The organism is Sorangiineae bacterium MSr12523 (assembly GCA_037157775.1).
Classification (GTDB): domain Bacteria; phylum Myxococcota_A; class Polyangia; order Polyangiales; family Polyangiaceae; genus Pendulispora; species Pendulispora brunnea.
On record CP089982.1, the window covers coordinates 1,613,410 to 1,728,752 of the forward strand.

Sequence of the window (115,343 nt, forward strand, 5' to 3'; positions counted from 1 at the left end):
TCAAACAGTACCTCGCGCAGCTCGACAATGCCGCCGGCGACGATCCGGACTTCCATGCCATGGCTGCAGGCATTCACACCGCGCTGGGTGAGATGGATGCGGCACGTGACCAACTGCAGAAAGCGAAAGCACTTGGCCTTTCCGAGGAGCGCTCCAAGGAGCTGAGTTCCTTCATCGACGAGCGCGAGCACTCTGGCATTGGCTATTACATCAAGCTCATTGCCTGGGTATTCGGCCTCTGGGCAGCCGGTTTCGCCTTTCTCCTGGGCCTCGGCTGGCTTCTGAGCCAATCGGTGTTGCGCGCGGCCGAGCGCATGTCCGGCCAGCAGGGCGCTCCGGCGCCTTCTTGGCTCCGGCGCGTATATCGCGCGGTGATTTGGCTCACGTGCATCTATTTCTATGCCTCGCTCCCCATCGTGCTCGTGGGTGTCTTCGTGGCGGCGGGGGCGATTCTCTTCGCCATCGTGGCGTTTGGATACATTCCCATCAAGTTGGTACTCATCATCGGTTTGATCGCCCTGGTCAGCTTTGCTGCGGTGATGAAAGCGCTATGGGCTCTCGTCGCGCCGGGCAAGCAGAAAGACCCCGGCGAGCCGCTCGATCTGGCGGCGGAACCAAAGTTGAGGGCCCTGTTGCGGGAGGTGGCCGACAAGGTCGGAACGCGCATGGTCGATCGCGTATATTTGACCACCGGCACCCAGCTGGCGGTGACCGAGCGTGGTGGCGGTTGGCTCCAAGTGAGGGGCAAGACCGAGCGATGCCTCCTCGTGGGGGCTGCGGTGCTCGAAGGAATGCCCATTCGCGCCTTCAAAGCGATCCTCGCGCACGAGTATGGGCATTTCAAAAATGAGGATACGGCGGGCGGTGGCTTTGCCTTGGCGATGCAGCGCTCGTTGATCACCATGGCGCTGTCCCTCGCGCGCGGCGGGGCGGCGAATGCGATGAGCCCCGCGTGGTGGTTCGTTCGCGGCTTCCACCTCGTCTTCTTGCGCATCTCGCACGGAGCATCGCGCCTGCAGGAAATCCTGGCGGACCGCTGGGCGGCCCTGGCCTATGGCTCCGCGTCGTTCGAACGAGGGCTGCGCCATGTCATCGAGCGTTCCGTGCGCTTCGACGCCCACGCGAATGCCGCGCTGAAGGAGGTTCTCGAGAAGCAGGTTCCCTTGGCGAATTTCTACGCGTACGCGCCCGAGGCTGCGGCCTCGGAGACCGAGCTGGCCGACGCGCTGGACAAAGCGCTCGGGCGCCCCGCCTCGCCGTACGACAGCCACCCGCCCCCGCACCAGCGGATCGCCTGGGTGAATGCCTTGGCGGCCTCCGGCGATCCCGCCCAGCCCGACGAAGAAGAGGGCGACGCGTGGACCCTGTTCAGCGACCGCACGGGCATCGAGGAGCGAATGACCGGAGTGATTCGAACGAGCCTCGCAAACGACGGAATCTTGCTTCCGCCCGTGCCTGAGCGCGCTTAGCTGCGGTTGACGGCGCCAAGAGCCTCGCCGCATGATGCCCCAACGGAAGATGGCGTCGCAGACGTGGGAATCGGAACGCGCGTTGGTCCGAGTGGGCACCGCGGTTCAGAAGTACCGCATCCGGCGCCTCATCGGGGTGGGGGGCATGGCTGCGGTGTACGAGGCCACGCACCTCAACGGACACCGCGTGGCGATGAAGTTTCTCCTGGAGCGCCACGTCGGCGATGCCGACATGCAGCATCTTTTCCGGCGCGAGGCCTACGTCGCCAACAAGGTCGAGCACCCGGGCGCCATCCCCGTGCTCGACAACGACGTGGACGAGGCGGGGTGCCCGTTCCTGGTCATGCCCCTTTTGGAGGGCGAGACCCTGCGCAAACGGTGGGACCGCACCAAGCGGCACTTGCCTTTGGCCGAGGTGGTCGTCTTCATGGCGGACGCGCTCGATGTTCTGGCGAGCGCACACGCCCGCGGAATCGTGCACCGCGACATCAAGCCGGACAATCTGTTCCTCACGACGGAGGGCGAGGTGCACGTGCTCGATTTCGGCATCGCGCGCGCCATCGAGCTCGATATCAGCGTGACCGCCACGGGGCGCGCATTCGGGACACCGGGGTTCATGCCACCGGAGCAGGCGAGGGGCGAACGCGAAGCCATTGGCGCGCATAGCGACTGTTGGGCCGTGGGGGCGACGATGTTCGCGTTGCTCACGGGCGAGTTCGTGCACGAGGCGGACAATGCGCAGGCGCAGCTGATGGCCGCGGCCACGAAGCCGGCGCGCTCCGTCGCGGAGTTGGCGAAAGAGGTGCCGCAGGCCTTGGCACACGTGGTCGACAAGGCCCTGGCCTTCGAGCCGAAGTCGCGATTCGCCAATGCGGGGCAAATGCGCGAGCAGCTTTTGCACGCCGTCGACGAGGCGCTCGGCGAGCCATTTGCGGTACTCGTCGAGCGGATTCGCGGGGAGCTGGCCGCCGATTCGAGCCCCGACAGCCGCGAGCTGCACGAACTGGCGACCACGGCGAAGCCGGCGCGCAACAGCATTCGCCAGGCACGCGCCCGCGCGCTGCTCGGTACTTTGCCGCATGCATCGACGGCATTGCCGACGGCGTCGCCGACCCGCCCGAAGTCGTCGCGCTTCGTGCGATCGGCGCTGGGGATTGCCGCCGCCGTCGTTGCCATGGTCGCGGGCTTGTCCCTCATGCGCGAGCGACGTCCGGACGTGGTGCCGCCGATTCCGAGTGTCGCGGTCTCCGTCTCGGTGGCCCCGCCGTCGTCGTTGTCGGTGACGTCGTCGTCCTCGTCGGGGACTTCGCCTTCTGCGCGAATGGAACCCGACGATGCCGGCGTATCTTCGGCGCGACCTAGACCCAAGAGGCAACGGCCGGCACCGGCTGCGTCCGCGTCGAGCCTTCGTTACGGAGACTTGTACGAGGAATGAAGCCGTTTCGCTCCTTCGCAGGCGCCTTGATTTTGGCGAGTTTGCTCGGATCGCACGGTGCAGATGCCGAGCCTCTCACGCGCGCCCAGAAGGACGCGGCAGAGCACAACAAGCGCGCGTTCGAGGCCGTGCGACGCGCCGACGCCGAGACCGCGCGGGTCGAGTTTCTGCAGGCCTACGCGCTGGTTCCATCGCCCAAGGCGTTGTGGAATCTCTTGGTCGCCGAGGCCGATTCGAACCACCCGCTCGACGCGCTGAAGCACCTGCGCGCGTACTTGGCCGATCCCTCCGCCGACCCGAAGAAAAAGGACCGCGCGGAGCATCTGCTGACCGAGCTGACGGCCCAAGTTGGCCACCTGAACATCGTCGCCCCCGACAATGCGCCGGTGCGGGTGGACGGCTTGGTGCTCACGAGCGAACAGCGCTCCCAGGGAGTCGACGTTGCTCCGGGTAAACACGTTATCGAGGCGACCATCGGCGACGAACCGCAGCGCCGCGAAGTGGACGTCGCCGTCGGCGATCCGACCTTGGTGGCCTTCGAGTCCCCTCGAAAAGAGGAGCCCGCAGTGGAGGCCCCCGCACCGGTCGCCCCTGTTTCGCCGCCGCAAACGAAATTGGCGATGGCGCCCGTGCGAGTGCCATCGCGCGGGATTGGATCGCCGCCATTGGGAACCTGGATCATGGGCAGCGTCGCCGTCGCCGCACTGGGAACCGGCATTGCGTTCTCCTTGAGTGCGAAATCGAAACGCGACGAGATCGACGAATCGCCGAGAGCGTGCGCCAACCCGAGTAGTTCCGAATGCGCTCATATCGAGGACCTGCGCGACTCGGGCAGTCGTGATTCCACCATCGCGTGGATCGCCTACGGCACGGCCGGCGCCTCCGTGATCACCGGCGGCCTCCTTTGGTATTTCTCACCGAAGAGGGCCGCGAGTCGCGACGCGACGATTGTACCCCTGGTTTCACCGGGAATGGCAGGCGTGCATCTTCGGGGAACCTTCTAATGTGCTACCTTGGCCCCCGCCCATAAGGGCCACCCCATGCGCGCCGCCACTGCTTCTTCGCTGATTGGATTGGGGGCTTCGGCCTTCTTTCTTCTGGCCTTGGGCGGTTGTCCTCCGTCGTTCTACGAACCTTGTCGGGGACTCGAGTGCGGACTCGATGACGGCGGTGGTGAAGTGGGCGATGAAGTGCGGCCGGATGTTCCTCCCACGCCCAAGCCGCCCAAGATTGACGAGGTCGTGGTGGACGGCAATCCGTCGCGGACGATACGCCAAGGTTTCGGCGGCGATCCGACCAACGGCACCACGGTCGTGCACCTAACCGGCGAGCGCTTGGATGAAGTCACCGACGTGACGATCGGCAATGGTGCGAATGCTTTGAAAGGTGTCATCACGGAGCAAACACCGAGAGCGCTCTCGTTCACCGTGAAAGTGATTCACGGCGCGCCTCTCGGGCAGCAAGCCGTAAATGTTACCGCGCCGTCAGGCTCGGCGATGTCGGAGCCTGTCTTCGTCATCTCACGCATCACGGCATCCCCTACGGGCACCGACTCGCTCGAACGGGGCTCGGCCACGGGGGGGACGGACGCGCAACCCCTTCGATCCATGGGCAAAGCCATCACGTTCGCCGCGGCGGGCGATACGGTGTTTCTCAAGAATGGCACTTACGACGTCGCGAATGGCGAAACGAAGGTCCCTCCGGGCGTTACGCTTCAGGGCGAGAGCCAGGGTGGGACACTGCTCAAGTGGAACAGGAACGGAGGTGGCCTCGTGGTAACGGGAAACGGCCACATTGAATCCCTAGGGATGATTGGGGCGGGAATCACCGCAAGCGGGGCGGTCCTCATCAAGGATGTCACAATTAGCGAGGCGTACTACGGCTTGGACTTACAGCCGGGCGTCACGGTGGATTCCGTTGATGTCTCCGAAGCTACAGTAGCAATCAACATTACAGGGGAAAACGGTACGCTTACATTGAACAATAGTCGTGTGCACAACAATCGTTCAGGTATTGACGCGCAGATCTCAGACGCGACTCTCGTCGTGACGAACACGAAAGTCTATTATAATTGCCCCGGAACTCTCAATAGGATCGACGGTGGCATCATCGTGAAGGGGCCCGCCATATTAACGAACGTCGATATCCACGACAACCGATGTTCCGGAATAACCATGGACAGCCAGTTGACGGGGCCGCTCGTCATCACGGGTGGGACGTTTGTTGCGAATTTCCCGAACTCAATCGCTCTCAATTCCCCTGGTAAAACGAAAATTCGTGCCGCATCGTTTGGATATCATGAGCGCGAAGTGATTGGCATTTCTTCGGAGGCCGATCTGGACCTCGGAACGCCGGAGGATCCAGGAAACAATCTGTTTGCGCGATGCGATGGCTGCGATACCATTCTTAATTGGCGCGCCGCCGACGGCGTGAATCCTATCACCGTGACTGGGAATAAGTGGAATCAGGCCGCAGACGAAGGGGAGCAGCCACCCTTTGGCTGCTCGAATACGGACGAGCCCAAAGGAACATCTGCTCCGCCACGTACCTGGCACATCGCAGCGCCAGGTACGTGCAACCCAATCAAGGGCAATGTGATGGTCAATGTACCTCCGCCGTGAAATTGTTGTAGTTGCAGATCGGCAATAGCTCATATTCGATTCGGACGAGGCCTGCGCCGAGCAACGGGCAGATGAGAAATCGTGCGTAGTATGCATCATGACGCGTAGCGTGGGTGCGCCGGCTCTCTCCACCCAGGTGATGTCAAGATCGTTCTCGTCTCCTCAACTAATGCCTCGAAAAGTAATGCTCGAGTCGTGACGAAAACACCGGCGTCATCCCAATTTGCCGATGTAGTTCGTTGTGCGAATCCGGCACCCACGCTTACATAGACTCCGTAAATGCGTTGACGGAGCGCGACGAAGAGCGAAAGTTCGCAACATTGTTATCCGGCGGTCGATGTCTCAGATTTTCTGAACGGGCAGTAATTCGTGATTGACGACGAAGCTGCCGCGTGGGAATAGGCGATTGCCGCGCCTATACACCTTGCCTTCCGCCTGCTTACGTCGCGCGCCTGTTGCTGCCGTTGCACAATAGGGAACGTGCGGCGAGTTTCATCGTGTCGAGGGGTCAATGCAGCAACTTGTTGCTTTGGTCGTGTGTTTGCGCACCGTCGCATTGTTTGGGGCTGCGCTATTCTTCGCTGGCTGCGGGTCTGTCGGAGAAGACAGTACGGGACTCGCCGACTGTGACTCGTACGTTCACACGATGTCGCGCTGCATGAGCGGGGTCCCCAGCGACGTCGCGTCGAAGCGAGCGGCGGATGCCAGACAGGCCTTCATTTCGGCGGCCAAGGACAAAGACGAAGCGGCACGTAGCCAATTGAGCACCAAGTGCCGAGCCGCTGAGCAACAACTTTCTCGCGCTTGCCGATAAGGCTTGGCGCTGAACCAAGATCGTTCTTTCGACCTTCACGAGCCAACAGGGCGGTGAACATTCCATGAAAAAGGTCGCTCATTTCGGTAACTCGATTGCCACGTTCCTTAGCCCGCGGAATCTCCACGGAGGCTTGGGCGCGTACCTCTCGCTCCTCTTGATCCCGGTGCTGGTCTTTGGGCCTTTGCCCATGCGCGCCTTTGCCCAGGCGGCCGTCGAGCAGCCGTCTTCTGCGGCGCCCGCTACGTCTGCCGAACCCGCAGCTTCCGAGCGATCGAGCGCGGCTCTGGCTGCGGCGACTGGCGAGCCGCCGGAACACAGTAATACGCTTCCGACCTTTGGTCCTTCGACCGCCGGTTCGCCCGAAGGGAGCGCGATCGGGCCGGGAGGGATGGCAAACGTCGATCCATCGACTGGGGCCGCTCAGGCCTCCATTTCATTTCAATTGCCGCGTGCCCGCGGACAGGCACAACCCAGTCTCGGCATCTCGTATAGCTCCAGCGCTGGTACGAACACCGAAGTTGGTTATGCCTGGAGCCTTAATATCCCAAAAATAGAGCGGGAGAATAGAGGCGGGGGACCGCTCTATACCGACCAGGATCGTTTTCGGATCAATGGCGTCGAACTGGTAAAGATCTGCGTTGTTTCCGGCGGCCAGTGCAGCGGGGGCACCCTTCTCACCGGTGAGCAGCTACCGAATGATGTTGGCGAAGGAACCTCGTATTTTCGAACAAGGGTTGACGACGGGGCACGCTACTTCCTTTCGGCCGACGGCAAAAACTGGCGTGCGCAATACAAGTCCGGCGTCGAGGCCGAGTTCGGTGTACCGAAAGACGCCGCGGACGACAAGAGCGGCATCGATGTCGATACGGACTTCAAGCTGGCCATCGAGCCCATATTCCGTTGGAATCTCGTCCGACTGTGGAGCGAGGCTCATGCCAACGTTGTCGTATATCGTTGGGTCCGACTCTTCAATGAGAGCTCGCGGGGCTACTTGCAGGACATCCTCGACACGCCGAAAGTGGATGTCGATGTCAGTCGCCCCGCAGCGGTCGACCTCGGGCAATTCGCCCACCACACACGGATCACATATGAGGACGACTATGTGAGAGGTTTCCGACTGGCTGCGATTTGGCGTGCACGCCCAGCCCATCATATCTCTCGTGTGGACGTCTCGAGCGCCGACTTCGACAATCCGGGAAATGAGCGTCGGAGTCTTGTTCGGCGCTATACCCTCGACTATACGGCACCATTTACGCATGCCCAACAGGTACGCCACTTTCTACAGGGCGTGCACCTGAGGGGGGCATGCCCCAATCTGCGCGAGGATGCAGACTTCTCCTTTCCTAATACGACGTGCAGCACGCCTGAGCGCGACATCGCGCAAATGACATACACGGGCGAGGGGGACGTGAACCGGTCTCCGGGCGCAGGCGGGCTCGTTTCCGAATTTCAGCAGACCTTTTACGGAGAGCAGACCCATGTCTCGTTCGTCGATCTCGATTCGAACGACGAAGCAGACGTAATGACCTGGCCTCCCTCAGACAAGCCGGTCCAGGTCGGCATTCGGCAGCGTCCCTACGATTACGTGGAGGGCACCCTCGGTGTGGAAAATGCCAACTGGGGCGCTACAGCGAACAAACTCGTTTTCTCAAATGTTGGTTCGTGGAATACCGACGGCAAAGTGAACTTTCTGTGGTGGGAGATTACGTCCGACCGAAAAAATACGGGTCGGTATCAGACCTACTCGCCGAAGCGTTCCGGCTCGAACAACTGGCTCCTGAGCGGGAGCGACGTGCGCTCCCTACCTCCGGAGTCCATTTGGCTCAAGATGGCCAATGCATCAGAGAGCTTCAACTCTGCCGGCATGGTCCAGGACTTCGACGGTGACGGCTACCCTGATGTTCGTAGTGAGCTCATTCGTGCTGCCTCGGAGGGCGAGCTAGCTAGATCGGTCACCTGCTACTTCTTCACGACACGCGATGCGGCTGGGAACATCGTGCCCAACTCTCGAACGCCGACCACAGAGGAGGGCACGCCACCGAAAGAACCGGACTGCATTCCAACCGACAAATCGAGTCGTTACTATGCTCCCCTGGGCAAACAGTTCTATGCCGATTTCTCGGGCGACGGCATACCTGATCGGCTCATGATGAGATGGGTCGACCGAAATTTCCCCGACCAGACGCGTCCACCCATTTGGGATCAAAAATGGACGGTGGAGTTCGGAGTCGGCAATGGCACCTTCCGAGAAAGCAAGGCCGTCGAGGGAGGTCTTTTGGACAGCCATAATTGGCTCATCGCGGACACTTACATCCATGATCTGAACGCGGACGGAATCGCCGACCGGATCGATGTGAGAAATACGGCCTACGAGTCGGAGTGGGGCGAAGGGATGAAGGACCCAAGTCCCGGCATTGATATCTATCTGGGCGATGGAAAGCAATGGGGGCATCCTCCCATCCATTTGGCCCCGGGCGGTCCGGATATCCCGAATTGGGCGAACATGGAGCACAAACCGCCTATCTCTGGGGGCGGAATTGGCCGCTACTATCAACCGATGCAGCTCCAGTTCGCTGACCAATTCGGGAACGGCATGGAGAGCATCTTGGTCACATCACAGACCGAGGCGCTCTACAAAAAGGTCGCTCGCATTGATCTTATCAACACGAACGGTCGTCGCCCCGGCTTACTCGCGACCATTTCCAATGGCCGTGGCGCGACGACCACCTTGGAGTACGCGAGAGTCGGAGGCGTGCCCGGCGCAATCCGACGAGTCAGCAAGGTGACCGTGAGCAGCAACGCGGACCCGAAGGAGAGCGGAGGACCATACGTCACGACCTACGACCACAGCGAACCCGTTTACGATTACGTCGAGCGCCAGTTGCTCGGCTTTCGTAAGGTGCGCACGACCGTGGGCGACGCCAACGACCCCAAGCGAGTGATTACGGACACGCGTTACCTCATTGGAAGCTGTGCAAACGACGCTCCATGCGCGCCGACCGTGGACGATCCACGTATGGCCGTCCGCGGGCTCCCGGTAACCGTGGACAGCTTTGACGCGAGCAACGTGCACCTGTCGACGGTCCATCGCCAGTACAAGATGGATAAATTGTACGATGGTGTCGATGGTCGAAAGGTCCGTCGTGTCTACCCGCAACAGACCGACACGTGGACCTTCAATACGGCGAACTTCGTGGCGGACGGCAGTTTGATCGACGTGGTCGACCTCGCGTCCGACGAACTCACGCTGAATGGCAAGGACACGATTGCGTCCCGCTCGAACTCCGTCCACACGCGTGTCACGCAAGATCTTAATCTGTTTGGTAATGTAAACTATCAGGCAGATTACGGAGTAGTGGAATCCTTCGATCCGGCGATTCCGAAGGATTCATCGGTCGTCACCTTCAACCTTTGGACCTTGCCCGCCGATAGCACGCATTGGCTCTGGCGGCCGAGAGAGACGTTTGTGCGGGTCTCCCAGGGGACGCCAGATCTGAGGCACTCGTACTTCGAGTACAATCAGCGTGGACAGGTGGTCAAAACCTTCTCGGATTTGACGGGCACAGTCCCACTTCAACGTTTTCACGAGGAGTCGGCAGCGGTAGCGCCTCCGCCCGGAGATGCATCACAGGATGGGACTCGCCGCCTTGTTTCGGAGACGGTATTCGACAATTTCGGAAATCCGAAACGAGTAAAAAATGCCACGGGAATCCGCTGCGCCGACACGGCTTACGACAAGGACTACGGCGAGCTCCCGATAGCAAAAACGGTCTACACGGGCGGCTGTGGCGTCGGTGCGCTTACCACGACGACCGGCTACGATCGTGGTCTTGAAGTGGTGACCGCAATCACCGAACCAACAGGCGCAGTTTCGACGACCACGTACGATGGTTGGGGGCGTCCCACGGCCACGTACGCGCCTGATCCTGAAATTGGAGTGTTGCCGTCGACAGCGGCGCCGTCGGTCAAGATGACCTACTTCGACGTTCAAGGCGGCCCATACCAACGGGTGCAGCTAGAAAGGCGCGTCGATGACGGTCTCGTTTCTTCCCAAGAACCAGAGACTCCGCGCTATGTTTCGGCGTGGAGCTACGTTGACCCTTACGGTCGCAATGTGGGCGCTTGGAAGCAAGCCGACCCCGCGAATGGTGATCAAGCCGCGTACATCGCAAGCGGGCGCGTCGAGCGAGACAGTCGCGGATTCGTGGTGAGGGCGTTCGAGCCGTACTTTACCAACGAGGCTCCGCAGTCGCCCAATCCACCCGCCGTTCCCGCGGGATCGGTGCAGTTCAGCGTGGCCTTTCACGATGCGTTTGGGCGAACAACGGATACATTCGGCCTCGAGGGAGAGCCGACTGGGAAGGTGCAATACTTCGCTCTCTCGGAGAATACCTTCGACGCTGCCGATCTCGTGCAGGGTGCAAGCCCTCGTCCGGTGTGGACCAGCCGCGATGGGCACGGGCGGGTCACAGTAACGGCAAAGAGCACGAGTCAAAATGGAACGGCTGATTCCATTTCGACTCGCCTGATCTACACGCCGACCGGCGAGGTAAGCAAGGTTGTGCGCACGCACACCGCAGGCACTGATACGTACACGCGCGAGATGACGTATGACTCGTGGGGACGTCTCGTGCAGACGGCCGAGCCCAACACGTCGATTAACTTCGGCGCGACAAACCTGAGAACATGGCACTACGCGTACAACGATTCGGGCGACCTGGTCGGAACGAGCGATGCGCGCGGCTGCGGAAAGAACATTGAGCGGGACGGCCTTGGGCGGCCGACTTCAGAAACGTATTCACCTTGTCTCAAGACCCACCGCGCCTACGACGAGCGGCACGTTACGAAGCTCTTCATCTACGATGCCCCCGAGCAAGGCCAGGCGGGTGTGACGCCCGGGCTTTTCGCGGGAAAGCTCTCCGCATCGTATGATCGTGCACAGCACACGCGCTACAATTACGATGGTCGAGGGCGAATGACCGAGGTCTGGCGACAGCTCGCCGTGCCGGATCTCGACGATCTTGCTCTGGGAGGAGGCGGGGGGTTCCCGCTCGAATCCTCGAGCGCGGCAGCGGATGGTGGCGCCGCGCCCACGCCGGGCGGGGAGTACGCTCCGCACTGGTACCGAACTGCCTTCTCCTACGATGAAGCGAATCGTGAAAGGGGACGTTCCATCGGCACGCGCTCCGCAGGGGTGCCGGAACTTTACGGCGATCCGGTGAGTCAGGGGTGGCTCGTGAGCAACGACGTCGTGGTTACCACGTACACCGCACGTGGTGTCACGAAGACCATCGGCACGAGTTATGGCGATCTCATTCTCGGTAAAAGGGTGGATGCAGACGGCTTTGTAGGCGAAGTCTTGTACGGGAATGCTCCTCAACGGTTTGCCACCGAATTCGAGCCCAACCCCCGTCGGGGTCTCGCGCACACGTGGGTGACGGGGCCTTCGACGGGGCCCGCTGTGCTCCAAGATTGGACCTTCAAATACGACGCGATGGACAACCCCCTCTTGGTGAAGGACGGCCGTAACCCCAATGAATGGCTCGACGGCGCAAAGCCTGTCGACAGGCAACTGTCCTACGACGATTTGAATCAGCTCCGTCGTGTCGATTATACGTACAACACGCCGAGCAAGGACGACAAGCAAGTCTCTGTCTTCGATGCCGAGACCAAGAGTGGCGACACGCGGCCGATCCCCGACGGCAATCAGGCTAACCGTGTTCGCTGGCAGAGTTACGACTTCGATTGGCAGGGAAATCTAATCAAGTCCGACGACGATGCGCACGCCTTCCACGATAGGTCTCTCGGTACGATGACCTATGGGCCAGCGACGAACGGGCCGAATCGTGTCGCGTCCGCGGAGGGCATCCGCGGGCGCGCACAGGCTACTTACGACCGCACAGGCAATTTGACCAAGCTGACGGTAATCAAGCCGGGCCCCACGGGCACAGCGCTAAACATCGCGTTCTCGTACGAATGGGACGAGGTTGGGCAAATGGTTCGGGCCAAGCGAGAGCCCATTCCCGGCGTGGCGAACGATCGCGGAGCGGATTTCCACTACACGTACGATTCCGGCGGCACCCGCATCACCAAGTCGGTAGAGGATCCCGATACTCATCAGCGAACCTACACCAGCGAAATCTTTTCCACGCTTCGTCTCGAGCACGCCCGATTTCAAGACGGCGATTACGAGCGTACGAAGGATACCGTTTCGGCGTACCTGGTGGCGAACGGCACATCGTTCGCGCGTCTGATCTACGACGAGACCCTCCCGCAAGGCCGAATCGGTGGGGCGAAGCACGTTTTCTTCACTCTGACCGATCCCTTGGGTTCCACGAGCACGGTGGTGGACAAGAACACTGGAGAGCTCGTCGAGCGCACCACCTATCTAGCGTACGGGCAATCGGAGAGCGACTACCGCCCGGAGAGGTGGAAGGGCTATCGCGAGCATTTCCGGTTTACCGGGAAGGAGGACGACGTTGGCGTTGGGCTCACCTATTTCGGTGCTCGCTACTATGTCGCCGCCCTCGGCCAGTGGGCTAGTGCGGACCCGCTGACGATTCACGTGGCGCGCAGTGATCTTAACCCGTATGCGTACGTATTTGGATCGCCCCAAAAACTAGTGGACCCAATGGGGCTCCAAACCTGCCAGGGTAGCTGTGAGCCACAGAACGCAGAGACGGGTTCTGCCGACCTCGGATGGAATGCCTTCATGAACCGGATGGAAGACTGGTTCACGGGCAGGGATCGCCAACGGTTCATATGGTCGAACACAACACCTCGTCCCCAGCTTCCAGGCGCGCCAGGAACACAGGAGGATACAGGGTATTATGAGCAATGGGGCAAAACGTGGGATTGTCCCAACGGCTCATGTAGCTTGATCATAACAGTATACGTGCCCCCACGTGGTCAGGGAGGACTATTCTCTTTCCTCCCCCGAGATCGCACCCCTAACGACCCATTCTTTCGATGGCGCGATCCGCTCAAGGATGCAATTGATGCCATAGAGGAAAATTATTACCAAGGTATAGCTCAAGGAAAGTCGCCGTTTCACGCAGCTATTACAAACAGTGGCTGCCCGTTGGGCTCCGTGGGGACCTGTCAATTGGAAGGGAGCGTAGCGACGCCAGGAGGCGCGGCGTTGGAAGCAGCTAGCGCCGAGAATGCGGCCCTTCTCAGGAACAGTCTCATGGCGGAAGAGATCGCCGGTGGTCATGCATACGGTAAGCATGTGATAAAGCAAGGCGAGTTCCCGCGCGTACTAAGTCCGCAGGGCTTCGCCAGCGAGATAGAATCATTCTTGAATCACCCGGAGACGGTTATGCGGAATCTGTCAGGTGGACGCAGTGCGTATTGGAACGATAGTCTCGGAAGCGTGCTGATTCGCAATCCGACTGCCGCCGATGGCGGCACATTTTTTAAACCTACCGCCGGTCGGGCATATTTTGAGGGGCTTCAATAATTATGAAAATATTGAATACAAAAGCAGCGAGCTGTGACGTGGCGCTGACCGTTGATGAGCTTCGGATCATCAACAACGCGTTGAACGAAGTATGCAATGGAATTGACCTTGAGGGCGAATTCGACACGCGGATGGGGGTTTCGCGTACCCACGCTCTCGCTCTCCTGATTAGCGTTCAGGCCGCTCTAAAGGAGATGCACGAACCTGAATAATATGTCGACCGCCGGGCGCCGACTACTTCGTCGCCGAGGCGGTGGCAGTGGAGGGAGGGATCACGGAGGTGGCACCCGAGACGGCGAACCGCAGAGCGAGCGCCGCTGTGCACTCCGGTGCTCGTCCCTTCAAGGGTTCGCTCGAAGCCCAAGCGCTGGTCGTGCTCGCTGAAAGCAGCTCGCGGATGGTATCGGCTACTCCTCAAGGGGGACACCCTCGCCAAATCGTTGGGCTCACGCCGGGTTTGAGTGAGGGGCGGCCGGGAAACACCACAGGAGTCACCAGTGGCGAGTCCAAGGCCCCCTAATCACCAGTTTGGACTACCGGAGCGCGCGCTTGTCGAGCTTACCGAAGACCCAGTGGGCTTCGTGCTCGTAGTCGCCGTAGTGGACGGTCACGTTCTCGCCGTTCTTCGCGGCGGCGAAATCGGCTTCAGGAAGAATGAAGACGATGCGACGTGTGTCGCCGTTTGGGTGACGGCTCGCGCCGAACTCGCGGTCGCCGATGCGCAGGGTGGGGATAGCGTCCCGCACGGGGAAGTTCTCAGCCGTCTCGAGCTCGATCTCGATGGTACGCGTTTCGTCGACCGCGCCATTTCCTGGTGCTTGGACGTGTCGGATGCTCTTGATGGAGTTGCCCTTGGTGTAGTGACTGACCATCGAGGTGGTTCCACCCGGGGTAGTTCCAGAGGGGGCGCCAGAGGAAGCGAGCGTTGGCGGCGTGGAAGCTACAGTAAGGATATTGGAAAGACTGACGTTGCCAAGATAAATGGCGCCAGACGCCGTCTCATTGAAGACGAAGCGCACGCCGCGAACCTTGGTAAGATCCACATTTCCGAAGTCAGCGAGCGGGATACGAACGGATTGCAGAATCGGATGCCGGCCGCCACGTTTGCCGCCAACGGGGCCTCTTAGAACTGTGTAGCTGTTCAGCGATACCGAGTTGGAGACCGAACCGTCGGCCAGTGCAAGCTGGACCGAGAGGCTGGTCTGCTCCGCTACGTTGAGAGTCTCGTTGTATTGACGTGAAATACGAAGATCCAGCGTCTTGTAACTGCTGATGTCCTGCCCCTCACCTGCGACGCTCCAATTCGTTTGGAAGAAGGCGTCTGCCGACGCACTTTGCCAACTGATACGTCCCGCCTTTTGCGCGTCGGCATGATTCGGCACCGTGCCGTGCACGATGGGATCGATGCCGTTCTGCTCGTTCGCTGTGCCATGGGAATTCTTTCCCGCCGGCTGAGTAAAGTCTTCGATCGTCGTGGTGACCACCGAACTGGACGAATCCGTGTAGCCCCGATCGATGTTTTTTACCAACGGAGGTAGAGCGAACATCGGATTGAAGACTTGATTGTATTTTGGATCCGCGTTGGGGCCGACGTTGGCGCGGAAGAGGCCCATCATGCCCACAAGCCCGGTCGCTCGCTGGGATTCCGAGCCGATCGCTCCGATTTCCCAAAGTTTCGCGTGTCCAACGCAGTCATTCTGGTCCGTGGGCGAAGACGTGCCATCGACTTCCTGCCACTCTGTGTTGTAAAAATTGTGATTGGCTCCCCACACGGTGAAGGTCGATTTCTGCGCTGCGGGTGTTTCCGTGGGAATTCGAAGCATTCGGTCGTAGGGAAGTACGCCCTGCAAATTGTACACATCCCCATCGCACATGGGGAGAAGCACCGACCATACGGTGCCATCGGCATTGAGCCGTGGGAAGGGCGGGGTCGTGTTTGGCAGCTGTCCATCGACCGGGCCGATTTCGAAGAGGGCACGGAAGGACACTGGGCTCAGGATCTTGGTGGGCCAAGTGCTATTGGCCTCTCGGTAAAGGTTGTAAGCTGCACGTATGCCTTCGCCGCCTCGCGAGTGGCCCATCAGGCCGATCTGCGAAAAATCCAATTTGCCTTGCAGCTCCACTCCTAGTGACGCAGGTGTGCCTCCGTTCGCGTTCCACTCGCTGAGCTTCTGCAGATGTTTCAACACGAGGCGACCGCGCGCGAAATTGAGATAGGGATCGGTCGCCGAAGGACCGTCGTTGCGACAATTGATTCCACGATTCGCGTTGATGGAGACAACCACGTATCCATGGGAGGCGAGTCGCTCTGCGACGTACGCGTAGCCCAAGTGATTCGGCGTGACCACGTAGCCACTGGGGCAGGTGCCCGTGCGCGTGTAGTCGCAGCTGTTGTCTTTGCGCGGATTCGTCCCAATCCCGCAAGTCGCATGGTTCCCATGAAGAAACACAAGTACCGGGTGTGCGCTATCTCCCAGGTTTTCCGGTCGGTAGACCTGCGCCCAAAGTTCGGTGGCCTGAGTCGACTCCACATCCGGATCCATGGCTGCCGGAAACTTGTATTCCGCACTCGTCACCGCATTTGGCCCTGTTTCCGTCGGGTCGGGCGCAGTGGCGAGGGGCGCGGCTTGCAGCTTTTGGCCCATTCCGCCAAGGGAACCCGCTTCTTTGTCCGATGTTTCGGGAGCCTCCGAGCTGCACGCCATGGTGCCAAGGAAGGGAACTGCAACGAGGCCAATAGCGGCCCACCCACTGCGCCAGCGGTTCGATCGCATTTGCATTCTCTGTAACGTGATTGTGCGAAATGCTCACCGCATTTCTGACTATTTCGTCTTTGCGACGTGGCGCGCCAACGATTTTATCGCAGTGGAGAGTTCTTCCTCCGACAGCCGCGCATATCCCAAGACCAAACCTGGCGGACTTGGATGTGCAAGGCGCATCGAATCAATGGGCTCGAGGCCAATGCTGGCGTGTGCGGCGCGATCGGCAATGTCGCGCGCGTCGGTGCCTTCTGGCAACTCGACATACAAATGCAACCCGGCTGCAATACCGTGAATGCGCCAGGATGGCAGGTATTGCTGCAGCGCCCCGACCAACGCATCGCGACGAGCTCGGTAGCGACGACGCACCGCGCGCAAATGGCGGTCGTACGTGCCTGTCGCGAGCAAGTGCGCCAGTGCGTATTGATCGAGAACGGGTGAGCCTAAATCAAGAAAGCTTCGCTCGGCGCAGCATTCATCGGAGTAGGGACCTTTTGGAACGACGAGCCAACCGAGGCGTAGGGCGGGCGCCAGGGATTTGCTCACGGAGCCGGCGAGGAATACGCGATCGGGGGCGAGGCCCTGAATGCAGCCGACGGGTTCGCGGTCGTATCGAAACTCGGCGTCGTAATTGTCCTCGAGGATGAACGTGTTGCGGCGGCGCGCCCATTGAACGAGTTCTGCCCGGCGGCGCGGCGAGAGTACGACGCCCGTGGGGAATTGGTGCGCCGGGGTGACGAGGACCACGTCGGCGTCGGTGCGATCGAGCATATCGACCCGAATGCCCTCTTCGTCGACGGGTACGCCAATGAGCGAATAGGCGCAATTCTCCAATAGCCCCCGCGAGCGATATCCGCTCGGATCCTCGACCGCGAGTCGCTTGCAGCCGCGGCGCGACAATAAACGGAGCGCTACGACGAACGATTGCGCCACGCCTGCCACGATGGCCACCTCTTCGACGTCGCACACTGCGGCGTTCACCCGTCGCAAATACGACGTGATCTCTTCCCGCAGGGCAAGCACGCCGCATGGATTGATGTATCCCAGGTCGGCATGCGCCACGGTGGCCAGTGCGTGGCGAATGGCCCATAGCCATCGGCCGCGCGGAAACGTGCTCAAGTCGGGGGTGCTGAATCGGAAATCGTAGCGAAAGGGGATCGCCCGATCCGGTTCCCAACCCCCGCCCACGTTGGGAGCGACCTTGCGGCGCCTCGAGACGGACTCCGTCGACGACTTGCACGCGACGCGCGTGCCGGAGCCTCGACGCGTCTCGAGGTAGCCCTCCGCGGTGAGCTGTTCGTACGCTTCCACGATCACCCCGCGCGACACACCGAGATCGGTCGCGAGTGCGCGCGTCGAGGGAAGGCGTGCGCCCACCGCGAGGCGTTGCTGACGAATGGCATCGCGCAGGGAAACCGTGACTTGCACCGCGAGGCGGCCCGAGCGCGCGTCGAGGATGATGGGAAGGTCCATGGAAAGTGGTCCTCGATTTTTGTCCGTAACTGGACCTTATTTCCATACCATGCCGAACCTACCCTCGCTGCATGGATCGAGGCATCGCGCGGGGGGTAGCAGCCGCATCGGTGGCACAATGGATCTTGGGCAGCTCGGCGGCCGTGTCGGCACTTCTCGTGGCCTATCCGGTCTTCGGCGGACAGGCGATTCGCTATGCGTTGGCGGCGCTCATTCTATTCGGCATTTGCCGCTTTCGCGGGCTCTCGTTCGTGCCGCTCCGCGGGTTCGATCTCGTGCGGCTCGTGCTCTTGGCGGCGACGGGGCTCGTTGGATTCAATGTTTGCATTCAGCTCGCCCTTCGTTACACGGCGCCGACGACCTTGGGCACCATCATTGGATGCACGCCGGTGGTTCTCGCACTGGTGACGCCGCTGCTTGCGCGCAAGCCTCCGAGCCTGCGGTTGCTCGGGGCAGGGGCCGTCGTGTCGGTGGGGGCCGGCATTGCGCAGGGCTTTGGCGGTGGGCACCCGCTCGGTTTTCTCTTCTCCGCCGGTGCGCTGGCGGGCGAGGTGCTCTTTTCGCTTCTTGCGGTGAGCCTTCTTCCCAAGTTGGGCCCTCTGCGTCTGTCGACGTACTTGTGCGTGCTGGCGGTGCCCATGTTCGCCATCATCGGGATTGCCGTGGATGGGTCGAACGTGCTGCGCATGCCCACGAACGCCGAGCTCTTTGCCCTCACGTACCTGACGCTCATCCTCAGCGCGCTCGGATTTCTCGTTTGGTATTCGGCCCTCGAGCGACTCGGGGCTGCACGCACGGGCCTCTTCTGCGGGCTCGCGCCCGTGGCCGCGGCCGCCACGTCGGCGATGCTCGGCACCGGCCGCCCCGGCCCCGCGGAGATCGCGGGCACCCTTCTGGTGGCGATTGGGGTCGTCTACGGGATTGGCGCGGGATAAAACAGAGTCATGAGCCGCCGCAACGATTCTCAGAAGTACATTGCACAGAATCGCGCGGCGACCTTCCATTACGACATATCGGAGCGGTTCGAGGCGGGCATCGTGTTGCGCGGCAGCGAGGTGAAGTCGCTGCGCGAAGGTCGCGCCACATTGAGCGAAGCCTACGCCGCCGTGGAGCAGGGCGAGGTGTGGCTGCGGCAGATGCATATTGCATCCTTCTTTGCCGCGCGCGCGTTTCCGCATGCGGAGAGGGGAGCCCGCAAACTGCTCTTGCACGCCAGGGAGATCCGTCACCTCGAGCGCGCCGTTTCGCGGGAAGGCTATACGCTGGTGCCGCTCAATCTGTATTTCAAAGAGGGATGGGTGAAGGTCACCCTGGGACTGGGCCGCGGCAAGAAGGCGCACGACAAGCGTGCCGTGCTCGCTGAAAAGACCGAGGCCCGTGAGGCCCTCGAAGAGCTCCGCGCTCGCCGCGACGGTTCCCGAAAGTAAGAGATGGCTGGGGTGGACCCCCAGCCCCTTGGCGTCCTCGGCGTCTTGACGGTTCAAATACCACCGGGCCCGCCATGTGACCCAGGTTAACTTGACACTGTTTGGTGTCACAGTTATCGTTGTTCCACATGACGGTGTTGCAGCGAATCTCCGACGTCGTGGGACTCATGGCCACGCCGTTGCGCCCCTCCCATTACCTGGAGCTCGTTCAACCGCTCTGGAGCACGCATCGCCTGCAGGCGCGCGTCGAGAGCGTGTGGGACGAAACGAGTGACACGCGCACGCTCACGTTGCGCCCGGGCCACGGCTTTCGCCGTCATCGCGCTGGGCAGCACGTGCGGGTCGGCGTGTCCGTCGGCGGCAGGCAGATGACGCGCACGTATTCCATTTCGTCGTCGCCCGATCGGAGCGACGGCCGCTTCACCATCACCGTGAAGCACGCAGGGCGAGTGTCCGGCTTCCTCGCGCGCGATGTTCGCCCGGGGCATCTCTTGTCCATTGGGCTTCCGCAAGGCGATTTCCACCTTCCCGATGCGGCGCCGGTTCGCCCGTTGTTCATCACCGCGGGCAGCGGCATCACGCCGGTCATGAGCATGTTGCGCACCTTCGTCCTGCGGTGGCACATGCCCGATACGTCGCACGTGCACTATGCACCGCACGCGCACGACGTCATCTTCGGCCGCGAGCTCGAGGGCATTGCCGCGAAGCTCCCGAATTACCGCTTTCATCCCATGTTCACGCGCGACGGCCATGGCCCGCGCCATTTCTCCGAGGCCCAGCTCGAGGAGCTCTGCCCCGATTGGCGTGAGCGCGATGTGTGGGCTTGCGGCCCGCAAAGCTTGCTCGACGACGTGACCGCATGCTTCGAGCGCGCGGGGCGGGCGCGCTATCTCCATATCGAGCGATTCACCGCGCCGCTCGCACGGCTTCCCGCGAACCTCACCGGCGGAACGGTGCTCTTTCGCCGCAGCGGCGTCGAGGTGCGCGCCGACGGCAAAAAAGCGCTGCTCCGCGTCGCCGAAGATGCCTCCATCGCGGCACCGCACGGCTGCCGCATGGGCGTCTGCCACACGTGCGATGCGACGATGGTCTCGGGCTGCGTGCGCGACCTTCGAACCGGTCTGGAAGTCAACGAACCTGGCTCGCGCATTCAATTGTGCGTGTGCGCGGCCGCTGGAAACGTGGAGATCGAGCTATGAATGCTGCTGCCAACCGACTCCCCGTCAACCTCGACGATGCGGACATCGAAGCGGTGGGCCGCGAGCTCGACGCCATTCAACACGAGATCAAATCGAGCCTCGGGGAAGCCGATCGGCGCTACATTTGGCGACTGATCAAGCTTCAACGGAGCCTGGCGCTGGTTTCGCGCCTGATCATCTTCGCGAGCCTCGGATTCCTGCCGCGTTGGGGGCATGTCTTGTCCGGATGGCTGCCGTTTGCCATCGTCATGGCCATCGGCACATTCGGGCTCGGCTTGGCGAAGATTCTCGAGAACATGGAGATTGGCCACAACGTGATCCACGGCCAATGGGATTGGATGCACGATCCCGAAGTCCATTCGAGCACATGGGAGTGGGACAACGTTTGTCCGGCGGACCAGTGGAAGCACTCGCACAACGTGGTTCACCACACGTGGACCAACGTCCTTGGCAAGGATCGCGACGTCGGTTACGAGATTATGCGCGTCACGCCGGAGCAGCCCTGGCACCCCGTGTTCCTGCTTCAACCGATTTTCAATCTCTTGCTCGCGCTTCTCTTCGAATGGGGTGTGGCCCTTCACGATCTGGATATCCATGCCATGCGGCGACGCCGCGGCCTGGTGGACGAAGACCGCCGGATCCTTGCCGGTATTGGCAAAAAGGCCGCCCGGCAGGTCATGAAGGATTACGTGTTGTGGCCGCTGCTCGCGGGGCCCTTCTTCCTTTACGTGCTCGGCGCCAATGTCGTGGCCAACTTGATGCGCAACCTGTGGGCGTACATGATCATCTTTTGCGGGCACTTTCCCGAAGGCGTGCACGTCTTCCACGAGGCGCAAATCGAGAACGAGACGCGCGGGCGATGGTACGTGCGGCAGCTTCTCGGCTCGTGCAACATCGAGGGTGGCAAGGTGTTCCATGTCCTGAGCGGCAACCTGAGTCATCAGATCGAGCACCATCTCTTCCCGGACATGCCCAGCCATCGCTACCCGCAGGTCGCGCCGCGGGTGCGGGCCCTTTGCGCGCGGTATGGAATTCCGTACAACACGGGCTCGCTGACGCGCCAATTCGGTACGACCACCGCCAAAATTCTGCGACTCTCTTTCCCTGGAAACCATGACCGAGCCGAATCCGACTACCGAGCCGCCGGCGTACACCATTGACGAGCTCGCGGCGCTCACCCGCGTCCCCAGCCGCACGATACGCTTTTATCAATCGCGCGGGGCCCTCATGGCCCCCGAGATTCGCGGGCGCGTCGCCTACTACGGGCCCGCGCACATCGAACGGCTCAAGCTCATTGCGCAGCTTCAAGACCGCGGATTGCGCGTCGATGCCATTCGTGACTTCGTGAAGACCATCGAGCGCGGCGAGCTCGATCTGGCCGAGTGGCTCGGCATCGAGCGCCAGATGCAGGCCCCTTGGGCGCACGATCAGCCGCGCACGGTGACCGAGGCGGAGCTTTACGAACTCGCGGGCTCGCAGCGAGCCGGCCTCATTGCCGATCTCTGTCGCGTCGGCATCGTCGAGCGGCGCGGCGACGTCTACCTCGTGGCCAGCCCCGCGCTCCTCTCCGTGGCCATGCGCCTCGAGGGCGTGGGCATCGATCTGGATACCGCCGGCGGCGCCTCGGCCATCCTTCGCAAGCACCTGGGCCGCGCCGTCAACGACCTGGTCGACTACTTCGTCTCCCGCGCAAAAGACGGCCACGTCGATGCCTCCAATCCGGAAAAGCTCTTCGAGGCATTCCGCATCAGCGGCATCGAATCCGTGCGCCTCCTCTTCGGCCGCGAAATGGAGCAAGCCCTGCGCAAACTGCTCGCATCGGGCAAGATCACCACACTCTCGGTCCGCGCCAAGAAGCGAAAAAAGGGTTAGCGCCACGAGGTTCACCCGTGGACAACGCGCACCACGATGACGCAAAAGGCAAGTAGGCCAATGAACGAGAAGTAGGTTGCGGTTGCCAACGGGCCCGGCCCTGCGGCGATACCACGCCCGCGAAGAAATCGGACCGCGTTGAAGAGGGCCAGCGCGGGCGGGATCGCGAGAAGCCACACCACCATGGAGTCGCGATTGCCTTCGCTCCACGGAGAGACCAACCCGATCATCAGAGCCGATGCCAGAACGGCGAAGCCCACGGCGATGAGCATGGCGGGAGCCGTACCTACTTCGCTCGAATAGAGTTTCTCCCCCGGCTTTGACGACTGCGGCCAAGCTGTCTTTCGTGCGACTTCCCAGTGCAAGTACATGAAAATGGTCGCTGCTCCCGCCAGCGCGCCCCGCATGCTAACTGCGCTGCCACATCGCTCGGCATGGGCCACGCAGACGTACACGGCTTGGGCGCAGAAGATGAGAACCCAGACGGGTAGGGCGAAGAACATTCCGTCGCGATAGCGTCCCCACTTCTTCTCGAGTACCCAGAGAACGAGGCTGTGGACGACGATGAAGGCGAGCGCCGCTGTTCTCGCTATGGATAAGGTCGCGTTGAAGCCGAGCAAGACGACTGCTGTTACGCCTAGCGTCCAATAGAGCTCTGGGAAGGTAACGTCCCCGCGCACCAAGGGCCGGTTCGGTTTATACGCCTTGTCGTATTCGTAGTCTCTCAATTCATCCGCGACCCGCATATAATAAGTTATCCCGAGAACGCTCAGCAGTGTTTCTAGCAGATCACGGGTGGGGGCCCACGCCTGCTCTCCGCATGTTACCCAGTGCAACGCTCCGTCGAGTGCGATTGTCCAGATTCCAAACCAAGGCACGTAAAACCGCAAAGGAAAGCGTTCGAGGCTGAATCGACCGATGGCCTCAAGTCGCGTGGTTAGCGCCTTCATGCGTCGAGCACCGTCACGAGACCGGAGGAGCCGTCCACACGAACACGAGAACCCTCACGGATGCTGGTGGTTGCATTCATTGCCCCGACGACGGTAGGAATTCCAAATTGCCGTCCTGTGATCGCCGTGTGCGAGAGCATGCTCCCCCGTTCGACGACAATGCCGCTCGAGGCCAGCATGAGGAACAGCCATCCGGGGTCGGTCTCGCGCGCGACCAAAATTTCGCTCCTGTCAAGGCCATCGATCGCCCCGGGATCCAACACGATGCGGGCGCGGCCCTCAACCACCCCGGTGCTCGACCCGATGCCCTGAATGACTCGGGCGTCTACGAGGCTATTTCCCATCAGCTTCGGAATGTTTCCCTGGACTGTACCCACCGTAGTGAAGTCACGGGGTGGGGTCGACTTTGCATGCAGCTCGTATTCTTGCCGTCGCAGATCGACGAGCGCGCGCAAGTTCGAGGTAACCCCGTGACCCTCGAAATAGCCGAAGATCTCGTCGATGGTCAGGTGATGGATTATCCTGGAGCGTTGCGAGGACGTCACGTTCGACCAGGCGTTGGCCAAGAATTTTGAATATCTTCTTGCAATGGCCAAATAACTCACCTCTCCAGAATCGGCTGTCCTCTCGATGGGCGATGACCCGTCGTAGGTGATCCAATACGAATCTTATTGCGGCAATACGCAGGGGATGACCGGCGAGGAGAACCTCCAGGCGTGCTTCTGCCTCTTTGCGTACATTTCCATCGGATTTTATCAACTCTTCCACCGTGAGGCGACGTCGGACGTACGCGCGAAGCAGCCGTACGAGTTCCCACGGGGTTTCCCTAAGGTTTTCGCGTTCCATGTTCAGTTCTTGAATGCCGCGATCGCCATAGTCTCGTAGGTGTTTTTGGAATGCCTCGACGATATCATCTGGCCAATTGGCAGCCTCGAAGTCTTGCCAAATGTTTTCGACCTCCTCCGTCTCAAAAAGGGTGGAAAGGCGTGCATCCTTTCGGATCAACTCGGCGAGGCGAACGGCCGACAAGAGGATGCGCACGCTGGTGTGCGGCTCCCCCCCGCAGAGAAGGCCGCTGAGGAGTGAGTTCGGATCCTTTTCATCTGTCCAACGCAGGATGAGCTTTCGGGCTAGCGGAAAGTACGTATTGATGAGCGAATGGTTCGTGAGCGTGATTCCCCAGCGATTCCCCGCTTCCTTCCACACGCGACGAAATTCCGCGATGAGAACGAGCGGATCTTCTTTGGTGAGATCGCGTGTCCGCAGCTCGGCGCGCATCGCTTGCCACCACTCTGCAAATCGAGCAAAATTTCGATCTAGCGTCAGCGCCCGAGCGCCCGAGTAGACGAGCGCACGCGTCAGTGCGCCGCCGTACGCTGGCAGGCTTTCGAAACTCTGGCGCTCCCCGGGTAGCCGGATATAGATCGAGCTATCGAGCTGAAGGACCTCTTCCAAATCGCGCTTGAATGGGCCCAAACTCAACACCGGATTGATGCCGTTGACCCACAGCAGGTTCGATAGGCTGTGATAAACCCGACCGTCGATGAACCCCAGCATGCGCCGAAAGGCCGGGGCATTGTCTCGGAGGGTGCGTTCGTCCGCACCGCCCATCCGTCGGATGTAATCGTAGAAAACGCTCTCGTAAAAGTGACTGGCCATCGAGTAGGTAAGCGCCGTAGTGACCCCGGGAAAACTCTCCGACACATTGGCGTTGCTCCACACGCGGATTCGACGAAAATCGAAGGCGATCGGCCGCGACTGGAGGACGTGGAGGGCTCCGTCTTCCGTGAATGTTCCTTCGATGTCTTGGGGGCTTCCGAACACCCGCTCGATGTCACGCGCGATATTGGCTACTCGTTCGACCTCCGCGTCGGAGAGGCAGGCCCGGTTTCGGAGGTCAACGGGCACGTCCTGCGCGACGAGCTCGCCCGCTCTCGCCGGATCGCGGCACAACATCTGCTCCTTGCAAGTGATTTTTCTCTCGATTGCACCACTCACCGGGTTGACGAAGTAGTGATCGGCGCCGACTCTTTCTTGGACGATGCCTTCACCAATCCCGTACCCCGCCACGATGACCGTGTCGCGCGCAGTTGTCTTCGGATTGCAGGTAAAGGCTACGAACGAGCGTTTGCCCGGGATCATGGCCTGCACGCCCACCGCCACGGCGGATCGAGAGGGATTCATACCCCGCGCCGAGCGATACACGAGAGCTCCTACGCTGAAACAAGACGCCCAGCATCGGCGAATCCGGTCGAGCAGCTGGTCACGCTGGACGTACAAGTGGGTCTCGCTCAAGCCCGCGAACGGATTTGCTTCGGAGTCTTCGCTGTCGTCTGCCGCGTCGCCGATGATGGACGCCCTCACCGCGACCTCGGTTCCCTGCGGAAACATGTGATCGAAGGCACGATAGATCTCATGCTCGAGATGGGGGCCAATGGGAAGTGAGGAAAACAGCGCACGAATTCGGTTTGACGTGCGCTGGATAGAGTCCCGAGAGCCGTAGTCCGTATCGGCGAGTGCACGCGCGATATCCGAACGAATGGGTAAGATGGTTCTCCGAAAGGAGTCGCCCGTCAAGCAGAAGAACGATGGAATGGGAAAACTGGCTCGATGCAGCAGGTGTTGGCGAGCGAACTTTTGGCCCACCTGAAAGGGATTGCTTGCGCCAGAAATAGGCACGATGTCGAGATCTCGTTGTTCAGTGCTCATGATCAAGGTCCGGTAGATGCCCCGTGAGGGTTCTCGGCGTACGCGCACGCCGCTCGGTAAAATACGTCTTCGGGTTGTTGCGTAACGATACCCGTGCCCATGGCCGTTCGAAGTCGGCCGATATCCATACACTGGGAATTTGCCATCAAGGCCAGGCGCTCCGCCCACGCTTGGGTAAGCCGCGTTGGCACGGACGATAACGCCGAAGAGATCACACCGGGGTTGCCGATCCGAATAAGCGGTGGGGGTAACCCCAACGTTCGGCCAAGGATGGTCGTTGCATCGGACAGGGCAATGGGTCGCGTGTAGGCAACGTTGTAAGCCAGTTGCTCGACGGTGGTCGATGCGATGCGTTGCACGAGCCAAGCGACAACTTTTGCGTAGTCGTCGACGTCGATGATGGAATAGCGCGTAGTGTCGGCCCCTAGTTGTAGCCGCCGTGCGAGCGAATTCGCCATGGTGGGGACGATGAACCGATCTCCTTGGCCGATGATGAATCGAGGGCGCAATATGTACGCATGAATCTTTCTCTCCGATGCGAACCTCAGAATGACGTCTTCGGCCTCAGCCCGGGAATGGGCGAGCGGCGTGGCGGGCCGAATGGGCGCGCCTTCCGCCGCGGGGGACGACGAGGGCGGCCCGTACACCGACATCGAGCTCCCGTAGATGATTCCCCTGCAGCGATCGTCGAGTGATTGCATGACCTGACGCGTGCCCCCCACGTTGATTCGCTGGAATCCCGTACCGTCGAGATCGCGCTGCTTGGTCGCGAAGTGGAGGAGTACGTAGGGGGCTTTTGGAAAGAAGTCGCGCGGTACCTCGGGTAGTGCGCCACGAACGACGATTCGATTGGGGGCAGGCGCTATTTCACGACCGGCGCGAAGGAGGCAACGAGCGGCGCCTGCCGCCGTGCGTAGGACGGCGGACCCTACGAATCCGGTGCCGCCCAAAAGTGCTATTTGCAACATCGCCATCCGCTTCTTCCTGTCACCAGATGGCGGGGATGATTCGCTTTCGCTTGACCGCGTAGTCTCTGTACCCCGGCAGGGATTCGAATAGCAGCGTCTCCTCGGTGCGGATACGCCAAATGACGGCTGGTACGAAGACCAGGAAGAGCACGAAGATGGCCGCCCAATTCGGGACGGCCGTCACGAGCCCCGCGTGCGCGAGGAGCATTCCGCTGTATGCAGGATGCCGCAACGTCCGATAGACGCCGTGGGTGACGAGCAGGTTCGGCTCGGGCGTACGGACGCGATGCGAATACGCGCGACCCAGATGACGAATGGCAAACAGCCGTAGAGCAATACCACCGACGAAAATCAGGCAGCCAAGAAGTACGATGGGCGCGGCAGGCCGACGTGTGGGGCATGCAAGAGTCGTTAGCAATGTGAGCAGCCGCCCAACGGCGTAAACCTCGAGTGTGCCATTGTCGCGCTGGGCAACGGCCTTGCGGCCCTCACCCCAAGTGATTCTTGCTTCGAGAAGCAACCATGCGCCGTAGCCGAGAAAGAGAATCGTGGCGAAGGGCGCTATGTCCGGTGGAAGTTGTTGGCATTTGATGGGGCCCAAGATGGCTAAGGCCAGCAAGGCAGAGCAAAATACCAGCAGGGGCGAGAAACGGTGCAGACGGTTCACGACGGTCCCTCGCGAAAGGTGACGCTTGTCAGCCTCGCGATCGCGCAGCAGATACCGTCCTGATGAATCTCCACGATGGACCAAACCTTTCTTTCATGTCCTTCGGATGCGATGTTCGAGTGATATTCCGGAACTCGATACGAAGATAAACAACGTATGTCGAGCGGCACGTCCGGGGTGGCGAAGTGATGGTAGTGGATATCGATTTGCGTGAGGGTTAGACGCCAGTCGAGTGGTAATCCCACGAGGTGTGCAGTGGCAAGCATGGCCTGACGGGCGACCTCCGTGAGGAGAAGGCCCTGAACGTGCGACGATGGGTGATCGAAACGAATTTCCGGCGTGCTCGTTCGTGCCCGGAAGGAGAACAACGCTCCGATCCGAGTCACATCGCCCAGCATCACGTTCGAGGGGTCGACCTTGTGGACGAGGTTCGGATCGATTGGGGCGAAATGAGACCCACCTGCCTCGTCCGAGCGTCCAGGAAAATCGGCTTGCACGCGTTCGAGCAAGCGGGCTGCGGCGAGCATGTGCCGCTCGTGGAGAGGGCACCCTACGCCCATGGGTTTCGGCGTGCGCTCGGCCCACTTCTTCAGCTCGCCGCCGGTGCCACCCAGATAGATTCCGCAATGGTCCTGAAGAACGGTGGCGAAAAACTCGGCCTGCGCGGCATTCTCGACGAGGATGCGACGTGGATGGTCGACACGGTCGAAGAGCTCCTCCGGCAAAATGACGAAGTGTCGACTATCGGGTCGTTCAATGATAAGATTAGCTGATACATGTGATTGATATTTTGTTTGCTTCGAATCCAATGCGAAGAATGCGCTGGCCGGTGAAGCCTGCTCCGCCCGCACCACTTGCTCGTGGCCGTTCGCGATGTAATACGCATTGACGATTCCTGGGCCGGCGCCAAATGCGGACATGTAGACCCGGGTTCGCCCGCGCGGCTTTCGGGACAAACCTTCGCACAAGCTGACCCCCACGCTTGCGCCCGCGGTATTTCCCCGATGGGCGATGGTCTCTACGAGCTCGGACGACGGGAAGCATTGACGGTGAAGCTCGTGCATGAGCGAAGAATTGGCCTGATGCGGAATGAACATTTGGACGTCCGGACGAGAGATGCCGTGTTCCTCGCAGTGTCGCAGAATGGATCGGTGCACCATCGCTCGCACGAAATTCCCGACCACTCGCCCTTGCATGAGAAGCTTTCCCGGTTGGGAACCGTGATAATCGAGGGTGAGCGCCGCGTTCATTGCCTTGTCGAGGCCAATGAGCGCCGGCGATGTGACTCGATAGTCGACGCGATTGTCCACCGCGTGAAACCCCACGCCGGGCTCCTCCGACGGCGCGAGAAGTATGGCGACGCATGCATCTGCGAAGAGGTAACGTGTCATCCCCTCCGTGCCTGCAGAGCGGTAATCCTCGAAGGTCACTACCAAGCATTTTCGTTGGTGGATGCGCACCCAGTCAACTGCCGTGCCAATCAGCGCCAGGTACGCCGCGCAGCCGCCAACACTACTCAGTGCACCCGCGTTGGGCAGGCCGAGCCTCACACGCAGATCCGAAGCCGGATCAGGCATGACTCGTATCGATGGTAATGCCATGGCGCTGCCGGTCGTGTAGAACACCATGCCTATTTCATCGAGCGCACTATCCGCGGTAGCAGCTCGTGCCGCCGTCAACGCGATCTCCATGGGTAATGACTCACCCGGCAGCCAATATCGGCGCGTCTCGACATTGGCCATCCGGAGCGCCTTGCTTGCGCGCGCGCGAGGAGCTCCTCCCAACTGCAACGCCTTCTCGTTGGATTCCGAGACAGATGGGATGATATCGACGATTCGCTCGACGACGACGGAGATAGGCGACATCATATTGAATACGAGTCCAGAAGTCGATGATCGTTGCCGTCGACTGCCAAGGGTTGACACTGCCAAGAGCGCGCCCGCGACGCGTTTAGTGTCCAGGTGTTTTGGTTAACACCGGAGTGATCTCCTGCAATAGTGTTAACTCAATATATCCGAATGTAAATCAGTCGGTGTCGATGTTTGTTCTGGAAATCGTCGCGAATGTGTCACGAAGTCAGCTGTGCGGCGTTTTGTCGAGAAAATTCAGGATCTCCGCGACCAACTCTTCGGGCCTTTCCCACACCACGAGGTGGCCGCTATCGATCTCACGATAAATGCTGCCACGGATGGCGCGGTGCATGGCGCGCGCATTCTCTACGGGAACCAGTTGATCTTGAGTGAGGCCAACCACCAGCGTTGGCGTTTGGATTGAAGGCAGAAACGCTTCGACGGTGGCGCGCCCGACGAGTTCGATCTGCCGAATGATGTTTGCCGTAACCTCGATACCCTCGAGGCTCTGCGCGAGGGCTTGCCGATCCTGCGCACCCAAGTGCCGAGGGCTAAATAGATAAAGGGTGAGGAATTTTCGATAAATGTCCAAGTCGGCATCCGCCAGCTTCCGCCACAATCCGACGACGAGTTCCTGACGGGGGTCGGCATGGGTGACCCAACCGGCAATGAGCACGAGCTTCTTGACCAACTCGGGATGTTTCGCTGCCAGCGAAGCCGCAACGAGAGAGCCAAGAGAAAAACCCACGAGTTCGACGGGACCCGCGTCTGCAGCAAGGATCGAGGCGGCCACCTGCTCGACGGCAAGATTCAGATCGATGTCGCCGCCGGGATCGGTAGTTTCTCCGCTCCCCGCATAGTTCGGTGTTATGACCTGACGCCGGTCGTCGAAGCGAGCCCGCAGGTGTCCCCAGTTGGCTTCGGAGTTGCCACCAGCGCCGTGAACCAGGACTAAGGGGTTGCCGCTACCTGTTGCAATGTAGTGTACGCTTGTGCCGGATGCCGAGATGGTCGTTGCCATATGATTCCTTTCTCCTGTGAAGTTAACTCATTTGAATGAGAATTTTTGGACGCGCACGTCCCGGGGTCGCCAATGCGTTGAAGGCGTCCTTCATACGAGCTCGGGGAAAGATCTCGTGGATTAGCGGCTGCAGGCACACGTGCCCCGACACAACGTTGCGCAGCAATTCTTGCCAGGAGTTCACTCCGGAGAGAACGGCGTGGACCGAAACATTGTTGATCACCAGCTCGGAGACGGGATAACCATCAACTGGCGCGTGTGGAGTACCCACTTGGGCCAGGCGCGCACCGGGGCCGCACAGCCATGCTGCTTGTCGCGTTCCCGCAGCAGAGCCAGACGCTTCGATGACCACGCTGAACGCGTGCAGGGGCGCGGAGGCGGGTGGCACGGCTTCGTGCGCTCCCAGTTCGAGTGCGAGCTGTCGAAGCACGGCCGATGGCTCCACGACACAAACCCGAGCTCCGAGCGCGACGGCCAACTGGAGCACCGTCAGTCCGAGTGTGCCTGCCCCCACCACGGCGACGCGATCGTTCGAGCTCACGGTGGCACGTTGAATAGCATGCACGGCGGCCGAGCATGGCTCCAACAATGCTGCCTCTGCGTCGCCAAGCGTATCGGGAATGGCAGTGAGTGTATTGGCTGGGGCGAGGAGAAACGTGGAAGCCGCGCCCGGCATGGCTCCCAATACGCCGATTTCACTGCGGCGTGGGCAGTAGAGCCATTGCTCGGCCGCGCACCGTTCGCACGAGCCGCACGGCCTGAAATTGTGGCCGGCCACGCGGGCGCCCGGCATCAGGCTGGTGACGTCCCCCGCGGTGGACACGACTTGGCCGCTCCACTCGTGTCCGAAGACGAAGGGGTACGCCTTTGCCCCATCGCGGATGTAGTTGCTGGTTCCGTCGAAGAAGGCAAGGTCGGTTCCGCATAATCCAAGGTACTTCACCTCGATGAGGCAGTGTCCGGGGGCCAATTGGGGCACGGCTTGTCGCCGTTCGGAGACCTCTCCTGGAGCCTCGAGGACGTGCACGAGCATATCCGAACTCATGATCCGTGCCCTCCTGACAATTGCGGCTGGCGCTGGCTTTCCGGAATTACGCCGTGACCGATCAGCGGCGGAGTTGGCGTGCCCAAGCGCATCATCGGTCGCTCGACGAGCGAATGCAGGAGCCATGCGCCGAAGAGCGACGCCACAAGCTCCGCTCCAATGATCGCGACGTTGGCCGCCGCGCCGAAATAAGCGTCTCGTCCAAGGAGCATTCGAACTCCGGTGAGTACGAGGCCATGAACCATGTAGAACGCAAACGACAGCTCGCCCAGACGCACGATGAAGGGATGGCTCAGAAATGCCGTCCTGCGTTCGATATCTGCGGTGGCCGCGGCGGCGATGAGAAGCGAAAGTGGAATTACGGTGACGGCAGCCAAGCTATAGAGCCATGGCGACAGCGAGGCTACCACGTAGCTCGCCCCAGCCAGCAGCGCCGCGCCACGGAGACCGAGTCGAATCCAGCGGCCTGACATCACGATGCGCGCGACCACGATACCCATGACGAACTCAAGGGTCCGTGTCACGGGTAGGAAGTATACGAACCAGAATTGCCATACGCCTGCGGGCGAAGCCTCGGGGAGCGGCGGATTGACCGGCAAGCAATGGCTTCCAATGACCGCGATGGCAAAAACCGCGGCACCCATGGCAAACAACCCCAGCCAGAGCCGATTCTCGGGTATCTTTTTCACCAAAGGTAAGAGGAACGGAAAAAGGAAATAGAAGAATGCTTCGCTGCACAGCGACCAGCTCGGAATGTTGATGCTGAGAAACGATTCGTAGCGCGGCACCCAGGCATGGAGAAGCAGCAGGTTTGCCATCCATGTCACGGGGGCCGCTGCCGAGCCGCCGACGAAAAGCATGGCAACCAGCCATGTGGCAATGTGGTTTGGGTAAATTTTTAGGAGTCTTCGCCACCAGAAAACGAAAATATTCGAAACGGGTCGGGAGGACCAGGTGAGCACGAAGCCGCTGAGGACGAAAAAGAAGGCGACGCCGATTCGCCCACATTCCGCCACGACAGAACCAAATAGGTGAAGCTGCGACTTACTCGCCAGGAATGTCCATGCAGGTGTTGTGCAAGAGACATGAAAGATGAATACGAGCAGTGCGGAAAGGAAACGCAAGCCGGTAAGCGACGGCAGCTGCTTGGGCCTCGCCTCTGCGAAAGTTGATGCATGGGCCATAGTGACCTCCAGAAAAGAAGAATTGAAATAAGACGGCGCGAGCCGCGCCTCGCGTACCTGGATGTGAGAAAGTCACAGCCCCCTGCGTGAAGGCGCCGTGGCAGGTCATTCAGGCAGCGATTGCGCGCTCGGGTGTGGGTTCGAGAGGGCTTCCTTCCACGAAGAGCCCAAAGCAAGCATCAAGCTGAACAAGGCAACTGCCGCGGCCATGATCAAGACGAACCGCAGGCCCCAGCCGAGATCGATGACTTGACCGCCGATCCAGGCACCGAGGCCGTTGCCGAGGTTGAAGGCTGAAACGTTGATGGAAAGCGCGAGAGTAGGGGCTTCCAGCGAAATGGACTGAATCCGCGATTGCAGCGAGGGAATGATTGAGAATCCGGTAAGCCCGAAGAGAAACAGTGCGCACCCGGCGCCGAGTGGCGTGGTGCTAGCCGCCCAGAAGGTCGTGAGGACGACACTCAGCGAGCCAAGCGTTACGATCACCCCTCGTCTTGGATTCCCGTCGGCCATGTGGCCGCCGAGAAAATTGCCAATTACCGCGCCAACTCCGCAGAGAATCAACAGCCCGGGAATCGCCGACGCTTCGAAATGCGCGACGTCGCGAAGAAGCGGCACGACGTAGGTGGACGCGGTGAAGACGGCCGCTTGTGCGAGGACGGTGGTCAGAACGACCACGTGCATGGAGGGACGGCGAAAGATGCGTAGCTCATTCTTCAGATTCGCGGAGCCACCTCCAGCAACAGGGGACGCCGGCATGAGGCGCGCGAGCAGAAACATGGTCATCGCGGCGCCTAGGACGACGGCCAAGAATGTAAAACGCCACCCCACGCGCTGGCCGAGCAGCGTTCCCAGGGGGGCTCCCAGCGCATTGGCGAGATTGAATCCCAGCGCGATTTTGGCCATTGCCGAGGCCTGTTTCTCTTGTGGTGCCGTTGCGGCAGCGGAGTGGAACGCCTCGGCGGTGAAGGTGCCGTGGCTCAAGGAAGTAAACAGCCGAGCGAGCAAGAGTGTTCGATATCCCGGTGCGAGCATCGATGCGACATTTCCCAGGAGAAAGACGCCCATCAATGCAATAACGAGGCTTTTGCGTGGCCAACGTGACGTCCACAATGTGATGAGCGGGCCAAGGACGGAGACACCCAACGCGTAGGCCGTGACCAGTTGTCCGGCAGACGGGAGTGACACGCCCAGATCACTGGAAACTTCGGGGAGCAAACCGGATATGACGATTTCCGCCGTCCCTACGCAGAAAACCCCCAACATCAGTGCAAATAGCATGTGGCGTATCTACGTGGAGGGAGGTGACGCGGAAGGGAAGACGAGCTCGAACATGCCGTTGGGGCACGTGGACACAGAGACCCCACGCAAGTCATGGACGCGCCGGAGGCCGGCTGTCACGTGGCCATCATGATGTCCTACCACCACCACTTCCGCGCCGGTCGCGCGTGCGGCGAGGAGCCCGGCTTCGGCGTCCTCGAAGATGATCGTGGAACTCGCCGACACCGAGAGTGCGGCCGCGGCCGAAAGATAGCCTTCCGGATGGGGCTTTCCTCGGGCGACGTCTTCTGCGGTGATCACCACTTCCGGCATGGGAAGGCTGGCTGCTGCCATCCGGCGGGCTGCGAGCTCGCGGCCCGCCGACGTAACGATGGCCCAACGGTTTGCTGGCAATTTCGCGAGCAACTCCGCGGCTCCTGGCACCGCGACAATCCCTTCCACGTCGGCGACTTCCTCTGCCTCCAAGCGCGCTGTCTCTTTCGCGAGATCCACGCCCGGTGGCGCGTGCTGCGCCACGGTTTCGCCGGTGCGTCGACCGTGCGACGTGGCGAGGATCGCCTCCGGCGCTAGCCCAAATCGTGCTGCGAAGCGGCGCCATGTGCGTTCGACCACGACGGTCGAATCCACGAGCGTTCCGTCCATGTCGAACAACAAGGCGTCGGCGGTCAAACGAGTCATGAAGGCTCCTGGGTTAGTTTCTTTGCCAAGTTGCGTGCTGCTTGAATATCGGTCACGAGTTGCGTGGTGCCTTCTGTGCGGTAATCGTTTTCCAATACAACCGCACCAATTCGAAATCCACTCTTCGCCAGGACATCGAGGCATGCGACTGCGCTGCCCGGGCTTTCATGCTCTTTGAAATGAATCTGGTCCGCGATCCTGGCGCCGACGGTTGCAAGCAGGGTTTGTACGTCGATTTTTGCCTGTACCAAGTTGCCCGTGTCGAAAATGAGTCGAAACGCATGAGAGCCCACGCCAGAGACCAGTTCCGCGGCGGCTTTGGGAGCGAGGACGTTTTCATTGGCGAGAAGCAGGTCCCGCTCTTCCGCATGGCCACACGCCCAGGCCAGTAGGTCGATCGTTCGCCGGCGGGTCTCGGTATCGGTCATGGCGCTACGGCGAAAGCTTGGTATGAAAGCGAGTGGCGCGTTCAAGTTGTATGCGGCGTCCAGGAGGCGTAGCACTACGCTTTGCACTTCGGCCACGCGGTCTGCCAGGTGAAAGCCAATGTCGTTCAGGCAGTTTGCGGTGACCGCTAGTAGTTCGATCCCGGCGTTCTTGGCGGCGGCGCGCAGGGCCCGCCACCGTGCAGGCATATCCAACCTCGGTCCGCGCCCCGTGCCTCCCAGATCGACCTGAAGTCCGTCGACCTCCAGCCGTGCGGCGAGATCGACGGCATCGACACCCGCCACTGGCAGTTTCCATTCGGCAAGGCCGACCAATACGGTTTCAGGCATGATGCGCGCTCCGGCTCTGTGACACAGGGATTGCAGTTCGAACCGAGTGCCAGTCTCCGGATCCATCGACGACTAGGCTTTCGCCGTTCATGTCGTTGCAGCGTGTGCGCAAAATCTCCAGGGCTACGTGGCGGAAGCAATCGGGCGTTTGGTAGCTGCGAAAATCGAAGTCGCTCGCGCGCCTGCGGCGGATGCCAGGGGTGTCCACCATACCGGATGGCAACAGTTGAACGATGCGCAGCTGCGAGGGGTCTTCTTCGGCTGCAAGCGAAGCGAGGAGCGATGCTCCAGCGGCCTTCGTGGCCGCGTATCCCGAGCGCCCCGGGCCGGCGTTGAATACGACTTCCGAGGAAACGCCCACGAATACCCCAGGTTGCGCGCTTCGCAGGGCTGGCAGCGAGGTCGATAACGTCAGCCATAGACCGTGCAAGTTGACGTCGATCTGTCTGCGCCACTCGGCTTCTGCCGTTTCGCCCAAGCTGCACCGGCGCTCCCCGTAGAACACGGCGGAGAAGCACACGAAGTCGAGCGGCTTCGCGGCCGCTTGCAGGAGCCGCGTTCGCGCAGCCGTGGGCTCGCTGAGGTCGAGGGCGGCCCATTTCAGCTTTTCTGCCGCTGGACCCACGGGAGCCGTGCGGCTGAGAACGAGTACCCGTGCGCCTGCGGACGCCCATGCGTCGGCAATACCACGCCCAATTCCGGTGGAGCCACCGACGACCAGGGCACGACAATTGGAAAATTCGGACATTACGATGCTTCCTCGATATGTGACGATGGGAATCGCACCGCCAGCTTAATGAGCCGGCGGCCGTCGACGACACGCTCCTGACACTGTGCAAGATGGGTCATGATGCGCGCCGCATCGTGCAGATCCACCACGTGGGTTACCAGATTGCGATAATGGTCTGGATGAGCGACGAGCTCCTCTGCTGCCCATCGAAGGTGGTCATTGGAAACACCGCGATGGCCCGTGACGTGAACACGTCCACTCCGTCGGAGCGCTCGCGTTTCGATGTTGGGTCGGAGGGGCCTTCCCGCGCAGTTGGACGCTCGCAGTGCGGTGAGGTCCAGGCCCGGAAGATACCTGCTCGCCGCACCTGCAGGGAGCCCTCCAACGACGTCGATGACCACGTCACCGATGGCAGTGCGCAACACCTCGTCCAACCTCGACAGCGTTTGGTCGCGAGGCGTGGCGATCAAAACGGCGGTAGGGCCGTCCGCGAATGCAATCCGCGGGTCGAATGGACCTATGCAGGATACATCGATGCCGAGGGCGTGCGCTCCGCTGAAGCGGAGCCCCGCTTCGGTGTGGTGCACGAGAATGGTGCGGAGGCCAGCGCGATGGGCACAGCGCACGGCGAGATGCCCTATCGTGCCGTCGCCGATCGCAAGTAGTGTACGCGGTTTGAACTCTTGGAGGATGGAGAGCGCGTAGTGTGCAGCGGCAAGCGGCTCGATGAGGGTCGCCAACTCCGTTGCTGGCGCGTGAGGGGCTAGCAGCACCAGGCCATCGGACACCGCGGACTCGGGAATCAGAACCATCTCCTGCAATAACCCATCGACGTTGTGACCCAGGAGGAAACCGGCGTTCGTCGGGTGCGTGGGATTGACCAGCACCCGCGCTCCAGGGGCAAACCGCGCATCGGCACGCGCACCTCTGGCCAGCACGCGGCCAACACCTTCGTGGCCGATCACCGAAGCGCGTTCGGCTCGCAGTCCTCGCAATATTTGGATATCCGTACCGCATAGACCGGCATTCTCCGGTGCGATGAGCAGCTCGCCATCTCCGACCGCCGGTGCTTCGCGCGTTGCAACGACAACGCGCGTCCCGGTACGAACCAAAGCACGATAGATCATCGCCGGGCGCTCTTTCTCTGTAATACCGCAAGGCCGGCGCCGATGAGATTGTTCGCGCTACCTTGGCCGCAAACCACGATGCGCGCAAGAGGCCACGGCCGCCCTAATTCCGACGTCAAATAGAGTGATTGCCGCTCGAGCTGACCGAGCACTGCGCGGACATAGTGCTCGGATAGTGCGTTGGCGACACCCCCCGCGAGGGCAACGATATCCATCTCCGGGTCGACGCACAGTGCAGTGCGCAGGATCGTTGCGATGGGGGACGTTGCAGTCTCGAGTAGCTCGCCGGCCAGTGCATCGCTCGCGTCGAGCGCCGCGCGAAATGCCCGTTCGAATGGTATGCCGTGACTCACGTGTACGCTCAGCAGCGATGCATTCCACCGTTCGGGCGACCGTCGTTCCAGTAGGTCGGCGAGGCGTCGAATCCCTGGGCCGGAGGAGAACGCTGACACGTGATTCGGCTGGCCACAATCGCAGAGCAGTACCGCGGGAGAACCTGCGAGCGTTGCGCTCGCGGGGAGGTGGCCAATCTCTCCTTGCAACCCCAGCTCATCGACGGGAATGGCCCCTGTGCGTCTATCAATGATGCGGCACGCGATGCCCGTGCTGATCGTCACTAAGAGCACTTTGCGTGCGTTCTCGCAAAGTGCTGTCGATTCAACGTGAAGTAACGCGGCCGTAACATCGTTCACGACGGTCCATTCGACATCGGGTCGATGGGTGGAGAGCGCGCCCGCGAGATCGTATCGATCGACGAGAGGACCCCAGAGTGGCGCGGAGGCATATACCGTGCTGTTACGGTGATCGAGCGCCGCGCCAAATGACACCCCGGCGACGTGTACATCCTGGGGCACGGAATCGCATATTTCTCGTACCAAGCGCTGTCGCAGCTCGGCCACCTTTACTCCGGGATTTCGATGGACACTCGGGGAAATACTCTCTCGGAGATCCCGGAGCGGCTCTCCTGGACACCATTGGGCACTACGTAAATATGTCCCTCCGACGTCGACGACCGCAATGGGAGCACTCATGTGTACTCGTCATGTAGCCTTCGCAGGTCGTCCACTGCATTGGCGATCTCCTCATGAGCGACGTCGTTGACGAAAACGACGTCGCCGATACCGATGGGCAGCGGCAGTCGCTGGAGCCCATCACGATGACGGATCGTGTCCTCGAGCGCCTTGAACAACAGATTCGGCTGCAGAATCGGGTTCCAGCGCGGCAACTCCAGTGACCGCATGACGCTGAAAATGCGTTCTCGCTCTTCGTCGTTTACGGATCCCCTGCGATGGGCGAGCACGGTCGTGATTGCCATGTCGAGGCAGACGGCTTCACCGTGAAGCAGCTCCGGCAACGCATTCATTTCGATAGTAGGGCTGAAGGTGTGGCCATAGTCCACGCATCGTTCCAACTTCGCTTCCCACAGGTTCGGTTGCAGTTCTTCGAGCATGCCGTGAATGGCACGCCGAAGCACCAGACCCGCGGCATGCCGGCCGGCGGACGATGCTCCTTGAAGCTTTTCGTCGAGCAGCACCCTACCGTGATCCTCCAACGACTCGAACAGTTGCCGGTCTTTGATGAGCGCTATTTTCAGGACCTCGGCTAGGCCGTTGCTGATATGCCTTCGCTCCAACGTGGAAAGAAAGGACACGTCGAGCAACGTTAGATCGGCCGGAAAATAGGTGCCCAATCGATTCTTGTGGCCATTGAAATTCACGCCGGTTTTCGCCCCCACCCCAGCGTCGACCAGGCCGATCAGCGTAGTCGGAACGCGCACGAACGGTGTCCCGCGGCGATACAGGCTGCCCACCAAGCCGACAATGTCCATCAACACACCGCCGCCGATGACGATGATGGGCTCGTTTCGCCGAGATATACCGAAAGCGTCAAGCTGTTCGGCAATCTTCGCGGCCGTAGAGAAATCCTTGGCTGATTCGTCGGCGCAAATCACGCAGAGCCTATATTCAACGTCGTGATGATCGAGATATCGGCGGATGCGTTCGCCATGGCATCGATCGACATTTTCGTCCACGACCACGAAACGTCGCCCCGCTTTGGTCGAGCCAGTCGAAACGAGCTCTGAATTGTTCGGGTCGAACAGGTTTTCGCAGATGCGGATTTCGTAGCTGACGGGTTTTACCGTTCTCAAAAGCCAGGAATCGGGTAACGTACTGTAAGTATATAAGCCCGTTTCGTCGCCGGTACCTGTCGTGCGGAGTACTCGATAATTGCCAGACGCCGATTCGTGCGATCTTTCTAAGACGGAATTGTAACCGGTGCCGATCATGGTTGCGTCACTTCGCTCCTAAGTAGTTTACTGCTACCCTTGAGACGGCTCGTGCAGGGGGGGCCTGAGGTCTCCCGCGTGTAAGATGCGCGTGCGAGAGGCCGCATTTAGCCTCGGATGCCACACGGCTTCTCCGCCGGTCTCCGCGTTCTCTCGAGTGAAAGTAGATAATCTTTCTGATGCAAGCGTCAAGGTCTTGCTACGGGTTTGTTTGTTTGGAATTGCGTTTATTTGACGCAACAATGGTGTGAGTCGTGCGAGCTCCTGTGTGACTTTGAGATAAGTTTGTTCTGGCTGATGTTGTTTTCGCTCATTCCCGGCCATGATGCCTTAAACAACACGAATTCATTATTGAGATTTTGCGACCGCGTCGCTCGCCAGAGACGTGCAAAATTAAGTGTGTTGCTGTGTCTAGTTTGATTTGGCGCGCCGTGGAATAGAGGATTTGTTTGAAAATGCGACCAATTTCGCTTTGTTTCGTTGTGTTTCGTGAGCGCGAAATGATGGTGCAAGGTTTTCTGGGCAACATTTGACCGTTTCGGTCGACGTTCGTTGTAGGTGCCGAGTGGGTCGTAATGACAACTTGGCGTCTACTGTTGAGCGCCTGCTTGCCGGGAGGAATAACCCTCCGACCTGCTATTTCACGCGCGACGGCCGCGGGTCGAATCCGAGTTCGCGATTCAGTTGCACGTCGAAGGCGCCGGCTTGGGGGTTGCCCGGCCAAGTGACTTTGAGGGTTTCTCGGTCGTGGTTGGACGAGCCATAATCGGGTAAGACGAATCCGATGGTTGCGGCGGAGCGGCCCTCGACGAGGATGTTGCCGTGTGCGGGGTAGCTTCGCTCGAAGACGTGACCGCGGCCGTCTTCGACACGCACCGTGAGGCTCATTTCCACGCTGCGCCAAGGGGCGGCGGGCGCGTAGGGCAGGGGAGCGGCGGGCACCATGGATCCCAGGGTGGCCGATGCGCGGACGTGCAGCCCGGCGATGTCGCCTTCGGTGGTGCCTCGCGTTTGGCCGCCAGGTTCGACGGTGTCGCGCCACTGCAATGGAATATCGAGTTCGAGCCGGGGATTGGGATTGTTTCCCGGTTTTCGCAGCCATGCGAGGACGCTCAGTTTGACGTGGACCGGTACGCTGTATCCCTCCGGCAGCGAAGTGTCGATGCCCGCCGCGAGGAGCGGGGCCATGGTCGGCACGGGCTTGCCCGAGGCAATATCTCGGGCGATGGACAGTGCGCGTTCCAGGTATGTGCGCGGCGTGCCTGCGCGGCCAGTCAAGATGGACTGCGGATCGGCACTCATCATGGCGTCCGTGATCAAGGACTTGCCATTCTCGTTCGACGGCGCCTTGACGTCGAGTCGTGCCGCCGACGCGGGGATCTCCACCGCGCCGAATCCGCTTTCGCCGTCTCGAACTTTATCGACGAAGCGCGTGAGTCCCGGGTCGGCGCGCAAATGAAGCTTCCCGTACCAGCCCGATAGGCCATTGGGGACCGCGACCATGGGAATGAACTCGCTGACGACGAGCTCGCGAAAGACTCCTTCGTACCGAATGGCGAAGTCTTTGGCATCGGGCTCCTCTTCGCGCACGGCGTCCTGCGCGGCCTCGCCCAGTGCGTGCACGTTGGCCGGCACCGGCGGAATCGACGATGGCCTCACCGACATGCCGCCCCACATGCACCCGCTTGTCTTGGCCGTGTTCGCATCGAGAACCACCACGCGGCAGTGGGCGGGCTCGATCTTTCGGTACCAAACCGTGAAATGGTGCGCCGGAATGCCAACCCGCTCGAGCGCAAAATAGCTGCGGAACAATCCGAGCCGTTCGGCGGAGGCCGGGCTCGGCCCCGCGTCCAAGCCCAAGACCGCCGCAGGCCGTATCGGCACGGTGTCCACGATGGCCGCTTGCGGAGTTCGGGACCGATGGCCCGCGCATGCCGCGAGAATCACGGCCAGCGCGGTGCCTACAAGACCAGCTTTCGTCATTCCAGAAAAGAATCGAGGTTCAGGACAGACTCACGCGCACCAAGCCCAGGGCGTGCATCGCGATGTCGAACGACACGACGCCGTCTTTGTGCTCGAACGGGAGCTCCCGATCGACGGCGCGCTCCGTGGGCTCGGAAAAGAGAACCTTGGTGGGCACCTTTCCCTCGTCCGGAATCGACACGCGGAAGGTCGAATTCTGCTCCGAATAGGGCCCGCCGCCATTGACTCCGCTGGTGGCGCCCAATCCGAACATGTTTGCGCACACGAGCACGATGCCGTCCGGCGCCCGGCGCAGATCCAGCAAAAGCTCCTTGGGTCCGGTGGTAGCCACCTGCGCGTTCGCGGCTGCCGCGACATTGGCGAATTGGGTGAGGAGCGCCGGATTCGTCGATTGGAAATAATCCCGTCCTGCGCGCGACGAGACGTAAACCACTTTGCCTTTGCCGCTGGCATTCGTGACCCACGAGGCCTCGCCCGCCGGCAGCCCGAGCGTCGAGCCCAAGGCCGGCTGGCTGCGGACGGTGCCGTTTTCGTCGTAGGTGCCGCCGTCGTTGCCCGTTACGAGCACGGTGCCGCCTTGGGTCACGAAGGCCTGAATCGCCTGGAGCACGTCGTTCGAAAGCGAGACGGCGCTGGGAATCGCCAAAAGCTTGTATCCTGCAAGTGCAGCCGCCGTGACGCCTGCAACCGGCACCACGTCGAACGGAACGTGGGCATGAAGCAGCGCTTTGCACGTGCCGCGGTAGTCGGCCAAATACTGCGTGGTGAGCGACGAGTCCTGCTCTTCGCTGGACCACCAAAGGCTATCGACGGAGTTGAGCGAGGCGTAGAGGCCGACGCCCGAGTTGCGATCGAGAAAGTCGCGGCTGGCCGAGGAAAAGAGCACGGCGGCGTGGTTGGCGCCAGGCAGGATGTACAAATCTTGTTGCCGCGTCATCCAATCGTACATGCGCTGGCGGAAGCCATTGCCGACGGTGGTGCACATGAGCGGGATCTTCGTCTCGTACGGATTGTTGCGCGTGGCAATGGCCAATGCCATCACGCGCTCGGCGTCGTCCTCGTTGTAGCCGTAGCTGAAGATCCACGAGGGGCGCCCGAACGACGCGCCGGTTCCATGGCGCATCATCACGGCCATGCAGTTCCAGTCGTCGGCGGTGGCTCCGCGCATCGCTTGGCCGTCGCTCACCGCGTCGACCTCCCAAACGCGCACCAGATCGCCCGGCTTGGCGTGAGCGCCATCGAGCCCTTGGATGGTCCCGCCGTTGTAGTCCATGGTGACGGTTTCGATGATGCATTCGGCGGCGGGCTTGGTCGCCTTGATGGCTTGGAGAATCCGTTGTTCGAATTCCCAAATGAGCTGGTGGCGCCAGATCACCCAGCGACGAAACTCGGGGCTCTCCCAATTGACCTCGGCGGGCAGGGTCATGCCCGTGTCCTTGAGGAACTTGTCGCGGCATGCGGCGTTGGTGCACGGCCAATTGCCTTCGATGTCCGACAAAAGCGGGACGTCGCCCCACAGGCCATCGAGGCGGCTGGACACGAGGCGTTTGACCCGGCCCAGGAAGTAATCGACGTAGCCGCTGGCGGGGCACATCCACGCGCTTTCGACGCCGGGATCGACCCAGAAGACGCGTCCTCCGCCACCGACGAACATGTTCGGCTTGCCGTCGATGCTGATTTGCATCCAATCGGGATGCTCTTTGCTCATCACGTGCTCGGCGGTGGCCGCCTCGGCGCTGAGCACTTCGAGCGTGGGGTAATAGGCGACGCAGCGCATGCCGCGCAAATGGCAGCCGTAGGCCACGAGATCGAGCACGGCGAGCTGCTCGTCGAACTGCGAATCGGTCAGGTACGCCGAGAGATCGCTGTCGGCTTCGACCACGTTCACGCCGGAGGCGGCAAGGACATCGAGTTGCTCGCGCAGTTCCCAAGGCTTCGCATCGACCGCGACCTCGAATCCGGCGGTGCGCGCATCGCGCAACCACTGCTCCGGCGGCTCTTTGGTCGGCCCATCGGGCTCGATGCCGCCGTACGGGGTTCCGGTGGGCAGGCACGCCGTAAAGCCTGGGGTGAGCCCCACGGCAAACGCCGCGGCACCGAGCCGCAGGAAATCGCGGCGGGCCAGCGCGGGCGGGGCAGGCGAATCGCCGGGGAGCCAGATGGGGGAAGGAACTCGGGAGCGGGGGCGACGAAGAGGGCGTCGAGGTGGCGACATCGGAAGCGCAGCGTAACGCAACATTCGATGGCTTGTCCCAGTCTGGTGAGCCCGTGGCAGTCGAGCAGCGGCAGCGGGACAATCCCGGCAAGGCCGGCGCCCTAGTCCGCCCACATTTGCGATGATCGCAGGAGGTTGTGGCGATCCTTGCTTTCTGAACCGCACATCGCGCCGGCCCCGCCGGTCTGGTCCCGCTGCCGCCGTCCTCGCATAGCAGAGACGCTGGAGCTGTTTCGTATCACCGACCGTCGCGTCGGAGGTAACTCGCGGGCGGTCGCTGCCTTTTTTTAGGCTCAGCAGATGGGGCAGTCGTCAGAGTTTGTGCCAGCCCAAAATGCCTTGGCGGGCGAAGACCGCGAGGGCGCGCCCGAGGACCGTGTCGGCGGGGACGAAGCCGAAATCGCGTCCGTCGTGGCTGTTGCCGCGGTTGTCGCCCATGACGAGGAGTTGTCCGGGCGGCACCACGGTCTCGGGCAACTCGCTGCCGCCGAGCGATCCGAGGGGGTGCACGTGCCCATCCAGCGATTCCTCGAGCTGGCCGTCGTCCTTGCTCATCGTAGGTTGGGGTACGTCGTCGATGCTGATGACGCCATCGTGCACGGCCACGCGATCGCCACCGACGGCAACGACACGCTTGAGGAGCACGGTGCCGTTCTCGGGGGAGTCGAGCACCACCACGTCGCCGCGGGAGGGGGCGTGAAAGCTGACCATTTTCGCGTGGGTGAGCGGCATGCGCAGTCCGTAGGCCATCTTCGAGACCAGGATGTGATCTCCGGTGTGGATGGTGGGTTCCATGGAGCCGCTTGGCACGTGGTAGTGGTCCGCGAACGACGAGCGGGTCACGAAGACCAGGCCTGCCGCCGCCAACACCGAAACGCCATCGCGCAGAAACCGGAAGGGCCGAGGCCAAAGGCTCATGACCCCGGAGACCGGCGGTCCAGTCGGTTTATTCCCGCCGGGGCCTGGATCCTGGATCATCCAACCCGGATCGCGTGGATCCCACACCATCGGTCCGGACAAGGCCCATCGGGCCTCCAAAGGCCCGCGACGCGTCGCGAAACACGCGACGAATCGCGAGGATTTCTCGTAATTTTTCGTATGGTAACGTTCCCATATCGTGGCCTTGGGCTTGCTCTACGTGGTGGGAAGCAACTCGACACACAATCCCCCCATTTTCTTAGCTGCCCCGATTTCGAGGGAGCGAAAGGAGCACGGATGAAGGCTTTGAAATTCTCGTCGTTGGCCGTGGTGGCGTTGGCCGTGGGCTCCGTTCTCGCGGGCTGCAGCAGTGATGTGCGGGACGAGCCGACCGTCGGCGATGGCTTCAACGGGATGGAGGAGGAGCTCCTTGCCGGCGAACTCGCGAGCCCCGTTTCGGATGAGGACATCGCCGACCCCAGTCTGGCCGACGACGGGACGGACGTTCCCGATACCGCCGACACCCAAGCCGCCGATGCCGACGATCTTTCGGTGCAGGCCGCGCAAACCGCGAATGGCGCCATCGGTTGGTACAAGGCCCGAACGGGGAGCAAAGCCTATGAAGGCTATTGCGAAAAGGCCGCACGCCTCGCGTGGAATCGCAAGACGCGCCACCCCTCGGCCATCGACCATTGGCGTTCGGGCGACGGCGCAAAACACTCGGGCAAGGCGCCAAAGGGTGCATTCGTCTTCTGGAACACCAGCCAATACGGTCACGTGGCCGTGGCCGATGGCGCGGGCGGCGCCTGGTCGACGAGCGTGGGCCACAAGATTGGGCACGTCAAGTCGGTGAGCTATTTCCGTAATTACCTCGGCTGGAAATACGGCAACAGCAATTGATCGGGGGTGCCGCGGCGCGGTAGCTTGCGCATTCCGCAAATGCGCCGCCGCTTACCTTTTTTTCTCGCTGCACTGCTTTACACGTTCACGCTGACCGCGCCGGGATTCGCTCAGGTTGCGGGGCAGGTCGGCGGGGTGCCCGGCCCCGATGCCGTGTACCTCAATGACAACAATGTGATTCGCGGGACTTTGACCGAGGTCGTCGTCGGCGATCACGTGACCATTCAGCTGCAAAATGGTCAAACGGCGCGCATCGTATGGAGTTACGTGGCGCGCATCGATCGCAATGGCGTTCCGCAATCGATGGTGGCTACCCCCACGCCGCCGGTGTTTGCGCCGGCGGCGCCGCCGCCCGCTCCCTCGTTGGGGTCGGCGACGGTGTTCATCGAGGGGGCCAATGTCACGTTGGAGCAACTCAATGGCTCGAAGTGGGTGCGCGTTTGCGAGGCCCCGTGCGGAAAGAGCCTTTCGCTCGATTCGACCTATCAGATTACCGGCGACGGTATCCGCAGTTCGCGCGGTTTCTCGCTGCGCGGCAACGCGGGTGAGCGCGTCGTGCTGGACGTGGCGCCCGCGTCGAGTGGATCGTACGTCGCCGGTATCGTTCTTCTCAGCGTGGGCATTCCGCTGCTGCTCATCGGGCCCTATGTTTTAGCCGCCGCCAAAGCCGTCGAGACCGGGTCAAGCACCAATACGACCGCGGGCCAGGCCACCGGCTGGGCCATGCTCGGCGCCGGCGCCGTCGGCACCGTGATGGGGTTGATCCTGTTCTTCAGCAATACGCACACCGGGGTGGACCAACGTGTGGACCCCGCCGCTGGGAAAGCTGCCGACGCGGGCAAGCGTCTCCCCATTTGGACCGACCTCGCGAGCAGCCGGCCAAGCGTGGTGGCGGGGAGTACGCCGTTCCTGTTTCCCGTGTTCGAGCAGCGGTTCTAGTCCGCGGGAGAAGAAGAAACCGCCAGGGCGCCAAAAGAGAGGCGCCAGGATCGCCAGGTGAACCAACAATAAACCCTTAAATTTTTGGGGGGGATCAATTGTTGGTTCAGTTGGCGATCCTGGCGCCCTTTGGCGTCTTGGCGGTTTCCTTCTTCTGTTCGCGGATCGTGCTCGCCCATTCGTGCGTAGGCGCCTATTCGCCGGGGTGGTATTCGCGTTCGGTGTGGCCTTGCAATTGGGGGCGGTAGAAGTAAACGTCGCGGAGGGCGCCGGTCGCGTAGCGGGCGGATTGGTCGTTGAAATGGGGGGAGCTCGGGTCTCCCTTCTGGCCGCCGACGGAGATGGCTCGCGCGCGGACTTGATCGCCGAACTCGACGACCGCGACGAAGCTGTTGCCGGATGCGCCATACCACTTTTTCGTGCCTGGGTAGGCGCGTGCACCGAACGATGCGAGCGAGCCCCATCGGCCGGATGCAAAGCCAATGGGCATGCTCGGCGCATTGTCGTCGAACGATTGCACGATGTCCGCGGTGCGGCGCTGCAGGCGATTGATATCGCCCCATGGCGTTTGCCACGTGCCGAAATCGGCCTTGAGCTTGTCGACCGCCGCGCCCAACGAATCGAGCCGCTGCTGGGCCGATGCCTTCGTCTCCATGTACTCGTAAATCGTGACCTCGGCCTTTTGCGCATCGGAGGTGACGCGCTGCCAGAAATCCTCGCCCCAGAAGAGCGCGAGCGACGTGGCGATCGACGTGAGTGACCAGCGCCGATCCCAGGTGTGCAGGGCCGCGATGGGCTCGGCCAACTTGGTTTTGCGCGGATCGCTGGCCGGCAAGGCGTCGTACGCTTTGAAGAGATCGGGAAGCAGCCGATCGAACTCGGGTAGCTGGCTGTCGAAGGCCACGGCCGTGAGGGAATCCAACGTGAAGTCCTTCTTGTCGCGAAGCACCGCGACGGCATGCAGACCCCGTGGATTCTCCACGTTGCGGTCCACGTAACTCGGATAGTCGGATGCCTTGGGGCTGTTCGTGCCTGCGGCCGAGTAAGGCCAATTGTTCGTATTTTGAATCCAGCCATTCGGCGGATTCAGCACGTTCGGCGCTTCGTCGACGCCGTGCACCCCTTGCCATTCCGTGGCGGGATTGCTCCCGTCGACCGGTTTGCGCCAGTCGAACGCCGGATCACGCTTCGGGATGAAGTTCGCATGAAAGTAAGCAATGTTGCCGTCTGCGTCCGCAAATACCGTATTGTTCGACGAGTTGGTGTGGAGTTCCAGCGTCTCCTTGAAAGTCTGGAGATTTCGCGCCTTGGTGCGCGAATACGACTGCATCAGCGCCTTCATGGGCTCTTGCATCAATCGAACGCTCACCCACTTCTTTCCCTGCTCGCTCTCCATTTCCCGGACGATCGGGCCGTGGTGCGTGCGGTAGATGGTGAACTCCTTTTGCGCCGTTCCGGTCGGCGTTTTGTAGGGGACGGTGATGGTGCGTACCGTCAACGGGCGATCTTCAGCGCCATAGCGGTAGTGAAGCTTCCCGTCTTTCTGGGCTACCGTTTCGGCGTACTCGTCGATGCAATCCACCCCGCTGGAGGTGTGCATCCAGCCGGCGCGCTCGTTGAATCCCTGGTAGACGAAGAACTGCCCCCAGGTCACCGCACCGTAGGCGTTGAGCCCTTGCTCGCTCACCATTTGGAGCTCGGCCCGGAAGAAGAAGGTCGTGTGCGGATTGATCCAGAGCAGCGCATGTTTCGAGGCGCTGTTCGAAGGCGAAATGGCAAAGCCATTGGATCCCTTCGGCTCCTGAGGGCGCTGCTCTTCGATTGTCTTCTCCGGGACCGCGGCTGGCGCCGTGGCGGGCTTTCCATAGAATGCCTCGAGCTGCGGCAATGAAATCCGTTCGACGTCGCCGCCGATGCTCCCCTCGCTGAAGGTGAGGGCCATCCAAGGCTCGAACCGCTGGATCACGCGTGGTTTTACCTGCGGATGCTGCCGCAGGTAGAAATTCAGCCCCGCGGCGTACGCATCCATGAGCGCGCGAAGCCACTCCGGGCTTGCGCGGTACTGCGCCTTCATGTCCTCGGGGTCGATGAACAGCTTCATGCGCAGGTCACGGTAAATTTCCGCCTCGCCTTCCGCCTCGGCCAAGCGTCCCATGGCGTTGAGGTAGTTCGTCTCGACGCGGTTGAAGTCGTCTTCGGCCTGCGCGTACATCATGCCGAAAACTGCGTCCGCGTCGCTCTTCCCATAGACATGCGCGATGCCCCAGTCGTCGCGCACGATGGTGACGTTTTGGGCTTGCTGCTGCCACGACGTGAGCTCCTCGTTCGCAAGGGGCTTCGGGTTGTTGCACCCACTGCAACCTGCAACCAATGGCAACGCGAGAAGAAGCTTCTTCATGGGCGGCGCATTGTAGCCCAATGGCCTCCACGCAGTGCGTCAGTTCGATCCGGCTCGCGGTCGTTATGCGGCGTCGTCCGTGGCGGGTTGGCCGACGTAGTGCAGTTGCTTCGACACGTAGTCGGTCAGTCGTTGCATGTAGGGCAGTAGCAAAAGGCGGGCGCGCTGGGTTGGCATCCAGATGTAACCGTACAAAGGATGGCCGGAGGCGCCGCGGTGCAATTTGGTGTCGAAGGCGCCGGTGCCGACCCAGACGCGGCGGCAGCCCAGTTCGTAGGCGCGTTTGATCGGTTCGTAGAAGACCAAATTGAAATAGATGCCATCGGCCTTGTCGATGGGGCGGCGGCCGACGCGGTATACCGTCAAGTCGCCCTTCTTGTCGTGGAAGTACGTCGAGAAACCCAGAAATTCGCCGTCGTGGTGGGCGACCAAGGCCTCGGCGCGGTCGCCGAGGTGGTGCTCCAGGGATTCCCAAAAGGCCGGCGGGTGGCCGAAGTGATCGCCGTATTGTGAATAGAGTGCCTCGTAGCTCTCGGTCATCTCCGAGGACAAGGCCGCCCAATTCGAGGTGCGGCCCACGGTGACGCCCGTGCGTTGCGGCGCCTTGATTTCGCGCTGCAGCTTACCGCGTTTGCGGCGACGTGGTGGTTGCGCGGCGATGTAATCCTCGATGCGTTTGCCCGAGAGCGGAATGTACATGTCGTACGTGAGAAAAAGCTCCGCCATGCCGCAGGCGCGTGCCGTCTCGCGCAGGGGCTCGTCTTCCTCGGGCACGCAGAAAAGGGCCAATGGCAAATTGCGCGCGCCGGCCACGTCTTTGAGCCGCTCGAGGACCTCCGTTTGCACGCGGCGCCTTTCCGAGGCCACCATGGGCGTGGTGGGAATGCCGCCGCGGAAGGTGAGGGGACTCACTGCGATGACCCAGCCATCCGTGCGCACGCGCACCATGCGTAGGAGCTGACGGTAGAAGCCCAGCGCGCGCATCAACCAGCGAAGCTGCTCGGGGGTCACCTTGGTGGCGCGGCGCAGCTCGTCTTCCATGCCGGTGAAGAAGGCTTTTTCGAACGAGTTGACGAAACGAACCGACGGATGCACCGCGATGAAAAAGGGACAAACCGCGACGAGCTCCCCGTTCTGCCGCGCCACCACGTATTGAATACGCACGGTCTCGCCCACGAGGGGCCCGAGATCCAGCGCGTCGAGCAAGCGAAACCAATGCCGGCCGAGTGCAACATTCGCGTCCTCGGTCACCCGATCCAGCTCGGCGTCCGAGTACGAGGCCAGCGAGGAAACCACGTCCGTGTGCACGGTCATGCCGCTCTGACCAAAAAGAGGGGCGCGAGGGTGCCGTCTTGCTGCAGGTTGAGCATTTCCGAGGCCGAAAGGCGAACGAAGCATCCCTCCACCTCGGCCTCGTTCCAGAGGAATGGATTGCAATCCTCGTTTCGCTCGGTGAATACGAGCTTGCCGTCGTGCACGGATGGATAGGTGGCCCGCCCGGGGTAAATGCGTTCCTGCACGACGTGCGCGCTCCCCAGCGCCCGTGAAAGGGCCGTTTCCCACGTTCCCTCATCGCACTGCCACCCCAACACGACGCCTTTGCCACCTTCGACGTTGGTCGGCTTCAAGGCGAATCGTTCGCGATGCTTCGCGATGAACGGCAGCAAATCGACCTGGTTGCCGTCGTACTCGGTGCGGCCTTCTTCGATGACGCGCGTCCATGGCACGTGGCGCACGACGGCCTCCCGCACCTCGGGCTCCAAGGTGGCGACGATTTCGGGATCGGTGAGGAGCGCAAAGAGCGCCTTGTTGCCGCGCGCGGTGGTGAGTGCGAATGACCCGAGGAAATACGACGAGCCCTCGCGGATGGCGCGCCACAAGGGATGCGACATGGGAAAGGCGCGCAGAAAATCGGGATAATCGAGATAGGTGATGCAATCGATGGCAAAATCGCCCGAGTAAAGGCGCCCGTTTCGGTATTCCACCGATTCCGGCTCGAGCAGGCGCACGGCGAGGTTGGCCTCCATGGCGGCCTGCATCATGAAAATATGCTCGGACCACACCTGGTTGATGTCGCTCGAAAATGCACCGCCCGATGCCACGACCCCCACGTTGGGAAGGCCGGTGCCTCCGCGCTGGCGGTGCGCGCGCACGCACGCGGGAACGAAGCGCTGCTCCGTCTCGATGTAGTGCGTGCGATAGCGCTTGCGAAACTCCGCCATGATGGGCAGCTCGTCGAAAAGCTGCCCAATGCGATGCATGAGGTGCGGTCCCGCCGGAATGGAATTGTATTCGAGGAATCGGACGATACCGTCCTTCCCCGTAAAGCCATCGAGGCGCGCATAAGGCTCGACCGGCTTTGCCTCGAGGGTGACCCGTTCGTCCTCGTCCGGCGTGAGCCGCAAGCGACGTCGCAGGGTCGCATCTTCGATGATCCGCTGGCCGAGCGTGACCACCGCGCGCTGCACGAGGGAGGCGGCGCGCTGCAAGGAGGCATAGGCCTCGGGATCCATGAAATAAGGCCGAAGGCACGAAGCAATCGGCTTACCGTAGCTGCGAAGCTGCCGCTCCTTGCCCCCTTGCGTCACCAGCTCGTAGGTGGATTCCCAATGCCCGTCGTTCAGCAGCTCATGATAATGAGCAACCGCCTCCGAGGGCGCGCCAGCTTGGCCTTGGGCCATCGTCGGAGTCATCTTGGTCAAACATGCATATGTCGGCCAATTCGGATTTCAAGTACTGCGTCCCGTTCTTCACAGGGGGGGAACCAGGACAGGTTCACTACTCAAATTCTTCAACTCCTACTTATTCGGTCGGATTGAACATAATCGGATAAACGACGCGCACCGTGCCACCTTCGGGGCTTGGGAATGCCAAGGCGTAGAAGCTTTTTACGACGCAGCTGCGCACGTTCTCGTCGGGGAGATCGCTTCCGCTGTCCTGGGCCATCGACACAGCGCCACCGCGATCGATCACGAATTTGACGCGCACGTGGCCGTTGAGAGAAGGATTGTTGCGCAGTCCTAGCTCGTAGCATGCGCGATAGCGGCCCGCGTTTTGCCGGACGATGCGCTGGATGACCTCGGGCGGGATGCGGCCCGTTGCTTCGAAGCCGCACGCCTTGTCTCCGCAGGGTCGCGGATTCGGCGCGCCCACGGGGTGCCCTCCGCCGAGCGGGCCATGTCCGTTGCCCATGCCACAATTGGGTCCGATGCATGGGCCCCGGCCATCGCGCAGCCCGCGTCCGAGGTCTCCGATGTTGGTGAGACCGATCTGGCCACAATTGGGCGCTCCCGGCGGGCAGCCGCCACCCTCCCCGACGCTGGAAAGCGACAGGCCGCCGATACCGAAGTTCTCGCCGGGATTGGAGCCCCACATCGCGCCCAGATGGCTCTCGGCATCGGCGCCGTTCGGAAGGGATCCCCAGGGCGTGATCGGCGCATCGGGATCCGACAGCGACGAGGTCGCGAGCAACCCGAGTAGGCCGAATTCGCGTGCCAAGGTGAGATCGCGTTCACGCGCGAGGGTGGCATCTTGCGGCGTCGCATCCCCCCGCGCGCTCCAATGCGCATCGGTTTTCGGCGCCGTTTCGCGGCCCATCAGGCCCGGCTCGCCGGGAGCCGGTTTTCCGGCGGGCTCCGATTCCCGGGCGCTGTCGCGTGCCGCCGTTTCATCCTCCATATTGTCGCGTTCACGCTCCGCGGCACCCGCGAGGTACTTCTGCATGGTCTCGATGCGGTCGCGCGCGATGAACACGTCATCGTCGGCGGTGAGCGACGGAAGGAACAGCGCCAAGGCGCCCAGGATCACGCCGTGCATGAGAAAGGACGTTCCCACGCCGCCGAGCGCACTGTCCCTCAAGCTGGCGAGTGCGGCGAGCGGCGTGCGCCGCCCCGCAGGCACGGCGCGCAGTGCAACGTGGAACGGGCCGAAATCCGCGTCGAGTGGTTCCGCCAACGCGCTACCCCCGGGGAGCACCAACGCGAGATCCGTCCCTAGTTGCGAGGCCGGCGCGAAGAAGGTGCAGTATGCATGTTCTCCAATGGAGACCGCCGAGCCCATGGGCAGATGGCGCATCTCCAGGACATCGCCTCCCCACGACAAAATAGCCTCGATGACGTCGAGGTCGTCCCGATCCATCGTTTCCGTCGTCATGCGCAATCAGACAGGCGACTTCGCCGAAGGTTTCGGTCGTCGAAGAAAAAAAAGTGCCCTATGACTCTCGCCATGGATCGATACGAGCTGAATGGTGCACCCGTGGGCGTGGAAGACCTCTCCATCTTGGGGCGGGTTCCCTATGGCCACTACACGGCGATGCAGGTGCGCGACGCCGGTGTGCGTGGACTGGGGTTGCATCTCAGGCGCCTTCAGGAGAGCACGCGGGAGCTGCTCGGTTGCGAGATCGATCCGGACGAGGTGCGCCGCCACATGCGTCATGCACTCGGCACGAGCACCGAGGCGACGATGCGCGTCAACGTGTTCCCCCGGAACATGGACTGGCTTGCCCGCCGGAGCGCACCGACCGAGGTGGATTGCCTCGTGACCGTGGGCGCACCGCGCGAGCCATCCGGCACGACTCCGCGCGTCCGAACGACGCGCTTCGAACGGTTCTTGCCATCGGTAAAGCACATTGGCATTGGACTCGGTGTCATGCAGCACGGTCGCCGCGCCATTGCGGAGGGCTGGGACGATGTCCTATTCCTCGACTCCGAGGGGCGCATCATGGAGGGCTCCGTCTGGAACATTGGTTTCTTCGACGGCGCACGCATTGTCTGGCCGAGTGCCCCTGCGCTTTCCGGTGTTGCCATGCAGCTCGTGCAACTCGGCCTGGCGAAACGGAAAATTCCTTCCGAAACGCGCGAGGTCCACCTACAGGATCTCGGATCGTTCCAATGTGCCTTCTTGACCAATACCGTTCAAATCGTCCAACCGATTGCACGCATCGACGACACGGTATTTACCGTGGCCCCGGATTTGATGGCCACATTGACGAAATGCCACCAAGAGCATCCGACCGAACGTTTATGAGATTGTCGGCCGGCGACAATGTGTCGTCCGAATGAGTGATATCCACTTTCGTACTGCAAATGGGATTGTGCGAAGCGCTGCCGTTTCTCTCTTACCAAAGGAGCCGTGCCATGCGATTCGTTCGATCCTCCATTGCCGTTCTCGTATGCCTTCTCGTCGGGTGCAGCAGCGCTGCCGATCCCGAGAGCTCTGAACCGACGGACGTCCAAGTCCAGGAAAATGTCACCGAGCAGGCCAAAATTTGTCCGCTCAAGTGGACCTGCGATGACGTCAGCTTCTACGGCACCCGGCTGCAGTGCGAAGGCTCATGCGGCTCGGAGCAGGGGTGTTACCGCACCTATGCGTGCAACGGATCGTGCATCTGCCCCTGATTCGCACCGCCTGAAGATCGGGTACGCTGCTCTCCATGGGCGGTGGATCCGAGCTTCACTATCATCGAGAAGGTTCCGGCGAACCGCTGGTGCTCATTCACGGCATCGGTAGTCGCCATGGGGTGTGGCGGCCGGTGGTGGAGCAGCTTGCGCGCCAGCGCGACGTGTTCGCCATCGACCTGCCCGGTTTTGGGGCGTCGCCTCCTCTTCCGGAAGGGACGCCTTCGGGAATTCCCACACTGACCGACGCCGTCGAAGCGTGGATACGGGCCATGGGGCTCGATCGGCCTCACGTCGCGGGCAATTCGCTGGGCGGAGCCATCGCACTGGAGCTCGCGCGCCGCAATGCCGTGCGCTCGGCCACTGCGCTGTCGCCGGCGGGGTTCTGGATCCCCATTGAAAATACCTACGCGCGGTTCGTGTTGAAGACGGCGCGCGCGTTGGGCCGGCGGGCGCGTCCCCTCGGGCCGAGGCTGGCCCATTCGAACTGGGCGCGGGGCCTGCTCGCAGGGCCGTTCGTCGCGTATCCTTCGCGCATGGATCCGGAGGAGGCGCTGCTCGACCTGGCGGCGTTTCTCGATGGTCCCGCGTTCGATGAAACGCTGGACCGCGTGCGGGGGTACGCGTTCGCCAATGGCCACGAGCTTCGTGTTCCCGTGACCATTGCATGGGGAACGCGCGACTATCTTCTCTTTCCGCATCAAGCACGCCGCGCCCGGCGCCTACTGCCCGACGCACGCCACGTTTCCCTGCGCGGCTGCGGACACATGCCCATGGGCGACGACCCGAAGCAGGTCCTCGACGTTCTTCTTTTCCATTGATCGAAAGGCCCACCCGAAGATGAGCATTCTCACGTACCGCGCGCTCGTGTGCGGTCTGGCCCTTGCGGCATGCGGTGGCAGCGCGTCCAAGCCTCCCGCAGAGCCCGTGGCCGCATCTCGAACCGAAGTCCGAAACGGCTCGCAAGGAAGCCCGGAGACGAAGGCCGACGCCAAGCCGCTCGACACCGCACCCGAATCCGAGACGCCGGCGTCGCCCCCGCAGCCTCCCAAGGTGCGCCTGCTCTCCCCCGGCGCCGCCCCGCGGCAGGCGCTTCGCTACCGATTTTCGGTGGGCCCCTCGCAGTGGAGCCAAATGGACATGAAAATGGCCATCGGCGTCGCCTTGGGAAATGACGTTCCAAAGGCCGCGCCCTTGCCCACCATGCGGGTCTCGATGCGCATCGACCCGAAGAGCGTGAGCCCCGACGGAGATCTCCGTTACGAGTTCGAAATGGTCAAACTGACCGTCTTGCGTGACGTGGTGGTGGCGCCGGCCATCCGAGAAAAGTTGGAGCAGGAGCTGGGCAAGCTCACCGGTCTCAAAGGCTACGCCGTCGTGACGTCTCGTGGCATCACCAAGGAGGCCGACTTCGTCGTGCCGCCCGACACCTCGGATGCGATGCAGGAGACGCTCGAGAACATGCGCTCTTCGCTTCGGCAGATGAGTTCACCGCTTCCCGAGGAGCAGGCCGGAAAAGGGGCCGTGTGGGAGGTGGAGACCCAGCTCGTCACCCCCGCATTTCGCATGACCCAAACCGCGACGCATACGTTGCAAAACCTTCGGCCCAATGGAATGTCCACGCGCGTTTCGTTCGTTCAGAATGCGCCGCGCCAACCCATGAAGCTCAAAAAATTGCCGAGCGCGAAGGTCCACCTGGAGAGCATGCTTTCCACGGGTGACGGCAAGACCGACGTCGTCTTCGACAAGCTCGTCCCCAACTCCGTCGTAAGCCTGTCGACGAATCTGCAAATGTCGGTCGCTGCATCCGATGGGTCGACAGGCAACATGGCCATGAGCATGGGCGTCCAGACCAACTTTCAGCCAAGCAAGCCGCCGCACTGACTGGGGTCTTGACCTGGGGCGGCCCTATGCTGAAGTCCGTGCGCATGATCCGTCGCTCGCTTGCACTGGCCATCGCTTGCTCCGCTCTGGTCGCGTGTGGAGATTCGGCGCCTCCGCCAGCCGCCCCCTCGGCCGTTGTCGCTTCGGCTGCGCCGGCTACGCCACCGGCCCCGCCTGCTCCGCCGCCTCCGCATGCCGATGGGACCTTGATTGCGCGCAAGGTCCTGTTCGGCAATCCTGACCATGCCGCCCCGCGTGTGAGCCCCGACGGAAAGCGCGTTCTCTTCATCGCGCCGGATCAAGGGGTGCTCAATGCGTGGGTGGCGCCCGCGTCGGATCCGACCGCGGCCAAGGTCGTCACCCACGAGCGCACGCGTCCCGTGCGCGAGGTGCGCTGGGCGGAGACCAGCGAGCACGTGCTCTATCAGAATGACAAAAACGGCGACGAGAACTTCCATGTCTTCGTCGTCGACCTGAAGACGGGGCAGGAGAAGGACCTCACCCCGTACGAAGGCGTGCGAACGGACCTGCAGGATACGTTCGACAAGCACCCCACCACGCTGTTCGTGCAAATGAACAAGCGTGACAAGAAGTGGATGGACCCTGCCCTGATCGACATCAAGACCGGCAAGGTCACCGTTCTTTACGAGAACGACGGTTACCAGGACTTCCTTCTCGACAAGGATGCCAAGCTGCGCATCGGCCAGAAATACAATGCCGATGGCAGCCGCGATATCTTCCTCCGCACGGGCACGGGGAAGAACGCCACGTGGAAAAGCTTCATCAAGGTCGGGCGCGAGGACGCCGGCACGACCGACCCGCTTTGGTTCAACCGCGACGGGAAAACCCTGTACCTGCGCGACAGCCGCGATCGCGACACGGCGGCCTTTACCGCGGTCGACGTGGGCACCGGCAAGCGCGCCGTGCTCTTCGAGGATCCGAAGAGCGATGCGCAGGGCGACATCGTCGACCCCAAGACGATGAAGCCGCTCGCGGTCATGACCAACCGCGAACGGCGCGTGTGGCATGCACTCGACAAGTCCGTGCAAGCGGACCTCGACGCCCTCGCGCAAGTGGCCAAGGGCGACATCACGGTGCTCAGCCAATCGCGCGACGGCCGCAAGTGGACGGTGTCCTTCCTGAAGGACGACGGCCCCACGGCCTTTTATCTCTGGGACCGCAACACGAAGCGGGGCTCGTACCTCTTCGTGGACCGCAAGTACCTGCAGGGGCTCGACCTCGCGCCCATGCATCCCGTGGTGATTCCGGCGCGCGACGGCCTCGAGCTGGTGAGCTACCTTTCCCTGCCGCGTAGCGTCGATCCGCAGGAGACGGGCAAGCCGTCGAAGCCCGTTCCCATGGTGCTCCTCGTGCACGGTGGACCTTGGGCGCGCGATCAGTGGGGGCTCAATTCGTCGCATCAATGGCTGGCCAACCGCGGCTACGCAGTGCTCAGCGTCAACTTTCGCTCGTCGACCGGCTTCGGGAAGAAATTCGTCAACGCGGGCGATCGGGAGTGGGGCAAGAAAATGCACGACGATCTGCTCGACGCCGTGAAATGGGCCGTCGACGCCAAGGTCGCCGACCCGAAGAAGATCGCCATCATGGGCGGAAGCTACGGAGGCTACGCGACGCTGGCGGGCCTCACCTTCACGCCCGACGTCTTCGCCTGCGGCGTCGACATCGTCGGTCCGTCCAACCTGGTGACGTTGCTCAATTCGATTCCGCCTTACTGGTCCGCCATTTTCAACGACTTCGTCATGCGCATTGGCGATCCGCGCACGGACGAGGGGAAGCAATTTTTGATGTCGCGCTCCCCGCTGTCCAAGGCCGACGCGATCACGAAGCCGCTGCTCATCGGGCAGGGCGCAAACGATCCGCGCGTGAAACAGGCAGAAAGCGACCAGATCGTCAAGGCGATGCAGGCGAAGAGCCTACCCGTGACGTACGTGGTATTCCCCGACGAAGGGCACGGCTTCCAGCGGCCGGAGAACCGTTTGAGCTTCTTCTCCGTGACGGAAGTGTTCCTGGCCGAGCACCTCGGGGGTAGCTACCAGCCCGAAGGTGACGACTTCCAGGGCTCAAGCATGCAAGTCCCCGCTGGCGCCAGCAGCGTGTACGGACTCGAGGCTGCGCTTTCGAAAAAGCGATAGCATCGCCTGCATGCATGGCATAAGGCGCACGATCATCCTTGTTGCAGTATGCGCGGCGGCGGTTTTTGGAACGGCATGTAAGAAAGAAACCCGCTGGGACCAAGCCGCCGCGACGACCACATCCGAGGCAAGGGCCCAGGCCCGCGAAGAAGCGGGCCTGCCTCCCGTCGCCGAGGTGAAGCAGACGAAAGGTGCCGCGTTCAACAAGCTTTTTCCCGATGACGGCACGGATGGTTACAAACGTGTCTTCACCCAGGAAAAAGAAGGCTTTGCCGAGGCGAAATTGCAAAAAGACGGCAAAGACGTCGCCACGCTGAGCCTGGCCGATTCGGTCAACGACGACGAGGCGAAGGCGAAATTCGCCAAGTCGACCGACAAGGTCGATTCTTATCCTTTGGTCACAGTGGGAAAGAATCAATCGGCGCTACTGGTCAAAGATCGATATCAAGTCAAAATATCGAGTCAGACGCTCGACGCCAGCGCCCGCAAGGCACTCTTTTCGAAGTTCGATTTGAACGGCATCGCCAAGCTGTAACGAGCAGCAAAACGAGGGAGGAAACCCATCATGAGCAAGCCTCTTCACGAACTCCTGCAGGAATTGCCGACGACGAACGTCACCACCACCGTCCTCAAAGGGCTCGATTATCTGGTTCCGGGCGAATGGCAGAACATCACCAGCCTCGAGGAGATGATCAAGAGCGTGACGGGGGAGGAGGACCAGGAGCTCATTCAGAAGATCGGCGAACGCGCCATCATGCTCTACAACGACTCCGGTCAGGGCTATCAGCGGGCGGTGGACATCTACCAGCTCGTCGACCACATCGGTGGCGCGGCGGGCGCGGCCTCGCTCACGCACGCCCTCGGGGAGTCGTTCAAGATTCTGAGCTTTCTCGACAAGATCACGCCGAAGCCGGACACGGCGCAGGCCATCGACGCGTCGGTGAAGTTCGTCGCCGAGATGGCCGCATTCTGTTACTCGAGCGGCCTGCCCGGCGACAGCGTGGGCGACTTTGCCGCGTCGCTGGCCAATGCGGCGAAGGAAGATGCGATCCGCTTTGCGGCGTGGCTCGCGTTCGATTGCATCATCCCGCTGGGGCCCGACTTCATGAGCACCTTGCTGGGGAAGGTGAGCGAGCTCACGGAGAACCAACTCGGCGAAAATAGCCGTTTTGCCAAGATTGCCGAGTATCTTCCGGGCGGGCTCGCCGAAAAGAAGCAGCTGGTGAGCTCCACCTTGGAACAGTCGCGCGGGAACATCGAGCGGTTCGTGTCCGAGAAGGGCATGTCGCGCGAAGGCTTGCTCGATCGCATCAAGGGTTACGTCGACGTGGCCGACGCCAAGCTCGATACCGTGGCGGCGGTGCTCGACATCTCGACCAATTATTTCGAACACACGGGCATTCAATCGGTGGCGCGCCGCCTCGTGTCGCGTGCCTACGGGGAGATCTAAATCATGAAAAGCACATTCGGCTCTCGTCTTGGCTTTGCGATTCTTTTGGTCGTGGCGGGGGCCGGGTGTGCGTCGTCCTCGAGTCTGGCGAGCGGCCCGGCCGATCCCAGCCAGACCAAGGACGGGTTGAGCGTGTGGTTCGAGGGCGTCGGCGCCGTGACCGCATCGGTGGATCCGTCGGGGAATATCTTCGGGTCCGTGGTGAACGTGCACCGGTCCCCTCCGGGGTCGTCCGATTCGCACGACGACTCGGGCATGCTGCAGGGCAGCGTGTACGATCGCCCGGTGAACATCACCTTCCACGGTACGAGCGCGCGCGGTCTGTACGGAAAGCAGCCGTTCAACCTCGACGTCGAAGATGCGCCCGGGGGTGTCTTGCGCGTGCGCGGCCTCGCCGGCGGCGCGCCCCTGGATTTCGAAATTTCGCCCACCAAGTGGACCGGGCACGTGGGCGGCTGCGGCTACGACTTGGCCGGGCGCCCGTGGCACTACGAGGGCTTTCGCGCCTGCACCGGACGCTCGCAACGCGTGCGCGTCGAGGTGGGAAAGCCCATTTCCGACTGGGCCTCGATCGATACCGTGACGCTTCTGGGACTCGTTTTGCGTCGTTGAGCGTATGGTAACGTCGATGGCATGACGCTGAGGGCCTCCCTGCAGTCGTTCGAACCGGGGGTGATTCTCCTGGGGAGATACCGCGTGGAGAAGGTGGTGGGGCGCGGTGGCATGGGCGCGGTCCTTGCTGCGTGGGATACGGAGCTGCAGCACCGCGTGGCCATCAAGGTGCTCTCGGGGTTCGCGCTGGCGGAGAGCGAGCCGGTGGGGCGCTTCATGCGCGAGGCGCGCATCGTCGTGAAGTTGCAGAGCGATCACGTGGTGCGCGTGTTCAACGCGGGGACGCTCGAAACGGGCGTGCCCTACATCGTCATGGATCTGCTCGAGGGGCACGATCTGGGCGAGCAGGGTACGTTGGCGCCTCGAACGGCGGTGGATTACGTGCTTCAGGCCATCGATGCCATTGCCGAGGCGCACGCGCAGAATGTCGTGCATCGCGACTTGAAGCCGTCGAATCTTTTTCTCGCGAACCGCGTCGGGGCGGCGCCCATCATCAAGGTGCTCGACTTCGGGATCTCCAAGGCGACGAACGTGGAGGGCGATTTGTCCCTCACCGGTTCGACGTCGATCATGGGATCGCCGCGCTACATGTCGCCGGAGCAATTTCGCTCGGCCAAACAGGTGGACGAGCGGACCGACGTGTGGGCGCTCGGTGCGATTTTGTACCAGCTTTTGGCGGGCTCGCCGCCGTTCGACGGCGCCTCGATGACCGAGATTTTCGAATCGGTGATTCACCGTGAGCCGGCGCCGCTCCACGCGCTCCGCCCCGAGGTGCCGGCGGCGCTGGAGCAAGTGATCCTGCGTTGCTTGCGCAAGGCCGCAAACGAGCGGTACGCGACGGTGGCGGAATTGGCGCTGGCCTTGGCGCCGTTTGGCACGGGCGAGTGGCAGCGCTGTGTGGAGCGCGCGAGCAAGCTTCTCGCGGACAAATCGACGTTGAACGCGCACGTGGGGTGGGTGGCGCCCGCGGAAAAGGTGGTCCCGCTGCCGAGTGTATCGCCGCCGCCGCCGCGTGAGCCCGAGACCGTGCGGGGATCGCGCGGGCGGATCGCGCTGATGGCGGCGGGGCTTTTCGTGCTGGTGCTCGCATCGGTGTGCGTGGGGGCCGCGCTCATGCTTGCGTGGGTGAAGCGTCACCCGCCACAATTGGCCACGGCGGCGCCTTCGAGCGCGCCCGCCCCGGCCACGAGTGCGACCGCGATCGTGGCCGACTCGGGAAATGTGTCGGTGGACGTCGACGCGGGGACGGATGCCGGGGGGGCGCTTGTTGGAGCGGCGAGCGCGCGAAAGCCCGCGCCGTCGGCGAAGCCCGCGCGCGTTCTGACCGATTTTCAGAAAAGCCGTCTGCTCGGGCATTATTCGACCTACGACGGGCGGCGTGGCTTCGTGCTGGACCGCCTCGGCGAGCCCGTCAAAGTGCGACTCGACGGCGAGTCGACCGTGCATTCGCTGAAGGAGCGCTACTCGCAGTGGACGTGGCTCGACTACATCAGCGAAGACGGCAAAATCGAAATACGGACGAAGCAAGATACCGGCGAAGTCGTCAAATTGAATTACGCCGACGTAGTTCGCGACGCCGATGCCCGCCCGCTTCGGTGAAGAGCACCGCTACGGTGTAGCCAGAGGCGCGATCGCGACCGTGGTGGACCCATCGGGGCCGCTCTCGAACGACGCGACCATTTTCACGGGCCCGCGGGTGTAGACGCGGGCGTCGGGGAGGCGCTCGGCGACGGCTTCGGAGCGGGACCATCCTTGCGCGCGCATCTCGTCGTCGTAGGCGCCGACGCTGTCGGGCAGCGCACGCTTTACCTCGTACACCCGCACGCCGTAGGCCTCGCCGTCGAGGGTTGCGGCGAAGGTGCGCCGCGATCCGGGAGGCCGCGGTACGCCGTCGAAGTCACCACCCGGGGCATCTCCCTCGGCAGGAAAGAGCGTTTCGAGGGGCGCGGCCGAGTCGGTGGCTACCGTGATGATGCTGGTCCGCCCGCCGTCGGCGCGTTTCACCATCGAATAACGAACCCGGGACGTATCGCCCTTTTGGCGGAAGACGCAGAGAACGGCCGCGGCGTTGTCGGTCTCCTGGCGATCGACGCGTTCGAGCTGGAGATCGCTGCCGAGCGAAGGCCCATCATCGCGGGCCGCCTCGCCGCCGAGCATCATCGCGCGATCGCCGCTCCGGCATTCGCGACCGATGCCCTCGACGGCGCCGGCGAGCGAGCCTTGCGTCGAGCTGGTGCGAAAGAAGACGCGCGAGCCATTGAGGGTGACGAAGCGGCCGTTCTCCGCGTGGTGGGCCACGGGAAGCGCTTCGAACCGCGCCATCTGCGCGAGAAGCGCATTCTCATCCCGCCGCGCACGCATCGCATGGGCGACGAGCGGCACGGCCGCGAGGAGAACGAGAATCGGAGGGGCCAGGCGACGAAGCATGGCGTAGGTCACGGATTGGGGCCGTAGCCGCGGATGGTCGTGTTGAAAATGGACCCGCGGTACTGGTTGATGCTCGGAACGGGGGTGTCTTTGGAGCGCTCCAGGCAGGCGAGGGCGCGGTTCCCTGTAAAGGTGTGCGTCCCTTCGCCGACGAGCTGGTGCGGCGTGACCCCGCCGACGGATGCATTGGCGAACGTGCCGCGCAACGGCTCGGTGTACACGGGGTACGTTCTCTCGTGGCCAATTCCGAACAGCGCCAGAATGGCGAAGATCTGCGACACGCTGAGATTCCCCTGCGGGCGCACTTGGAGAGAACTCGGCACACCGCCGCTGGCTGCGGACGTGGCCGCGCCCGCGCCGGAGCAATAGGACATGGCATTGGCAATCGACGATTGTTGCACCGAGTCCTCGGCCTGGCGTCGCGCGCTCGTGGCGTCGCCGACGTACTTCTCACCGAGCACGAGCACGACGAACCATACCATGACGGCGGCGGCCTCCAGGGTCATGGAGATATGGGAAAAGCCGCGCTTTCGAGCCTTTTTCATAGGCTCCCCCCGTTGCGTCCTGCGACCATGGCGTACTTCCACGCGGCCACGAACGGCTGCTGATCGTGTGTGACGCTGGCGAATTCGCTTTCGGCGCCGTCGGGGAAATACCATTTTGCGCACGCCTGGTACTCGTGGCGTTCGCGCAGTGTATTCGACGACGAGGACTGTCCGAAGCTCATGACGGTACGAACCGCATTGGAGATGTTTACGATGGTTCCATTCACCTCGGCCGACGAGTAGGCGCATGCGCGCATGCTGTCCGCATGGTTCCAATCGGAATCCGTCGGTGCCCGTGTGGTGCCGCCCAATTTCGATTCGCTGAAGCTGGCAGGCAATCCGATGTTGTGCAAATACGACGCGGTGTTGGATTCCAGTTTGTCACTTTCGCACTTTTCGCGGTCGAACGTGCACGAGGTGATTTGTCCCGATTTCGAGTCCATATACGAATAATCCGTATGCCGCCCAAACCCGCGCTGCGTCTTCTCGGGGGAGCGCACTGAGCACTTGACGTATTTGGCGACCTCGCTCGAAAATGTCGGCTGCTGCGACTCGTCGTCCTGACCTCCAGGGCGGGGGAGGTGCATCCGCGTGTACATCCGGTCCTCGAGCTCCCCGCATTGCTTGGCCGTATCCTTCGAAATGCTCGGAATTTGCGGCAGCTTGAGCGGGCTCGATGACCCGCCTCCGCTCGGCGCTCCGCAAATGGCCTGCGGCAATGTAGCCACCAACGCTTGCGGAAGTCCTTGGAGCAGGTTCTCCATCAGCAAGGGAAATGCGTGCCCGGGCATCTCCGAACCCAGTGCGTCCTTTTGCGCGAGTGAGCAGGACGTGGGCGTGCTGTCCCCGGCCCAGATGTCCTTCGTCATCGAGGGGTCTTCCGCGCGAATGCGCACGTTGCCATCCCCGGCGCCGCCGAGGCCCGAACGCACCTGATCGAGCGCATTGATCGACGTCACCTTGTCGATCGTCGAGGAAAGCTTTCCCAGTGTGCCCCAGAGAAACTCTTGTTTTGCCCGCACCCAGAGCAATTTGGCCAGAGCACGCGGCTTGTTGGCCATGTACTCCGCGCAGATCTTCTGCATATGAGGATCGTGCCATTGCGGGCAGGCGATGGCCGCGTTCACATCCATGGTGATGTTGTCCGCCTCCACGGCGAAGCGCGGTCCCATGATGGAGGAGGAAATCACGTTGTTGTTCGCATTGGAGTTCGCCGCGCGCGCATGGTCCGCCCCCAATTTGGAGGCCGCGTGGTTCGCATGGCCAACCTGCGTCTCGTAATAGAACGACAGGTACGACTCCGTCCCGCGAAACGTGCCGAGGCCAATGGTCAGGGCACCCATGAAGAGTTGCGAAAAGGTGAGCGACATCGTCATGGCATCACGCTCCGTCCCGCATGTCGCAGCCCATCGCGACCGTCGTCTGTTTGGCCGCGAAGGTGACGTGCCGGGGGGAGCCCGAGCACATCATCTGCGCAGCGAAGGGCAAATCGCAGGGAAATTCGCAGCGAACCTCGACCTCGACCTGGCGCGAGCCCGGGATTCCGCCGTGCACCGGTCGCGCGGTCACCTTGCAGGTCTGATCGTCTTTGGAGAGCGCGCTAGCCTGGCCTTGGGCAACCAGGCCGAGCACCGGTTCGACACTTGCGCGGATGGCCGAGGCGCGCCCGCCGGTAAATTCGCCCTGCGACGCGCCGCCGAAATCGCGCGCATCCGCGCAAATCGTTTTCATCGCCGTGTCGGCGGCAATGGCCGCGGCGTGGTCGACCATATCGCGCTGCATGTAATTGCGCGAGAGCTGCACGTTCATCAAGAAGACGCCCGAGACGATGAACCAAGTGGGCGCGAACGAGAACATGTTGGAGATTCCGCTTCCGTTCGTATCGGAGAGGAATCTCTGGCAAACACCGCGGACGTATTTCATGGCCATATCCCATGACGCACGATTGCGACCGAGAGTCCCGCGAGAATGGCAGGCCCCAGAACCACCGGCGGAAGCTTGCGCACCGACAAATAGGGTAGCTGCTTTTGCTTCTGCCGAAAGAGGTTCCCCAACCCAATTTTGGCATTGCCAATGCGGTCCCAGAAAGCGCCGCTTCGAACGATGCGCCACGGGAAAATCACCAAGAAGAGGATGGCAAAGGCAAATCCTTCGGCATCGAACCCAATCCTCGGCCCACAGAGCGCACCAATGGCGGCAAGAAGCTTTACATCCCCTCCCCCCATCTCCCTACGCGAATAGCTGAATAGCGGCACCGCACTGCAAATGGCCAATCCCGCCAACGAAGCGCCAAACCCCCGAAGCGCCCCTCCGGCTCCCCCATCGACATATCCCACCGCCGAGTGCAAAACGAGCCCCACGACGACGCCCCCCAAAGTGAGGATGTTGGGGATCCTTCCCGAGAAAAAGTCCCATATCGCCGCCACCGCGGCGATGCCGTAGCAAACCCATATCGCCGTCCTTACGATGTCCATCGGGCTCTCTCCGTATAGTCAGTGCCTATTGTCGTCTTCGAGCGCGATCACGATCACGATCACGATCACGATCACGATCACGGTGATCGTTGGCGTGCACGTGATCGTGATCGTTCACGTGATCGTAATCGTCTACGTGCGCGTGCGCGTGATCGTCTACGCGCTCGCGCTCGTGCACGAAGACGCCCACGCCCCGTGCACGCGCACGCGCACGCGCACGCCCACGCGCACGCGCACACCCTTCCTACTGCGTCAGCGCCTGCGTACCCGAGCTGACCGTCTGCTGCGCCTGCTGAAGGCTTTGCTGCCCCCCGCCCGCGCCGCCACCACCTCCACCCCCACCCCCGACGGATCCATTGATCCCTCCAGGACCGGATACGCTTACTCCATCTTTTCCAACATTGAACGTCCATCCGGAGCCGCTTCCAAGCCCGCTCCCGATTCCTCCCGCGCTCCCCGTACTGGCCCCGCGCTCGAGGACGTTCACCTGATTCTGAAATGTCCTTGCCGCGCTATTGGACGACGAAAACAGCGACGGCAACGTGAGCCCCACCATCGCGGCACCGGCAGCCGTGAGCAGCATGTACGTGGTGAGATCGCTGTTGCCCCGCCGGTCCGCGAAGAGGGTACGGACCCGACGGATGATGGATACTCGCATGGTCTTTCCTTCTCTTCGCGACGGCGATGTTGGGGGCTTACTTCTGGCTGGAGAACGGCGCCTTCACCTTTTCGGTGGTTTCCGATTGCGCACCGGTCGCCTGGTTGATCTGCTGGCTCGTCTTGTCGCTGGAGCTGCTCGAGTTGTTCGTCACGGCGGTGGTGGCCGCCGCCGCACCCGTGATCGCCACTGCGCCGATGACCACCTTGGCCGCGGAGGAGATGTGCACGGTCTTGTCGGCGTAGCTCATGTCACCGCGCTCGTCGCGGATGAGGTTCGTGGCGAACTGACGAATACGTACGATAGCGTTCATATCGTTCCTACCTTCCTATGTTGTTATGGGAAATTCCGTTTGCTCAACGTTGTTGCGTGAGCAACGTCTTGTGCGCCGTATCCATCTGCCCCGCGAGCCTCTGCCCCGCAGCACGCGCCGCAAGGGACATCGGATAGACGAAGCAGCCGAGAAGCGCGGCAATGGACAGCACCTGCTCGACGGGAGTAAATCCCGCAGCGCGGCGCCGTTTTCGTGCATTCGCTCTCACGCTCGCATGTACTTCACGGTCCATGCCACGACGTGCGCGCACGCACTTTTTCATTCTTCCCCCTCCCGATCCCGATCCCGCTCCCGATTCCGTCGATCGAAGATCGGGAGCGGGAGGGGGAGCGGGAGCGGGAAGAGGAACTACGTCTTCCGCAAACGGAACAGAGGGTTCCGCGCTTAGGTCGCGGGGCGTACGCGCGCTCGGATCATGCGCAGGTAGCGCTCTCCGATGCCCGACGCTGCGGCGGCGCGGGCGGAGTCGCCCCCGTGCAATTTCAGCAAATGCACGACGTAACGCCGCTCGAACTCGCGCAGGACCTGCTCGCGGGCCTCGGCCAAGGGCAAATTCTGGCCGACCACGTTCTCGATGAAGTCGCGCGCCATCGCGAATTCCGCATCCTCGCCCTCGATGGGCACCGGCTGCCGGAAAAGCTCGGAGTACGAATCCGCGAGCTCCCCGAGGGCGACCAATCGCGCCACCGTGTTGGCCAGCTCGCGCACGTTGCCCGGCCAGGAATGGCTGAGCAGCCGATCGAGCAAATGCACGGGAAAAGTGCTCTCTTTGCCCCCGTAAAGCTCCCAGAAATGCCGCGCCAACGGCTCGATGTCATCCCGGCGATCGCGCAGCGGCGGCAGGGCGATGCGGGCCACGGCAAGCCGGAAAAAGAGGTCGTCTCGGAAGCGCCCCGCCTGGACTTCCTTGTCGAGATCGCGCCGCGTGGCCGCAATCAGCCGCACGTCGACCTTGAGCCACCGCGATCCGCCCAAACGTCGGATCTCCTGCTTCTGGATGGCCCGCAAAAGCTTACTCTGAAGAGATTTTTCCAGGTCACCTATCTCGTCGATGAGCAGGGTCCCGCCGTGGGCCTCCTCGAAAACACCGGCCCGCGCCGACGCGGCGCCGGTAAATGCGCCCTTCTCGTGCCCGAAAAGCGCCGATTCCAACAGGGACGCGGGGACGGCGGTGCAGTCGAACACCACGAAAGGCCCGGAGGCGCGGCGGCTGGCCGCATGAAGCGCCTCGGCCATGACCTCTTTGCCCGTGCCAGTTTCGCCTTCAATGACAAGCGGCACGTCCGATTCCGCCAGCCTGCGACACAAAGGATAGAGCCGGCGCATGGCCAGGCTGGAACCGAGCACGGGGCCGAAGCTCGTATCCGGGGAAACCGGGATCGGCTTGGACTTCACCTCGATGTCGACGCGGGCGACCGTGGAGCCGATCTGAATCTCCTCGCCCCCGGTCAGAAGGGCCTCTCCGACCCGTGTATCATTAACGAACGTCCCGTTTTTCGAGCCCAAATCGCGTACGCGTAGGTAGGCATCGTACACATCCAAACTCGCGTGCCGCCTGGACACCTCCGGGTCCCGTAGCCGTACCGAGCAGACTTCGCTGGTTCCCAGCAGCAGCGGGCACGCCGCTGCGCCATCGACGACCAGGACGACGCCTGCATCGGGTCCGCGCACGAATGTCAGCTGAAATGACGTCGTCGCGGCGTTTCGTTTCGGGCGGAGGACCGTCTCTTCGGACAAGGACGGGTGCACGGGCGACCCCATGACGGAACTATCGCATCCATCTCGCCCAGAGACAAAGCATGGTGGTCGGTTGGAACGCGGCTCGCATGTGTACGGTTTGAGAACACGAACTCAGAACACGGTTTGAGAACGCGAACTCAGAACACGACGGGGCCAGCTGGTCTCGGCTTCCGAACCACCTTCGGCTTGTCCCGCGTGAACTTCATCTCGAACACCTGAATGTCATCATGATCGGGCATTTCAAACGTAGCGGCGGGATTCTGAGGGTGAATCTTTTCATTTTCCTTACCCCCCGTCCCCAGAACGAGCTGGGCCCTATCGTGGACCTCCATGTCCATGCTGACGTGAGCGCTTCCGGAGCGATCCGTCCGGGCCACCTCCTTCCCCAAGTAGAAGACGGGGAGGTTCGGACCGTCGCTGGCACGCACGGCCACGACGAGCGTGTGACGCAGCGAGCGACACATCACCGAGTACTCGGCCGGCGTGGACGATCCGACATCGAAGTTGCGGATGGGCAACGGTGCGGTGGGGGACCGGAATCCGCTGGGGCAGCGGACTTGGACGGAGAAGGTCTCGCCCTCGGCGCCGCGGACATCGAGCCTGGCTCGCCCATCGGCCTCGGTCCGAGCGACGAGCCGTGGCCCGGTGAAGACTTCCACTCCGCCAACCGGAGATCCGTTTTCAGCCTGCGCCCGTATCAGCACTGCGGTTGCAGGCGGCGCGGGGGGCTCACCGCACGCCGCCGTCGCGGTGACGAACAGAATACCAAGTAGAGCAATCGTCGTAGTTCGCATTTCCAATCAACAAAGCATCGTTCGTTCCAAGAGGTGACACTATGAAGCTGCGCGCCACGCTGCTCGCGATGTTGATCGCGAGCGTCGGAGGATTCCTATTGTGGCAATACTTGAAGCGCTTCGAGGCAGAGGCCTCCGGTGGTGCGCGCATTGGCGTGCTCGTTTCGGTGCGCACCCTGGAACCGGGAGCCATCTTGCGCGACGAAGACATCGGCGAGCGGTTCATTCCGCAGTCGTACGTCGAATCGCGCTCGATTCGCTCGTCGGATCGGTCGCGCATTGCCAACTTGCGCATTGCTGCTCCTCTCGAGGCGCAGCAACTCATCATGTGGACGGACATCGTGCTGGCGAACGACGACAAGCGTGACGTCGCCAGCTTGGTGCAGCCGAACATGCGCGCGGTGACCATTCATACGGAGACGAAGGCGAGCATGCTGGTGCATGCGGGCGACCGGGTGGACGTTCTGGGGACGTTCCAAAGACCGAATAGCAGCGACGTGCGTACCGGCGTCGTGCTCTTGCAGAACGTGCTGGTGCTCGGCCGAAGCAACGACGCCACCGACCACGGGCAGCAGACCGAGGGAAGTGATCTGGCGCTGAGCCTATCGCTGCAGAATGCACAGATTCTCTCCGTCGCGGCCGACAAGGGAAAGCTCTCCGTCGCGCTGCGTAGCCCGGAGGACAATCGCCTGCAAGATGGGCTCGGGGAATACGGTTCGGACAAACTGGTCACCTTGCCGCAAAAGGCCGCGGTGGCGGCGGCTCCTGCGGGCCCGCAAGCGATGCAATCGGTGAATCGATGATGCGCGCACGAGCTTGGCTATGCGCCGCGATGCTCTCCGGCGTGGCTCTCGCCGCCTCCGACGCCCGCGCCCAGAACGCGCGCGATCAAGGCGGCCCGACGCGCGCGACCACCGTGGAGATGACGCTGATCGTGGGGGAAAACAAGACGATTCCCGCGCAAGGCGTGACGAGCTACTCGGTGGGCTCCGGCGGCATCGTCGACGTGAAGGTGGCGCCGGGCATGTCGCAGTTCGTCTTCGTGGGCGCCCGCCCGGGCAGCACCACGGTGCTGATGCTCATGCAAAATGGCACGCAGGTGACCTACGCGATCACCGTCTTTGCGCGCTCGCCCGAGCAGGTGCAACAGGAGGTAGAGCAGCTTCTCCAAGGCTATACGGGGCTGCGTCTTCGCAAAGTGGGCACGCGCTTCTTCATCGAGGGCGGTGTGGCCACCGACGGCGATGCCCGCCGCATCGGGCTGATTGCGAGCCTTTACCCGGGGCAGGTGGAATCGCTGGTGGTCGTGGGGTCCGTGGGGATCGAGCACACGATCAACATCCGCATCGATTTCTATTTCGTGCAGTACGACAAGACATCGACGTACGGCGCGGGCGTGCGCTGGCCCGGTGCGGTGGGGCCTGGCGGCTTGGTCGTGACCCACGATCTGGTGGCGAACGCCACGAACGCGACGGCGACGTTGGATCAAGCGCTCCCCGCGCTGGATCTCGCGCAGACCCGGGGTTCGGCCAAGGTGCTCAAGCACTCGACGGTGGTGACGACCAGCGGCTCGGAGGCGACCTTCGAGAACGGCGGCGAGCAGAATTTCCCGGTTTCCGCCGGTCTGACGGGCACGGTGCAGGCCATCAAGTTCGGTACGAACATGACGGTGGTGCCGCGCTACGACTCGGTGACCCGGGATCTCGAGGTGAAGGTGAACGCGTTCGTGAGCGATCTGACGCCGCCGGCCGCGGGCTCGCTCCCCGGGCGCAAGACGTCGACGGTGAACACCTTCGTTCACTTGAAGCTGGGGCAGTCGATCGTGCTTTCGGGCATCCGAAGCAGTTCGGCCACGCACTCGGTGTCGGGCATACCGCTCCTCAGTCAAATACCGGTTTTGGGCTTGCTGTTCGGTAGTCACCAGAACAGCGAGGCGGAAATCGAAGGCGCGGTGTTCATCATTCCGAGCATCGTCGAATCGGTGCCGCGCAAGGCGTACGACATCGTCGATGCGGCGATGAAGCAGTACGACGATTACAGCGGCAATCTCGATTCGGTGAATGCCTATTCCAAAACGCCTCCCAACTACAAGTGACCGCCATGCAGGTTCCCATTCGAGTCACGCACCGCGATACGGACATTTCGACCATGCTGGTGGCCGCGCCGGCGGTATTGGTCGTAGGACGCCACTCCGAGTGCCAATTGCGGCTCGACGGCGATCTGGTGTCGCGCACCCACGCCAAGCTGCTCCTGGGCGCTGCCACCTTCATCGTCGAAGACGTCTCCAGCAACGGAACCGAGGTCGCACCGGGGGTCATCCTCCACCGCGCCCGCCGCGAACTCGTTTACGGAAGCTCGGTTCGCATTGGTCCTTTCGCCGTCCGGGTGGGGGATGAAGATCCCAGCCTGGACCTGCCTGAACCCCCTCCCGCTCCCGATCCCGCTCCCGATCTTCATCAAAGAATCGGGAGTGGGATTGCTCCCGATCTCCATCGAAGAGTCGGGATCGGGAGCGGGAACGACGACGAAGACCTCGTCGATGTCGTCGCACTGCGACGTCGCATCCATCAGGAGCTGCTCAAGAACCTGGACCTCGCGAAAATCGACCCCACCCGGGCCGACGACCCCTCGCTGCGCCCTCGCGTCCTCACGGCGCTCAAGCGCATCGTTCGCGATCTCGACGCCGAAATCCCCGAGGACATCCAGCGCGACGCCTTCATCGGCGAGCTCGTCGAAGAAGCCCTCGGCCTCGGCCCGCTCGAGCCGCTCCTCGCCGATCACACGGTGACGGAGGTCATGGTCGTCGATCCGACGACCATCTTCGTCGAGCGCGCGGGCAAACTCGAGCCGACGCACACCGTCTTCACCGACGACGAACGCGTGCGCGCCGTCATTGAACGCATCGTTGCGCCGCTCGGTCGGCGCATCGACGAATCGCAGCCCCTCGTCGATGCGCGCCTTCGCGATGGCTCGCGCGTCAACGCGATCATCCGCCCCCTCGCGTTGCGCGGCTCTTGCATCACCATCCGAAAGTTCCCCAAGAAGCGCCTCACCACCGAAGACCTGGTCCGCCTCGGCTCCATCACGCCGCAGATGGCCCGCTTCCTCGAGCGCTGCGTCGTCGCCAAGAAGAACATCCTCATCTCGGGCGGCACCGGCAGCGGGAAAACCACCTTGCTCAACATCCTCTCCGCCGCCATCCCCAAGGACGAACGCATCGTCACCATCGAGGACGCGGCGGAGCTTCAGCTTAGCCAGCCGCACGTGGTCACCCTCGAGACGAAAATCGCCAACATGGAAGGCAAAGGCGCCTTCACCATCCGCGATCTCGTTCGCAATGCGCTGCGCATGCGCCCGGACCGCATCGTCGTCGGCGAGTGCCGCGGCGGTGAGGCGCTGGACATGCTGCAGGCCATGAACACTGGCCACGATGGATCGCTTACCACCATCCACGCGAACTCCCCCGAGGAGGCGCTTGCCCGCCTCGAGACGCTGGCCCTGATGGCCGGCCTCGATCTTCCGTCACGGGCCATTCGCGAGCAGATTGGCCGGTCCATTCACGTCATCGTGCAGCAATCGCGCATGGCCGACGGCACGCGCAAGATCACGCATATCTCGGAGCTGGACGAGCTCGAGCTCGATGGGCACTTCGAAACGCGCACCATCTTCGAATACGAACGCACCGGCGTCGAGGAAGACGGCACGGTCATCGGCGACTTTCAGGCCACGGGATACCTGCCGAGCTTTCTCGACGAGCTCCTCGTCCGCGGCTTGATCAAGAAAGGAGGGCCCTACCTATGAAGGACACGTTCTTGCGCTGGTTCGCCGCCATTGGCCGCGGCGACGTGCCGGCCTACGTCTACGAGATCGTCGGTCTCGCCTTCGTGTGGTTCGGCGTGGCCGCCTTCGTGTACGTCTCGGCCACCGATCCCCGCGGGGCTGCGCGCCGCGTGGGTGCCAATTACGCGGGCGGGCTCAATGTGCATTTGCGCAGCATGTTCCTGCCCGAGCGCGGTGCCTATTTCGCGTGGCTCCAGCTCATCGGGGCCATCGCGCTGTTGGCCATCTACGGCTTCGTCAAGCTCGAGGCCCTGCTCTACGCCACCGTGGCCACCATCGTCGTGCCGCCCGTGGTGCTTCGCTCGATGGCCAAGCGACGCCGCAAGCGCCTGGACGATCAGGTGCACGGCTTCACCCTGGCCCTGGCCAATGCGCTCAAAACCACGGCGAGCATCGGCGAGGCCCTTTGGATCACCCTGGATGTCACGGCGAAGCCGCTGCGCGAGGAGCTGGAAACCGCGCTCAAACAGGTGCGCATCGGCAGCACCTTGGAGGAAGCGCTCCTCGCCATGACGGCCCGCGCGCAATCCACGTCGCTCGACGTCGTCGTCTCCGCGTTGCTCATCGGCCGCCAAACCGGTGGCGATCTGCCGCGCATCCTCGAGGGCACCGCCGGCTCGCTCCGTGAGCTCAAACGGCTCGAGGAGCTGACCGAGAAGGTCACCCTGGGCGCCCGTCAATCGCTGCTCATCGCGGCCGCCATCACCGCGTGCCTCGCGTTTTTCCTGCCGCGCGTCGTGCCCGGCTTTTTCGACCCACTGCGCGACACCGTGAAGGGGCAGCTCGTCGTCGCGCAATGCGTCTTCATGTATTTCACCGCGCTGTACCTCGGATACCGCTTTACGCGGATGGATATCTGACGATGAGTTATCCCATTTATCGTATTCTATTGGTGGCGTTGCTGGTCCTGACCTTGGGATCCCTCGTATTCTGGATTGCGCTACGCCCGACCCGTTCGACATCGCGTCTGGGCATGCGCGGGCTGAAACGGCAGCAATCGCTCTTGCGCAGTCCTTCGTGGGCGAGCATCGAGCCGCTGGTGCGCTGGTTGGGGGTGCGCGTGGGGGCCGTGCTCGACGAGAGCACGCGTGCGAACCTCGATATGCAATTGACCTATGCCGGCGATTATCTAGGTCTATCCGCCGACGAGTATTTCGCGCTCATCGTTTTCAGCGGCATGGGCGGAGGTGCCGTGGGAACGCTCATCGCGTACTTCGTCCAAATGAGCATTGCCTGGCTGCCCGTGCCCATCGGCCTGGCGCTGGGGGCGGCGGTGCCGTACCTCATCGTGGACGGTGCGCGGGTCAGTCGCTGGAAGGCGATCAACCGCGGCCTTCCGTATGCCGTCGACCTCATGGCCCTCTCCATGAGCGCGGGGCTCGACTTTCCGGGCTCGGTGCAGCAGGTCGTCGAGAAGGCCAAGGCCAACGAGGCCCTTCGCGAGGAGCTCGCGTTCCTGCTCCAGCAGCTGCAACTGGGGCGCACGCGCACGCAGGCTCTGCGCGAGCTTGCTGCGCGCGTTCCCATCGAGAGCGTGCGCGAGTTTGCGCAGGCGCTCATTCAAGCGGAGGAGCGCGGCAATCCCGTGGCCGCGGTGCTCGAGGTGCAGGCTGCCACCTCGCGCACGCGGCGCTCCAATTTGGCCGAAAAGGCCGCAGAGAACATGCGCGCCAAGATGGTGCTGCCGACGATGGTCCTCATCGGCGTCGGCATGATCCTCATCGCGGTGCCGTCCGCCATGATGCTCGACAAGCTTTCGACAGGAGGTCTCAAATGAAATTGCGCGCATGGCAAGCACGAGAAGCGCGGGAAACCCAAACGGGGCTCAAGTTTCGGGTGCGCTATGCCGACGGCCGCGCCGAGCAGTTCCTGGTGGACGCCGAGCGGGCAATGATTGGCAGTGCCGCGCATTGTGAAGTGCGGCTTCCTCCGGAGGCGGCTGCGTTCGAACACGTGGAGGTCTTCGCCTCCGAGCGGCGCGTGCACCTCACCACGCGGGCCGCGGCGAATGCGCCCACGTTGAATGGCGCGCCGTTCGTCACCGGCCTTTGGCCCGCCGGGGCGGTGCTCGCCATCAACGGGGTGACGCTCACCGTGGAGTCGGTGGACCTCGGGCAGAAGCAACGCGGGCGCTCCCCGTTCTGGCTTCTCGTGCCCGTGCCCATCGTGGCCATCGTGGCATCGATCATCTATTCGCGCGTGGCCGCGTCGGCGGAGTTGCCCATCCCGGAGGCCCCGACGCTCTTCGATGCACCGGTGGCCGCGTGCCCTGCCCAAGCGCCGGAGCTCTATGGCGCGTTTGCCGCGGACAAGCTGCGCACGGCGCAGGCCAAGCGCGAGCGCGGTCCGTTCTCACGGCGTGACGCCGTGGATTCCGTGTCGTTGTTCGAATTGGCGGCGGCCTGCTACCGCCTCGCGGGCTCCGGCGAGGAGGAGCGCGATGCCTCGGCCAGCGCCGTGTCGCAGCGAAAGAAGGTCGACGAGGAATACCGCGTGCGCCGCGTACGCCTCGAGCATGCGTTCCGCGTGGGCGACCCCTTTGGCGCGAAGCGCGAGCTCTCCGTGCTGATCCCGATGACCGCGCACCGGCGTGGTCCCTACGTCGAGTGGCTCGCGTCGCTCGATCGCTACGCCACCATCGAAGCAGAGCGCCGCTCTGCCAAGCCGCTTGGACGATGAGGATACCCATGACGATGCACCGTTTTCTCGTTGCCGTTCTTCTTCTTCTGATGGGCATCACTGGGTGCGCCAGCACGGGTGGTGCGGCGAACCGCACGGCGAACAAGCCGCCCGAAGATCGCGATCCGCAGCTGCTCTTCGAGCGCGGCAAGGCGTACGCGGACATCGGCGACTTGGTCCGCGCGGAGCAATATTTCGGCGCGGCTTTGGCTGCGCACGCCGACGAGCGGCGCGTGCTGCCCGAGCTCCTTCGCGTGTGCGTGGCCTCGCGGCATTACCGCCTCGCCTCGGAGTACGCGCAGGTCGCCCTCGCGCGGCGTCCCAAGGATGCGCATCTGCGCTTCGTCGCCGGGGCGCTCTACGTCTCCATCGGCGAGATCGGCCGGGCGCGCGAGCACCTGGAGCAGGCCGCGCGCGACATGCCCGAGGACGCCGAGGTGCAATTCGCCGTGGGCACCTTCTTCCGCGACGAGCTCACCGATCAAATCGGCGCCGATCCATACTTCCGCGAGTACCTGCGCCTCGCCCCGCGCGGATCGCACGCCGACGAGGCGCGCACCTCGCTGATGCAGACGGTCGCGATGCCCGCGCCGGAGGTGGCGCAGTGATCCCCGACGAAGTGTTCTCGGCCACGTTGCTCGACTTCTTCCACCCGGTGAAGCCGTACCTGGAAGACCCCACGGTCACCGAGGTGATGATCAATGGCCCGGGCAAGATCTACATCGAGCGCCGGGGTCGTCTCGAGCGCGTGGCCGCGCGGTTTCCCAATCCGAAAGCGCTTTTTTCGGCGCTGCGCAATGCCGCGCAGTACGTGGGAAAGCACGCCGACGAGGAGCGGCCGCTTCTCGAGGGGCGCCTTCCCGACGGCTCGCGCGTGGCCGCGGTGCTTCCTCCGGCCGGCCCCGGCGGTCCCTACGTGGCCATCCGCCGCTTCTTCCGTGAGAAGCTCACCGTGGAGAAGCTCATTGGCTTCGAGTCGATCACGCGCGACGCGGCGGATCTCATTTCCACCTTGATTGCCTGCAAGCAAAACGTAGTCATCGCCGGCGGCACGGCCAGCGGAAAGACGTCGCTGCTCAATGCGGTTTCCACGTTCATTCCCGACGACGAGCGCGTCGTGGTCATCGAAGATTCACAAGAGTTGCAACTGCAACGCGATCACGTCGTGACCTTGGAGGCCCGCCCGGCCGACGTGAAGGGGCGGGGCGAGGTGACCATTCGGCAGCTCTTTCGCATTACCTTGCGCATGCGCCCCGACCGCATCGTCATCGGCGAGATCCGCGGCGGCGAGGCGCTCGATCTCGTGCAAGCCATGACCAGCGGTCACGGCGGCTGCCTCACCACCTTGCATGCCACCTATCCGCGCGACGTGCTTTCGCGCCTCGAGACCATGGCCATGATGAGCGACGTATCCATTCCGCTCATGGCCTTGCGCGCGCAGATTGCCTCGGCCATCAACATCGTCGTCCAGGTGGCGCGCCTTCGCGACGGCAGCCGCAAGATCACGCACGTCTCCGAGATTGCCGGTTTCGATCTCGCCCAGGGCATCTACCTCGTGCGCGATCTCTACTTGCGCCACGTCTCGGGTCTCGATGCGAACGGGCGCGTGCTCAGCGAGCTCCGTCCCACGGGCATTCTTCCCAGCATGCTCGATCATATTCAGGCGCAGGGATACGAGCTTCCCGCCGCGATGTACGAGGCCGCGGCTTCCGCCAACGAAAGCGCACAACCATGAGATCGAGGCTTGCCGTCAGCATGACCCACCCGCGTGTGCTCAAATACGTCCTTTCGCCCGACGAGGGCGCCGAGATGCTTTTCTACGAGGGCGAGTCGCGTGATCCGTTTTCCGTCGGTCGCGCGGGCGCGTTCCACGTGGAGGGCAGGGGCGTTCTCGACGTGCACGCGTTCGTTCATTTCGACGGGCAACGCCTTTTCATGTGCAGCACCGACAGCGTATCGCCGGTTCTCGTGGATGGTGCACCGCTGCAGCGCCGCTGGAGTGAGCTCACGCCGCCGTGTCATCTGCGCTTCGGTGCGGCCGCGGCGAGTTTGCGCGGGCCCGATGGCACATCGGAGGTACCGCCGGAGCTCGAAACGACGGCGCTCGATTTGAATCCGCCGCCGGACAGTCTTCCCTTCGAGCCGACCCAAGTCTCCGTGCAGCCTGCGCAGGCGTCCGGCGTCGTTCGTGTCGAGCCGCCGATTGCCCTCGGCGATTCCATCGCCACCAAGGTTTGGAGCATTCCGCCGCCACCCCCGTCGCCCGCGCCCGCACCGATGCCCGTGCCGAGTGCGGCGCGGCCCATGGACGTGACGCAGATCTCGCTGGCCCGGCGCGATGCACGGCGCAAAGTGGCAGTCGCCGCGAGCATCTTCGTCGTGGTGACATTGCTCGCCTCGGTGTCCGTCGTCTTCGCGCGCATTTGGATCCAGCGCCATCGTCCGCGTCCGCAACCCGTGGCCACGACGGCGTCCGCTCCAGCGCCCGCGCCCACACAGACTCCTAGCGCCCCCAGCGCCACCCCGCTTCCCACGGGCATTGCGGTCCACCCTGCGCCGCCGATCGATGCCGGCCCGCCGCCGCCTCCGAAAGGTCCCGTGACACCGACCTTGGAGCGCGCAGCCGTGGACGCGTTCCAAACGGGCGATCTCCCCAAAGCGCTCCAACTCTACGAACAGCTGGCCACGGAAAACCCGGACAATCCGGCCTTCGCCAACACCGTGCGCATTCTTCGCCAGCGTTCCGCCGCGCCGCCGTCACAATAGGCGGCGCGGCGATGATGGCATATCGCTAATACCCGGCCGCCAAACCGCCTTCGCGGCGGGGTTCCGCCACGCCGATCCACGACGTGCCCGATCGACCGATCCCGGGGGCATCGGCGATGTGCTTCATCTCTTTCATGGTGTAGCCCATGCCCTCGAGTCGCTTCAACGCGCCGGGTTGCAGGCCGTCCTTCTCGTAGAGCACCACGTCCGGCAGGTGCTGCATGTGGAAGCGCGGGCCACTCACCGCTACGCCCGGATCCAGCCCGAAGTCGAGCACCGCGGAGATCTCGTTGAACACGGCCGTGATGATGGTGGGGCCTCCGGCGGCGCCCACGACCAATTTGATCTGACCATCGGCGCCCACCACGAGGGTCGGCGTCATCGATGAGAGCATCCGCTTGCCGGGGGCGATGGCATTGGCCTCACCCTGGACGAGACCGAAGCCGTTGGGCGTGCCGGGAACCGCGGCAAAGTCGTCCATCTCGTTGTTCAGGATGAAGCCCGCGCCTTTGACGGCGACGCCGTTGCCGTACCAGAAATTGGGCGTCGTGGTGAGGGCCACCGCATTGCCTTGGCCGTCGACGACCGAGAAGTGCGTCGTGTGCGGTCCGACGCCCGACGCCGCACCGCTCTGGATCTCCGACGACGGCGTCGCCTTGTCGGGCTTGATCGTCGCACGCTGCTCGGTTGCCCATTGCTCGGAGAGAAGCTGGTCGAGCGGCAGCTTCACGAAGTCGGGATCGCCCAGCTTCTCGTTGCGGGCGGCGAAGGCGCGGCGCATTGCCTCGAAGACGAGGTGCAGCTCCTCGGGCGATTGCCAACCGAGCTTGCCGAGGTCGTACGCCTCGAGAATGTGGCAAATCATGGCCAGGGTGACACCGCCCGAAGACGGCGGCGGCATCGAGATGATCTTCTGCCCGCGGTAGGTGAATTCAACGGGCGTGCGCCACTTCGCTTTGTAGCCCTTGAGATCCGCCTTGGTGATGATGCCGTTGCCCGCCTTCATCTGCGCCACGATGGCGTCGGCCGTCGGGCCCTCGTAAAAGCCTGCCGCACCCTTGGCGGCGATGCGCTTGAGCGTGGCCGCGAGCTCCGGGTTTTTGACGATGGATCCCTTGGCGGGCAGGGAGCCATTCGGGAAATACAGCGCCATCGTCGATGGGAATTTGCGCAGGCGATCTTGCGGGCTCTCGTCGGGGCGTTTGCCGAAGGTGTTCAGGTACGCGTCATCGACGACGAAGCCCTTCTCGGCGAGCTCGATGGCGGGGGCGAGCAGCTCGGCCCACGTCTTCTTCTTGGAGCCAAGCTGCTGATGAAGTTCCCACAGGCCAGCCACGCTCCCGGGGACGCCGGACGCCTTGGCGCCTTCGATGGTGTCGCGCCCGTTGGGCTTGCCTTTGGCGTCGAGGTACATGTTCCGGGACGCCGCCGCCGGTGCCGTCTCACGGAAGTCGAGCGCCCGTACCTGCCCATTGATGCGGGTCACTGCAAAGCCGCCGCCCCCGATATTTCCGGCGCTCGGGAAAACCACGGCCAGCGCAAATGCCGTGGCCACGGCCGCATCGGCCGCGTTTCCGCCTGCCGCGAGAACATCGCGCCCGACCTTGGACGCCGTTCCGTGATCGGTCACCACCATGCCGTTCGCCCCCTCGACGACGACGGGTTTCTCGAAGCGCCATCCCGGTGGCACCTGCGGAGCACTTGGTGCAGACGCGTCACGTGCGTCATGGCTTGCGACGGCGGATGCCGCCGGTGCGGTTGCCGAAGAGGGCTGCGCGGCAGCGGGTGCCTGCGTCGGGGCCGGATTGGAGCCGCACCCAGCGGCCAGTGCGAGCGCGAGTAGAGGAAAAACGAAGCGGCGGCGGAGAATCATGGGCGCAGTTTCTCTCAGAATGCCGGAGCGCGTCTAGCTGCCCGCATCGAGTTTCTCCGTTCCCTTCGTGAACATTTCCTTCCCTGCGTCACCGGATGACGCCGCCGTTTCGGTCCAGCACGCGCGACGCGGGGCCGGGTGACAATCGAAAACGGATGCAAACGGAAATCGCGGAGATTCGCGAAGGGTATCGGCGTTCCAAGGCGATGGCCCGCCGCCTGCTAATGCGATGTTCATCGGCATACCGCCGACGCCTTATCCACCGAAGCAAAAACGACTTTGTGAGGGAATCGCCATGGCAACGCTGTATACGATCAACGTCAAGAACGACAGCCTTCAAGCGCAGAATTTTTATTTCTTCCAGAAGCCCGCCGTCTACACCGGGGGGCCGCAGGTCTATTCGAATAGCATCTACAAGCAAAAGCTTTTGCCCTACGCCAACTCGGGCTCCATTCTCACCTTCCAGTTCTTGCAGCAATATTATGCGGGCGCCCAGACCCGGCAGCATCCGCCCGTCGTGGGGCAGGCGTCGGGGTTCACCACGTCAAGCCAGGCCATCGATCTCACCAGCGCGACGGGTACCGGCAACAATACGACGCAAATGGTGGTCGATCCGCTCGGATTGAGCCCTGCGATCAACACGGCCGGTGTGCAGCCGGGCGCCTTCCGGATCATCTCGCCCGCGTTCAATCCCGTTCTTCAGCAATTCAATGCGGGCTTGGCGGTCAAAGATGCCGCGACGGGCCTGGTGACCCTTTCCAACTTCGTCACCGTCGAACCGAGCAAAAACCTGGATTGCCAGCCGGTTCTCACCTTCTACGTCCAGACTGGCGATTACCAGGCCGGCGACGTCATCAATTTCACCACGTCATCCATTGGTGCGGCGGCTTGCGACACGACGCCGGGGTACACCACTTTCAACATTACCTACAACCTCGATGGTTCGTGGACGGTTCTACCCTCCGGAGGCCAGGCGGTGAAGGTGCCCGGGCTCACGCAACTCATCGGCCGCTCGGACCTGCTTCTCCCGAGCAATGGCTCCGGCAACGGGCACGTTGCTTCCGTGCCGTCGAACACGAACATCAAGAACGAGGCGGGGACGTCGGTCATTTGCACTGGCGATGCCGCGAATTACAATCCGCCCTTCCTGGTCACCAACCTGAGCAACCCCACCGCGCTGCGGGTATTCGGCGAATACCAAGTTGGTCCGATGACGGGTCCCTACAGCGGCCGCCTGTGCACGGCCATCAATGGTACCACGGCCACCTTCGGCAACTGACCACGAACTTGGAATAACGACCGCCACCGGCGAAGCATGCACGCCGGTGGCGGCTCGTTTCACGTCGCATAGAGCTGCTCGGCCCGGCGAAACAAGATCCAGCTCGTTGCAATGTACTTGTCGCCGCCCTTGGGCCGGTTGCCGCGGTGCGTATGCGTGAAGGCCGTGGGCGCAATCAGCAGAGAGCCCGTTTTGGGCTTTATCTTGCGTGCCTGGTAGAGAAACTCGGTTTCGCCCTCCTCGAAGGAATCGTTCAAATAGATCGTCCAGAAGAGGACGCGATGGAGGGTGTCCCCGCCGTCGTTCTTTTTGGGGTAGAGCTCGGAGTGCCAATAGGGATAGCCGCCGACGTCGGATTGGTATTTCTGCAGGTTGATCTCGCCCGGGCGAAAGGCCTTCATCACCAGGGCGGTGAGCACCTCCTCGTCGATGGTTGCCAGTTGCTCGGCGTGAATGATCTCCGGCGCGCCGGTCGTCGGGTGGGCCATTTTGAACTGCAAGGGTGCAAGGATGGCGTGGGCGAATTTACGCAAATAGAGCCGCAGGCCCTTCAGGGCGATTCGATGAAGCAGCGTCACCGATGGCGACCACTCGGGCGCTCCCGAGATGCCCAAGTCCCAACTGTCTTTGAGCTTCAAATCGACACCCCCGCCGGTAGCACCACGAGTAATACGTGGACTACCTTGAAACCGCTCGATGATCTGGGCACACGAGACGGGATCCAGCGCGTCTTCGTACACTTCGATGAAGTCCGGGTGGTTCATGCGGTTACTCCTCCCCCATTGGCGTTCCTTCGATAGAACGACATAAGGCGACGTTTCCAGGATCGGCCAAGTGTCTTTAAAGCGAGAATGTTCGTGGCGAGTATGCTAATGACATTTCTCGCTCCGCGCGAGCGGATTTGCCCAGTGCCGTGAAGAGCCGGCGCCCGGCGAGTGCCCTTGCGGATCCACTCAGGTATTCAGCTGCCCCCCCGAGGAGCCTGGCCCTCATTCATGCCACCAATGCACATACCTCGGGCTACAAAGGCAAAGGCCAGAAGGTGGTGGTCATCGACACCGGCGTCGCGGCGGATCATCCGTCCTTGAGCGGCAAAGTGGTCGACGAGGCTTGTTTCTGCGGAGGCTTCTTCGGCGGCTGCTGCCCCAATGGCCAGAAAACGCAAACGGGCCCCGGCGCCTCCAAAGACGATCAGGGCCACGGCAGCCACGTGGCCGGCATCGTCTCCGGCGTAGCGCCCGAGGCCACGTTGGTCGGTATCAAAGTGCTCGATTCCCAAGGATCGGGGTCCACGAGCGACATCGTTTCCGGTCTCGATTGGGTGCTCGACAACCATCCCGATGCCGTGGCCGTGAACATGAGTCTCGGTGGCGGCACCCCCACGGCGAGCGATTGCGATTCCAGCCAATCGAGCTACGCCAGCGTCATCAATGATCTGCGCACCAAGGGTGTGCTCACCGTGGTGGCCACCGGCAATGGCGCATCGTCCACCGGCATCAGCGCACCGGCCTGCGTCAAAAACTCTTTCTCCGTGGGGGCGGTGTACGACGGCAACCTCGGCAAAAAGGCGTGGTCCAACTGCACGGACAACGCGACGGCCGCCGACCAGATCACGTGCTTCTCCAACAGCGCCGCCAATTTGGATATCCTCGCCCCCGGCTCGGTCATCACCTCGGTGGGCTACCAAGGCGGCACGGCCAATATGAGTGGAACCTCGCAGGCGACACCCCATGTCGCGGGCGCGGCGGCTGTCTTGCGCGCCGCCAACACGGCGCTCAAGCCCGCCGACATCGAGAGCATTCTCCAGACGACGGGGATTCCCATCACGGATTCCCGTAACAACGTGACCCGCTCGCGCATCGATGTCGAAGCCGCTGCGAAGGAGGCTGTTGCGCGCGCAACATCTACCCAGTAGCACAAGCATCGACCTGGGGGGGATTGGCCTCTAGGTTAGAGGCATGACCCTTGGCCTCCCTTCGCACGTGCGGGCATGCCTCTTCGATCTCGATGGCGTGCTCACGCAAACCGCGACCGAGCATGCTGCCGCCTGGAAGGAGATGTTCGATGCGTACCTCCAGGCATGTGCGCAGCGGACGGGCAAGCCTTTCGTCCCGTTCGCTGCGCATGATTACGAGCTGTACGTCGATGGGAAATCGCGCGCCGACGGCGTGCGTTCGTTTCTCGCCTCGCGCAGCATCGTGCTTCCCGAGGGCGACCTCGACGATGCGGCGGATCGAGAAACCATTCACGGCCTGTCGAATCGAAAGAACGCGCTTCTCCTCCGGCGCATCCATGCCCACGGGGTCAAGTCCTACGAGGGCTCGGTGCGCTACGTGCGGGCCGTACGAGCGGCAGGTCTTCGCACCGCGGTCGTGTCGGCCAGCGCGAATTGCCACGATGTGCTCGTGGCCGCGGGGATCGAGTCGCTCTTCGACGCGCGCATCGATGGCATCGTCGCGCTGCGCGATCACCTGCACGGCAAACCCGCCCCCGACACGTACCTCGCCGGAGCGCACGCGCTTGGCGTCGAGGCCGGGGCGGGCGCAGTGTTCGAGGATGCGCTCGCCGGTGTGGAGGCCGGGCGCGCGGGAAGCTTTGGATACGTTGTCGGCGTCGACCGCGTGGGGCAAGCCGAGGAACTGAGAAAGCGCGGTGCCCATGTCGTGGTGACCGATCTCTCCGAGCTGCTGACGGTCGGAGGTGCCCCGTGATCGAACAGCGCGCCTTCAACGTCGAGCCCTGGGGGCTCACCGAGACGGAGCTGCGGCTCGATTTGATTGCGCAGGCCGAATCGCTCTTTGCGCTGTCCAATGGGCATATCGGCTTGCGCGGCAATTTGGACGAGGGCGAGCCGCATGGGTTGCCGGGTACGTACCTCAATTCGGTGCACGAGCTGCGGCCGCTGCCCTACGCCGAGGCGGGGTATGGCTTTCCCGAGTCGGGGCAGACGGTCATCAACGTGACCAATGGCAAGATCATGCGCCTGCTCGTGGACGACGAGCCGTTCGACGTGCGCTATGGCCAATTGCGAAAGCACGAGCGCCGTCTCGATTTTCGCGAGGGCGTGCTCACGCGCGTTGCCGAATGGTCGTCACCTGCCCGGCGCACCGTACGTGTGACCTCGAAGCGACTCGTGTCGTTCACCCATCGATCCATCGTGGCCATCGTGTACGAGGTCGAGCCTCTCGATGGGCCGGCCACGTTGGTCGTGCAATCCGAGTTGATGGCCAATGAAGCCTTGCCCCCCATGGGCCGCGATCCGCGCGAAGCCGCCGTGCTCGAGGCGCCGCTGCGTTCACTGGAATACGAATCCCGCGACAATATGGTCGAATTGGTGCACGAGACGATCCATAGTGGCCTTCGCATGGCCGCGGCCATGGATCACGTCATCGAGGGCACGGACGGCGTGCGCATCGTGAAGCACGTCGCGCCGGACATCGGCCGCGTCGTGGTCACGGATCATCTCCAGCCCGGGCAGCGCCTTCGCATCGTGAAGTTTCTCGCCTACGGGTGGTCGCGCCAGAGGAGCCTGCCCGCCGTGCGCGATCAGGTCGGCGCCGCGCTCACCTCGGCGCATCACGCGGGCGTGGACGGGCTTTTCGCCGAGCAAAAGCGCTACCTCGACGAGTTCTGGGCCCGCGCGGACGTCGAATTGGAGGGCGACACCGAGATCCAGCAGGCCGTGCGCTTTGCGCTCTTCCACGTGCTGCAGGCGGGCGCCCGTGCCGAACTGCGCCCCATTCCGGCCAAGGGCCTCACGGGCCCCGGCTACGACGGGCACGCGTTTTGGGACACGGAGACCTTCGTGCTGCCCGTGCTCACGTATACGAATCCCGCGTCCGTGGCCGACGTTTTGCGCTGGCGGCATGGCACCCTGTCGATTGCCAAAGACCGCGCGCGCCAGCTCGGACTCGCGGGGGCGGCCTTTCCCTGGCGCACCATCACTGGGGAAGAGTGCTCGGCCTATTGGCCTGCAGGCACGGCGGCCTTTCACGTCAATGCGGATATCGCGGACGCGGCGATTCGGTACGTGGATGTCACGGACGATGCGGCCTTCGAGGAGGAAACGGGCCTGGAGCTCTTGATTGAAACGGCGCGCCTCTGGCGCTCGCTGGGCCATTACGACGTGCACGGTGATTTTCGCATCGACGGAGTCACGGGGCCGGACGAATACAGCGCCCTGGCGGACAACAATTTGTATACGAACTTGATGGCGCAGCGAAACCTGGTGGGCGCGGCCGACGCCTGCGAGCGTCATTTGGAAAAAGCGCGATGCTGCGGCGTAACGACCGACGAAATGGCCGAATGGCGTGCCGCTGCCCGCGCGGTGCTCATTCCGTACGACGAGGACCTGGGGGTGCACCAGCAGGCCGATGGCTTCACGCGTCACCAGCTCTGGGACTTCGACCATACCAAGCCCGAGCAGTATCCGCTGCTTTTGAATTTTCCGTATTTCGATATTTACCGCAAGCAGGTCGTCAAGCAGTCGGACTTGGTGTTGGCCATGCATCTATGCGGCAATTCGTTTTCGGCGGAGCAAAAAGCGAAGAATTTCGAATATTACGAGCGCATCACCGTACGCGATTCGTCGCTGTCCGCGTGCACGCAGGCGGTGCTGGCGGCCGAAGTCGGGCACATGAGCCTGGCCTTCGACTATTTGGCGGAGTGCGCACTCTTGGATCTGCAGGATCTGCAGCACAACACGCGCAACGGACTTCACATTGCCGCGCTGGCGGGGACGTGGATTGCGCTGGTCGCAGGGCTCGGCGGTATGCGCGATCAGAACGGGGTCATCGCATTTGCACCGCGACTTCCCGAAGGGCTCACGCGGCTTACCTTCACCTTGACACGAAAGGGGCTTCAGTTGCGCGTGACCGTACTTTTGCAAGAGGCGACCTATGAGCTCTTGCATGGCGAAGGCTCCATGGACGTTTTGCACCATGGCGAGCGTCTCACGGTGGAGGATGGCGTGGCCGTGCGTCGTCCGATTCCGCCGGCGCCGTTTCGTCCCGCGCCGACTCAACCGAAGGGGCGCGAGCCTAGACATCGTTGATCGTGTTACTTTCGTTGCCATGATCACGCGCAAGCTCGGCTCCAAGGGTCCCCAAGTTTCGGCGCTCGGTTTGGGTTGCATGGGCATGTCGGATCTCTACGGTCCTGCGGACCGCACCGAGAGCATCGCGACGATCCACGCAGCCCTCGACGCCGGCGTGACTCTGTTCGATACCGGCGACTTCTACGGAATGGGCGACAACGAGCTTTTGCTTCGCGAGGCTTTCCGCGAGCGCCCCGGCTCGCGCGACAAGGCGGTCATCAGTGTGAAGTTCGGCGCGCTGCGCGGTCCCGATGGCAGCTGGCTCGGATACGACGGGCGCCCCGCCGCGGTGAAGAACTTCATCGCCTATTCGCTGCGCCGGCTGGACGTGAAATACATCGATGTATACCGCATCGCGCGCGTCGACCCGGCCGTGCCGATCGAGGAAACGGTGGGCGCGATTGCCGACTTGGTGAAAGCGGGATACGTGCGCCATGTGGGCCTTTCGGAGGCGGGCGCCGACACGATTCGCCGCGCCCATGCGACGCATCCGGTGTCGGATCTGCAAATCGAGTATTCACTCTTGTCGCGCAGCATCGAGAGTTCGATTCTGCCGACCACCCGCGAATTGGGCATCGGCATTACCGCCTACGGCGTGCTCTCCCGCGGTTTGATCAGCGGCCACTGGTCCAAGGACCGTCCCGTCGCCAAAGGCGATTTCCGCGCCGTGAGCCCGCGCTTCTCCGGCGAGAACTTGGACCGCAATTTGGCTTTGGTGGAAGCGTTGCGCCGCGTGGCGGAATCCAAGGGCACCACCGTCGCCCCCATCGCCATCGCCTGGGTTTTGTCCCGTGGCCCGGACATCGTGCCGCTGGTGGGCGCCCGCCGCCGCGAGCGCCTGACCGAGGCGCTCCGTTCAGTGGACATTGCATTGTCCGCGGACGACCTCGCGAACATCGAGCGCGCCATCCCCGCGGGTGCCGCCGCCGGCGAGCGGTATGCGGCGTCGCAGATGGCTCATTTGGATAGCGAGAAACGCTAAAGCACAATCCTCTGCTCCGAGCAGGCTGTCGAGCTCATCATTGCCGGGATCGAGCGGGGCTCGTGGATTCGGTCGCGTGGGTTCGGGGGAGTTATCGCTCGAGTTGGCGTATTATCGGACCCATCCATGCCCAATGCACGACTTGCTTACCTCGCCGATCGACAGGTGCACCTTCTTTTCGACGATGGGGAGACCGAGATCCTCTCCAGCGCGTTCGTGGAGGACGTGCGGCGGCGTGAAGCGAGCATCGATCGCAAAACGTCGTGGAAGACGCAAGGAACGGGGGCAAGGTTCATGGGCGCGGCCGCGCTCTGGGACGACGCGCAAGGAAAACGCGAGCCCGCGTTCTTCGTAGCGCTTTCACGCGGCCGGCGCCCAGGCGAGCTGCTCTATGCGGTGACGACGGGTGTGGTGAGTGGGATTTTCGCCTACGATGTGGCGACCAAGGGGGAAACGCGGTTGGTGCACGGTACCGACGGCGTCGCGCTGTCGATGGCCACGAGCGACGATCATCGCGTGGTGGCGATGACGCGATCGCAGAAAAATGGGTCATGCAACGTTGCGGTGATGCGCGACGACGGCGGGGAGGTGGCCTTGGTAACCGATGGCGATACCGTCGATGGTGCACCGTCTTGGGTTCCCGTGGGGCCCGAGGTGACCGCGGGTCGCCATCAATTGGTGTATCAGTCGTCGGGCGTGGGGCGCGATGAAACGGGGATGCTCGCCGGCTTGGGCCCATCGGAGATTCATTTACTCGACGCGGAGCACGCCAAGCTGCGCACGCTGGTGGCGCACCCGGACTTCGATTATCTCTCGCCGCGCATGATGCAAGATGGGACGCTGTTTGCCATTCGTCGTCCCTATCACCGCGGGCCCGCGGCGCCCAACGCGGGGGAGATGCTGAGAGATGGATTGGTGGCGCCGCTCCGTCTGATGTACGCGGGTTTCCGTTACCTCGACTATTTCACCATGCGCTACACCGGTAAGCCGATGTCGACCCTGGGCAATACGCGCGGCCGCCAGGTGGATGCGCGGCGTCTTCACGAGCGCCAAAATCTCGCGTCGGCGGGCGAGGTGGGGCAGCCCGACGAGCTGCCGCGCGCTCCGCGCGAATGGGCGCTGGTGCGCCGCACTCCGCATGGTGACGAAACCGTGGTTGCGGAATCGGTGGCCGGCTACGATTTCGAGCGCAATGGCGCGCTGCTTTTGACCGATGGTGCGGCGATCACGCGGGTGGCGCCCGATGGCCAATGCGCAAAATTGGCCGACGCGCCGCGCGTGACGACGTTGGTTTCGCTCGTCTAAAGGCCGAAATTCCAAAAACGCCGAGGCTTGCTGCACTTCCACCCCAGCCCGGCTGGCAGGAAATGGCCGAATCTCCATTCATCGAGAAATGCACCGTTTCGACGGCAGGTAATCGAATACGTCGACGTAAGATTGGCGCATGACCAAAGTCGAGGAGTGGATCGCGGCAAGAATTGCGGAGTGTTCGCCCTCGGGGACCCGAGGAGACGTGGGGGCCGGGGAATTGGTGCGCGCCTTGGGCTTTTTCCGCGGGGACGCTCGCCAGATCTTCGGCATGATGGGCAACCGCACGCAAATGCCGGAATTGGCCACTCTTCAGGCGGCCTGCGAGGCGGCCATTCGCGGTTGGTACGATGAATTCGGGCGGACGGCACCGGCCCTTCAGGCAGATTTGTACGAATTTTGTGAGAGGAACCCTCGGCTCGCGCTCGATCTCGCCGAACCCTCATGGCTCACGGAACAACGAGCGAAGGTAGGTGCCCTCGAAATCGAGAGGGATGCGAAGCTATCGCAGTACGGCTGCCCCTCCGATGCTCTTTCGGTGTGGCCGGGGCTCCAAGAGGGACTCTCTGAACTGAGGGCCCTGGGCGCTCGGGTTTCGTTCGAGGCCGTGATGCCTCACGTGGGATTGCCGCGCGAACTCGACATGTCCAACTTCGAATGGTACGCGGACGATTGGGCATCGATTGGAGAGGCTCGATTCGAGCCTGCGTTCTACCCCATCGCGGGCGCCGATGGCGATGCCTTCGGGCTGCTCATCGACATGTCGCTTGCATCCCAAGGCATTCCGGCCCCCCTCGTATATTACTTTCACGAGCACGATCCGGTTTACACGTGGGTCTTCGAGAGCTGCGCGACCGCCGTGGAGGTCTTTACGAGCGCTGCGGAGAAGCAAGCGAAACGCCGCGGGATGGGCGGGAGTCAAGCACGGGGCCGTGACGACGCTTCTCGACGAGATGAACGATTTCCACGAACCAAAGGAATCACCGACCCGCATGGCATCATGGCAAGCGCTCCACCGGACGGCCCCAAGCGCGCAGGCGGCGGGCGCGTTCGAGAAAGTAGGTAACCTCTTCGCGATGCGCAACATCGCCGCACAGACGATCATGCGCGACTTTGGCGAAGAACGGCAAAAGCTTTCGCAGCGGCCGAAATGACTACAGCCCGAAATTCCAAAACGCCGAAGCCTGCTGCACTTCGACCAAGGTGTGCGCGGAGTCGGTGAGGGCGTCGTAGTACGATAGGTACACGTCGTCGACGGTGCGCTGGGCGACGAGGACTTCGACGAGGGTGGCTCCGCCGCGTTGGTAGTTGTAGAGCGTCTTTTCGAGCACCTTGTCGGCATCGGAGAGCACGTCTTGCGTGTACAGTTTCACGCGGGACGAGGCGGCTTGGTAGCGGGCGACGGCCTGGCGAACTTCTACCTCGACGTGGATCTCCGCGGCGCGCGCAATCGTGTTCGATTGGGTCTCGGCGGCGTAGGCCGCGTCGAGATCGCCGCGGTAGACGCGCGAGAAGGGGAGGGGAACGCTCAGGGTGCCGCCCAGCCAATCCGACGCGGGAAGATTCGTCGTCCCCGATGTCGCGAAATTGTGCTGCCAATTCGCGCCCAGGGTCACGTCGATGACGCGATTCGCGTGGGTGAGGTCCACCACGGAGCGCGCCAATGCCACCCGCCGTTTGGCCGAGCGGAGATCTGGCCGCTGCGCCATCGCGTGGCGGACCAGCCCCTCCACGTCGAAGTTGGCATTCTCCGCGGCGCGCAAATCGCCGCCGAGATCCAGCGCATGGCGCATATGCGGCGCGGCCGCGTTCCCCATGAAACCGACCAACGCGAGATCCGTCGCCCGAACGTCGCCCTCCGCCGAAATGACTTGCGCGCGGAATTGCTGCGCCTCCACCCGCGACTGCACCAGCAGCGCCTCACCAATGTCGCCGACCCGAAGCCGCTGCGTATTCACCGCCACCAGCGATTCGAGGCTCGCCAGGGTGCGCCGTTTCCGCTCCAGCACCAGCCGCGCATGCAGCGAGTCGATGTACGCATTCGCCGCGGCGGCCCGCAAAAGGCGCAGAAAATCCTCCGTATCGGCCTGTGCGACCGATACGCCGCTCTCCGCCACCGAAATGCGCGAGCTGCGCTTCCCGCCGAGCTCCAAGGGCACCGCAAGTTGCACGGTGGTCGCCGTCGGATTGTCCTTCTTCGAAATATCGTACTGCAGCAACCCGCCCGTGAGCTGCGGATTGGGAAATACCTTGGCAATGCCCAACTGCGCCTGCGCAATCGTCACATTCGTCCGTTGCGCCACGAGCTCGAGGTTCCCTTTGGCAACCTCTTGCAAATACCCCGCAAGGTTGAAGCGACTCGTGCCCTCGGGCTCGGCCGAAACCACCCCCGGCCACAACGCCAGCATCACGGCGCACGCACCCAAAAGCCGCTTCATGTTTCGCTTCTCCCCGACACGCGCCGCTCCACCACGTAATACAGGGCAGGCAGCACCAACAAGGTCAACACGGTTGCCGTGACCAGCCCGCCCACGACCACCGTGGCCAGCGGCCGTTGCACGTCGGAGCCAATTCCCCGCGCCAGCGCCGCGGGCAAAAGCCCCAAGGTGGCCACCGTGGCCGTCATCAACACGGGGCGCAATCGGTCCTTGGCGCCATGAATCACCGCCTCGCCCAGCGAGAGCTTCTCCTTCATATGATTCAAATTGGATACCATGATGACCCCGTTCTGAACGGCCACGCCAAACAGCGCAATGAAGCCCACCGCGCTGGACACGTTGAGCGTCATTCCCCGAAGGAGCAGCGCAATCATCCCGCCCACCAACGCCAGCGGCACACTGGCCAGAATCATCGCCGCGTGCCGCAACGTCCCGAATGCCCCATAGAGCAGCAGAAAGATGAGACCCAAGGCCAAGGGCACGATGATGGCCAGTCGCGCCTGCGCACGCTGCTGATTCTCGAACTGCCCGCCCCATTTCACTTTGTAGAGCTGCCGATCGAACTTCACGTCGCGATCGATTCGCTGGTGTGCATCCTCCAGGAACGACGCCAGATCGCGCCCGCGCAAATTCAGTTTCACCGTGAGGTGCCGCCCATTGCCCTCCCGAGTGATCGTGCTCTCGCCCGTGCGAAAGCCAATCGAGGCCACTTGCGACAATGGAATTCGCGCGCCGCTGGCCGGCGCGCTCAAGGTCAAATTGCCAATCGTCTCTTCGCTGTTGCGCACCGGTTCGATGAAACGCGCGGTAATGTCGTATCGCCTCTCCCCCTGGAAAATTTGGCCCACCGGCCGGCCGCCAATGCCAATCTCGATGAGATCGGCAATGTCGGTCACATTCACGCCAACGCGCGCCGCCGCCTCGCGATCGACCAAAATTTGCAGCTGCGGAAGTGGCGGCTCCTGATCGATCGACACGTCGGCGCTTCCCGGCGTCGCCTTGAGCACCTCCACGATGCCCTCGGCGATGCGCCGCATCTCCGCGAAGTCCTTTCCGAACACCTTGATCACCAGCTCGCTGTGCGCGCCCGCGATCTTGTCGTTCACGCCGTCGATCATCGGCTGCGAAAATCCGACCACGACCCCCGGAATCTTCTCGTAGCGCTCGGACAATTGCACGATCAAGTCGTGCTTCGTCTTTCCGTGCGCCCACGTTGCGTAAGGCCGCAGGCCCACGGACGCCTCGATGTGCGATGGCGTCCACGAGTCCGTCCCATCGTCGTTGCGTCCGAGCTGCGTCACCACTTTGGTCACCTCGGGAAACTCCTTGGTGGCCAATCGGATCTCGCTGGCCATGTCGCTGGCCTTCTGCAGCGAAATCCCGGGCGGCAACGTCACCTGGAGCCAAATCGAGCCTTCGTCCAACTGCGGCAAGAACTCCCGCCCGATGACCAGGCTCAACACCACGCCCAATCCCAGCGCACAGATCCCCGGTACGATGGATGCCCATGGCCGGCGCACCAGCACACCCAAATACCGCTCGTACGCATGCCCGAGCCGCGTCAACACGGGATTGTGAAAGACCTTGCGCGGCTTTCGCAATACGCCATAGGCCAACCCTGGAATGAGCGCCAGCGCGCACAAGGCGGCACCGGCCAGCGCGTAGCCAATCGTGTACGCCATCGGCGTGAAGAGCTTTTTCTCCACGCGCTGAAAAGCAAACAGCGGCAAGTACGCGGTCACGATGATGACCGTGGCGAAGAACATCGGCCGCGCCACCTGGCTCGCGGCCTCGCGCGCATCGTCGAGGGTCAAAATGGAGGTGGAGTCCTCCTCGCGCTTGCGAAGCATGTTCTCCAGCACCACCACCGCGCCGTCCACGATGACGCCGAAATCGATGGCGCCCAGCGACAACAGATTGGCCGGAATGTCCGTCGTGGCCATGAGGATGAACGCAATCAGGAGCGACAGCGGAATCGTCAAGGCGACGATGAGCGCGCTGCGCACGCTGCCCAGAAAGAGCATGAGCACGATGATGACGAGCCCCATGCCCTCGAGCAGCGTATGCGAGACGGTCGACAATGTCGTATGGACCAAGTCCGTCCGGTCCAAATACGGAACCACCTTCACGTCCGGTGGCAACAGCCCATTGTTGAGAGCATCCACCTTCTCGTGAATGCCATCCAGTGCCACCGAGGGATTGACCCCGCGCAAAAGGAGCACGATGCCGGTGATCACGTCGGCATCTTCGTCGCGCCCCGCGATGCCGTTGCGCGTGAGCGCGCCCAATTTCAGCGTGCCCAAATTGCGCACGAAAACGGGAGTGCCGTGGCTTTCGCTCACCACGACGTTGCCCAAGTCGTCCAGATTGCGCACGAGCCCGATGCCGCGGACCACCGCCGCCTGATCGCCGCGCACGAGAACGCTGCCGCCGGCGTTCGCGTTGTTGGCTTTGATGGCGTCCACCACCTGGCTCAATCCCAATCCATATTGAGCCAGCCGCGCAGGGTCCAGCGCCAATTGGAATTGTGTCGTCTCCCCGCCGAAGTTGGTCACGTCGGCCACGCCGAAGACCTGTTTGATCGTGGGAATGACCAGCCATTGCTGCAGCTCTTTCAGCTCCCGCTGCGAGTGCGAGGGGCCCTGGAGCACGTAGCGGAAAATCTCGCCGGTCGGCGACGTCAGCGGATCGAGCGTCGGCGTCGCGCCCTCGGGCAGCTCCACCCCGGACACGCGCTCTCGAATGCGCGTGCGCGCCCAATAGTCTTCCACCCCGTCGCGGAATACCAACGTGATGAGCGAGAGCCCGAACGTGCTCCGCGAGCGCATCACGTGCAGGCCCGGAATGCCATTGAGCTCGCGCTCGATGGGCACCGTGATCTGCTCTTCCACTTCCTCGGCGGCGTGCCCCGGATACTGCGTAATGACCTGGGCGGTCGTATCCGCAATATCGGGATATGCCTCGATGGCCAACGTGGTAAACGAGTAATAGCCGAAGATGGCCACCATCGCGAAAACGGCCAGCATCAGCCATCGCTTTTGAAGGCAAATGGCAACGAGTCGGTTGATCATGGCAAAAGCACGGCGTTCGCGGTGACGATGCGCTGCCCGGCCTCGATACCTTTCACCACGATGAATTGGTCGCCCACCTGGTCACCCACCGTGACCGGGCGCCTCTCGAACTCCCACGGCCCCGTCTCGAAGAAGACATGGCTCTTGTCGGAGGCAATCACCACGCTCGCCACCGGCACCACCAGCTCCGGCACCGCTTTGCCGTGAAAGCTCACCGTGGCAAACATCGCCGGCTTGAGGCGCGAATCCGGATTGTCGAACCCGATGCGCACTTTGATGGTGCGCGTCTCCGCATCCAGCAGATCGCCGACGAAGGCGACCTTGCCGGGGAACGACTCGCCCGGGTACGCGGTGAAGGTCGCCACCGCATCGTCGCCTTGGTGCACGCGGCGGATGTCCTTTTCCTGAATGTTCGCGGTGACCCACACGTTGGAGAGATCGGCCACGATCATCAGAATGCTCGCCGGGTCGTTCTGGAACTGGCCCGGCGCCGTCGAAAGATCGATCACCCGTCCCGCAATGGGCGAGCGCACCGTCATCGGCCCGCCGACGTTGCCCGGCCCGACGCCGAGCAGATGCAACCGGGTCGTGGTGCGTTCGAGCTCGCTCTTCGCGGTCTCGCGATCCGTCTGAGCCTGCTCCAGTTCTTTTTGCGCGCCGATGCCGTGATCGACGAGATCTTTCTGCCGAGCCACGTCGCGTTCGGCTTGGGCAAAGGCGGATTTGGCCTTCAAGTAGTCGCTTTGTGCGGCCACCAAATCGGGCGAATCGATGGTGAAGAGCGGCGCGCCTGCCTTGACCGAGTCGCCGAAGTGCACGAACAGTTTGACGATGCGTCCGGCCAGCGGCGGGGCAATTTTGGCGAGGCGCGTGGGCTCGGCCTCGACCGTCGACGGCGCGACGATATGCCGCTCGATCGATTTCATCTCGGCCGGCTTCACCTCGATGCGTTGGCGCAACGGAGAACCTTCCGGCACGAAGACCTTGCCGTTGTGGTGCTCGACCGTGGGGACCGGGGCCGTGCCCTCGGGGGTGGCCTGCTCGCCGCGCTTGCAGGCTGCGAAGAGAACGCTGCTTGCGCCACATAGGAGCAGGGCAAATTTGAAGGGCGAGAACCGCACGCGCCGCATGGTACGACGGCCTCCTAGCATGGTCACTTTCTCGGATACATTACACCTTATTAAAGGAGAGATGCCGTGATGAGCACGCACGAGGTTTTCAATCAGCCGCCCCCGCTCGAAGGCTACGATTCGCTCGAGCAAGACCGGGCGCTCGTCGATGGCATCACGCGGCACGGAGCCGATTGGGCAATGTCACGCATTCGTGACGTGGGTGTGCTCGCGACCGGCGAGGCGATGCTCTGGGGCACGCAAGCGAACCGCTACTCTCCGGAGCTGCGCACGCACGATCGCTACGGCCACCGCATCGACGAGGTGGAGTTCCACCCGGCTTGGCATCGCCTGATGCAAGCTTCCGTCGGGCACGGCCTGCACGCATTGCCGTGGCAGGACCCTCGCCCCGGCGCCCACGTTGCGCGCGCGGCCATGATTTACCTCATGTCGCAAGCGGAGCAGGGACACCAGTGCCCCATCACGATGACCTTCGCCGCCGTTCCCGCGCTGCGTGCACAGCCCGAGCTCGCAGACGAATGGGTCCCGCGCCTCACGTCGTCCGAGTACGATCCGCGCTGCATCCCCGCATCGCAGAAGAAGGGCGCCCTCAGCGGCATGGCCATGACCGAGAAGCAGGGCGGTTCCGACGTCCGCGCGAACACCACGCGAGCGCGCCCGTTGGGCAATGCCTCGGGACCCGGCGCCGAATACGCCATCGTGGGCCACAAATGGTTCTGCAGCGCCCCCATGTGCGACGTGTTCCTGGTGCTCGCGCACACCGAGCGCGGTCTCTCCTGTTTTCTCTTGCCGCGATGGCGCCCCGACGGCACGCGCAACGCGTTCCACATTCAGCGCCTCAAGGACAAACTGGGCGACCGCTCCAATGCCTCCAGCGAGGTCGAGTTCCACGGCGCCTGGGCGCGCATGGTCGGTGAAGAAGGGCGCGGTGTGAAGACCATCATCGAGATGGTGAGCCACACGCGCCTCGACTGCGTGACGGGTTCGGCGGCGGTCATGCGCCAGGCCGTTGCCCAGGCAACACATCACGCCGCCCACCGCAGCGCCTTCGGCAAGCGCCTGCTCGAGCAGCCGCTGATGCAAAACGTGCTGGCCGACCTGGCCATCGAGCAGGAAGCCGCCACGATGCTCTTTTTGCGCCTTGCTCGCGCGTACGACGACTCGCCGGCCGACGCCGAGCAGCGCGCCTTTGCGCGCATCGCCACGGCAATTGGCAAGTACTGGGTCTGCAAGCGCACCCCGCCCGTCATCGCCGAGGCGCTCGAGTGCCACGGCGGCTCCGGCTTCGTGGAAGAGTCGATCCTGCCGCGCCTCTTTCGCCAATCGCCGCTCAACTCCATCTGGGAAGGCTCGGGCAACGTCATGTGCCTCGATGTGCTGCGCGCCATGGCACGCGAGCCCGAGGGCGTCGTCGCCCTTCGCAACGAGCTATCCCTTGCCCGCGGCACCGACCGCCACTTCGACGCCTATTTGGAGCGCCTCGACCGCGATCTCTCCGACCTCACCGACGTCGAATCCCGCGGCCGCATCCTGGTCGAGCGCCTCGCCCTCGCCCTCCAAGGTTCGCTCCTCCTCCGCCACGGCCACCCCGCCGTGCTGGCCGCCTTCATCCGCTCCCGCATCCAAGGCGACCACGGCACCGCCTTCGGCACCTTGCCATCCGGCATCGACCGCGTCGCCATCCTCGATCGAGCGCGCCCCAAGGTTTAGATCGAGAGAATTCTTTCGAAGATTTTCGAGATTTGCTGCCCCCACTCGCCACGCGTCCTCGGCGCCAGGGCGCCTGCGGGCGCGTGGCGGTCTCCCCCAAATGCTCGGCGGCTGGGCCGCCTTCGCATGGGGGAGACCCCCAGCTCCGCCGAGCGCGAGGATCTCGGGCGCAGGGTGTCACGGACAGGCCGAAATCCGTCCGGGACAGGGGAGGCTGCGCGGGCGGGCGCATTTTTCGGCAGGTGCGGATTGGCACCGCATTGGCAATGCGTCGGGTCAGACCTTGGTGCGCGGCGCTCCGGACCCCGCGCTCGCAAGGTCGCAGATCAAGGTGATGGGTTGCCATTGGTATGAGCGGGAGGCAACAGCCCTCCACGTGCCCGTTGATAGCGAGGAGCCACTCCTACGGGAGCCTCGCCAGCGGGAACAACATGCGGAGCGGTGACGGGAAGCGCAGCGGGCGCGGACCGGTGGCCGAAGTCCTCGTTGGGGAAGCTGCAAAAACTGCTCGCATCCACCGGCACTTTTTTACCCTCATTTTTGATCTGGCGGAGAGAAGGCCAGGAGGAGAACGTGTGCGATTGCGCGGATGCGCGATCACGCACCCGTCTGTCTCCCGCCCGCTGTAGAGGAGGCTTGCCCCCGCGGGGGTCGCGCCTCCCCCGCGGTCGGGAGCAGGGATATCCCGGCGAACCATCGCCGAGGCGACCGTGATCCATGCCGAACGCCGAGCCGCTTTGTGCACGAGCGCACGAACATACCGAGCATCGGCTTCCAGGGCCGACTGCGGCACGCGCTATTTCCGAACCGCGGCGGCGGGAAGATCCAACCATCGCTGCAGCACTTCCCCGTGCGGTGCCAGAAGGTCCTCCCCGCGCGCGTACGCTTCGAGCTCGCGGAACGAATCGAACCCGAAGAACATCTCGTCCCCCACGAACATCGTCGGCACGCCGAAAGCACCGCGGGCCAGCGCCTCGTCGGTATTGCGCCGCAGTCGATCCTTTCCCTCCGGGGTCGCCGCCTGCACCAACAGCGGCGCCGCATCGATGCCGGCCCGCCCGAGCACCCCCGCGACGGCATCCGCCGTATCGATCGCCTCCCCCCGCCCCCATGGCGCCGTGAACAGCGCATCGACGACCCGCACGCGCTCTTCCTCCGAGAGAATCGGCAGCCCCGCCACCCGCAGAGCAATCAGCGGATTGAACGGATGCGCGGGCGGCACCGTCACCGTAATCCCGGCCCGGCTTCCCAGCCGCAAGACGTCCTTCAGCACGTACACCCGCTTGGCCGGCACCTCCGCCGGCCCCTTCGTCCCCAGCGCGCTCAAAATCGCGCCGAAAAGCACCGGTTTCAGCCGAACCTCGTGCCCTACGCGCTTTCCCAGCGCCAACACCTGCGTCCAAGCCAGGTACGAATACGGCGAGACAAAGTCGAAGCAGAACTCGATCATCGCCCCAGTCTACGCCTGTCCAGGGCGCTCGCTAGGACTGGATACCCGGTGTGCTATCTTGAGTGCATGGCCTCCGCACCGGTCCTGCACAACCCCGTCCGTCGGCTTCGCCGCGCCGAGTACGAGACGTTGGCAGAGACAGGGGCGTTCGAAAATGAGCGTGTCGAGTTGCTCTATGGCACCATCGTCCACATGAGCCCGAAAGGCATCGCTCATGATCGGGCGATCGAGCGGCTGAACGAGTTGCTTCTGTTGCAATTGGCGGGGCGAGTCGCCGTTCGGATTCAGAGTGCCTTTGCGGCCTCGGATGGCTCCGAGCCGGAACCCGATATTGCCATCGTGCCGCGCGACGAGCATCGCACCGCCCACCCCGACAAGGCCTTCCTCCTCATCGAAGTCGCCGACAGCTCCCTCCTCACGGACCGCACCACCAAAGCGCAGCTCTACGCCGAGTGCGGCGTCCCCGAATACTGGGTCGTCAACGTGCGCGACGGCATCGTCGAGGTGCACACGGAAATCGTAGCCGGCGCCTATACCCGGCTCCAGCCATACCGCCCCGGCGGCATCCTCCGCCCCACCGCGTTCCCGGACGCCGAAATCCGCGTCAGCGACATTCTCTAGGCAGTCGCCGAGCGAAGCGGCAAGGTGTAAGCTGCGCCCTCCCGATGAGCGCCAAGCAAACACCGAAACAACTTCTTCTCTCCCAGGGCAAGCTCGACAAAGACATCGTCGCCGTCACGATCGGCGGCAAGCTCTTCGACCTTCACACGCCCGTCGAGACCACGGACCCGACTGCGCTCACGCCCGTTCGTGCCACGGAGCCTCTTGGCCTCGAGGTCATCCGCCACTCCACCGCCCACGTCATGGCGGATGCGGTGCAGCGCCTTTTCCCCGGCACCAAGGTCACCATCGGCCCGGCCATCGAGGACGGCTTTTACTACGACTTCGACAAGCCCAATGGGCCCTTCACCGAAGAAGACCTCGCGAAGATCGAAGAGACGATGCGCGCCATCGTCAAAGAGGACACCGAGTTCCGGCGCGAGGTCATCGCGCGCGATGCGGCCATCCGTCTCTTCAAGGAGATGGGCGAGACCTACAAGGTCGACATCATCGAGCGCCGCCCCGTCGACGAAGAGCTCACGCTCTACCGCCACGGCAAACCGGACCACGAATGGGTCGACTTTTGCGCCGGCCCGCACGTCCCGCGCACCGGCTTGCTCAAAGCCGTGAAGCTCACCAGCGTGGCCGGCGCCTACTGGCGCGGCGACGAACGCAACCCGATGCTCCAGCGCATCTACGGCACCGCGTTCCCCTCGCAGGATGCCCTCAAAGAGCACCTGCGCCAGCTCGAAGAAGCCAAGGCCCGTGACCACCGCAAGGTCGGCAAAGAGCTCGAGCTCTTTCTCTTCGACCCCGTCGCACCGGCCATGCCGTTTTTCCTGCCGAAGGGCGCCTTCGTCTACAACAAGCTCTTCGAGTACATGCGCGACCTCTACGTCAAGCAAGGCTACGACGAGGTCATCACCCCGCAGCTCTTCGACCCGAAGCTATTTCGCACCAGCGGCCACCTCGGTCACTACAGCGAGAACATGTACCGCGTGTGGACCGAGGACCTCCTCGCCGAAATGACCGACGAAGAGAAGGCCAAAGGCTTCGACGCCGTCGCCGAGAAATTGCGGTCGCAGTCGTTCGGCATCAAGCCGATGAACTGCCCGAGCCACTGCGCCATCTTCGGAGCGCGCAAGCGCTCGTACCGCGAGCTTCCCTGGCGCGTCGCCGACTTCGGCCGCCTTCACCGCTACGAGCGTGGCGGCACCCTTCACGGATTGTCGCGCGTCCGCAGTTTCTGCCAGGACGACGCCCACATCTTTTGCGCCGAGGAGCAGGTTGGCGCCGAAACCAAGGCGTTTCTCGACTTTTTCTACCAGGTGTACCGCACGTTCGGCTTCGAGAAGATCGACGTCAAGCTCGCCACCCGCCCCGACAGCCGCATCGGCTCCGACGAACTTTGGGACCGCGCCGAGGCCGCCCTGGCCGAAGGCCTCAAAGCCGCCGGCATCGAGTACGAAATCTCCGAAGGGGAGGGCGCCTTCTACGGGCCGAAGCTCGAATTCCACGTGCAAGATGTCCTGAAGCGCAGCTGGCAGCTCGGCACGTTCCAGTACGATCCGAACCTGCCCGAGCGCTTCGACCTGAGTTACATCGGGACGGACGGCAAAGAACACCGCCCGGTCATGCTCCACCGCGCGATTTTTGGCTCCCTGGAGCGCTTTTTCGCCATCTACCTGGAGCACTGCGCCGGAAATTTCCCGACCTGGCTCTCGCCGAGGCAAGCCATCGTGCTTACCGTCAGCGACAAAGTGGATTCCTACGCCCTGGAAAGCCGAGACAAGCTGATCGCGCGCGGCATTCGCGCCGACATCGACAACAGCGCAGACAAGCTCGGCGCCAAGATCCGCAACGCCCGCCTCGCCCGCTACCCCTACCTGTGTGTCGTGGGCCAAAAAGAGGCAGAAACCGGCACCTTGGGCGTTCGCTCCCGCGACCGCGGCGAGCTCGGTGCCATTTCCTTCGACGAATTCGCCGAAATGGTCGTGCGTGAAAGCCAGCCTTAACCCCGGCCCCTTCTGGCCGGTACGGGCAAGCTCCGGGGAGGGGCGCGTCAAAGGCAAGCCCTGCGGTTGCCTGTTGACGGCACCGCCGCGCCCACGGCTATCATCCGCGCCCGCAGATGCAGACGCCGATGGAGATGCCCTACTATCGCCCCGTGGCGTTTTCCCGTATGGGATTTGTCTCGTTTGTTTTTCCGGCCGCGATGAACGGCCCCGTTCAAGAAAAGAAAGCAACTAGGAGGTTACGGTCAGCCAATGCCGATGGGTCGCCCTCGCTTTGATCCGCGCCAGCAGCAGCGCGGTTTTCAGATTCGCGTCAATCACCGCATTCGAGTTCCGGAGGTCCGTGTCATCGGAGCCGACGGCGGAATGCTCGGTGTGCTGCAAACCCACGAAGCGTTGAGAATGGCGCAGGAGCAGGGGCTCGATCTCGTCGAGGTCAATCCCAAGGCCGAGCCGCCGGTTTGCAAGATCCTCGATTTTGGAAAGTACAAATACGAGGAGAAGAAGAAGACGGCCGAGGCCAAGCGCAAGCAGACCGTGGTCGAAATCAAAGAGATCAAGCTTCGCCCGAAGACCGACGATCACGACATCGCCTTCAAGGTGAAGGCCGCCCGTCGCTTCATCGAAGCCGGTCACAAAGTAAAGGTGACCGTGCGCTTCCGCGGACGCGAGATCACGCACCCCGAGAAGGCGCAAGAGCAGCTCACCATCGTCATCCAAGCGACCGACGACGTGGCCAACGTCGAAACGCGCGCGATGATGGAAGCACGCACCATGACCGTGCTCCTCGCACCGAAGCCCGCTGTCATGCAGAAGGTCGCACAGGCGAAGATCGCGGCCGAGAAAGCGCGTCAGCAGGCCGAGAAAGAAGGCCGCGCTCTTCCGTCGGATCCCTCGATTCTCAACGTCGACGACATCGATGACGATGATGACGACGACGATGATGATGACGAGGACGAGGCGGCGACCAACTGAGGTCACATCGTCATCCCTCGCCTGAGGGGCGGTGACCTCGGAAGAGTCTCGACTACAACGTCGTTGTTGATTTTTTGACACGAACACACCGACGTGTCGGCCATGGCCGAGCTAAGCTCGAGTCATCATGGAAAAATCCCTCCGACGTAGCTTCTTCACGGTCGCGATGGTGGGGACGTTGCTCGCTTCGGCGAGCGACGTCCAAGCGTCACTCACCCTTGGTGAGACGTCGCAAGTTCGTCAGTTCGTCACGTCCGCCCAGTTGGCGAACGCTCCGCGGTTGCGCGCCCTCGTCGCGCGCCCCGATCTCAGCGTCGATGAGTCGGCCGCCGCCCTTTCCGATGCACTCGCGTCGCAAGTCTTCAACGACACGCGTGCGTCCTTCCTTCATGAGCTCGTCTTTGGCGGAGCCTCCCGCGCCTCGCGCTCCGTCCTCGCCTTGGCCGCCACGCGCGCGGTGCTCGCGCGAGCCGATGCACTCTACACGCTTTCTGCGGAGGATCTCGACAAGCACCCCGCCGCTGCCGCGGAGCTTCAAGGGATCTACGCGTTTCTCTCGTCCGATCTGGCAACCCCCGGCCAGCGTCGCGGTCTCGGCGCCGACCCGCTCACGGGCATCGCGCTCACCACGTACGACGACTGCGTTCGCGCCATCGCGGGCCACATCGACAAGCACCCCAAGCTGCTTCGTACCGGTGTCCCCGTTTCGGCGACCGTTTCCAAGGTGCGCGCGCAAGTGCAGCTTGCCCTCGCCGACTTCGTCAACGACAGCCCCACGTACCGCATCGACGTTGCCGATCGATTGGCGCTGACGGGCGCACGCCGCTCGTTCTTCACCGAGTCCGGCGTTCTGGTGCTCGATGCGGGCAAAGCCAGCGATGGCCACATCGAATCGGTGCGCCGTCTGTGGAGCCGCCTGCCCGGCGCCCGCACGGACGCCCATGCGATTTACTTCGGCGATGCCAACCCGGGTCTTCGCGCACGCAGCTCCGTCTTGGCGGTGAAAACGCCGCTCGAAGCGAAGAAGGTCGAGCTCTTCGGGGCCGACGTGGAAGCTGGTCCCATCGACAGCGCCATTGCCGACTTTGCAGGGGCATTGGCCAACGTGGCCGTGCGCCGCGCATTGTCGAACCGCGCCGAATTGCGGGCCCAAACGGAGCGCGACGTCCGCCAGGTTCGAGGGGATGCCAAAAAGCTGATTGGCAATGTGAATGAGCCTTCCGCCGAATTGGCTCTGACGTCTGCCGTACAACTCCTTTTGATCGACGCCCAGCGGACCGTCGATTCCGTTTCATCGCGGTTCTTGTCCGGTTCCCCGGAGAGCTCCGCCGTCCTGGCCGACGCCGTCGCCGTATTGGTCGCCGCCTCGCCCAACGCGCCCACCCCGACGGGCCTCGCCATTCCCGTCGGCAAATACGATGCAGCCACCGGCACCACGGAAACGACCTTCGCCACCGCCGTGCGCCTCGGTCCGAGTGGACTCGGAGTTACCGGCTTCACCTTGTCCGGCCGCAAATGGGATTTCTCCCGCGGCGATTCGGGTGTCGTCACCGCCATCCAATGCGATGGCACCGCCGTCAATGCCACCGCATTGTCCACACTCCGCAAACCGGGAGTCGCGGGAACATCCGCAATTGTCGCGACGTCGCGACAAGCCCTCGAGGATAAGCCGACCACGAAAGTCGACACCACCGCCGCCGTTGGCGCCAAATCCGAAAAAGCACCGCGATAACCATGATTTGCAAAGCCAATCGCGCCAATGGCGCGATTGGCTTCCACCACTGCCGCGAAATTATGGCGCCGACCTCTTGTACCCGTGCTCGCCACGGCCGTAGTCTCCGCGCCCATGAAAAGAACCACTGTCCTGGCTTTGGGGGCAACTCTTGGCTTCCTAGGCCTATTCACCACCGCCGCCGCCATCGCCGGCTGCAGCAGCGACGACGATAACAAAACAGCGCCGCGCCGCCTCTCCCAAAAGAACGAAGCTTGCCAGAGCTCGAACGACTGCGCCGACGGCCTCGCCTGCCGTCCGAGTTCGTCGAGTAGCTCCGCCGGCGTATGCGTGACGAGCGTCTTCAAGATCTCCGCCACGGCAAAATTTTGCGACACGACTCAGTGTTCGCAGAAGGTCGACTGCTGCCCGAAGCCGACGGACTATGTCCAAGAGGTTGGCTACACATGCGAGACGCTGCAGCGCTACTGCGGAGATGGCGGCCCGTCCGGCGAACCATACTGCGGATATTACAATAAATACTGCACCTGCGATAAATCGGACTGCGTCAATGATAAGTGCGTACGGACGGTGTGTGCCACGGATAGCGAATGTCCGGTCACGGGCAGAAATCATTGCGCCGCGGGACAGTGTGTCGCGTGCGTCGAAGACGCCCACTGCAAGGACGGAAATGCGTGCGTAAACGGCGAATGCAAGCCGCCGTGTGCTCTCGATTCGGATTGCAGCAACTTCGACCGGTGCGTAGCTGGCAAATGTCTCAACTCCGGCTGCAAATCCGACCGCGAGTGCGTTGCCTACTTGAGGGACGTCGAAGCAACATGCAATTCCGACGGGACCTGCTCGAAGCCGTGCCAGACCGACCTTGAATGTGACGAGCCCAACTCGTACGACTTCTACTCGTGCGTCGAACACAAGTGCACCAACGTCGGCTGTTCCAGTGATAAGGATTGCACCCTGAAGAACGGAGGCCGGCCGCCTTCGGATGCAAAGACGAAGTACGTTTGCCGCGAGAAGAGGGCGGGGCAGTAGTTGAAGTGACCTATCGCAGCCCTCCCTGCAGGGGGAGGGCTGTTGTTGGACGAGCCTTTTTTTGACGCAACGTCCGGCACCGAATAGCGGATTAGAACTCTCGAGTTGGGACGGACACTCCCTGGGCCGAAGCGGGAACGGTTCCACGTCCGTCCACTCGTAACTCGGGAACGCCGGCCCCGCCCGGGCCGGGCCTTGCATCCGTGGTGGTTAGAATAGGTGCGCCGGCCTTGAAGGCAATCCCGATCGACGGGCCTCCACCACCGCTCCCGCTCACTCCGGCGCGTCCGCCTGCGCCGCCATGAGCCCCACTCAACGAGGGGTAGTTCGGCAGACCGCCGGCCTCTCCGCCAGGCGTGGGGGCGCTGCCATTCGTTCCTTTTCCGCCGCCACCGCCGCCCACGGTTTCGATAGTCGACGCGAATATTTGTATCGGACTTTGCACTGCGACCAACGCCACGCTTGCACCGCCACCACCACCCGGAGTGCCTGCAACGCCAGGACAACCGCCCGCACCCCCACCTCCTCCCGTCGATGTTACCAATTGCTCATTTTCCTCTCTCGCTTGACGAAACGGGGCGTGAGCACCGCCACCACCACCGCCCTGCCCAGGGCGACCATCTGTTCCCTTTAGACCATTGCTTGGAACGTACTCACCTATCTCGCTGAAGCCTCCTATACCGTCACCGCTTCTCCCATCAACGCCGGTGGCGCCTGATCGCGCAATCGCGGGCGGCGGACTCCCGTTCACACCCGCGCCCAGGGCGACATCGTACTGCGCCACTGGTCCCTGCGGCGCCCCTGGTTCCGGAGGAGCATTTTCAACCCATCGCCCAGCGCTGTCCGCCGTGTAAATGCCTCCAATTCCTCCCCATCCGCCTGGTTGGATTGGGTATTCGGATCTTCCGCTGCAGAAGCCCATATGTCCTCCAAGTGGGCCAATCCGATTTGCGCTGCACGCGCCTTCCTTGCAACTCACCTCGAACAACGGCGGACTACCATTCAGACCCGCATCAGGCACAAGCTGTAAGCCCTCGACGCCATCCGCGCCTTTTGCGCCAGCTCCGGCACGAATCTTCGAGTTGTAGATCTTCACCCCTGGTGACGAAATCGCCACCACGGCAATCGAGCTGCCCGATGGCGTCGTCGCATCGGGGGAGCGAATCTCGAAGCCGTCGACGCGTGCGTTGTGGATGCCCGTGGCTTTCACGGCGGGGCTGGAGGGGCCGTCGATGACGGCTTTGGCGGGGCCGGTTTTCCATGTGGGGGCGCTGCAATCGAAGTAGCCGTAGATTTCGACGTCTTCGGCGAGGGTAATTTGTTCGCGGTAGGATTGGGCGCAGGCGTAAACGCGTTTGCCGTTTACCTTGGCGGCGTCGATGGCCTTCTGCAGCGATGCGAAAGGGAAGACACTGGAGCCGTCGCCGGTGGCGGTTCCCTTGCTCGATGACACGAAGAGTCCGCACTTGTCGCTGATGCCCCACTCGGCCTCGGCGGGAGGCGCGACCGGGCAGCCCTCGATGACCGGCCGAGGCTCGCGTCCTCCTCCTCCCGTGCCCGGATCGGAGCTGGAACCGCCGCACGCCACGAACACGCTTACTCCAAAGACAATACCGACTCGCCGCATAGAGCCCTCCTCGAAGATGTTCCTCATCCATCGGCTGGCACGAGACCGTGGTTTCGTTGTTTCGGACCCGAGCACACGAATGCCGTGATGACGATTGAACAACGCTCGAGCCCGCAAGAAGTTGCCCGACTTGGTCTAGGACCACCGAGGGCGACCGCTTGCGCAGGTCCCGTAATCGAGACGGAGAGCTTTCGATGGTTCGAATGCGTGGTCACGTCGATCGTGGCCGAAAGAATGCGGTCGCGCGTGACGAATACGGATTTTAGATATGACTCGTCAATTAATTGTCGAACAGGACTCGATTCTGTTCACTGAATACCATTTTGGGCGGAACGGCTGCGCTTGTTGCCTTCGATTCAGGCCGGAATCTCTACGCAGTCCTACGTCGTCCAAATGAGTGACACTCGGGCCTTCGCAAATTAATTTATTCCCGCCGCTAAATTAATAATGAGAATACAAGCCTAGAGGGCACCATGGTGAAACGTTTCATGCTGGTTTCGCGCCAAACGAATTCCTGCTTATTTCGTGCATTTTGTTGCCTAGGCAACACATGATGGCAGGTCGCGGATTTTCGCGGCGAGTACGATGCATTGCGGCTGGTCGAATCCGTCCGCGCGCGTTGGCGGGGCAAATCCATTTGCGGGGACTCGCTTGACAGTGCGCATGGCGTAACTACCGTTCTCTAACGATTCGCCGCGTCGAAGCAGGCTGCCAACAGCCCCCGCCACGATAAACCAAACGTGCCGCCCCATTGGGAGTGAACTGTTGGTACCGAGCGTCGGCGTCGCTCGAACGCCGCTATTGCGGGTTCAGAGCCAAAATAGACACGCGTAGTGCAGCGATTCGGTGCCAATGGGTGACCGGCTCGTAACCATCGCGCCAGGCCTCACGTCGACACCGTACGCGCCGCGCCTCGTTGCTCGTGTCTCGCGAAGTTCGCTCGTTCACCCAAAGAGGGGTTTAAATGAATTACGACGTAATCATCTTAGGTACCGGGATTTCCGGGTCGATACTGGCCGCCATCACCGCGCGTCACGGGCTCAGCACATTGTTGATCGACCATGGCCACCATCCGCGGTTCACGGTCGGCGAATCCATGATCCCGGGCACGTCGCACCTCCTTCGAATCATGGCTGAGCGCTACGACGTTCCGGAGCTCGAATACGTCAGCACATTTCGCAGTTTGCGTCGTCACGTTACGAGCTCCTCGGGAATGAAGCGAAATTTCTCCTTCGTGCATCACACCACCGGCGCTCGTCTCGATCCCACGAAATCGACGATGCTGCCGATACCGCACTACCCGAATGGCCCCGAAAGCCACCTCATGCGGCAGGACGTCGACGCCTTCCTCTTTGCCGTCGCCGTTCGTTACGGCGCTGACGCCCTTCAGGATACGAGCGTCGTCGACTTCGAAAAACACGAGCAGGGGTGGACTCTCAAAACGAAATGCGGCCGCACCCTCCACGGCAAATACATCGTCGATGGGTCGGGTCACAATTCCGTGCTCGCCAAGCGGTACGGTTGGCGCGAGCCCAGGACCCGCCTCGATAGCCACTCGAGGTCGATTTTTACCCATATGGTGGGCGTTCGGCCGTTCGACGACTTCTTCGGGCCGCAGACGCATCGCCTGCCGCAGCCTCTCTCCCAAGGGACGCTGCACCACATCTTCGATGGCGGCTGGCTTTGGGTGATTCCATTCGACAACCACGAATCGGCGGGAAATCCGCTTTGCAGTGTGGGGTTGCAGCTCGATCCGAGGAGATTTCCGCCGGATCCCGAGGGGCCCGAAGCCGAGTTCAGAAAGTTCCTGGCGAAATATCCCGATATGGCGGTGCAATTCGAACACGCGCGTGCGGTGCGCGCATGGGTGTCTGCCCCGCGGTTGCAGTATTCGAGCACGACGGTCGTTGGGGACCGGTGCTGCCTCGCACCGCACTCTGCAGGCTTCGTCGATCCACTGTTTTCGCGCGGACTGCATATCACGATGGAGAGCATCAATGCGTTGGCGCACCGGCTCATCGACGCAGTAAGGCTCGACGATTTCTCCTCCGAGAGATTTCAGCCCCTCGAGAAGCTCACGCAAACGCTCATCGAATCGCACGACAAGCTCACCAATGGCTCCTTCATCGCCTTCCGCGATTTCGAACTTTGGAACGCATGGTACCGCGTGTGGGTTCTCGGTGGCTTTTACAGCACGCTCCGTTTTCAACGCGCCCACGTGCAGTTCCGGCGCACGAAAGACCGGCGCTTCCTCGACAACCTGGAGAACCACGAGCACTTCGGCACGCCGTCGCCGGAAATGGACGAATACCAAACGCTCTTTCGAAGCGCTTACGCGATCATGCTCGATGTCGAGGCCGCGCGGATCTCGATACCGGTCGCGATATCCAAGTTGTATGCACTCTATCGAGGCAAGCCGTGGATTCCGCCCGGCTACGGGCTCGACGACCGCTCGAGGCGATACGCCACTTCGGGTGACTTGAAATCTCTGGTGCTGAGTACATATTGGGGATACCGCCACGCTCCAACGGAAGTGCGCCGTCGCTACTTCGATTTTCCACCCACCGAACTGGTCAAAAGTGTTTTGAAGGAGCTGGTGGACGAGAAGCTCGGGGTACGCCGGCTTCGCGATGCCGCGCACTACGCGAGGTTCGATAGGTATCGAAGCGCGCAATCGCCGGAGTACCCGCTTCCGGCTCATGCCAGAGTACCCGCGAGCGACGCGCCCGCCTCGGGCACGCAGCCGGTGGTGGATATCCAGATTTCGCACAAATCGAGAACGAACGACGTTCTCAACGGGAGTAGGACCGCGGAAGCGGTCGCAAAGTAGTTGGTCACATTTCTTAATGAGAAGAGGGGCAACGATGAGCTCTACGAACGTGCAATACAAAGAACCGACGAGGCTCGTAGCCGACAAATTGGGGATTCTCAGGACCATCGACAACGTTTCGATGCTCGAGGATCTCGCCCACGAGGCCTTTCAGAACAAAGGCGGTGAACTGTGGAGAGAGATTCAGCGGCTCCTGTTCACCATCAACCTGCGGCTGATGGACAGCGGATTCGGACTGGGCAAGCTCCGCTCGGAATCGGATTGGAGGATTCGCAATGTCATCGAGCGGGTGGAGCAAGCCTACCTGCCCCGCGAGGACGTGCCGATCGAACTCACGAATTACGATGACTTCCTTACCTGGCTGAAGGGGCGAATTGCGTTGCACCGCGTGAACTCGCATGCCTTGTTCGATTTCTTCGACCGCGGGGACATTACCGCGGAGGAGTGCCGCTACTTTCTTTCCAACTACCGCGTGAACATGCAGCGTTTCCACCTGCACGTCGCGGCGTACAGCCTCATCGTACCCTTCCAGATGCGCCAGGAACTGTACGACAATTTGTATGACGAGTTCGGCCAGGGCAACTTCGCGCAGGCCCATCCGAATCTGTTCGAACCGTTGATGAAACACTACGGCGGCGCAAAGGAATCCGATCACAACGCGGAGACGTACCATTTGCTCAATACGAAAATCAGCTTGTGCTGGTTTGCCGATGGTCTGCATTACGGATTGGGCGGCCTGGGCGCGCTGGAGTTGAGCATTCCTGCCCAACAAAAACGGGTGCTGGCGTACCTTCGGCGCCGCGGCTTGAGCGAGGAGCTGGTCAAATTCTTCGTGGTCCATTGCGAGCTGGATGGGGAGCACGGCGACGGATGGTTCGCGGCCGGAAAGCCCTACACGCACACGCGCCGCCATTTCCAGAAGGTCTTCGACGGCGCGATGCGCATGCTCGAGGCCCGCGCCGGCGTTTACGACGGCGTTCTGAACGGCATCATCGCTCAGCGCGCGACTGCGGCGGCCTCCGGACCCGCGAGCCGGCCGCTCGCCATCGCGCAAGCCGCTCAGTGACAACCATCCTCGATCGATAGGGCATTCATATGCGATTAGGCTCTCTGGTGGATACAAAAGCGTTGCGCGTTTGGTGGAAACGGGCGAACGGGCATGCGGGGCTGCTCGGTGGGACCGCGGTCGCTGCAAGCGTCGCGCTCGGGGCGGGGTGCTCTGCCGATATATCCGATGAGAGCCCCCCGGACGAATTGCCCCTTGCGGAGCGGACTCCGCCGAGAGCCTCCTATTCGAGTCCCATCGCCCTTTCTCGAGACGACTCGCTGCTCTGGGTGGTGAACTCGGATACGGATCGCGTATCGGTCATTCGTACCGATACCAACACCGTGTTGGGGGGCCTGCCCGTCGGCGATGGCCCGCAGAGCATCGCCATCGATCCGGCGAACCGATATGCCTACGTGGCCAATGCCCAAAGCAACGACGTCTCGGTCATCGACATCGGCCAGCTGCGCCCGAATGGATTCGCTGCGGGGGCGCGCGATCGGCGCATCACGACCGGCGGTGCGCCATCCAGCGTCGTGGTCTCTCCGGATGGCCGGCGAGTCTTCGTCGCGAATGGCAGTCAGGATACGATTACCGTTCTCGATGGCCGCGATCAACATTTCGTCGGGCTCATCGATTTACGTAAGGGCGCGTGCAATGGCGATGATCCATCCCGTCACTTTCAGCCACGTGCCATGGCCATCGCGGCCGACGGCAGGCGTCTCTACGTAACGCGCTTCCTTTCGTACACCCGGCCCGGCGGAGTCCAAGCGGACGACTACGGAAAGGAAGGACTGGTCTGCCGCATCGACCTGGATGCGGGATCCTCGGGCCTGCGCACACGACTGACGCCAATCCGGCTGGCTCCGTCGGATACCGGTTTTGCAGATACGCGCGGAGGCGCTACGGGAGCATTTCCGAATCAATTGCAGAGCATCGTCCTCCGCGACGGCCACGCGTATCTTCCCAACATTGCCGCTTCACCGACTGGGCCGCTCCACTTCGACGTCGATACCCAGGCGTACGTCAATCGAATCGATGGCATCGGCGGCGCGGAGACGGACGGGGGGGCGCTGAATCTTCACTTGGGGGCGAGGGATCCAGAGCCTGGCAAGCCGATGCTGTTCTTCGCGAATCCGAGCGCGATGGCGTTCACCACCCAAAGTGGAAGAGGCTCTGCGTACGTCGTTTCGTCCGCCAGCGACCTGCTCGTCAAGCTCGATGTCGATGCCGCCGGCGTGCTGCATTTCACGACCGATGACAACACGACCCGCTACATCGACCTGAACGATCCGGATGCGCCGGAGACGCGCGGGCCCAACGCGGGAAAGAACCCGATGGGTATCGTCATCAATGCGCGGGGCACGAAGGCCTACGTGGTCAATCACGTGTCGCGCAACGTATCGGTCGTGAATCTGTCCAGCGACAGGGTCGAAGCGGTGGTGAGCACGGATCGGTTGCCGCTGCCGGGCTCGCGTGACGAGCTTCTCCTGGTCGGCGCGGAGATGTTCTTCTCCTCGCGAGGCAATTTCGTCCGGCCCGACGGGGCAGGGGGGTCGAATCGAAACCGCCTCTCCGATCATGGCCATCAAGCGTGTTCGAGCTGCCATCCGGCGGGTCTCACCGACGGCGTCGTTTGGCAATTCGCGAGTGGTCCGCGAAAGACGATTGCCATCAACGGGACCACGAATCCGCGAAATCGCGCGCAGCAGCGCATCATCAATGCATCGGCGATCTTCGACGAGCTCGAGGACGTCGATTTCAATACGCGGCGGGTGTCGAGCGGTGAGCCGCTCACGACACCGAGGCCCTGCGTCGATTCAATGCCTCCGAGCGGTATCACGCAGAGCACGAATGACCCGGATCACGGGCTCATTCTCGGCCAGGAAAACGACTTTGCCATGGCACCATGTGTGCTGGTCCCGTTTGCAGCCGCAAATGAGAATCGACCGCAGCTACGGGTCCAACTGCCGGGTAGCTCGACCCTCGTCAAGGCGACGGATGCCCTCCGAGAGTGGCAGCGCAGTGCCGTGGTGACGCCGAATCGGGCGATGACGACGTCCGAGCTCTCGGCGGCGGGCCTGACGGGCGCGGGCGATGATGCCGATCGAGCAGACCGAGGGCGCGAACTGTTCGAAAGGGCGGGCTGCGCAACGTGCCATGGGGGCGGGCAGTGGACCATGAAGCAAAAGGACTTCGTGTCTCCTCCCGCGCCGGGCGAGATTGCGACGGAGGCGGCCGCGCCGGGCGCGAATGCGATGCAGTATATGCATCGCTTTCTCACGGACGTTGGAACCTTCGACCTCAACGTTCCCGGCTCGGACAATCCGCTGCCCGGTTATCCCGCGATCGGCGGCATCGAGCGAGACACCAACGGACTGAAAGCACTGGGCTTCGACTACGACGGAGACGGCAAGGGCAATGGCTACAATACCCCATCCCTCCTCGGCTCCTACAGTGTGCCGCCCTATTTTCACAATGGCGCGTGCGAGACGTTCCAATGCGTGTTGACCCATGTGAAGCATCGCCGTGCGGGACAGCAGCCCGGTCGACCCGATCCGCTGGATAGCGACGGCGCTCGGGCGAGCTTGGCGCTCTACCTCGAGTCGATCGACGTGCGAACGCGACCCCACTGACAGGGAGATATCGATGCACTCTTTTTCGCCTCTCACACCCACGGTGTTTCTCGAGCGCACCGGCCGCGTTTTTGCGAATGCGACGGCCATTCGACATGACGACGGGCTCGTGACGTACGGGAACCTGCTCCGCCGATCGCGGCGGCTTGCGACGGTCCTGCGAGAGCACGGCGTCCGATACGGCGACTGCATCGGATTGATGTCCGACAATGGCCCGCAGGTCATCGAGGCGAACTTCGGTATTCCCGGTGCCGGTGGCGTGGTCGTGAGTCTGAATCCGTGGCTGCCCACGGACGATATCGTCAAACAACTCCAAATGGTCGCTAGCCGCATTCTCATCGTGAGTCGCGCCTGCCTGCAGCGGCATGGGCTCGAAGCGCTCTCCGGCGGCGGCAGCCGGCGTCTCATCGGGTTTGGCGCGACCCCAGACAAAGATGCAACCTGCATCGACTACGAGGACGCGATTGCAAGTGCAGCGGACGAGATCCCGCTGAATGACATGGTGCGATCGGAAATGGATCCCATCGTCGTCAACTTCACGTCGGGCACGACCGGGCTCCCCAAGGGCGTCGTCATGAGTCATCGCGGGGCCTACCTGCACGCGCTGGGCCAAGTGCTCATGCTCGGGCTCACCCGCCAATCGCGTTATTTATGGACGCTCCCCATGTTCCACGTCAATGGGTGGGGGCACATATGGTCCAACGCGGCGGTCGGTGCTGGCCAAATCATGACCGAGGTTCCCGGCCCGACGGAGGAAGAAGAGACGCGTTTCGCGAGCCTGCTCGGCGAAGCGGGGGTGACCCATTTGGCGGGCGCTCCGAGGTTGCTGCGGCGGATCGTCTCGGCGGGCGCTGCGGCCTCCGCGTTGAAGGGATGCATCGTGGTGACGGGTGGCGCGGCGCCGACCCGCCCGCTGCTGAAACAGCTGGAAGCGCTCGGCGCGACGCTCATTCATCAGTACGGGCTGAACGAAACCTTTGGTCCGTACGTCGTTTGCGAGGAGCAATGGGACTGGGCGCACGAAGACAGCGAATCACGTGCCGCCTTCCGCGCGCGGCAAGGTGTGGCGGCCATTCACGCAGGAACGGGACTTCGTGTCGTCGACGCCGATGGTTTGGACGTTCCCGCGGACGGAAAAACCCCGGGTGAAGTGCTCATGTCGGGCAACACAGTCGCCCTTGGCTACTACAATAACCCCGAGGCAACCGCCCGTTCGTTCGTGAACGGGTGGTTTCACAGTGGAGACCTCGCGGTCGTTCACCCGGACGGGTATCTCGAGATCAAGGACCGCATCAAAGACTTGATTTACGTCGAGACGGATTACGGGTGGGAGAACATTTCCTCCATCGAAGTCGAGAATGTGCTCGTGCAGTGCCCCGGCGTCGGAGACGCCGCCTTGATCGGCCTGCAGACCGACGATGCGCAAGAGGGCGCGCGGTTGATTGCGGTCATCGAGGCGAGCAGCCAGCCGGCGCCCTCGCTCGAGGCGCTGCACGACTATTGCGAGCGGCACCTGCCCGTCCACATGCGCCCCAGCCGGTTCGTCCTGTCGAGCATTCCCAAAACCGCGACCGGCAAAACGCGAAAGGACCTGCTCGTCGACCGA

The 115,343-nt window shown here is 62.6% G+C and carries 88 protein-coding genes (2 of these 88 only partly in view); 46 read left to right on the forward strand and 42 right to left on the reverse strand.

Features of this window, described 5'->3' with window-relative positions; all coding sequences use genetic code 11:
* From LZC95_06380 to LZC95_06400, 5 genes are all read left to right on the forward strand, one after another.
* Positions 1-1,469, forward strand: the 3' portion of a protein-coding gene (locus LZC95_06380) for a M48 family metallopeptidase (GenBank protein WXA96465.1). The gene continues 532 nt to the left of window position 1, outside the view; 1,469 of the gene's 2,001 nt are visible here — the last part of the coding sequence; the start codon falls outside the window, past its left edge; the stop codon is at positions 1,467-1,469.
* A 31-nt stretch (positions 1,470-1,500) separates the two neighbouring features.
* A complete protein-coding gene (locus tag LZC95_06385; protein WXA96466.1) occupies positions 1,501-2,904 on the forward strand; it encodes a serine/threonine protein kinase in 1,404 nt (467 codons plus the stop codon).
* On the forward strand, positions 2,901-3,908 hold the full coding sequence (locus LZC95_06390; GenBank protein WXA96467.1) for a hypothetical protein: 1,008 nt from the start codon (positions 2,901-2,903) through the stop codon (positions 3,906-3,908). Before LZC95_06385 ends, LZC95_06390 begins: the two co-directional genes overlap by 4 nt.
* Positions 3,909-3,944: 36 nt before the next feature.
* Complete coding sequence (locus LZC95_06395; GenBank protein ID WXA96468.1) at positions 3,945-5,525, forward strand: DUF1565 domain-containing protein; 1,581 nt, start codon at positions 3,945-3,947, stop codon at positions 5,523-5,525.
* Positions 5,526-6,403: 878 nt separating this feature from the next.
* Positions 6,404-13,804 carry a hypothetical protein gene (locus LZC95_06400; GenBank protein WXA96469.1) on the forward strand — a complete coding sequence of 2,467 codons (7,401 nt, stop codon included), beginning with the start codon at positions 6,404-6,406 and terminating at the stop codon, positions 13,802-13,804.
* A 533-nt stretch (positions 13,805-14,337) separates the two neighbouring features.
* Here the strand turns inward: LZC95_06400 and LZC95_06405 are convergent.
* Together LZC95_06405 and LZC95_06410 are read right to left on the reverse strand one after the other, a co-directional pair.
* On the reverse strand, positions 14,338-16,380 hold the full coding sequence (locus LZC95_06405; protein WXA96470.1) for a hypothetical protein: 2,043 nt from the start codon (positions 16,378-16,380) through the stop codon (positions 14,338-14,340).
* A 246-nt stretch (positions 16,381-16,626) separates the two neighbouring features.
* Positions 16,627-18,036 carry a PLP-dependent aminotransferase family protein gene (locus LZC95_06410; GenBank protein WXA96471.1) on the reverse strand — a complete coding sequence of 470 codons (1,410 nt, stop codon included), beginning with the start codon at positions 18,034-18,036 and terminating at the stop codon, positions 16,627-16,629.
* Positions 18,037-18,107: 71 nt separating this feature from the next.
* Here LZC95_06410 and LZC95_06415 point away from each other — a divergent pair, with 71 nt between their 5' ends.
* From LZC95_06415 to LZC95_06435, 5 genes are all read left to right on the forward strand, one after another.
* Positions 18,108-18,971 carry a DMT family transporter gene (locus tag LZC95_06415; GenBank protein ID WXA96472.1) on the forward strand — a complete coding sequence of 288 codons (864 nt, stop codon included), beginning with the start codon at positions 18,108-18,110 and terminating at the stop codon, positions 18,969-18,971.
* A gap of 9 nt (positions 18,972-18,980) precedes the next feature.
* Positions 18,981-19,463, forward strand: coding sequence for an SsrA-binding protein SmpB (smpB, locus tag LZC95_06420; protein WXA96473.1), 483 nt, complete (start codon positions 18,981-18,983; stop codon positions 19,461-19,463).
* 134 nt (positions 19,464-19,597) lie between these two features.
* Positions 19,598-20,662, forward strand: coding sequence for a ferredoxin reductase (locus LZC95_06425; GenBank protein ID WXA96474.1), 1,065 nt, complete (start codon positions 19,598-19,600; stop codon positions 20,660-20,662).
* Entirely contained in the window at positions 20,659-21,822 is a 1,164-nt protein-coding gene (locus LZC95_06430) for an acyl-CoA desaturase (GenBank protein ID WXA96475.1), read from the forward strand. Before LZC95_06425 ends, LZC95_06430 begins: the two co-directional genes overlap by 4 nt.
* Complete coding sequence (locus LZC95_06435) at positions 21,776-22,534, forward strand: MerR family transcriptional regulator (protein WXA96476.1); 759 nt, start codon at positions 21,776-21,778, stop codon at positions 22,532-22,534. The genes LZC95_06430 and LZC95_06435 overlap by 47 nt, the downstream gene beginning before the upstream one ends.
* A gap of 11 nt (positions 22,535-22,545) precedes the next feature.
* On the opposite strand, the gene LZC95_06440 is transcribed toward LZC95_06435, so the two are convergent.
* The 19 genes from LZC95_06440 to lepB form a co-directional block, all read right to left on the reverse strand.
* Positions 22,546-23,280 (reverse strand): hypothetical protein, encoded by a 735-nt coding sequence (locus tag LZC95_06440; GenBank protein ID WXA96477.1) that lies wholly within the window; start codon positions 23,278-23,280, stop codon positions 22,546-22,548.
* A 200-nt stretch (positions 23,281-23,480) separates the two neighbouring features.
* Entirely contained in the window at positions 23,481-23,828 is a 348-nt protein-coding gene (locus tag LZC95_06445) for a hypothetical protein (GenBank protein ID WXA96478.1), read from the reverse strand.
* Between the two features lie 43 nt (positions 23,829-23,871).
* The gene (locus LZC95_06450; protein WXA96479.1) at positions 23,872-26,241 is read right to left on the reverse strand and encodes a phosphoenolpyruvate synthase; all 2,370 of its coding nucleotides are present in this window, start codon (positions 26,239-26,241) and stop codon (positions 23,872-23,874) included.
* Positions 26,196-27,161, reverse strand: coding sequence for an NAD(P)-dependent oxidoreductase (locus LZC95_06455; protein ID WXA96480.1), 966 nt, complete (start codon positions 27,159-27,161; stop codon positions 26,196-26,198). Before LZC95_06455 ends, LZC95_06450 begins: the two co-directional genes overlap by 46 nt.
* Positions 27,162-27,180: 19 nt before the next feature.
* A complete protein-coding gene (locus LZC95_06460; protein ID WXA96481.1) occupies positions 27,181-27,828 on the reverse strand; it encodes an isoprenylcysteine carboxylmethyltransferase family protein in 648 nt (215 codons plus the stop codon).
* Positions 27,825-29,696 (reverse strand): hypothetical protein, encoded by a 1,872-nt coding sequence (locus tag LZC95_06465; GenBank protein ID WXA96482.1) that lies wholly within the window; start codon positions 29,694-29,696, stop codon positions 27,825-27,827. The genes LZC95_06460 and LZC95_06465 overlap by 4 nt, the downstream gene beginning before the upstream one ends.
* Before the next feature lie 208 nt (positions 29,697-29,904).
* Positions 29,905-30,699 (reverse strand): alpha/beta hydrolase, encoded by a 795-nt coding sequence (locus LZC95_06470; protein WXA96483.1) that lies wholly within the window; start codon positions 30,697-30,699, stop codon positions 29,905-29,907.
* A 22-nt stretch (positions 30,700-30,721) separates the two neighbouring features.
* Positions 30,722-31,744: an alcohol dehydrogenase catalytic domain-containing protein gene (locus tag LZC95_06475; protein ID WXA96484.1), complete on the reverse strand. Its 1,023-nt coding sequence runs from the start codon at positions 31,742-31,744 to the stop codon at positions 30,722-30,724.
* Positions 31,741-32,928 carry an acyltransferase gene (locus LZC95_06480; protein ID WXA96485.1) on the reverse strand — a complete coding sequence of 396 codons (1,188 nt, stop codon included), beginning with the start codon at positions 32,926-32,928 and terminating at the stop codon, positions 31,741-31,743. The genes LZC95_06475 and LZC95_06480 overlap by 4 nt, the downstream gene beginning before the upstream one ends.
* A 105-nt stretch (positions 32,929-33,033) precedes the next feature.
* Positions 33,034-34,194 (reverse strand): MFS transporter, encoded by a 1,161-nt coding sequence (locus LZC95_06485; GenBank protein WXB00302.1) that lies wholly within the window; start codon positions 34,192-34,194, stop codon positions 33,034-33,036.
* 24 nt (positions 34,195-34,218) lie between these two features.
* Positions 34,219-34,887, reverse strand: a complete 669-nt coding sequence (locus tag LZC95_06490) for an HAD-IA family hydrolase (protein WXA96486.1) — start codon at positions 34,885-34,887, stop codon at positions 34,219-34,221.
* The gene (locus LZC95_06495; GenBank protein ID WXA96487.1) at positions 34,884-35,663 is read right to left on the reverse strand and encodes a sugar phosphate isomerase/epimerase; all 780 of its coding nucleotides are present in this window, start codon (positions 35,661-35,663) and stop codon (positions 34,884-34,886) included. Before LZC95_06495 ends, LZC95_06490 begins: the two co-directional genes overlap by 4 nt.
* Positions 35,656-36,411: an SDR family oxidoreductase gene (locus LZC95_06500; protein WXA96488.1), complete on the reverse strand. Its 756-nt coding sequence runs from the start codon at positions 36,409-36,411 to the stop codon at positions 35,656-35,658. Before LZC95_06500 ends, LZC95_06495 begins: the two co-directional genes overlap by 8 nt.
* Positions 36,411-37,520, reverse strand: a complete 1,110-nt coding sequence (locus LZC95_06505) for a medium chain dehydrogenase/reductase family protein (protein WXA96489.1) — start codon at positions 37,518-37,520, stop codon at positions 36,411-36,413. Before LZC95_06505 ends, LZC95_06500 begins: the two co-directional genes overlap by 1 nt.
* Entirely contained in the window at positions 37,517-38,551 is a 1,035-nt protein-coding gene (locus tag LZC95_06510) for an ROK family protein (GenBank protein ID WXA96490.1), read from the reverse strand. Before LZC95_06510 ends, LZC95_06505 begins: the two co-directional genes overlap by 4 nt.
* Entirely contained in the window at positions 38,548-39,807 is a 1,260-nt protein-coding gene (locus LZC95_06515; protein WXA96491.1) for a sedoheptulose 7-phosphate cyclase, read from the reverse strand. Before LZC95_06515 ends, LZC95_06510 begins: the two co-directional genes overlap by 4 nt.
* A 636-nt stretch (positions 39,808-40,443) precedes the next feature.
* Entirely contained in the window at positions 40,444-41,790 is a 1,347-nt protein-coding gene (locus tag LZC95_06520; GenBank protein ID WXA96492.1) for a hypothetical protein, read from the reverse strand.
* A 19-nt stretch (positions 41,791-41,809) separates the two neighbouring features.
* Positions 41,810-44,005, reverse strand: a complete 2,196-nt coding sequence (locus LZC95_06525; protein ID WXA96493.1) for a beta-galactosidase trimerization domain-containing protein — start codon at positions 44,003-44,005, stop codon at positions 41,810-41,812.
* Positions 44,006-44,317: 312 nt separating this feature from the next.
* Complete coding sequence (gene lepB, locus LZC95_06530) at positions 44,318-44,923, reverse strand: signal peptidase I (GenBank protein WXA96494.1); 606 nt, start codon at positions 44,921-44,923, stop codon at positions 44,318-44,320.
* Between the two features lie 297 nt (positions 44,924-45,220).
* Between lepB and LZC95_06535 the strand changes: the two genes are divergently transcribed.
* The gene (locus LZC95_06535) at positions 45,221-45,823 is read left to right on the forward strand and encodes a hypothetical protein (GenBank protein WXA96495.1); all 603 of its coding nucleotides are present in this window, start codon (positions 45,221-45,223) and stop codon (positions 45,821-45,823) included.
* A gap of 39 nt (positions 45,824-45,862) precedes the next feature.
* Positions 45,863-46,762 carry a hypothetical protein gene (locus tag LZC95_06540; GenBank protein ID WXA96496.1) on the forward strand — a complete coding sequence of 300 codons (900 nt, stop codon included), beginning with the start codon at positions 45,863-45,865 and terminating at the stop codon, positions 46,760-46,762.
* 193 nt (positions 46,763-46,955) lie between these two features.
* Here LZC95_06540 and LZC95_06545 read toward each other — a convergent pair whose 3' ends face one another.
* The 4 genes from LZC95_06545 to LZC95_06560 all read right to left on the reverse strand — a co-directional run bounded on the left by LZC95_06545 (position 46,956) and on the right by LZC95_06560 (position 53,312).
* Positions 46,956-49,160 (reverse strand): acylase, encoded by a 2,205-nt coding sequence (locus LZC95_06545; GenBank protein ID WXA96497.1) that lies wholly within the window; start codon positions 49,158-49,160, stop codon positions 46,956-46,958.
* A gap of 63 nt (positions 49,161-49,223) precedes the next feature.
* Positions 49,224-50,474 carry a GNAT family N-acetyltransferase gene (locus LZC95_06550; protein WXA96498.1) on the reverse strand — a complete coding sequence of 417 codons (1,251 nt, stop codon included), beginning with the start codon at positions 50,472-50,474 and terminating at the stop codon, positions 49,224-49,226.
* Positions 50,471-51,841 carry a hypothetical protein gene (locus tag LZC95_06555; protein WXA96499.1) on the reverse strand — a complete coding sequence of 457 codons (1,371 nt, stop codon included), beginning with the start codon at positions 51,839-51,841 and terminating at the stop codon, positions 50,471-50,473. Before LZC95_06555 ends, LZC95_06550 begins: the two co-directional genes overlap by 4 nt.
* A gap of 121 nt (positions 51,842-51,962) precedes the next feature.
* Complete coding sequence (locus LZC95_06560; GenBank protein ID WXA96500.1) at positions 51,963-53,312, reverse strand: AgmX/PglI C-terminal domain-containing protein; 1,350 nt, start codon at positions 53,310-53,312, stop codon at positions 51,963-51,965.
* A 72-nt stretch (positions 53,313-53,384) separates the two neighbouring features.
* On the opposite strand from LZC95_06560, the gene LZC95_06565 reads away from it, so the two are divergent.
* The 9 genes from LZC95_06565 to LZC95_06605 all read left to right on the forward strand — a co-directional run bounded on the left by LZC95_06565 (position 53,385) and on the right by LZC95_06605 (position 62,254).
* Positions 53,385-54,185, forward strand: coding sequence for an aminotransferase class IV (locus tag LZC95_06565; protein WXA96501.1), 801 nt, complete (start codon positions 53,385-53,387; stop codon positions 54,183-54,185).
* A gap of 110 nt (positions 54,186-54,295) precedes the next feature.
* Positions 54,296-54,556, forward strand: a complete 261-nt coding sequence (locus LZC95_06570) for a hypothetical protein (GenBank protein ID WXA96502.1) — start codon at positions 54,296-54,298, stop codon at positions 54,554-54,556.
* A 35-nt stretch (positions 54,557-54,591) separates the two neighbouring features.
* Positions 54,592-55,377 carry an alpha/beta fold hydrolase gene (locus tag LZC95_06575; protein WXA96503.1) on the forward strand — a complete coding sequence of 262 codons (786 nt, stop codon included), beginning with the start codon at positions 54,592-54,594 and terminating at the stop codon, positions 55,375-55,377.
* Positions 55,378-55,396: 19 nt separating this feature from the next.
* Positions 55,397-56,440 (forward strand): hypothetical protein, encoded by a 1,044-nt coding sequence (locus LZC95_06580; GenBank protein WXA96504.1) that lies wholly within the window; start codon positions 55,397-55,399, stop codon positions 56,438-56,440.
* Positions 56,441-56,484: 44 nt separating this feature from the next.
* Complete coding sequence (locus LZC95_06585) at positions 56,485-58,593, forward strand: S9 family peptidase (GenBank protein WXA96505.1); 2,109 nt, start codon at positions 56,485-56,487, stop codon at positions 58,591-58,593.
* A gap of 10 nt (positions 58,594-58,603) precedes the next feature.
* Positions 58,604-59,128 carry a hypothetical protein gene (locus tag LZC95_06590; protein WXA96506.1) on the forward strand — a complete coding sequence of 175 codons (525 nt, stop codon included), beginning with the start codon at positions 58,604-58,606 and terminating at the stop codon, positions 59,126-59,128.
* A 30-nt stretch (positions 59,129-59,158) separates the two neighbouring features.
* Positions 59,159-60,043 carry a hypothetical protein gene (locus tag LZC95_06595; GenBank protein WXA96507.1) on the forward strand — a complete coding sequence of 295 codons (885 nt, stop codon included), beginning with the start codon at positions 59,159-59,161 and terminating at the stop codon, positions 60,041-60,043.
* Positions 60,044-60,046: 3 nt separating this feature from the next.
* Positions 60,047-60,655, forward strand: coding sequence for a hypothetical protein (locus tag LZC95_06600; GenBank protein ID WXA96508.1), 609 nt, complete (start codon positions 60,047-60,049; stop codon positions 60,653-60,655).
* A gap of 21 nt (positions 60,656-60,676) precedes the next feature.
* Entirely contained in the window at positions 60,677-62,254 is a 1,578-nt protein-coding gene (locus tag LZC95_06605) for a serine/threonine protein kinase (protein WXA96509.1), read from the forward strand.
* A gap of 9 nt (positions 62,255-62,263) precedes the next feature.
* Here LZC95_06605 and LZC95_06610 read toward each other — a convergent pair whose 3' ends face one another.
* The 10 genes from LZC95_06610 to LZC95_06655 form a co-directional block, all read right to left on the reverse strand.
* Entirely contained in the window at positions 62,264-63,094 is an 831-nt protein-coding gene (locus LZC95_06610) for a hypothetical protein (GenBank protein WXA96510.1), read from the reverse strand.
* Positions 63,091-63,627 carry a hypothetical protein gene (locus LZC95_06615; GenBank protein WXA96511.1) on the reverse strand — a complete coding sequence of 179 codons (537 nt, stop codon included), beginning with the start codon at positions 63,625-63,627 and terminating at the stop codon, positions 63,091-63,093. Before LZC95_06615 ends, LZC95_06610 begins: the two co-directional genes overlap by 4 nt.
* A complete protein-coding gene (locus LZC95_06620; GenBank protein WXA96512.1) occupies positions 63,624-65,003 on the reverse strand; it encodes a hypothetical protein in 1,380 nt (459 codons plus the stop codon). The genes LZC95_06615 and LZC95_06620 overlap by 4 nt, the downstream gene beginning before the upstream one ends.
* A gap of 4 nt (positions 65,004-65,007) precedes the next feature.
* A complete protein-coding gene (locus tag LZC95_06625) occupies positions 65,008-65,550 on the reverse strand; it encodes a hypothetical protein (protein ID WXA96513.1) in 543 nt (180 codons plus the stop codon).
* Positions 65,547-66,101 (reverse strand): prepilin peptidase, encoded by a 555-nt coding sequence (locus LZC95_06630; GenBank protein WXA96514.1) that lies wholly within the window; start codon positions 66,099-66,101, stop codon positions 65,547-65,549. Before LZC95_06630 ends, LZC95_06625 begins: the two co-directional genes overlap by 4 nt.
* A 244-nt stretch (positions 66,102-66,345) precedes the next feature.
* Positions 66,346-66,759, reverse strand: a complete 414-nt coding sequence (locus LZC95_06635; protein ID WXA96515.1) for a hypothetical protein — start codon at positions 66,757-66,759, stop codon at positions 66,346-66,348.
* Positions 66,760-66,796: 37 nt separating this feature from the next.
* A complete protein-coding gene (locus LZC95_06640) occupies positions 66,797-67,072 on the reverse strand; it encodes a hypothetical protein (GenBank protein ID WXA96516.1) in 276 nt (91 codons plus the stop codon).
* A 43-nt stretch (positions 67,073-67,115) separates the two neighbouring features.
* A complete protein-coding gene (locus tag LZC95_06645; GenBank protein ID WXA96517.1) occupies positions 67,116-67,301 on the reverse strand; it encodes a hypothetical protein in 186 nt (61 codons plus the stop codon).
* 176 nt (positions 67,302-67,477) lie between these two features.
* Positions 67,478-68,854, reverse strand: coding sequence for a sigma 54-interacting transcriptional regulator (locus tag LZC95_06650; protein ID WXA96518.1), 1,377 nt, complete (start codon positions 68,852-68,854; stop codon positions 67,478-67,480).
* Between the two features lie 116 nt (positions 68,855-68,970).
* Positions 68,971-69,627 carry a hypothetical protein gene (locus LZC95_06655; GenBank protein ID WXA96519.1) on the reverse strand — a complete coding sequence of 219 codons (657 nt, stop codon included), beginning with the start codon at positions 69,625-69,627 and terminating at the stop codon, positions 68,971-68,973.
* A gap of 41 nt (positions 69,628-69,668) precedes the next feature.
* On the opposite strand from LZC95_06655, the gene cpaB reads away from it, so the two are divergent.
* Genes cpaB through LZC95_06700 form a run of 9 tightly spaced genes read left to right on the forward strand, consistent with a single transcriptional unit; the run spans position 69,669 to position 78,912 of the window.
* Positions 69,669-70,430, forward strand: a complete 762-nt coding sequence (cpaB, locus tag LZC95_06660) for a Flp pilus assembly protein CpaB (protein ID WXA96520.1) — start codon at positions 69,669-69,671, stop codon at positions 70,428-70,430.
* Positions 70,427-71,722, forward strand: a complete 1,296-nt coding sequence (locus LZC95_06665; protein WXA96521.1) for a type II and III secretion system protein — start codon at positions 70,427-70,429, stop codon at positions 71,720-71,722. The genes cpaB and LZC95_06665 overlap by 4 nt, the downstream gene beginning before the upstream one ends.
* 5 nt (positions 71,723-71,727) lie before the next feature.
* A complete protein-coding gene (gene tadA, locus LZC95_06670; protein ID WXA96522.1) occupies positions 71,728-73,428 on the forward strand; it encodes a Flp pilus assembly complex ATPase component TadA in 1,701 nt (566 codons plus the stop codon).
* Complete coding sequence (locus LZC95_06675; protein ID WXA96523.1) at positions 73,425-74,327, forward strand: type II secretion system F family protein; 903 nt, start codon at positions 73,425-73,427, stop codon at positions 74,325-74,327. Before tadA ends, LZC95_06675 begins: the two co-directional genes overlap by 4 nt.
* A gap of 2 nt (positions 74,328-74,329) precedes the next feature.
* Entirely contained in the window at positions 74,330-75,244 is a 915-nt protein-coding gene (locus LZC95_06680; GenBank protein WXA96524.1) for a type II secretion system F family protein, read from the forward strand.
* A complete protein-coding gene (locus LZC95_06685; GenBank protein ID WXA96525.1) occupies positions 75,241-76,146 on the forward strand; it encodes a hypothetical protein in 906 nt (301 codons plus the stop codon). Before LZC95_06680 ends, LZC95_06685 begins: the two co-directional genes overlap by 4 nt.
* An 8-nt stretch (positions 76,147-76,154) precedes the next feature.
* On the forward strand, positions 76,155-76,754 hold the full coding sequence (locus tag LZC95_06690) for a hypothetical protein (GenBank protein ID WXA96526.1): 600 nt from the start codon (positions 76,155-76,157) through the stop codon (positions 76,752-76,754).
* Positions 76,751-77,881 (forward strand): CpaF family protein, encoded by a 1,131-nt coding sequence (locus LZC95_06695; GenBank protein WXA96527.1) that lies wholly within the window; start codon positions 76,751-76,753, stop codon positions 77,879-77,881. The genes LZC95_06690 and LZC95_06695 overlap by 4 nt, the downstream gene beginning before the upstream one ends.
* Positions 77,878-78,912: a hypothetical protein gene (locus LZC95_06700; protein ID WXA96528.1), complete on the forward strand. Its 1,035-nt coding sequence runs from the start codon at positions 77,878-77,880 to the stop codon at positions 78,910-78,912. The genes LZC95_06695 and LZC95_06700 overlap by 4 nt, the downstream gene beginning before the upstream one ends.
* A 25-nt stretch (positions 78,913-78,937) precedes the next feature.
* On the opposite strand, the gene ggt is transcribed toward LZC95_06700, so the two are convergent.
* On the reverse strand, positions 78,938-80,785 hold the full coding sequence (gene ggt, locus LZC95_06705) for a gamma-glutamyltransferase (protein WXA96529.1): 1,848 nt from the start codon (positions 80,783-80,785) through the stop codon (positions 78,938-78,940).
* 295 nt (positions 80,786-81,080) lie between these two features.
* Here ggt and LZC95_06710 point away from each other — a divergent pair, with 295 nt between their 5' ends.
* Complete coding sequence (locus LZC95_06710; protein WXA96530.1) at positions 81,081-82,064, forward strand: hypothetical protein; 984 nt, start codon at positions 81,081-81,083, stop codon at positions 82,062-82,064.
* A 59-nt stretch (positions 82,065-82,123) separates the two neighbouring features.
* Here LZC95_06710 and LZC95_06715 read toward each other — a convergent pair whose 3' ends face one another.
* Complete coding sequence (locus LZC95_06715) at positions 82,124-82,828, reverse strand: 2OG-Fe(II) oxygenase (protein WXA96531.1); 705 nt, start codon at positions 82,826-82,828, stop codon at positions 82,124-82,126.
* 149 nt (positions 82,829-82,977) lie between these two features.
* On the opposite strand from LZC95_06715, the gene LZC95_06720 reads away from it, so the two are divergent.
* The 6 genes from LZC95_06720 (at position 82,978) to LZC95_06745 (ending at position 90,515) form a co-directional block, all read left to right on the forward strand.
* Entirely contained in the window at positions 82,978-83,979 is a 1,002-nt protein-coding gene (locus LZC95_06720; GenBank protein WXA96532.1) for a S8 family serine peptidase, read from the forward strand.
* A 43-nt stretch (positions 83,980-84,022) separates the two neighbouring features.
* Positions 84,023-84,775: an HAD-IA family hydrolase gene (locus tag LZC95_06725; GenBank protein ID WXA96533.1), complete on the forward strand. Its 753-nt coding sequence runs from the start codon at positions 84,023-84,025 to the stop codon at positions 84,773-84,775.
* Entirely contained in the window at positions 84,772-87,117 is a 2,346-nt protein-coding gene (locus tag LZC95_06730; protein WXA96534.1) for a hypothetical protein, read from the forward strand. Before LZC95_06725 ends, LZC95_06730 begins: the two co-directional genes overlap by 4 nt.
* A 19-nt stretch (positions 87,118-87,136) precedes the next feature.
* The gene (locus tag LZC95_06735; protein ID WXA96535.1) at positions 87,137-88,141 is read left to right on the forward strand and encodes an aldo/keto reductase; all 1,005 of its coding nucleotides are present in this window, start codon (positions 87,137-87,139) and stop codon (positions 88,139-88,141) included.
* A gap of 126 nt (positions 88,142-88,267) precedes the next feature.
* Complete coding sequence (locus tag LZC95_06740; GenBank protein WXA96536.1) at positions 88,268-89,446, forward strand: hypothetical protein; 1,179 nt, start codon at positions 88,268-88,270, stop codon at positions 89,444-89,446.
* Positions 89,447-89,585: 139 nt separating this feature from the next.
* Complete coding sequence (locus LZC95_06745) at positions 89,586-90,515, forward strand: hypothetical protein (protein WXA96537.1); 930 nt, start codon at positions 89,586-89,588, stop codon at positions 90,513-90,515.
* 88 nt (positions 90,516-90,603) lie between these two features.
* On the opposite strand, the gene LZC95_06750 is transcribed toward LZC95_06745, so the two are convergent.
* Genes LZC95_06750 through LZC95_06760 form a run of 3 tightly spaced genes read right to left on the reverse strand, consistent with a single transcriptional unit; the run spans position 90,604 to position 96,088 of the window.
* Positions 90,604-91,887 (reverse strand): TolC family protein, encoded by a 1,284-nt coding sequence (locus LZC95_06750; GenBank protein WXA96538.1) that lies wholly within the window; start codon positions 91,885-91,887, stop codon positions 90,604-90,606.
* Positions 91,884-94,958: a CusA/CzcA family heavy metal efflux RND transporter gene (locus LZC95_06755; protein ID WXA96539.1), complete on the reverse strand. Its 3,075-nt coding sequence runs from the start codon at positions 94,956-94,958 to the stop codon at positions 91,884-91,886. Before LZC95_06755 ends, LZC95_06750 begins: the two co-directional genes overlap by 4 nt.
* On the reverse strand, positions 94,955-96,088 hold the full coding sequence (locus tag LZC95_06760; GenBank protein ID WXA96540.1) for an efflux RND transporter periplasmic adaptor subunit: 1,134 nt from the start codon (positions 96,086-96,088) through the stop codon (positions 94,955-94,957). The genes LZC95_06755 and LZC95_06760 overlap by 4 nt, the downstream gene beginning before the upstream one ends.
* Before the next feature lie 69 nt (positions 96,089-96,157).
* Between LZC95_06760 and LZC95_06765 the strand changes: the two genes are divergently transcribed.
* The gene (locus tag LZC95_06765) at positions 96,158-97,798 is read left to right on the forward strand and encodes an isovaleryl-CoA dehydrogenase (GenBank protein ID WXB00303.1); all 1,641 of its coding nucleotides are present in this window, start codon (positions 96,158-96,160) and stop codon (positions 97,796-97,798) included.
* 796 nt (positions 97,799-98,594) lie between these two features.
* Here LZC95_06765 and LZC95_06770 read toward each other — a convergent pair.
* Complete coding sequence (locus LZC95_06770; protein ID WXA96541.1) at positions 98,595-99,248, reverse strand: 2-hydroxychromene-2-carboxylate isomerase; 654 nt, start codon at positions 99,246-99,248, stop codon at positions 98,595-98,597.
* Between the two features lie 66 nt (positions 99,249-99,314).
* On the opposite strand from LZC95_06770, the gene LZC95_06775 reads away from it, so the two are divergent.
* From LZC95_06775 to LZC95_06790, 4 genes are all read left to right on the forward strand, one after another.
* Positions 99,315-99,869 carry a Uma2 family endonuclease gene (locus LZC95_06775; GenBank protein ID WXA96542.1) on the forward strand — a complete coding sequence of 185 codons (555 nt, stop codon included), beginning with the start codon at positions 99,315-99,317 and terminating at the stop codon, positions 99,867-99,869.
* Between the two features lie 44 nt (positions 99,870-99,913).
* Positions 99,914-101,863: a threonine--tRNA ligase gene (gene thrS, locus LZC95_06780; protein WXA96543.1), complete on the forward strand. Its 1,950-nt coding sequence runs from the start codon at positions 99,914-99,916 to the stop codon at positions 101,861-101,863.
* 252 nt (positions 101,864-102,115) lie between these two features.
* Complete coding sequence (gene infC / locus LZC95_06785) at positions 102,116-102,838, forward strand: translation initiation factor IF-3 (protein WXA96544.1); 723 nt, start codon at positions 102,116-102,118, stop codon at positions 102,836-102,838.
* A 127-nt stretch (positions 102,839-102,965) separates the two neighbouring features.
* Complete coding sequence (locus LZC95_06790; protein WXA96545.1) at positions 102,966-104,570, forward strand: hypothetical protein; 1,605 nt, start codon at positions 102,966-102,968, stop codon at positions 104,568-104,570.
* Between the two features lie 1,120 nt (positions 104,571-105,690).
* On the opposite strand, the gene LZC95_06795 is transcribed toward LZC95_06790, so the two are convergent.
* Positions 105,691-107,226, reverse strand: coding sequence for a hypothetical protein (locus LZC95_06795; protein ID WXB00369.1), 1,536 nt, complete (start codon positions 107,224-107,226; stop codon positions 105,691-105,693).
* A 964-nt stretch (positions 107,227-108,190) separates the two neighbouring features.
* Here LZC95_06795 and LZC95_06800 point away from each other — a divergent pair.
* The 4 genes in view from LZC95_06800 to LZC95_06815 are tightly spaced (at most 47 nt apart) and all read left to right on the forward strand, a layout consistent with a single transcriptional unit that may run on beyond the window.
* Positions 108,191-110,056 (forward strand): NAD(P)/FAD-dependent oxidoreductase, encoded by a 1,866-nt coding sequence (locus tag LZC95_06800; GenBank protein ID WXA96546.1) that lies wholly within the window; start codon positions 108,191-108,193, stop codon positions 110,054-110,056.
* Positions 110,057-110,090: 34 nt separating this feature from the next.
* On the forward strand, positions 110,091-111,122 hold the full coding sequence (locus tag LZC95_06805; GenBank protein WXA96547.1) for an iron-containing redox enzyme family protein: 1,032 nt from the start codon (positions 110,091-110,093) through the stop codon (positions 111,120-111,122).
* Between the two features lie 47 nt (positions 111,123-111,169).
* Positions 111,170-113,737: a beta-propeller fold lactonase family protein gene (locus tag LZC95_06810; GenBank protein ID WXA96548.1), complete on the forward strand. Its 2,568-nt coding sequence runs from the start codon at positions 111,170-111,172 to the stop codon at positions 113,735-113,737.
* 13 nt (positions 113,738-113,750) lie between these two features.
* A protein-coding gene (locus LZC95_06815) for an AMP-binding protein (GenBank protein ID WXA96549.1) crosses the window boundary here: on the forward strand, positions 113,751-115,343 show its 5' portion. The gene runs 18 nt beyond the window's last position; only the first 1,593 of its 1,611 coding nucleotides appear in the window; it begins with the start codon at positions 113,751-113,753; its stop codon lies off the right edge, out of view.

What these genes read in the sequence shown, in the direction of transcription:
- LZC95_06385 (WXA96466.1), top strand. Translation starts at nt 1,501, where the DNA reads ATGATGCCCCAACGGAAGATGGCGTCGCAGACGTGGGAATCGGAACGC.
- LZC95_06390 (WXA96467.1), top strand. Translation starts at nt 2,901, where the DNA reads ATGAAGCCGTTTCGCTCCTTCGCAGGCGCCTTGATTTTGGCGAGTTTG.
- LZC95_06395 (WXA96468.1), top strand. Translation starts at nt 3,945, where the DNA reads ATGCGCGCCGCCACTGCTTCTTCGCTGATTGGATTGGGGGCTTCGGCC.
- LZC95_06400 (WXA96469.1), top strand. Translation starts at nt 6,404, where the DNA reads ATGAAAAAGGTCGCTCATTTCGGTAACTCGATTGCCACGTTCCTTAGC.
- LZC95_06410 (WXA96471.1), bottom strand. Translation starts at nt 18,036, where the DNA reads ATGGACCTTCCCATCATCCTCGACGCGCGCTCGGGCCGCCTCGCGGTG.
- LZC95_06415 (WXA96472.1), top strand. Translation starts at nt 18,108, where the DNA reads ATGGATCGAGGCATCGCGCGGGGGGTAGCAGCCGCATCGGTGGCACAA.
- smpB (WXA96473.1), top strand. Translation starts at nt 18,981, where the DNA reads ATGAGCCGCCGCAACGATTCTCAGAAGTACATTGCACAGAATCGCGCG.
- LZC95_06430 (WXA96475.1), top strand. Translation starts at nt 20,659, where the DNA reads ATGAATGCTGCTGCCAACCGACTCCCCGTCAACCTCGACGATGCGGAC.
- LZC95_06435 (WXA96476.1), top strand. Translation starts at nt 21,776, where the DNA reads ATGACCGAGCCGAATCCGACTACCGAGCCGCCGGCGTACACCATTGAC.
- LZC95_06440 (WXA96477.1), bottom strand. Translation starts at nt 23,280, where the DNA reads ATGCGGGTCGCGGATGAATTGAGAGACTACGAATACGACAAGGCGTAT.
- LZC95_06445 (WXA96478.1), bottom strand. Translation starts at nt 23,828, where the DNA reads ATGGGAAATAGCCTCGTAGACGCCCGAGTCATTCAGGGCATCGGGTCG.
- LZC95_06455 (WXA96480.1), bottom strand. Translation starts at nt 27,161, where the DNA reads ATGTTGCAAATAGCACTTTTGGGCGGCACCGGATTCGTAGGGTCCGCC.
- LZC95_06465 (WXA96482.1), bottom strand. Translation starts at nt 29,696, where the DNA reads ATGATGTCGCCTATCTCCGTCGTCGTCGAGCGAATCGTCGATATCATC.
- LZC95_06470 (WXA96483.1), bottom strand. Translation starts at nt 30,699, where the DNA reads ATGGCAACGACCATCTCGGCATCCGGCACAAGCGTACACTACATTGCA.
- LZC95_06475 (WXA96484.1), bottom strand. Translation starts at nt 31,744, where the DNA reads ATGAGTTCGGATATGCTCGTGCACGTCCTCGAGGCTCCAGGAGAGGTC.
- LZC95_06480 (WXA96485.1), bottom strand. Translation starts at nt 32,928, where the DNA reads ATGGCCCATGCATCAACTTTCGCAGAGGCGAGGCCCAAGCAGCTGCCG.
- LZC95_06485 (WXB00302.1), bottom strand. Translation starts at nt 34,194, where the DNA reads ATGTTGGGGGTTTTCTGCGTAGGGACGGCGGAAATCGTCATATCCGGT.
- LZC95_06490 (WXA96486.1), bottom strand. Translation starts at nt 34,887, where the DNA reads ATGACTCGTTTGACCGCCGACGCCTTGTTGTTCGACATGGACGGAACG.
- LZC95_06495 (WXA96487.1), bottom strand. Translation starts at nt 35,663, where the DNA reads ATGCCTGAAACCGTATTGGTCGGCCTTGCCGAATGGAAACTGCCAGTG.
- LZC95_06500 (WXA96488.1), bottom strand. Translation starts at nt 36,411, where the DNA reads ATGTCCGAATTTTCCAATTGTCGTGCCCTGGTCGTCGGTGGCTCCACC.
- LZC95_06505 (WXA96489.1), bottom strand. Translation starts at nt 37,520, where the DNA reads ATGATCTATCGTGCTTTGGTTCGTACCGGGACGCGCGTTGTCGTTGCA.
- LZC95_06510 (WXA96490.1), bottom strand. Translation starts at nt 38,551, where the DNA reads ATGAGTGCTCCCATTGCGGTCGTCGACGTCGGAGGGACATATTTACGT.
- LZC95_06515 (WXA96491.1), bottom strand. Translation starts at nt 39,807, where the DNA reads ATGATCGGCACCGGTTACAATTCCGTCTTAGAAAGATCGCACGAATCG.
- LZC95_06520 (WXA96492.1), bottom strand. Translation starts at nt 41,790, where the DNA reads ATGACGAAAGCTGGTCTTGTAGGCACCGCGCTGGCCGTGATTCTCGCG.
- LZC95_06525 (WXA96493.1), bottom strand. Translation starts at nt 44,005, where the DNA reads ATGTCGCCACCTCGACGCCCTCTTCGTCGCCCCCGCTCCCGAGTTCCT.
- lepB (WXA96494.1), bottom strand. Translation starts at nt 44,923, where the DNA reads ATGAGCCTTTGGCCTCGGCCCTTCCGGTTTCTGCGCGATGGCGTTTCG.
- LZC95_06535 (WXA96495.1), top strand. Translation starts at nt 45,221, where the DNA reads ATGAAGGCTTTGAAATTCTCGTCGTTGGCCGTGGTGGCGTTGGCCGTG.
- LZC95_06540 (WXA96496.1), top strand. Translation starts at nt 45,863, where the DNA reads ATGCGCCGCCGCTTACCTTTTTTTCTCGCTGCACTGCTTTACACGTTC.
- LZC95_06545 (WXA96497.1), bottom strand. Translation starts at nt 49,160, where the DNA reads ATGAAGAAGCTTCTTCTCGCGTTGCCATTGGTTGCAGGTTGCAGTGGG.
- LZC95_06550 (WXA96498.1), bottom strand. Translation starts at nt 50,474, where the DNA reads ATGACCGTGCACACGGACGTGGTTTCCTCGCTGGCCTCGTACTCGGAC.
- LZC95_06555 (WXA96499.1), bottom strand. Translation starts at nt 51,841, where the DNA reads ATGGCCCAAGGCCAAGCTGGCGCGCCCTCGGAGGCGGTTGCTCATTAT.
- LZC95_06560 (WXA96500.1), bottom strand. Translation starts at nt 53,312, where the DNA reads ATGACGACGGAAACGATGGATCGGGACGACCTCGACGTCATCGAGGCT.
- LZC95_06565 (WXA96501.1), top strand. Translation starts at nt 53,385, where the DNA reads ATGGATCGATACGAGCTGAATGGTGCACCCGTGGGCGTGGAAGACCTC.
- LZC95_06570 (WXA96502.1), top strand. Translation starts at nt 54,296, where the DNA reads ATGCGATTCGTTCGATCCTCCATTGCCGTTCTCGTATGCCTTCTCGTC.
- LZC95_06575 (WXA96503.1), top strand. Translation starts at nt 54,592, where the DNA reads ATGGGCGGTGGATCCGAGCTTCACTATCATCGAGAAGGTTCCGGCGAA.
- LZC95_06580 (WXA96504.1), top strand. Translation starts at nt 55,397, where the DNA reads ATGAGCATTCTCACGTACCGCGCGCTCGTGTGCGGTCTGGCCCTTGCG.
- LZC95_06585 (WXA96505.1), top strand. Translation starts at nt 56,485, where the DNA reads ATGATCCGTCGCTCGCTTGCACTGGCCATCGCTTGCTCCGCTCTGGTC.
- LZC95_06590 (WXA96506.1), top strand. Translation starts at nt 58,604, where the DNA reads ATGCATGGCATAAGGCGCACGATCATCCTTGTTGCAGTATGCGCGGCG.
- LZC95_06595 (WXA96507.1), top strand. Translation starts at nt 59,159, where the DNA reads ATGAGCAAGCCTCTTCACGAACTCCTGCAGGAATTGCCGACGACGAAC.
- LZC95_06600 (WXA96508.1), top strand. Translation starts at nt 60,047, where the DNA reads ATGAAAAGCACATTCGGCTCTCGTCTTGGCTTTGCGATTCTTTTGGTC.
- LZC95_06605 (WXA96509.1), top strand. Translation starts at nt 60,677, where the DNA reads ATGACGCTGAGGGCCTCCCTGCAGTCGTTCGAACCGGGGGTGATTCTC.
- LZC95_06615 (WXA96511.1), bottom strand. Translation starts at nt 63,627, where the DNA reads ATGAAAAAGGCTCGAAAGCGCGGCTTTTCCCATATCTCCATGACCCTG.
- LZC95_06620 (WXA96512.1), bottom strand. Translation starts at nt 65,003, where the DNA reads ATGACGATGTCGCTCACCTTTTCGCAACTCTTCATGGGTGCCCTGACC.
- LZC95_06625 (WXA96513.1), bottom strand. Translation starts at nt 65,550, where the DNA reads ATGAAATACGTCCGCGGTGTTTGCCAGAGATTCCTCTCCGATACGAAC.
- LZC95_06630 (WXA96514.1), bottom strand. Translation starts at nt 66,101, where the DNA reads ATGGACATCGTAAGGACGGCGATATGGGTTTGCTACGGCATCGCCGCG.
- LZC95_06635 (WXA96515.1), bottom strand. Translation starts at nt 66,759, where the DNA reads ATGCGAGTATCCATCATCCGTCGGGTCCGTACCCTCTTCGCGGACCGG.
- LZC95_06640 (WXA96516.1), bottom strand. Translation starts at nt 67,072, where the DNA reads ATGAACGCTATCGTACGTATTCGTCAGTTCGCCACGAACCTCATCCGC.
- LZC95_06650 (WXA96518.1), bottom strand. Translation starts at nt 68,854, where the DNA reads ATGGGGTCGCCCGTGCACCCGTCCTTGTCCGAAGAGACGGTCCTCCGC.
- LZC95_06655 (WXA96519.1), bottom strand. Translation starts at nt 69,627, where the DNA reads ATGCGAACTACGACGATTGCTCTACTTGGTATTCTGTTCGTCACCGCG.
- cpaB (WXA96520.1), top strand. Translation starts at nt 69,669, where the DNA reads ATGAAGCTGCGCGCCACGCTGCTCGCGATGTTGATCGCGAGCGTCGGA.
- LZC95_06665 (WXA96521.1), top strand. Translation starts at nt 70,427, where the DNA reads ATGATGCGCGCACGAGCTTGGCTATGCGCCGCGATGCTCTCCGGCGTG.
- tadA (WXA96522.1), top strand. Translation starts at nt 71,728, where the DNA reads ATGCAGGTTCCCATTCGAGTCACGCACCGCGATACGGACATTTCGACC.
- LZC95_06675 (WXA96523.1), top strand. Translation starts at nt 73,425, where the DNA reads ATGAAGGACACGTTCTTGCGCTGGTTCGCCGCCATTGGCCGCGGCGAC.
- LZC95_06680 (WXA96524.1), top strand. Translation starts at nt 74,330, where the DNA reads ATGAGTTATCCCATTTATCGTATTCTATTGGTGGCGTTGCTGGTCCTG.
- LZC95_06685 (WXA96525.1), top strand. Translation starts at nt 75,241, where the DNA reads ATGAAATTGCGCGCATGGCAAGCACGAGAAGCGCGGGAAACCCAAACG.
- LZC95_06690 (WXA96526.1), top strand. Translation starts at nt 76,155, where the DNA reads ATGACGATGCACCGTTTTCTCGTTGCCGTTCTTCTTCTTCTGATGGGC.
- LZC95_06700 (WXA96528.1), top strand. Translation starts at nt 77,878, where the DNA reads ATGAGATCGAGGCTTGCCGTCAGCATGACCCACCCGCGTGTGCTCAAA.
- ggt (WXA96529.1), bottom strand. Translation starts at nt 80,785, where the DNA reads ATGATTCTCCGCCGCCGCTTCGTTTTTCCTCTACTCGCGCTCGCACTG.
- LZC95_06710 (WXA96530.1), top strand. Translation starts at nt 81,081, where the DNA reads ATGGCAACGCTGTATACGATCAACGTCAAGAACGACAGCCTTCAAGCG.
- LZC95_06715 (WXA96531.1), bottom strand. Translation starts at nt 82,828, where the DNA reads ATGAACCACCCGGACTTCATCGAAGTGTACGAAGACGCGCTGGATCCC.
- LZC95_06725 (WXA96533.1), top strand. Translation starts at nt 84,023, where the DNA reads ATGACCCTTGGCCTCCCTTCGCACGTGCGGGCATGCCTCTTCGATCTC.
- LZC95_06735 (WXA96535.1), top strand. Translation starts at nt 87,137, where the DNA reads ATGATCACGCGCAAGCTCGGCTCCAAGGGTCCCCAAGTTTCGGCGCTC.
- LZC95_06740 (WXA96536.1), top strand. Translation starts at nt 88,268, where the DNA reads ATGCCCAATGCACGACTTGCTTACCTCGCCGATCGACAGGTGCACCTT.
- LZC95_06745 (WXA96537.1), top strand. Translation starts at nt 89,586, where the DNA reads ATGACCAAAGTCGAGGAGTGGATCGCGGCAAGAATTGCGGAGTGTTCG.
- LZC95_06750 (WXA96538.1), bottom strand. Translation starts at nt 91,887, where the DNA reads ATGAAGCGGCTTTTGGGTGCGTGCGCCGTGATGCTGGCGTTGTGGCCG.
- LZC95_06755 (WXA96539.1), bottom strand. Translation starts at nt 94,958, where the DNA reads ATGATCAACCGACTCGTTGCCATTTGCCTTCAAAAGCGATGGCTGATG.
- LZC95_06760 (WXA96540.1), bottom strand. Translation starts at nt 96,088, where the DNA reads ATGCGGCGCGTGCGGTTCTCGCCCTTCAAATTTGCCCTGCTCCTATGT.
- LZC95_06765 (WXB00303.1), top strand. Translation starts at nt 96,158, where the DNA reads ATGAGCACGCACGAGGTTTTCAATCAGCCGCCCCCGCTCGAAGGCTAC.
- LZC95_06770 (WXA96541.1), bottom strand. Translation starts at nt 99,248, where the DNA reads ATGATCGAGTTCTGCTTCGACTTTGTCTCGCCGTATTCGTACCTGGCT.
- LZC95_06775 (WXA96542.1), top strand. Translation starts at nt 99,315, where the DNA reads ATGGCCTCCGCACCGGTCCTGCACAACCCCGTCCGTCGGCTTCGCCGC.
- thrS (WXA96543.1), top strand. Translation starts at nt 99,914, where the DNA reads ATGAGCGCCAAGCAAACACCGAAACAACTTCTTCTCTCCCAGGGCAAG.
- infC (WXA96544.1), top strand. Translation starts at nt 102,116, where the DNA reads ATGCCGATGGGTCGCCCTCGCTTTGATCCGCGCCAGCAGCAGCGCGGT.
- LZC95_06790 (WXA96545.1), top strand. Translation starts at nt 102,966, where the DNA reads ATGGAAAAATCCCTCCGACGTAGCTTCTTCACGGTCGCGATGGTGGGG.
- LZC95_06795 (WXB00369.1), bottom strand. Translation starts at nt 107,226, where the DNA reads ATGCGGCGAGTCGGTATTGTCTTTGGAGTAAGCGTGTTCGTGGCGTGC.
- LZC95_06800 (WXA96546.1), top strand. Translation starts at nt 108,191, where the DNA reads ATGAATTACGACGTAATCATCTTAGGTACCGGGATTTCCGGGTCGATA.
- LZC95_06805 (WXA96547.1), top strand. Translation starts at nt 110,091, where the DNA reads ATGAGCTCTACGAACGTGCAATACAAAGAACCGACGAGGCTCGTAGCC.